The organism is Flavobacterium gawalongense (genome assembly GCF_007097265.1).
Taxonomy (GTDB): Bacteria; Bacteroidota; Bacteroidia; order Flavobacteriales; family Flavobacteriaceae; genus Flavobacterium; species Flavobacterium gawalongense.
The window spans coordinates 1-115,090 of record NZ_VJZP01000010.1 but is presented as its reverse complement, the minus strand read 5'-3'; the positions used below and the strand labels follow the sequence as shown (position 1 = coordinate 115,090).

General features: G+C 32.9%; 95 protein-coding genes, 3 tRNA genes, 2 pseudogenes and 1 CRISPR repeat array. Of the genes and pseudogenes, 54 read left to right on the top strand and 46 right to left on the bottom strand.

Annotated elements, in window-relative coordinates; translation table 11 throughout:
- Positions 1 to 62 precede the first annotated feature (62 nt).
- Together FNW38_RS07870 and FNW38_RS07865 are read right to left on the bottom strand one after the other, a co-directional pair.
- A complete protein-coding gene (locus FNW38_RS07870; protein ID WP_143386778.1) occupies positions 63 to 404 on the bottom strand; it encodes an aminotransferase class V-fold PLP-dependent enzyme in 342 nt (113 codons plus the stop codon).
- A gap of 313 nt (positions 405 to 717) precedes the next feature.
- Complete coding sequence (locus tag FNW38_RS07865) at positions 718 to 2,121, bottom strand: site-specific integrase (protein WP_143386777.1); 1,404 nt, start codon at positions 2,119 to 2,121, stop codon at positions 718 to 720.
- 535 nt (positions 2,122 to 2,656) lie between these two features.
- Here FNW38_RS07865 and FNW38_RS07860 point away from each other — a divergent pair.
- The 12 genes from FNW38_RS07860 (at position 2,657) to ftsY (ending at position 11,016) form a co-directional block, all read left to right on the top strand.
- The gene (locus FNW38_RS07860) at positions 2,657 to 2,899 is read left to right on the top strand and encodes a hypothetical protein (protein ID WP_143386776.1); all 243 of its coding nucleotides are present in this window, start codon (positions 2,657 to 2,659) and stop codon (positions 2,897 to 2,899) included.
- Between the two features lie 45 nt (positions 2,900 to 2,944).
- Positions 2,945 to 4,186, top strand: coding sequence for a glycosyltransferase family 2 protein (locus tag FNW38_RS07855; RefSeq protein WP_143386775.1), 1,242 nt, complete (start codon positions 2,945 to 2,947; stop codon positions 4,184 to 4,186).
- 84 nt (positions 4,187 to 4,270) lie between these two features.
- Positions 4,271 to 5,572, top strand: a complete 1,302-nt coding sequence (locus tag FNW38_RS07850) for a dihydrolipoamide acetyltransferase family protein (protein ID WP_143386774.1) — start codon at positions 4,271 to 4,273, stop codon at positions 5,570 to 5,572.
- Positions 5,573 to 5,702: 130 nt separating this feature from the next.
- A complete protein-coding gene (locus FNW38_RS07845; RefSeq protein ID WP_143386773.1) occupies positions 5,703 to 6,473 on the top strand; it encodes a 3'-5' exonuclease in 771 nt (256 codons plus the stop codon).
- Positions 6,474 to 6,589: 116 nt separating this feature from the next.
- Positions 6,590 to 7,201, top strand: a complete 612-nt coding sequence (locus FNW38_RS07840; RefSeq protein ID WP_143386772.1) for a fumarylacetoacetate hydrolase family protein — start codon at positions 6,590 to 6,592, stop codon at positions 7,199 to 7,201.
- A complete protein-coding gene (locus FNW38_RS07835) occupies positions 7,201 to 7,545 on the top strand; it encodes an Hpt domain-containing protein (RefSeq protein WP_143386771.1) in 345 nt (114 codons plus the stop codon). The genes FNW38_RS07840 and FNW38_RS07835 overlap by 1 nt, the downstream gene beginning before the upstream one ends.
- Positions 7,546 to 7,574: 29 nt before the next feature.
- Positions 7,575 to 7,919, top strand: coding sequence for a hypothetical protein (locus tag FNW38_RS07830; RefSeq protein ID WP_143386770.1), 345 nt, complete (start codon positions 7,575 to 7,577; stop codon positions 7,917 to 7,919).
- Positions 7,920 to 8,000: 81 nt separating this feature from the next.
- Positions 8,001 to 9,251, top strand: coding sequence for a CinA family nicotinamide mononucleotide deamidase-related protein (locus FNW38_RS07825; RefSeq protein WP_143386769.1), 1,251 nt, complete (start codon positions 8,001 to 8,003; stop codon positions 9,249 to 9,251).
- 75 nt (positions 9,252 to 9,326) lie between these two features.
- Positions 9,327 to 9,563: a 50S ribosomal protein L28 gene (gene rpmB / locus FNW38_RS07820; protein WP_024980263.1), complete on the top strand. Its 237-nt coding sequence runs from the start codon at positions 9,327 to 9,329 to the stop codon at positions 9,561 to 9,563.
- A gap of 27 nt (positions 9,564 to 9,590) precedes the next feature.
- On the top strand, positions 9,591 to 9,773 hold the full coding sequence (gene rpmG, locus FNW38_RS07815) for a 50S ribosomal protein L33 (RefSeq protein WP_017495179.1): 183 nt from the start codon (positions 9,591 to 9,593) through the stop codon (positions 9,771 to 9,773).
- Positions 9,774 to 9,782: 9 nt separating this feature from the next.
- On the top strand, positions 9,783 to 9,935 hold the full coding sequence (locus FNW38_RS07810) for a DUF4295 domain-containing protein (RefSeq protein ID WP_143386768.1): 153 nt from the start codon (positions 9,783 to 9,785) through the stop codon (positions 9,933 to 9,935).
- Between the two features lie 127 nt (positions 9,936 to 10,062).
- On the top strand, positions 10,063 to 11,016 hold the full coding sequence (gene ftsY / locus FNW38_RS07805) for a signal recognition particle-docking protein FtsY (protein ID WP_143386767.1): 954 nt from the start codon (positions 10,063 to 10,065) through the stop codon (positions 11,014 to 11,016).
- 188 nt (positions 11,017 to 11,204) lie between these two features.
- Here ftsY and FNW38_RS07800 read toward each other — a convergent pair whose 3' ends face one another.
- Complete coding sequence (locus FNW38_RS07800; protein WP_143386766.1) at positions 11,205 to 12,281, bottom strand: serine hydrolase domain-containing protein; 1,077 nt, start codon at positions 12,279 to 12,281, stop codon at positions 11,205 to 11,207.
- Positions 12,282 to 12,534: 253 nt separating this feature from the next.
- Here FNW38_RS07800 and FNW38_RS07795 point away from each other — a divergent pair, with 253 nt between their 5' ends.
- Positions 12,535 to 12,978 carry a hypothetical protein gene (locus FNW38_RS07795; RefSeq protein WP_143386765.1) on the top strand — a complete coding sequence of 148 codons (444 nt, stop codon included), beginning with the start codon at positions 12,535 to 12,537 and terminating at the stop codon, positions 12,976 to 12,978.
- On the top strand, positions 12,959 to 13,255 hold the full coding sequence (locus FNW38_RS07790; protein WP_035673647.1) for a DUF721 domain-containing protein: 297 nt from the start codon (positions 12,959 to 12,961) through the stop codon (positions 13,253 to 13,255). The genes FNW38_RS07795 and FNW38_RS07790 overlap by 20 nt, the downstream gene beginning before the upstream one ends.
- 251 nt (positions 13,256 to 13,506) lie before the next feature.
- On the opposite strand, the gene FNW38_RS07785 is transcribed toward FNW38_RS07790, so the two are convergent.
- The 4 genes from FNW38_RS07785 to FNW38_RS07770 all read right to left on the bottom strand — a co-directional run bounded on the left by FNW38_RS07785 (position 13,507) and on the right by FNW38_RS07770 (position 21,112).
- Positions 13,507 to 13,926, bottom strand: coding sequence for a nucleoside-diphosphate kinase (locus tag FNW38_RS07785; protein ID WP_113634352.1), 420 nt, complete (start codon positions 13,924 to 13,926; stop codon positions 13,507 to 13,509).
- 109 nt (positions 13,927 to 14,035) lie between these two features.
- Complete coding sequence (locus FNW38_RS07780; protein WP_143386764.1) at positions 14,036 to 15,307, bottom strand: acyltransferase family protein; 1,272 nt, start codon at positions 15,305 to 15,307, stop codon at positions 14,036 to 14,038.
- A gap of 33 nt (positions 15,308 to 15,340) precedes the next feature.
- The gene (gene bshC, locus FNW38_RS07775) at positions 15,341 to 16,966 is read right to left on the bottom strand and encodes a bacillithiol biosynthesis cysteine-adding enzyme BshC (RefSeq protein ID WP_143386763.1); all 1,626 of its coding nucleotides are present in this window, start codon (positions 16,964 to 16,966) and stop codon (positions 15,341 to 15,343) included.
- Positions 16,967 to 17,053: 87 nt separating this feature from the next.
- Positions 17,054 to 21,112 carry a DUF7948 domain-containing protein gene (locus FNW38_RS07770; protein ID WP_143386762.1) on the bottom strand — a complete coding sequence of 1,353 codons (4,059 nt, stop codon included), beginning with the start codon at positions 21,110 to 21,112 and terminating at the stop codon, positions 17,054 to 17,056.
- A gap of 167 nt (positions 21,113 to 21,279) precedes the next feature.
- Here FNW38_RS07770 and FNW38_RS07765 point away from each other — a divergent pair, with 167 nt between their 5' ends.
- The 4 genes from FNW38_RS07765 (at position 21,280) to FNW38_RS07750 (ending at position 27,748) form a co-directional block, all read left to right on the top strand.
- Positions 21,280 to 23,496, top strand: coding sequence for a B12-binding domain-containing radical SAM protein (locus tag FNW38_RS07765; RefSeq protein WP_143386782.1), 2,217 nt, complete (start codon positions 21,280 to 21,282; stop codon positions 23,494 to 23,496).
- A 345-nt stretch (positions 23,497 to 23,841) separates the two neighbouring features.
- Positions 23,842 to 24,327, top strand: a complete 486-nt coding sequence (locus FNW38_RS07760) for an acetyl-CoA carboxylase biotin carboxyl carrier protein subunit (RefSeq protein WP_143386761.1) — start codon at positions 23,842 to 23,844, stop codon at positions 24,325 to 24,327.
- Positions 24,328 to 24,429: 102 nt separating this feature from the next.
- Entirely contained in the window at positions 24,430 to 25,881 is a 1,452-nt protein-coding gene (gene accC, locus FNW38_RS07755) for an acetyl-CoA carboxylase biotin carboxylase subunit (RefSeq protein WP_143386760.1), read from the top strand.
- 325 nt (positions 25,882 to 26,206) lie between these two features.
- The gene (locus FNW38_RS07750; RefSeq protein WP_143386759.1) at positions 26,207 to 27,748 is read left to right on the top strand and encodes an acyl-CoA carboxylase subunit beta; all 1,542 of its coding nucleotides are present in this window, start codon (positions 26,207 to 26,209) and stop codon (positions 27,746 to 27,748) included.
- Positions 27,749 to 27,912: 164 nt separating this feature from the next.
- On the opposite strand, the gene FNW38_RS07745 is transcribed toward FNW38_RS07750, so the two are convergent.
- A complete protein-coding gene (locus FNW38_RS07745; RefSeq protein WP_262710401.1) occupies positions 27,913 to 28,545 on the bottom strand; it encodes a serine protease in 633 nt (210 codons plus the stop codon).
- A gap of 457 nt (positions 28,546 to 29,002) precedes the next feature.
- Here FNW38_RS07745 and FNW38_RS07740 point away from each other — a divergent pair, with 457 nt between their 5' ends.
- The 4 genes from FNW38_RS07740 (at position 29,003) to FNW38_RS07725 (ending at position 33,513) form a co-directional block, all read left to right on the top strand.
- Positions 29,003 to 29,962 (top strand): aldo/keto reductase, encoded by a 960-nt coding sequence (locus FNW38_RS07740; protein ID WP_143386757.1) that lies wholly within the window; start codon positions 29,003 to 29,005, stop codon positions 29,960 to 29,962.
- Between the two features lie 536 nt (positions 29,963 to 30,498).
- The gene (locus FNW38_RS07735) at positions 30,499 to 31,149 is read left to right on the top strand and encodes a GNAT family N-acetyltransferase (protein WP_144064543.1); all 651 of its coding nucleotides are present in this window, start codon (positions 30,499 to 30,501) and stop codon (positions 31,147 to 31,149) included.
- 123 nt (positions 31,150 to 31,272) lie between these two features.
- Positions 31,273 to 32,625, top strand: coding sequence for an NAD-dependent succinate-semialdehyde dehydrogenase (locus FNW38_RS07730; RefSeq protein ID WP_144064544.1), 1,353 nt, complete (start codon positions 31,273 to 31,275; stop codon positions 32,623 to 32,625).
- A gap of 51 nt (positions 32,626 to 32,676) precedes the next feature.
- Complete coding sequence (locus FNW38_RS07725) at positions 32,677 to 33,513, top strand: hypothetical protein (RefSeq protein ID WP_144064545.1); 837 nt, start codon at positions 32,677 to 32,679, stop codon at positions 33,511 to 33,513.
- A 132-nt stretch (positions 33,514 to 33,645) separates the two neighbouring features.
- Here FNW38_RS07725 and can read toward each other — a convergent pair whose 3' ends face one another.
- The 3 genes from can to FNW38_RS07710 all read right to left on the bottom strand — a co-directional run bounded on the left by can (position 33,646) and on the right by FNW38_RS07710 (position 36,404).
- Complete coding sequence (gene can / locus FNW38_RS07720) at positions 33,646 to 34,281, bottom strand: carbonate dehydratase (RefSeq protein WP_143386753.1); 636 nt, start codon at positions 34,279 to 34,281, stop codon at positions 33,646 to 33,648.
- 90 nt (positions 34,282 to 34,371) lie between these two features.
- On the bottom strand, positions 34,372 to 36,033 hold the full coding sequence (locus tag FNW38_RS07715; protein WP_143386752.1) for a SulP family inorganic anion transporter: 1,662 nt from the start codon (positions 36,031 to 36,033) through the stop codon (positions 34,372 to 34,374).
- 89 nt (positions 36,034 to 36,122) lie between these two features.
- Positions 36,123 to 36,404 (bottom strand): hypothetical protein, encoded by a 282-nt coding sequence (locus FNW38_RS07710; RefSeq protein ID WP_143386751.1) that lies wholly within the window; start codon positions 36,402 to 36,404, stop codon positions 36,123 to 36,125.
- A gap of 740 nt (positions 36,405 to 37,144) precedes the next feature.
- Between FNW38_RS07710 and FNW38_RS07705 the strand changes: the two genes are divergently transcribed.
- Positions 37,145 to 38,191: an outer membrane beta-barrel protein gene (locus tag FNW38_RS07705; protein ID WP_143386750.1), complete on the top strand. Its 1,047-nt coding sequence runs from the start codon at positions 37,145 to 37,147 to the stop codon at positions 38,189 to 38,191.
- 315 nt (positions 38,192 to 38,506) lie between these two features.
- Here the strand turns inward: FNW38_RS07705 and FNW38_RS07700 are convergent, their stop codons facing one another.
- The 5 genes from FNW38_RS07700 to FNW38_RS07680 form a co-directional block, all read right to left on the bottom strand.
- Positions 38,507 to 39,409 (bottom strand): N-acetylmuramoyl-L-alanine amidase, encoded by a 903-nt coding sequence (locus tag FNW38_RS07700; protein ID WP_143386749.1) that lies wholly within the window; start codon positions 39,407 to 39,409, stop codon positions 38,507 to 38,509.
- Positions 39,410 to 39,443: 34 nt separating this feature from the next.
- Positions 39,444 to 39,911, bottom strand: coding sequence for a hypothetical protein (locus FNW38_RS07695; protein ID WP_143386748.1), 468 nt, complete (start codon positions 39,909 to 39,911; stop codon positions 39,444 to 39,446).
- 42 nt (positions 39,912 to 39,953) lie between these two features.
- On the bottom strand, positions 39,954 to 41,267 hold the full coding sequence (rimO, locus tag FNW38_RS07690) for a 30S ribosomal protein S12 methylthiotransferase RimO (protein ID WP_143386747.1): 1,314 nt from the start codon (positions 41,265 to 41,267) through the stop codon (positions 39,954 to 39,956).
- A gap of 264 nt (positions 41,268 to 41,531) precedes the next feature.
- The gene (locus FNW38_RS07685; RefSeq protein WP_143386746.1) at positions 41,532 to 43,037 is read right to left on the bottom strand and encodes an OmpP1/FadL family transporter; all 1,506 of its coding nucleotides are present in this window, start codon (positions 43,035 to 43,037) and stop codon (positions 41,532 to 41,534) included.
- Positions 43,038 to 43,084: 47 nt separating this feature from the next.
- Positions 43,085 to 44,047 carry a hypothetical protein gene (locus FNW38_RS07680; RefSeq protein WP_143386745.1) on the bottom strand — a complete coding sequence of 321 codons (963 nt, stop codon included), beginning with the start codon at positions 44,045 to 44,047 and terminating at the stop codon, positions 43,085 to 43,087.
- 101 nt (positions 44,048 to 44,148) lie between these two features.
- Between FNW38_RS07680 and proS the strand changes: the two genes are divergently transcribed.
- The 5 genes from proS to rpsT all read left to right on the top strand — a co-directional run bounded on the left by proS (position 44,149) and on the right by rpsT (position 46,288).
- Positions 44,149 to 45,627, top strand: coding sequence for a proline--tRNA ligase (gene proS, locus FNW38_RS07675; RefSeq protein WP_143386744.1), 1,479 nt, complete (start codon positions 44,149 to 44,151; stop codon positions 45,625 to 45,627).
- A gap of 78 nt (positions 45,628 to 45,705) precedes the next feature.
- A tRNA-Glu gene (locus tag FNW38_RS07670) sits at positions 45,706 to 45,777 on the top strand.
- 46 nt (positions 45,778 to 45,823) lie between these two features.
- Positions 45,824 to 45,895: transfer RNA gene (locus tag FNW38_RS07665), tRNA-Glu, on the top strand.
- Between the two features lie 37 nt (positions 45,896 to 45,932).
- Positions 45,933 to 46,004 (top strand) — tRNA-Glu (locus tag FNW38_RS07660).
- A 32-nt stretch (positions 46,005 to 46,036) separates the two neighbouring features.
- Complete coding sequence (gene rpsT, locus FNW38_RS07655) at positions 46,037 to 46,288, top strand: 30S ribosomal protein S20 (RefSeq protein WP_035673520.1); 252 nt, start codon at positions 46,037 to 46,039, stop codon at positions 46,286 to 46,288.
- 74 nt (positions 46,289 to 46,362) lie between these two features.
- On the opposite strand, the gene FNW38_RS07650 is transcribed toward rpsT, so the two are convergent.
- Entirely contained in the window at positions 46,363 to 46,770 is a 408-nt protein-coding gene (locus FNW38_RS07650; protein ID WP_143386743.1) for a response regulator, read from the bottom strand.
- Positions 46,770 to 48,485, bottom strand: a complete 1,716-nt coding sequence (locus FNW38_RS07645; RefSeq protein WP_143386742.1) for a PAS domain-containing sensor histidine kinase — start codon at positions 48,483 to 48,485, stop codon at positions 46,770 to 46,772. The genes FNW38_RS07650 and FNW38_RS07645 overlap by 1 nt, the downstream gene beginning before the upstream one ends.
- A gap of 170 nt (positions 48,486 to 48,655) precedes the next feature.
- Between FNW38_RS07645 and typA the strand changes: the two genes are divergently transcribed.
- A complete protein-coding gene (gene typA / locus FNW38_RS07640) occupies positions 48,656 to 50,452 on the top strand; it encodes a translational GTPase TypA (RefSeq protein WP_143386741.1) in 1,797 nt (598 codons plus the stop codon).
- A gap of 66 nt (positions 50,453 to 50,518) precedes the next feature.
- Here the strand turns inward: typA and FNW38_RS17985 are convergent.
- The 6 genes and pseudogenes from FNW38_RS17985 to FNW38_RS07615 form a co-directional block, all read right to left on the bottom strand.
- Positions 50,519 to 50,674 (bottom strand): annotated as a pseudogene (locus FNW38_RS17985) (hypothetical protein); the annotation flags it as partial.
- 58 nt (positions 50,675 to 50,732) lie between these two features.
- Entirely contained in the window at positions 50,733 to 53,048 is a 2,316-nt protein-coding gene (locus FNW38_RS07635; protein ID WP_143386740.1) for a choice-of-anchor L domain-containing protein, read from the bottom strand.
- Between the two features lie 15 nt (positions 53,049 to 53,063).
- Positions 53,064 to 53,900: an ABC transporter permease gene (locus FNW38_RS07630; protein WP_143386739.1), complete on the bottom strand. Its 837-nt coding sequence runs from the start codon at positions 53,898 to 53,900 to the stop codon at positions 53,064 to 53,066.
- Positions 53,901 to 53,904: 4 nt separating this feature from the next.
- The gene (locus FNW38_RS07625; RefSeq protein WP_143386738.1) at positions 53,905 to 54,819 is read right to left on the bottom strand and encodes an ABC transporter ATP-binding protein; all 915 of its coding nucleotides are present in this window, start codon (positions 54,817 to 54,819) and stop codon (positions 53,905 to 53,907) included.
- Positions 54,820 to 54,884: 65 nt separating this feature from the next.
- Positions 54,885 to 55,286, bottom strand: a complete 402-nt coding sequence (locus FNW38_RS07620) for a response regulator (protein ID WP_143386737.1) — start codon at positions 55,284 to 55,286, stop codon at positions 54,885 to 54,887.
- Positions 55,276 to 57,105, bottom strand: a complete 1,830-nt coding sequence (locus FNW38_RS07615; protein ID WP_143386736.1) for a PAS domain-containing sensor histidine kinase — start codon at positions 57,103 to 57,105, stop codon at positions 55,276 to 55,278. The genes FNW38_RS07620 and FNW38_RS07615 overlap by 11 nt, the downstream gene beginning before the upstream one ends.
- Before the next feature lie 729 nt (positions 57,106 to 57,834).
- On the opposite strand from FNW38_RS07615, the gene FNW38_RS07610 reads away from it, so the two are divergent.
- Positions 57,835 to 58,899: a hypothetical protein gene (locus FNW38_RS07610; protein WP_143386735.1), complete on the top strand. Its 1,065-nt coding sequence runs from the start codon at positions 57,835 to 57,837 to the stop codon at positions 58,897 to 58,899.
- 29 nt (positions 58,900 to 58,928) lie between these two features.
- Positions 58,929 to 59,813, top strand: a complete 885-nt coding sequence (locus FNW38_RS07605; protein ID WP_143386734.1) for an SdiA-regulated/phytase-like domain-containing protein — start codon at positions 58,929 to 58,931, stop codon at positions 59,811 to 59,813.
- Here FNW38_RS07605 and FNW38_RS07600 read toward each other — a convergent pair.
- Complete coding sequence (locus FNW38_RS07600) at positions 59,796 to 63,530, bottom strand: metallophosphoesterase (protein WP_143386733.1); 3,735 nt, start codon at positions 63,528 to 63,530, stop codon at positions 59,796 to 59,798. The genes FNW38_RS07605 and FNW38_RS07600 overlap by 18 nt on opposite strands.
- Before the next feature lie 25 nt (positions 63,531 to 63,555).
- Here FNW38_RS07600 and FNW38_RS07595 point away from each other — a divergent pair, with 25 nt between their 5' ends.
- Positions 63,556 to 64,740: a Pycsar system effector family protein gene (locus FNW38_RS07595; protein WP_143386732.1), complete on the top strand. Its 1,185-nt coding sequence runs from the start codon at positions 63,556 to 63,558 to the stop codon at positions 64,738 to 64,740.
- Here the strand turns inward: FNW38_RS07595 and FNW38_RS07590 are convergent.
- The 8 genes and pseudogenes from FNW38_RS07590 to FNW38_RS07550 all read right to left on the bottom strand — a co-directional run bounded on the left by FNW38_RS07590 (position 64,737) and on the right by FNW38_RS07550 (position 74,442).
- The gene (locus tag FNW38_RS07590; protein ID WP_143386731.1) at positions 64,737 to 67,106 is read right to left on the bottom strand and encodes a GAF domain-containing protein; all 2,370 of its coding nucleotides are present in this window, start codon (positions 67,104 to 67,106) and stop codon (positions 64,737 to 64,739) included. The genes FNW38_RS07595 and FNW38_RS07590 overlap by 4 nt on opposite strands.
- 977 nt (positions 67,107 to 68,083) lie before the next feature.
- Positions 68,084 to 69,142 carry a nucleoid-associated protein gene (locus FNW38_RS07580; RefSeq protein WP_143386729.1) on the bottom strand — a complete coding sequence of 353 codons (1,059 nt, stop codon included), beginning with the start codon at positions 69,140 to 69,142 and terminating at the stop codon, positions 68,084 to 68,086.
- Positions 69,143 to 69,358: 216 nt separating this feature from the next.
- Positions 69,359 to 69,898 carry an IS1096 element passenger TnpR family protein gene (locus FNW38_RS07575; protein WP_143386728.1) on the bottom strand — a complete coding sequence of 180 codons (540 nt, stop codon included), beginning with the start codon at positions 69,896 to 69,898 and terminating at the stop codon, positions 69,359 to 69,361.
- 210 nt (positions 69,899 to 70,108) lie between these two features.
- The gene (locus tag FNW38_RS07570; protein WP_143386727.1) at positions 70,109 to 70,714 is read right to left on the bottom strand and encodes an HPP family protein; all 606 of its coding nucleotides are present in this window, start codon (positions 70,712 to 70,714) and stop codon (positions 70,109 to 70,111) included.
- Positions 70,715 to 70,720: 6 nt separating this feature from the next.
- Positions 70,721 to 71,736 (bottom strand): annotated as a pseudogene (locus FNW38_RS07565) (chloride channel protein).
- Positions 71,737 to 72,185: 449 nt separating this feature from the next.
- Positions 72,186 to 72,575 carry an SMU1112c/YaeR family gloxylase I-like metalloprotein gene (gene gloA2 / locus FNW38_RS07560; protein WP_143386726.1) on the bottom strand — a complete coding sequence of 130 codons (390 nt, stop codon included), beginning with the start codon at positions 72,573 to 72,575 and terminating at the stop codon, positions 72,186 to 72,188.
- Positions 72,576 to 72,698: 123 nt separating this feature from the next.
- Positions 72,699 to 73,667, bottom strand: coding sequence for a lipid A deacylase LpxR family protein (locus FNW38_RS07555; RefSeq protein ID WP_143386725.1), 969 nt, complete (start codon positions 73,665 to 73,667; stop codon positions 72,699 to 72,701).
- Between the two features lie 217 nt (positions 73,668 to 73,884).
- Positions 73,885 to 74,442: a sugar O-acetyltransferase gene (locus tag FNW38_RS07550; RefSeq protein WP_143386724.1), complete on the bottom strand. Its 558-nt coding sequence runs from the start codon at positions 74,440 to 74,442 to the stop codon at positions 73,885 to 73,887.
- A gap of 112 nt (positions 74,443 to 74,554) precedes the next feature.
- On the opposite strand from FNW38_RS07550, the gene FNW38_RS17900 reads away from it, so the two are divergent.
- The gene (locus FNW38_RS17900) at positions 74,555 to 74,707 is read left to right on the top strand and encodes a 2TM domain-containing protein (protein WP_143386781.1); all 153 of its coding nucleotides are present in this window, start codon (positions 74,555 to 74,557) and stop codon (positions 74,705 to 74,707) included.
- Between the two features lie 62 nt (positions 74,708 to 74,769).
- Positions 74,770 to 75,525, top strand: a complete 756-nt coding sequence (locus FNW38_RS07540) for a LytR/AlgR family response regulator transcription factor (RefSeq protein ID WP_143386723.1) — start codon at positions 74,770 to 74,772, stop codon at positions 75,523 to 75,525.
- Positions 75,526 to 75,618: 93 nt separating this feature from the next.
- Here the strand turns inward: FNW38_RS07540 and FNW38_RS07535 are convergent, their stop codons facing one another.
- The 5 genes from FNW38_RS07535 to FNW38_RS07515 form a co-directional block, all read right to left on the bottom strand.
- Positions 75,619 to 76,392, bottom strand: a complete 774-nt coding sequence (locus FNW38_RS07535) for a CDP-alcohol phosphatidyltransferase family protein (RefSeq protein WP_143386722.1) — start codon at positions 76,390 to 76,392, stop codon at positions 75,619 to 75,621.
- 54 nt (positions 76,393 to 76,446) lie between these two features.
- Positions 76,447 to 77,469 carry a COX15/CtaA family protein gene (locus tag FNW38_RS07530; protein ID WP_143386721.1) on the bottom strand — a complete coding sequence of 341 codons (1,023 nt, stop codon included), beginning with the start codon at positions 77,467 to 77,469 and terminating at the stop codon, positions 76,447 to 76,449.
- Between the two features lie 186 nt (positions 77,470 to 77,655).
- Entirely contained in the window at positions 77,656 to 77,865 is a 210-nt protein-coding gene (locus FNW38_RS17930; RefSeq protein WP_317129722.1) for a four helix bundle protein, read from the bottom strand.
- Positions 77,866 to 77,884: 19 nt separating this feature from the next.
- Positions 77,885 to 79,306 carry a CCA tRNA nucleotidyltransferase gene (locus FNW38_RS07520; protein WP_143386720.1) on the bottom strand — a complete coding sequence of 474 codons (1,422 nt, stop codon included), beginning with the start codon at positions 79,304 to 79,306 and terminating at the stop codon, positions 77,885 to 77,887.
- A gap of 100 nt (positions 79,307 to 79,406) precedes the next feature.
- Complete coding sequence (locus tag FNW38_RS07515; RefSeq protein ID WP_143386719.1) at positions 79,407 to 79,976, bottom strand: L-threonylcarbamoyladenylate synthase; 570 nt, start codon at positions 79,974 to 79,976, stop codon at positions 79,407 to 79,409.
- A gap of 188 nt (positions 79,977 to 80,164) precedes the next feature.
- Here FNW38_RS07515 and FNW38_RS07510 point away from each other — a divergent pair, with 188 nt between their 5' ends.
- On the top strand, positions 80,165 to 81,028 hold the full coding sequence (locus FNW38_RS07510) for a hypothetical protein (RefSeq protein ID WP_143386718.1): 864 nt from the start codon (positions 80,165 to 80,167) through the stop codon (positions 81,026 to 81,028).
- Positions 81,029 to 81,030: 2 nt separating this feature from the next.
- On the opposite strand, the gene FNW38_RS07505 is transcribed toward FNW38_RS07510, so the two are convergent.
- A complete protein-coding gene (locus tag FNW38_RS07505) occupies positions 81,031 to 82,101 on the bottom strand; it encodes a glycosyltransferase family 4 protein (protein WP_143386717.1) in 1,071 nt (356 codons plus the stop codon).
- An 87-nt stretch (positions 82,102 to 82,188) separates the two neighbouring features.
- Here FNW38_RS07505 and FNW38_RS07500 point away from each other — a divergent pair, with 87 nt between their 5' ends.
- Positions 82,189 to 82,950 (top strand): lipopolysaccharide kinase InaA family protein, encoded by a 762-nt coding sequence (locus FNW38_RS07500; RefSeq protein ID WP_143386716.1) that lies wholly within the window; start codon positions 82,189 to 82,191, stop codon positions 82,948 to 82,950.
- Here the strand turns inward: FNW38_RS07500 and FNW38_RS07495 are convergent.
- Positions 82,936 to 83,724, bottom strand: a complete 789-nt coding sequence (locus tag FNW38_RS07495) for a glycosyltransferase family 2 protein (protein ID WP_143386715.1) — start codon at positions 83,722 to 83,724, stop codon at positions 82,936 to 82,938. The genes FNW38_RS07500 and FNW38_RS07495 overlap by 15 nt on opposite strands.
- A gap of 71 nt (positions 83,725 to 83,795) precedes the next feature.
- On the opposite strand from FNW38_RS07495, the gene FNW38_RS07490 reads away from it, so the two are divergent.
- Positions 83,796 to 84,608, top strand: coding sequence for a glycosyltransferase family 2 protein (locus FNW38_RS07490; RefSeq protein WP_143386714.1), 813 nt, complete (start codon positions 83,796 to 83,798; stop codon positions 84,606 to 84,608).
- Here the strand turns inward: FNW38_RS07490 and FNW38_RS07485 are convergent.
- Positions 84,601 to 85,662 (bottom strand): glycosyltransferase family 9 protein, encoded by a 1,062-nt coding sequence (locus FNW38_RS07485; RefSeq protein ID WP_143386713.1) that lies wholly within the window; start codon positions 85,660 to 85,662, stop codon positions 84,601 to 84,603. The genes FNW38_RS07490 and FNW38_RS07485 overlap by 8 nt on opposite strands.
- Before the next feature lie 61 nt (positions 85,663 to 85,723).
- Positions 85,724 to 86,551 (bottom strand): 2,3,4,5-tetrahydropyridine-2,6-dicarboxylate N-succinyltransferase, encoded by an 828-nt coding sequence (locus FNW38_RS07480; RefSeq protein ID WP_143386712.1) that lies wholly within the window; start codon positions 86,549 to 86,551, stop codon positions 85,724 to 85,726.
- Positions 86,552 to 86,696: 145 nt separating this feature from the next.
- Between FNW38_RS07480 and FNW38_RS07475 the strand changes: the two genes are divergently transcribed.
- The 4 genes from FNW38_RS07475 (at position 86,697) to FNW38_RS07455 (ending at position 90,082) form a co-directional block, all read left to right on the top strand.
- Complete coding sequence (locus FNW38_RS07475; RefSeq protein WP_143386711.1) at positions 86,697 to 87,431, top strand: class I SAM-dependent methyltransferase; 735 nt, start codon at positions 86,697 to 86,699, stop codon at positions 87,429 to 87,431.
- 111 nt (positions 87,432 to 87,542) lie between these two features.
- Positions 87,543 to 87,776 (top strand): hypothetical protein, encoded by a 234-nt coding sequence (locus FNW38_RS07470; protein WP_143386710.1) that lies wholly within the window; start codon positions 87,543 to 87,545, stop codon positions 87,774 to 87,776.
- Positions 87,777 to 88,048: 272 nt separating this feature from the next.
- A complete protein-coding gene (gene ruvX, locus FNW38_RS07460) occupies positions 88,049 to 88,465 on the top strand; it encodes a Holliday junction resolvase RuvX (RefSeq protein ID WP_143386709.1) in 417 nt (138 codons plus the stop codon).
- A gap of 120 nt (positions 88,466 to 88,585) precedes the next feature.
- Complete coding sequence (locus tag FNW38_RS07455; RefSeq protein ID WP_143386708.1) at positions 88,586 to 90,082, top strand: malate:quinone oxidoreductase; 1,497 nt, start codon at positions 88,586 to 88,588, stop codon at positions 90,080 to 90,082.
- A gap of 67 nt (positions 90,083 to 90,149) precedes the next feature.
- On the opposite strand, the gene FNW38_RS07450 is transcribed toward FNW38_RS07455, so the two are convergent.
- A complete protein-coding gene (locus FNW38_RS07450) occupies positions 90,150 to 92,363 on the bottom strand; it encodes an FUSC family protein (protein ID WP_143386707.1) in 2,214 nt (737 codons plus the stop codon).
- A gap of 196 nt (positions 92,364 to 92,559) precedes the next feature.
- On the opposite strand from FNW38_RS07450, the gene def reads away from it, so the two are divergent.
- From def to mazG, 3 genes are all read left to right on the top strand, one after another.
- Positions 92,560 to 93,147 carry a peptide deformylase gene (def, locus tag FNW38_RS07445; protein ID WP_143386706.1) on the top strand — a complete coding sequence of 196 codons (588 nt, stop codon included), beginning with the start codon at positions 92,560 to 92,562 and terminating at the stop codon, positions 93,145 to 93,147.
- Positions 93,148 to 93,237: 90 nt separating this feature from the next.
- On the top strand, positions 93,238 to 93,738 hold the full coding sequence (locus tag FNW38_RS07440) for a DUF5606 family protein (protein WP_144064546.1): 501 nt from the start codon (positions 93,238 to 93,240) through the stop codon (positions 93,736 to 93,738).
- 83 nt (positions 93,739 to 93,821) lie between these two features.
- Entirely contained in the window at positions 93,822 to 94,595 is a 774-nt protein-coding gene (mazG, locus tag FNW38_RS07435) for a nucleoside triphosphate pyrophosphohydrolase (protein ID WP_144064547.1), read from the top strand.
- Between the two features lie 180 nt (positions 94,596 to 94,775).
- Here the strand turns inward: mazG and FNW38_RS07430 are convergent, their stop codons facing one another.
- On the bottom strand, positions 94,776 to 95,468 hold the full coding sequence (locus FNW38_RS07430) for a Crp/Fnr family transcriptional regulator (protein WP_143386703.1): 693 nt from the start codon (positions 95,466 to 95,468) through the stop codon (positions 94,776 to 94,778).
- Between the two features lie 109 nt (positions 95,469 to 95,577).
- On the opposite strand from FNW38_RS07430, the gene FNW38_RS07425 reads away from it, so the two are divergent.
- The 8 genes from FNW38_RS07425 (at position 95,578) to FNW38_RS07390 (ending at position 104,508) form a co-directional block, all read left to right on the top strand.
- The gene (locus tag FNW38_RS07425) at positions 95,578 to 98,013 is read left to right on the top strand and encodes a heavy metal translocating P-type ATPase (RefSeq protein ID WP_144064548.1); all 2,436 of its coding nucleotides are present in this window, start codon (positions 95,578 to 95,580) and stop codon (positions 98,011 to 98,013) included.
- Positions 98,014 to 98,122: 109 nt separating this feature from the next.
- The gene (gene ccoS, locus FNW38_RS07420; protein ID WP_143386701.1) at positions 98,123 to 98,314 is read left to right on the top strand and encodes a cbb3-type cytochrome oxidase assembly protein CcoS; all 192 of its coding nucleotides are present in this window, start codon (positions 98,123 to 98,125) and stop codon (positions 98,312 to 98,314) included.
- Positions 98,315 to 98,362: 48 nt separating this feature from the next.
- Entirely contained in the window at positions 98,363 to 100,552 is a 2,190-nt protein-coding gene (ccoN, locus tag FNW38_RS07415) for a cytochrome-c oxidase, cbb3-type subunit I (RefSeq protein ID WP_143386700.1), read from the top strand.
- A 5-nt stretch (positions 100,553 to 100,557) separates the two neighbouring features.
- The gene (locus FNW38_RS07410) at positions 100,558 to 100,728 is read left to right on the top strand and encodes a cbb3-type cytochrome oxidase subunit 3 (protein WP_131916349.1); all 171 of its coding nucleotides are present in this window, start codon (positions 100,558 to 100,560) and stop codon (positions 100,726 to 100,728) included.
- A 27-nt stretch (positions 100,729 to 100,755) separates the two neighbouring features.
- Entirely contained in the window at positions 100,756 to 101,655 is a 900-nt protein-coding gene (locus FNW38_RS07405; RefSeq protein ID WP_143386699.1) for a cbb3-type cytochrome c oxidase N-terminal domain-containing protein, read from the top strand.
- Between the two features lie 77 nt (positions 101,656 to 101,732).
- Positions 101,733 to 103,151, top strand: coding sequence for a cytochrome c oxidase accessory protein CcoG (gene ccoG / locus FNW38_RS07400; RefSeq protein WP_143386698.1), 1,419 nt, complete (start codon positions 101,733 to 101,735; stop codon positions 103,149 to 103,151).
- 180 nt (positions 103,152 to 103,331) lie between these two features.
- On the top strand, positions 103,332 to 103,733 hold the full coding sequence (locus FNW38_RS07395; protein ID WP_235890167.1) for a FixH family protein: 402 nt from the start codon (positions 103,332 to 103,334) through the stop codon (positions 103,731 to 103,733).
- A gap of 73 nt (positions 103,734 to 103,806) precedes the next feature.
- Positions 103,807 to 104,508, top strand: a complete 702-nt coding sequence (locus FNW38_RS07390; protein WP_143386696.1) for a sulfite exporter TauE/SafE family protein — start codon at positions 103,807 to 103,809, stop codon at positions 104,506 to 104,508.
- 71 nt (positions 104,509 to 104,579) lie between these two features.
- Here FNW38_RS07390 and hemN read toward each other — a convergent pair whose 3' ends face one another.
- Positions 104,580 to 105,944 carry an oxygen-independent coproporphyrinogen III oxidase gene (gene hemN, locus FNW38_RS07385; RefSeq protein ID WP_143386695.1) on the bottom strand — a complete coding sequence of 455 codons (1,365 nt, stop codon included), beginning with the start codon at positions 105,942 to 105,944 and terminating at the stop codon, positions 104,580 to 104,582.
- Positions 105,945 to 106,086: 142 nt separating this feature from the next.
- Positions 106,087 to 108,099 carry a DUF349 domain-containing protein gene (locus FNW38_RS07380; RefSeq protein WP_144066661.1) on the bottom strand — a complete coding sequence of 671 codons (2,013 nt, stop codon included), beginning with the start codon at positions 108,097 to 108,099 and terminating at the stop codon, positions 106,087 to 106,089.
- 549 nt (positions 108,100 to 108,648) lie between these two features.
- Between FNW38_RS07380 and cas9 the strand changes: the two genes are divergently transcribed.
- Together cas9 and FNW38_RS17460 are read left to right on the top strand one after the other, a co-directional pair.
- Positions 108,649 to 113,019 (top strand): type II CRISPR RNA-guided endonuclease Cas9, encoded by a 4,371-nt coding sequence (gene cas9 / locus FNW38_RS07375; RefSeq protein WP_144066660.1) that lies wholly within the window; start codon positions 108,649 to 108,651, stop codon positions 113,017 to 113,019.
- 100 nt (positions 113,020 to 113,119) lie between these two features.
- Positions 113,120 to 114,541: a CRISPR direct-repeat array (repeat unit 36 nt; unit sequence GTTGTGGTTTGATTAAAGATTAGAAAACACGATATT).
- 171 nt (positions 114,542 to 114,712) lie between these two features.
- On the top strand, positions 114,713 to 114,853 hold the full coding sequence (locus FNW38_RS17460) for a hypothetical protein (protein ID WP_185963109.1): 141 nt from the start codon (positions 114,713 to 114,715) through the stop codon (positions 114,851 to 114,853).
- Positions 114,854 to 115,090: the final 237 nt, after the last annotated feature.

Genomic DNA, 115,090 nt, shown 5'->3' with positions numbered 1-115,090 from the left:
CTATTGAAGAATTTAACAATCAAATTAATTACAAAAATGTAGCTTAACTTAATGTGCAGTTTTCATTTGCATATCCAGTCTAAGACTGCACTATGCTCAGTAAGAACTGTAATAATGTGTTTTCCTTTATCCGAGTAATTTTCAACAATTCCCTTTACCGCAATATTAATTGCTTCTGTTGCACCACTTGTAAAAACAATTTCATTAGTTTCTGCTCCAATTAATTCAGCCACTTGATTCCGGGCTTTTTTAACCGCCTCATAAGCGCCAACTCCAAATTGATGTGTACTATTTGCGTTAGCAAAATTATTTGTAAAGAATGGCATCATAGTGTCTAAAACTCTCTGGTCAACAGGAGTTGTAGAATTATTATCGAGATATATTAATCTTTTTTCAGTTCTCATACTTAGTTATGTAGTCAAGTTTCAATTACTTTTAACAAAATTAGGGTAATTTATATTTGACAGTACATTTTGTTAATTTATTTAGATTCAAAATTAGTAAATAATTGCATTCTTTGGTTAAGCTTTGAGACAGAATTAAAAATAGAATTGGAATTTTCCTTAAACTACTAAATTGATAATACCTCACTTAAAAGTTTAAAATCTTTTAATAAAAGGTTCGAATTTTGTAGCATAAGGTTCACCTGTTGGGACTGTAGTTACAGTCTGGTTGAAAGATATATCTTATAAATATAATCAAGGCAGTGTATGGTATTTAATTAAATGTATACAGTTTTGAAGATTTAATTTTGCTAATCCAATTGACTTCTTCAACAAACATTTTGGCTTTGTCTAGCATATCTCTCCTGTCATAAATGTGTACGCTTGAAGAACTGCTTTTTTTTGCTGGATGCGTAACATAGCTTATGACTTTTTCGGAGAGTCTTAGTAATGATAGATTACTAACAAAAGAACTTCGCAAGTTATGAGTACTGAACAAATGGCTATTTTCAATTTCAACTGATTTTAGTACTTTTCGGATGTTATTATTGAGATTGGTTAATGCAATATTGGAAAAATCAGGAAAAGTATCGTCGTTTTTTTTAATAATTTTTAATGCTGTTGAGAATAAAGGTGTATAGCATTCTGTTCCGGTTTTAGCTTGAATTGTATGTATGTAGTAAAAAATATTTGTATTCTCATTACATATTTGAATTGTTCGACCTTTTGCTTCTTGCATTGACTGTAAACGCATGCCGGTTTGGCTAGCTATGAGTATATACTTTTTTGCTAATTCTAAATATTTTGAAGTAGGTACATATTCTATTATTTTAAGAATATCATTTTCTTTGAGAAATGCTTCCGTTTTTTCAGACTTATTTTTTTCTGCTACATTAATTAGATTGGTGTCTGTCAAATCCAATGGAATTTTGATGCCTTGTTTTTTAGCAACCTTGCAAAGTTGTATAAAATATGTTTGGTATGCTTTTAAGGTGTTTGTTGCAAATGCTTTTTTTTCCTTTTGTTGATAGCTATCTATTTTAATTTTACCAGTCCTAATGTCATTAACTACTTCCCAGATTTCTCGATAAAGTTCTTCATTGAGTTTTTCAAATGTTAATTTAATTTTTTTAGCTTCTTGATAACGTTTTATGATGGGAATAAGATTTCTATATGAGTTGATAGTTGTGTCTTTAACTTCATCTTTGCGAGCACTCCCAATTAGATTTTCCAGGTGGCTAATATGAACATTAAGAAAATTTAATATAACGAACGTTTCTTCGGGTTTTCTTTTTTCTCTACCGCTAATAGAAAGTAAATAGTTTTTAACTTCTTCAGCGCTTGGTTCTTGATTTTTAAAGTGGGTTGCAGCTGTTTCTATATTTGATTCAAAATCGGTTATTTTATTTCTAAATAATTTATTATACTTTTCATTTGCTTTAACTGTGGCTGGATCATAAACAAAATTAAATGCACCTCTTTTTTCGCGTACAATTCCGAAGTATTTCGGTAAAACTGATACCTCTAATGAGTATTGAAATTTTTTGTATTTGATTATACCATCTACTTTATTCGCAAATGCTCCGCTGATTTCTGCCAATACCAATTCAGGGCTAGTGCGCTCATCCAAAGATTTACTTTTAGCTTTGAGTTTATATCTGTAGGTCAGTGCTTTCATAAAAGCAAAGTTACAAATTTAAAGTTAAGAGGTCTCTAATTAGGTCTCTAATTTTATGATAAAAGATGAAATATACTGATAAATAATGATTAATTTATTTTTTTTATTTTAAGCTTATGCCTTGTTTTACAGTGGTTAAGGCTGTTTTTAGTGGGTTTGCAGATTATGAGATATGTTTTCAACAGATAAGTAATTCACTTTGTAGGGTATGAGTTATAAATTATAAGATATGAATTCGTTACGAAACATAACTTTTTTGCAAAAGTAATTCATTTACACCAAGTTTCAAGTTTTTGTGGTTCAAGTAATGTTAAAACTAAAAACTTTAGGCTAATTTTTAGGAGCGAAAGATTTGGTTTTATCTGGAAATATCGTTCCCGCTGTCATTCTAATCTTTCTAGTCCTGAACTTGTTTCAGGATCCTGAAACAAGTTCAGGACTAGAAAGGATTTTCCCTTCCATCGGGGCTAAGGAGAAACATGTTTTTTAATTTTCAATAAAATAACGTAAATTTGAGTAGTTAAAAATTTGTATCATGAAAACGGAGACTTTAAAAATCAACATTACGCAAAGAATCTTAAATATTAACGACAATAAGGTCCTTAGTAAAATAGCAAAACTTCTTGATGAAGAAAATATTGTTGGTTATGACGCAGATGGAAACCCAATTTCCGAAAAAGAATATACAAAGGACATTCACGAGGCTTTACATCAATTGAGTCAAGGGAAGTTAGAAACTTATTCGAGCGAAGAAGTGAAAAGAAAAATAGTAGGATAATTTTCTAATTTTCTAATTGGCAAATTTTCTAATTATATTTGCTCAATGCAACTATCCGTCATCATCCTTAATTATAATGTCCGCTTTTTTTTAGAGCAATGTATTTTAAGCGTTCAAAGTGCGTTAGAAACTATTGACGGCGAAATTATTGTAATCGATAATAATTCTCCCGATGATAGTTGTGAAATGATGAAAAAGCGTTTCCCAAACGTAAAACTCATTCAAAACAATGAAAATTCAGGTTTTCCAAAAGGTAATAATATAGGAGTTGCTCAAGCTCAAGGCGAATACATTTGCATTCTCAATCCAGATACCGTTGTCGCCGAAGATACGTTTGTGAAAGTATTGGCTTTCGCAAGATTGCTTCATTCTTCGCAATTAAACGATTCAATGGGAATTATAGGGTGTAAACTCATTGATGGCACCGGAAATTTTCTGCCCGAAAGCAAACGTGGCGTTCCAACACCTTGGGTCGCTTTTACCAAAATCACAGGTTTGTACAAATTGTTTCCATCCCGTCCCGAGACTTCGGGATCGAGGACAAGAATATTCGGGAAGTATTATGCGCAGCATTTAAGGGAAAACGAAACGGGAAAAGTAGACATTCTCGTGGGGGCTTTTATGTTCATGAAAAGGGACTTATATCTTGAGGTAGGCGGGTTTGATGAAGATTGTTTCATGTATTCAGACGATATTGATTTGTCGTATAGGATGTTGCAAAAAGGGAAATTCAATTATTATTTCCATGAAACCACCGTAATTCATTATAAAGGAGAAAGTACCATTAAAGACGAAACGTATATGAAGCGGTTTCAGGAAGCGATGCATTTTTTTTATAAAAAGCATTTTAATCCTCGATCCCGAAGCCTCGGGACGGGATCGATACTGTTCACCATTTTTATGAAAGTAGGAATTGTCTTTTTTTCTTTTGCAAAAATGTTTCAAGGAAAATCTACAATAAAAAGGACTCCAAAATCATATCTGTTGTATTCGGCTAACCAAAAAATAGCGGATAAACTCAGTTTAGTTTTGCAAAAAAAAGTGTCATTTCACGATTTAAAAACAGAAAAAATGGTAATTTCGTGTTCGCTAAGAAACGGGGATGGAACCGAAATTATTTTGGATAACGAATTCGTTTCTTTCAAAGAAAGTATCGCAATTCTCGAATCTTCAAGAAATAAGTCCCGAAGCGTCGGGATTACCTTTAAAATTATACCAAAAAACGCTAATTTTTTAATTGGAAGTAACAATAGTAACGAGAGAGGTGAGATTATAGAAATAGAGTAAAAAATTACATTTAATGTAATTTATATTTAAAATATTTAGTAATTTCGCAAATTGAAAATCAAAATCACCTTTTAGGTTAACAATATGGCAAGATTTGAATTAAAGCTTCCAAAAATGGGAGAAAGCGTTGCAGAAGCGACCATTACAAATTGGTTGAAACAAGTTGGAGACAAAATTGAAGCCGATGAAGCGGTACTCGAGATTGCTACTGATAAAGTCGATAGCGAAGTACCAAGTGAAGTTTCGGGTGTTTTAGTGGAACAATTGTTTGGTAAAGATGATTTGGTTCAGGTAGGGCAAACTATTGCCATTATTGAAACCGATAGCGCAGCTGTTACTAAGACAGTACAAGAAGTTGCAACTCCGGTAGAAGTTGCAGTAATTGAAAAAACAGTTGAAGCAGCCAAGGAAGCGGTTGCAGTTCCAGCAGATTTCTCAAATTCTGAAAAATTCTTATCGCCTTTGGTGAAAAATATAGCCAAAGAGGAAGGCGTTTCTGTTGCAGAACTTGAAGCGATTTCTGGAACTGGAAAAGAAGGAAGAGTTACTAAAAATGATATTTTAGAGTACCTAAAAAATAGAACAAGCCAACCTGTTGTTTCAGCTCCTGTTGCAGCTGTTCAAAAAACAGTTTCAGCTCCAGTTGCTCAAAAAGCAGCTCCGGTATCGGTAAGTGGTGGCGATGAAATCATAGAAATGGACAGAATGCGCAAGCTAATTGCGGGTTATATGGTCGCTTCGGTACAAACATCGGCTCACGTTCAGTCGTTTATCGAAGTCGATGTGACGAATATTGTAAAATGGAGAGAGAAACATAAAAATGCTTTCGAAAAGAGAGAAGGAGAGAAGTTGACTTATACTCCAATTTTCATGGAAGCAGTAGCAAAAGCTTTAAAGGATTTTCCTGGAATGAATATTTCTGTAGATGGTGATTTTATTATCAAGAAGAAAAACATCAACCTTGGAATGGCAGCGTCATTGCCAAACGGAAATTTAATTGTTCCAGTAATTAAAAATGCGGATCAACTGAATTTAGTTGGAATGGCAAAAGCAGTAAACGATTTAGGAGGCCGTGCAAAAGCTGGAAAACTAAAACCAGACGATACGCAAGGCGGAACATATACGGTTACGAATGTGGGGACTTTTGGAAGTGTTTTTGGTACGCCAATTATCAATCAACCGCAAGTGGGGATTTTAGCATTGGGAGCCATCCGTAAAATGCCGGCAGTAATCGAAACGTCTGAAGGTGATTTCATCGGTATTCGTCAGAAAATGTTCTTGTCTCACAGTTACGATCATAGAGTGGTAGATGGAGCATTAGGAGGAAGTTTTGTGAAACGAGTAGCGGAATATCTTGAAGCTTTTGATATCGACAGAGATTTTTAAAATTATACAAATAGATTTAGACCCGACTAGTTTTTAAAAATTAGTCGGGTTTTCTTTTTTTGATATTTTCTGGAACTTTAAACTAAATTAAACCCAAATATCTATATTTGTACTTATACAAAATTTAAAAATGGAACTTAAACTCAATAAGCCAATTTGCTTTTTCGATCTTGAAACCACAGGAATTGATATCGGAAAAGATAGAATTGTAGAAATCTCAATATTCAAAGTTTTTCCAAACGGAAATAAGGAAAGTAAAACTTGGTTGGTGAATCCAACCATTCCAATTCCACCACAAACAACCGCTGTTCATGGAATCACGGATGAAAAAGTGGCGAATGAACCTACTTTTAATGAATTAGCCGTGCAAGTTTATAATATGATTAAAGACAGCGATTTGGCTGGATTTAATTCAGATCGATTTGATATTCCGTTATTGGCAGAAGAAATGTTACGTGCCGGAGTAGATTTTGATATGAAAAACAGAGTTTCAGTAGATGTGCAAACCGTTTTTCATAAAATGGAAGAACGTACATTAGGCGCAGCACACAAATTTTATTGTGGGAAAACGCTTGAAAATGCGCATTCTGCCGAAGCGGATACCATGGCGACTTACGAAATATTAAAAGCGCAACTGGACCGTTATCCTGAATTGGAAAACGATATGAAATCATTATCGGAATTCACTACAAGAAAGAAAATTGCTGATTTTGCCGGAATGATTGCTTTTGATAAAGATAATGAGGAAATTTTTGCTTTTGGAAAACATAAAGGAGTGAAAGTCGATAAAATTCTGGAAACTGAACCAGGTTATTTCAGTTGGATACAAAATGCTGATTTTCCTTTGTATACCAAAAAAGTTTTAACGGCAATTAAACTTCGAAAGCTAAACACGAAATAGTGTTCAGTGTTCAGTTTTTTAGTGTTCAGTTGAAAAACTGCTCTGAAAAACTGTATACTGATGATTTTTTTAAAACTGACCACTGATCACTTTTTTAAACACTGAATACTAATAATATGAAAATAATCTGCATCGGTAGAAATTATACCAATCATATAGAGGAATTGCACAACGAAAGACCAACAGAACCGGTGGTTTTTATGAAACCGGATTCAGCTGTTTTATTAAAGCAACATCCGTTTGTAATACCGGAATTTTCGGAAGATGTTCACCATGAAATTGAAATTATTGTCAAAATAAATAAGGTTGGTAAATACATCGAGCCTAAGTTTGCCCATAAATATTATGACGAAATTAGTGTGGGAATTGATTTTACCGCACGTGATTTGCAAGATAAATTAAAAGCTAAAGGTTTACCTTGGGAAAAAGCCAAAGCATTTGATGGCTCGGCGGTTATAGGAGAATTTTTACCGAAAAATCAATTTAGTTCATTAGAAAATATTACTTTTGAATTAACCAACAATAATAAAACGGTACAAATAGGTAATTCTAATCTTATGTTGTGGAAAATTGATGAGCTAATTTCGCATGTTTCTCAGTTTTTTACCTTAAAGATTGGTGATATTATTTTTACGGGAACTCCAGAAGGAGTAGCTGCCGTAAAGCCAGATGACGTTTTAGAAGGGTTTTTAGAAGGACAACAACTATTTAGAATACAAGTAAAATAATGGCTATAAATTACAACCTTTCAAAAGTGTACGCACTTTCAGACAACGATGCGGAATTTGTTAATGAAATTTTGACTTTGTTTGTTACCGAAGTTCCAGACGATTTATTGCAAATCAAAGAAGGAATAAAAAAGAAAGACCATAAGCATGCTTATGCTTATGCGCACAAAATAAAACCAACGCTGGATTTAATGGGTCTAAATGTGGCTTTCGAAGAAATTCTTCAAATCGAAGCCTGGACTAAAGCCGAAGGCAAAAAGAAAGATATCAAAGAGACTTTTAAGAGCGTAAAGAATCAAGTCAACGATGCTATCAAAGAGATCAAAAAAGACTTTGATTTGTAATACTGAAAATTTAATCTCAAAATTTATCGATGTCTAATGTTATTAAAGTAAAATTCCAAAATCACTTTAAGTTATATATTCTTTTTCAAGATAAAATTGTTTTTGAAAGTGAATTAATTAACAAAGAAATTGATTTTTATGAAGATTACGACAATCAACCTGTAAACGGAGATAATATAAGATATTTTTTATTAGATAGTGATAAAGAAAAAATCGATTTACTACTCAAAGAAGCTAAAATAGTTGGGAGTACAGAAACTATAGCAATTTCGGATTTTCGTCAGCAAAGAAAAATCCAATATTTATATTTAAAAGCAATATTTTTGGTTGTGCTCATTATGGTTTTGATCATTTTATGGGATAAATATTTTTAAAATCTAAGTTTGAATGTTGAATGATGATTAACGAATGTTGATTTCAGAACGAAATCCCAAATCTCCAACCTAAATCAAAAAATGAAAGCAACCATAGTTACTATAGGTGACGAAATTTTAATAGGCCAAATTGTCGATACGAATTCTGGATTTATTGCAAAATCGTTAGACAAAATTGGTGTTGAAATCAATGAAATGATTTCGATAAGCGACGATAAAAAACACATTTTAGATACGTTTTTGACCCTTCAAAACACAGTTGATTTGGTTATTATTACCGGTGGTTTAGGGCCCACAAAAGATGATGTTACCAAAAAAACATTTTGTGATTATTTTGAAGATGAATTGATTGTTGATCAGGAAGTCCTAGCTCATGTTACGCAGCTTATAGAGGGTTTTTATAAACGAACAATTACCCAAATCAACAAGGATCAGGCACTGGTTCCGTCAAAATGCACGGTGCTTCACAATCAGGTAGGTACAGCGCCTGGCATGTGGATGAAAAAAGAAAATACCGTTTTTATTTCGCTTCCCGGAGTCCCTTATGAAATGAAATATTTAGTGGAACATGAAATAATCCCAAAAGTTGTCCGAGAATACAAACGCCCTTATATTATTCACAAAACAATTCTTACCTACGGTCAAGGCGAAAGTCTAGTGGCCGAGCGAATTGAAGATTGGGAAAATAACCTTCCTGAATTCATTAAATTGGCTTATTTACCAAGTCCGGGGAAAGTGCGTTTGCGTCTTTCGGCTCGAGGTACCGATAAAGAAAAATTAGAGGCTGCTATTGAGAAAAATGTAAGTTCGCTGGATGCAATAATCCATGATATTATCGTTGGTTTTGAGGATGATGAAACCTTAGAGGTTGTAGTAGGAAAAATACTGACAAAACAAAATAAAACCATTTCAACTGCCGAAAGTTGCACAGGAGGAAAAATCGCTGAAGTTTTGACTTCGGTTTCAGGTTCTTCCAAATATTTTAAAGGGAGTGTGGTTTCGTACGCGACAGAGGTTAAAATTAACGTTTTGGGTATTCCGGAAAGCCTCATAAAAGAGCATTCTGTTGTGAGTAGGGAAGTAGTTTCGGCGATGGCTTTAAGTGTAAAACGAATCATGAAAACGGATTATGCAATTGCTGCAACTGGAAACGCAGGACCGTTAAAAGGGGATTCAAATGCTGAGGTTGGAACAGTTTTTATCGCATTGGCGACACCGAGTGAAGTAATTGTTGAAGAATTTAATTTTGGTCAACCCCGTGAAAAAGTGATAGATAGAGCGGTAATTAAAAGTTTAGAGCTATTACAGAAAGAAATTTTGAAAAATGTGTAATATTTTCTTTGCTTAATAGGTTTATTTTTCTTTTCTTTGCACCCTGATTTTGAATAACGATAAAAGATAAGTATAATGTCAAGAGTTTGTGACCTTACAGGTAAAAGAGCGATGGTAGGAAATAACGTTTCTCACGCTATGAACAAAACTAAGAGAAAATTTTCTGTAAACTTAGTTAAAAAGCGTTTTTATCTTCCAGAAGAAGATAGATGGATTACTCTAAGAGTAGCTGCATCTACGATAAAAACAATTAATAAAAATGGAATCGCTGCAGTTTTGAAAAAAGCGCAGTCAGAAGGATTTATTAAATAATCCCTTCCAAAATAAAAAAATAGCAAGATGGCAAAGAAAGGTAATAGAATCCAGGTAATTTTAGAATGTACTGAACACAAAACATCAGGTGTTGCAGGGACTTCAAGATACATAACAACAAAGAACAAAAAAAATACTCCGGACAGATTAGAGATTAAAAAATTTAATCCAATCTTGAAACGTGTAACTGTTCATAAAGAAATTAAATAATAATTAGTCATGGCAAAGAAAACAGTAGCATCGTTACAGACATCTTCTAAGAGATTATCAAAAGCCATTAAAATGGTGAAATCTCCAGTAACAGGAGCATATACATTCGTAGAATCTATTATGACTCCAGAAGCAGTTGATGAATTCTTGAAAAAGAAATAATTCATAAGCATATTATATAGAAAAGCTACTTTCATTCGGAAGTAGCTTTTTTATTTTTTATATTTACCGTCAGAAAATAGTATTGAGTTATTTTACTTTATACTTCATTCTTAATACTATTTATAAAATGAGTTTTTTTAAAAGAATATTTTCTTCCGAGAAAAAAGAAACATTAGACAAAGGTCTTGAAAAATCAAAAACAAATTTCTTTTCGAAGTTAACTAAAGCTGTCGCCGGAAAGTCAAAAGTTGATGATGAAGTTTTAGATAATTTAGAGGAAATCCTTGTTGCCTCAGATGTTGGTGTGAATACCACATTGAAAATAATCACCCGAATCGAAAACCGTGTTGCCTCAGATAAATACCTGGGTATTGAGGAACTCAATCAAATACTGCGTGAAGAAATCGCCGCTTTATTATCGGAGACCAACTCAGGTGAAGCAACTGAATTTGTAATTCCGACTCAAACAAAACCTTATGTTTTAATGGTGGTAGGTGTAAATGGAGTTGGGAAAACCACCACTATTGGTAAATTAGCGTATCAATTCAAAAAAGCAGGCTATAAAGTGGTTTTAGGTGCAGCGGATACTTTTCGTGCCGCAGCCATCGATCAACTGCAAATTTGGGCGGATAGAGTGGGTGTTCCTATAGTAAGACAAAATATGGGGAGTGATCCTGCTTCTGTAGCTTTTGATACTTTACAATCGGCGGTGGCACAAGATGCCGATATTGTCATTATTGATACTGCAGGACGTTTGCACAATAAAGTGAATTTAATGAACGAATTGACCAAAGTAAAACGAGTGATGCAAAAAGTGGTTGCTGATGCGCCACACGACGTATTATTGGTTTTGGATGGTTCAACCGGTCAAAATGCTTTTGAACAAGCCAAACAATTTACTGCCGCTACAGAGGTTACTTGTTTAGCCGTAACCAAACTGGACGGAACTGCCAAAGGTGGAGTTGTCATTGGGATTTCAGATCAATTTCAAATTCCGGTAAAATATATAGGTGTAGGTGAAGGAATTGAGGATTTGCAGGTTTTTAATAAATATGAGTTTGTAGATAGTTTTTTTAAATAATAATTTGATAATGAATTTTTCTTCTTTAAAAAATATACCTCCGATGTATCTTTATTTAGTGAGCATCATTTCCTTAGTATTGGCTAATCTTATCAGAGATAAAAGTATTGGTTTCTATTATTTTTTGTTGGTAATTGGTTTGGTTTTCTTTGTTTTAGGTTTTATGAAACGATTGAAAACGAAGTAGATTACTGATACAATGCACTAATTTTCTCCCATAGCGTTTCATCAAAATCGGATAAAGCCAGATTGACATTATCGGCAGCATCTCCGATTCTGATTACGACCATTTTCTTGCTTGGAATGACATAGATTTTTTGGTCATTTTTCCCCAAAGCCATAAACATATCGTTTGGTGCAGATGGTATAATACTTCCGGGAATCGTAAGTTGTGATTGGGGTAAATGGTAACTGGTTTTTCCGTTGAGCCACCATAAATAACCGTATCCAAGGTTTATGTTTTGAGAAGTAGTTGTTGCTTCGTTGAAATAGGTTTCGTTTAGAATAACGTTGTTGTCCCACTTTCCTTTGTTGTACATCAATAAACCAAAACGTGCCATACTTCGCGTGGTACTTCCGTAAACAGAATTATTTCCAGACTGGAACCAAGCGCCATCCATTCCTATTTTGTCTCTTAATTTTGCATTGAAATAAGTGCTCCAAGTTTGACTGGAAGCTTGTGCAATAACATCTTGTAATTTTACATACACATTATGATAGGCCCATCGCGTTCCTGCATCGGCTTTGTACTGCAGACTTGCCGGAGAGACATCATCGCCATTAGCAATGTCCTCGATACCAGAAGTCATGGTGAGTAAGTTTTTGCAGGTAATTAGATTTTCTTTGGCTAATGTTTCACTTGTCCAACCAGTTCCAATGTATTGTGAAACTTTATTGTTGATATTCAATAAACCTTCTTGTTGCGCGATCCCCGTTAGTGTTGCTGTCAATGTTTTTCCGGCGCTTGCCCAATACCAATTGGTCGTTGCTGAATGCCCATTGAAATAATTTTCCAATACAATTCTGCCATTCACTAGAATAATGAAGCCTTTGGAGTGTTTCAGTTCTAAATAATCCAAAAGTGGCTGAACAGCGGTTTGTTTCCAACCCAAACTTGCAATTGATTTTGTTTCCCAAGTTGTACCTGTTAACGAAGGAAAGTATAGCGTTTCTGTTGGTGTAGGAGTGGGAGTTGGGTCAGCAGATTCTGAACTGCAACTCATGCACAAAAACGCGAAAAGCAGGCTGTAGATTGTTTTTAACATGTTCTGGCTATTTGTAGGGTAAGACCAAAAATATAGAAAATAGTTTAATGTGTTTTAAATTTTTTGTTTTTGTTTGAATTTATTAAGTTTAACTTTGTCCTTGGAATAAAGCTTCTTTTTAATGCGAATGCCATAGCCCTGATGGAAGCGGCATCCTTTCCCGTCCTGAACTTGTTTCATGATCCTGAAACAAGTTCAGGACGGGAAAGATATAGCGGACAGCAGGAAATAGCTCCTAAAAAATAAATTAAATATGAAAAACACATTCTGCATTCTTTTTATAGCACTCTTTTTTGTGGCTTGTCAGCAAAAGATAAAGCCTGCCGATGTTGAGAAATTAAATGGATATTGGGAAATCGAGAAGGTTACTTTTGAGAAGGAAAAAGATAAGGATTATAACATAAATGAAAGTTATGATTATTTCAAAATTGACAAAAATAATAAAGGAATTCGGAAGAAAGTGATGCCGCAATTAGACGGGACTTTTTTGGTGAATGATGCTTATGAAAACGTGACGATACGATTCAAAGACGATAAAGTTTATATTGATTATTCGACTCCTTTTACGAAATGGAGTGAGGAATTAATCACTTTGACGGATGGTGAATTAGTGTTGCTGAATACAGAGAAAAAGGAATATCATTACAAGAAAACGGGACCAATAAATTTAGTGGGCGATGGCAAAAAGGTTAAATAATCAAAGTACGATAGGGGATGTTTTGAAACAAATTATCCAAGTGAACAAATTACAACCCGGAATGGACCAGATTGACGTTAAAGACGCATGGAAAAATCTTATGGGGAACGGTGTGAATAGTTATACTAATAATGTGGTTTTGAAAGGAAGTACGTTGTATGTGGAGCTAACTTCGTCAGTATTAAGGGAAGAATTAAGTCATGGAAGATCAAAAATTGTTGCCATGATTAACGAGGAACTTCGTCGTGATGTGGTTAAAGATGTTGTTTTGAGATAGTTTTTAAGTATTCAGTGTTCAGTTTTTAGTGTTCAGTTGTGATTGTAAATAAAAAAGATGCTTACCAGTAGAATTCATATTTAACATAAATAATAACATAGATTTCCAATATAACAGAATGCTTAATTTGTGAAAAATTATTGAAATTTGTGTCAAAAAAAAATCCCGTTTCATTTTTGAACGGGATTTTCTATTTTTTTTGGTTTTCAGTTTTAATCTGTGACTGAACACTAAAAACTGAACACTGAATACTAGAACTGCTCTCTTCCAGCAAAATGGAAAGCACCTTCGATAGCTGCATTTTCATCGCTATCAGAACCGTGAACTGCATTTTCTCCAATAGAAGTAGCGTATGCTTTGCGGATTGTACCTTCAGCAGCTTCAGCAGGATTTGTAGCACCAATTAAAGTTCTGAAATCTTCAACAGCGTTATCTTTTTCTAAAATTGCAGCAACAATTGGTCCTCTTGACATGAATTCCACTAATTCACCATAAAATGGTCTTGCAGCGTGAACTTCATAAAATGCTTGAGCATCAGCTACAGTTAATTGTGTTAATTTCAAAGAAACGATTTTGAAACCTGCATTGGTAATCATCGCCAAAATATTTCCGATGTGTCCGTTAGCAACAGCATCAGGCTTAATCATTGTAAAAGTTCTATTCGTAGCCATTTTTTGTATTTTTATATTTGGGTGCAAAAGTAGACTTTTTTATGTGTTTAATTTAATAAAGCGCCAATTAAAAGGTGTTTATTTATGATTAATACGAATTTTTAAAAATTTAAACCTTAAAGATTAATTTATGTTTATAAAACAGTCCTAAAATGAAAGACCAAATCGTTACATAAATTAAAGCACCAGCTAAAGAAGCCGTCATCGGATTATTGAAAAAGGGTGCAATCCAAAAGCTATAAAGATAGTTTTGAAGATTGATTTGCTCGGAAGGAATTTCTGGATTTTGAAATTGAATCATTTCCAACCCTTGCGGAATGATCTCTGTAAAGAAGAAGACAATCATGGGATTTACACCCCAAATAAGAAATAACTTGGTCCATTTTTTATAATTTGCGATATCAATAACATAATAAAAAAGAATTAAAGAAAGTATTGCTAAACCTGATGTATATAAAACAAACGAGCTGGTCCACAGTGATTTGTTTAAAGGAAATGCAATAGACCATAAAAGCGCTACAAGGATTAGGCTGATTCCTGCGATTCCCATTTTTTTTGCAATTTCAATCTTTGGCAAAGGACGATTGAGCAATTGTCCAGTAAGTAGTCCAATTATTCCGGAAGCAATTGCGGGTATGGTACTTAGAATTCCTTCCGGATCCCAAGTTTTTGTTACTGCCCACACATGATCTTTTAATAAAACTCCATCCATCCAAGACGCTAAATTAGTGCCTTTTTCAAGGTTTGCTAATCCAATTCCAGGAACTGGCACCAGTGTCATTATTCCCCAATATCCTAATAAAATCGTTGAAGCTACTATAAGTTGTGTTTTTTGAGTAGTTTTTAAATACAAAAGAGTTATTACAAAATATACAATTCCAATGCGTTGTAAAACGCCTGGAAGTCTCACGTCGTGATAGGCTTCAATTCCGCTAAAAGCCAGAAATACATACGCACCAAGTATTGAAAGCATCAAATAGGTTTTGTTTTTTAAAGAAAAATTACCCATTAGTGCATAACCCACTCCAATTGTAATGGCTAACCGTCCTATCAATAAAGGAATTCCTTCCAGTCCGAAGAGTTGTATTTTTCCAAAAAAATTAAAGAATACTCCTAAACAAAACATACGTAGTGAACGAACCATTATTTTATTGAAAGTGGTGCTGTCAAAAGTTTTAGTAGGCATTGCAAATGAAACCGCCACGCCCATAATGAAAATAAAGAACGGAAAAACCAAATCAGTAGGAGTGCAGCCATTCCAATCAGAGTGTAATAAAGGAGGGTAAACCGTGTCCCAGTTTCCGGGATTGTTGACAATTGTCATTAATAAAATTGTAAATCCTCGAAATACATCAAGTGAAATTAAGCGTTCTTTGGTCATTCTTTTTTTTGTAGTTAAATTTTTTTAAAGCTTTTATGGAAGTATAATAATATCAAAATTACACTCTAAAGGTTTTAATTGATTTATTAATTTAGGAATTAAACGCTCTCCGTTTTCTAAATAGAATTCCGAAAAATTAGCTTGACGTTCCTGTAAACTTTGGTTAGGAAACAATTCGTTTTGCAATTCAGTGATGCGTTGCAATACATCGCTCAATTTTCTTTTTTGTGCTTTCAGCAAACGTTTTTCCAGATTTTCCAATCCTTTTATTTGCTTTACTTCTTGCGCTTTTACAGCTCCAGCGAAAGATTCATCCGTTTGATTTACAATTTCATGAAGTGCTCGGAATTGTTTTTGCAATTGTTCTTTTAAATTGGTTAAATCGATTGGAAATTCAGAAAATTGTTTGGTTTTACTGTTTACTAAATCTGCTTGTTTTGAAAATAAATCTTTCCAGATTAAGTCCAGTTTATCTGCCTTTTTTCCTTGTTTTTCGGTTGCTAATAACACTGAATTTCTTAGTAAAAGCATTGGAAAAGTCACTTTTGCAGAAGCAAAAAATGATTTCAATTCCAGCCAATACGCAATTTCTCCACCTCCGCCAATGTAACATAAATTGGGTAATATTACTTCCTGATACAACGGACGCATAATCACGTTAGGACTGAATTTTTCAGGATGGTTTTCCAAAAGTGTTAGAATTTCCGTTTCCGAAAATTCAATTTTAGTATGGTTTACTTTGTATTTCCCGTTTTCAAATAGAATACGTTCACGTAAATTATCCTCGATATAAAACAAATTGATTTCACGAGGATTTACTTGAATGGTGTAGTCTTTTAGTTTCTCGGCAGTTTCAAGTACTAATGGATGAGAAGACTGGTGCAGCAATTCTTCTTTTACAAAAGGAACAAAGTTGCGTTTTAAATCTTGATTATCAGCGTCAAGAATAACTAAGCCATACGTTCCAAAAAGTACATTAGCTAAATGTCTTGTGGCATCGGCTAGATTGTCATGTTTGATGTAAGAGTCCTCAAATAATTTTTTTATGGTGTTTGCATTCAAACTTGAACCAATTTCTAGTGCAAATATTTCAAGAAATTCATCCAAACCTTCAGTGGATAATCTCCCAACAGGACCGGTACTTTCTCTGTTCCAGTGGAATTTTTTCCCTTTAAAATTAAAATAATTGATTTCTTCAAAATCATGGTCTTCGGTTGCCATCCAATAAATGGGAACAAAGTTATACGTTGGATATTTCGCTTTTAATTCGGTGGTCAAATTAATAGTCGAAATGATTTTATACAAGAAATATAAAGGACCACTGAATAAATTTAATTGATGTCCTGTAGTAACGGTAAATGTATTTGTGTTGCCTAAAGCGTTAATATTTTGTTTGGTCAAAACCGTAGTTTCAACATTTAAGTATTGTTTTTGTAAAACGGAAACCAAAACACTTCTTTTATTTATTTCGACTCCCTCTCCTTCGGGGAGGGTTGGGGAGGGGAAATTAGTTTGCTTCTCCTGAATTTGTGCTTCAAAGTTTTCAAGCGTTGGGAACCTGTTGTATAAGGATTGTAAGTTTGTCTTTTGGTCTAAATAATCATTCATCAAAGGAGAGAAATACCCGGAATTTTGATAGCTGATACAGTCGGTTGGCATATTTTTGAGGTTCTAAATTTGACGCTAAAGTAAGAAAAAGTAAAGTTATGTTTTTTTGGTTTATGAAATGTTTGGGAAAAAGGAATTCTATCGTTTTAAACTAAAATGGCCTTTGTATTCTTTTCCATTAGCTCTTGTTACTACAAACCAATAATCTGTAGCAGGAAGTTCATGACCATTGACAGTTCCATCCCAACCGATATTATTCTGTAATTCTGTAATGAATTTTCCATAACGGTCAAATATTTTAACGGTTAGACCCATCTCAAAATCTGAAAATTTGATTTCCCAACGGTCATTATATCCATCTCCGTTTGGGGTAAAGAATTTTGGATACATCAACAAATAGACTTCGTTGGTTACAGTTCCACAACCATTTTTGTCTCTAACAGAAACGGTATATTGTCCATTAATGATGTTCGAAAATTGATTGCTATCCTGAAAATGAATGCCGTCAATGGAGTATTCAAAATCACCTGTACCAGTTACATAAACTATTATGATGTTTTGATTATCTGTCCAGTCTTGGGTGTCAACAGAAGTAATTGTGGCGATAGTTGATTTTTTTACTTTAAAGTTCTTTGTAGTCGAACAAGAAATTGAACTGTAATTATTAGTAACGGTTATGGAAAAATCGCCAGGATTCGTAACAATTATGGACTGAGTAGTAGCACCGTTTGACCACAAATAACTATTGAAACCTATACCGGCATCAATTGTAATTGTATTATTCTCACAAATGGGAACAATATCTTGGATTGAAATTATAGGTTTAGATAAAAGGATTAGTTTTAATTCAACAATTGCATAACAAGGGGTATTCGAATTGATACGAACGTAGATTTTAGTGACGCCTAAAGTCAAGTTGTAATTTGAAATAGTAATTATTTGATTGGTTGCGGATTCATTTTCGGCGCCAGAAAAAGTCGTATAATAAACAAAATTATAATCAGTAGGATTTGAAATCAACTTTGAATTATAATCTGATAAATTCACTTTCTCGGAACCATCATTTAAATCATCACAAAATAAATCGGCATAATTATTTGCGGGTAAAGTGCTTATTAAGGAAACGGTAATAACTAGTCTTGTTGTGCTTTCACATCCACTCATAGTTTGCGACGCATAATAAGTCATTCCATCTTGTAAAGGAGTTGAATTAGATAAAAGAACACCAGTACTATTATACCATTTTATTGTAGTTCCCGAAACTACAATAGTATCTAAAGTTGGATTCTGACTCGTGCAAAAAGTTTGTATTGCATTTCCTGTTGGAGCAGGGGTATTTTGGATATTGATTAGTATAGGAGTTCTTTTGCTTTCACAGCCATTAATAGTTTGTGAAGCATAATAAGTGATGCCGTTTTGGAGTGGAGTTGTATTGAATAAAATTGTTCCTGAAGTTAAAGTATCATACCATTTTATATTTTGTCCTGTAATTGCAATATTATTGATTGTTGCATTTTGTTGGATGCAGAACGATTGGGTAGAAGTTGCAGTTGGTAAGGGTTGATTATTAATTGTAATGGTTTGGTTTTGTGTTGATGTGTTTCCATTTCCATCATTGTATTTCCAAATAACGGTATACGTTCCTGATAAGCTATACGAAAGCGGACTTGAGGTAGTTGCTGTAATTGCTCCGGCACAACTATCCGTTGCTGTTGGTATTGTTGTAATTATTGTATTGCAGTCACCATTTATTGATGGAAGAATTGAAAGATCAGGAATAGGGGATTCAATATCTCCAACAATTACATTAATATCATAACTTTTTTGGCAACTACAATTATCACTAACGATTAAATTATAAGTACCTTGATTTGCAATTGTTACATTATTTATTGACGGATTTTGTAAATTACTAGTAAACCCATTTGGACCGGTCCAAGAATAATTATAACCAGAATCTACGTTAAAGGTTAATTTATTTCCCAAACAAATGGGCGAATTGCTCACAGGATTTACATTAATGTTACAGTTATTCTCTTCTGAAAATTTAATTAAATAGAAATTTCTACTTCCTAAAATAGTTGGTTGATAGGAATTTGAATCTGCTATTCCATTATTTTGACTCGCAGTTCCTCCGATAATAATATTGTTATTTTCAAAACAAATTTTATTTTCTGAATATTGGTCAAATCCGCCGACATAAGTACCTAGCACTAAATTTCCTGTTTTAGTAAATTTTCCTATATAACCTTCAGCAAATCCATTTTTTTTGTACGCGCAAGAAGTTGTTATTGAGGTGTCAATCCCCCCCATTCCTCCAATATAGATAAAATTATTTTTGAAAATTATAGAATATATTTTAGCTCCAGTTCCTATATAAGTACCCCAAATTCGCTTACCATTTGGGTCTAATTTTGCTAAAAAACCAGTTTCAGTCCATTGATTAAAATCATCAAAACTTCCAGAAGAAGCAATATTATCGTCATTATCAGTACCCCAAGTTTCTCCTCCAATGTAAACATTGTTTTCGTTATCAATGTCAATAGCTTTTATATTATTTCCTGAGCCATAGTAAGTACTCCAAACCCTGTTCCCATCTAATGTAAATTTATAAACACTTCCGTTGACAGTATTTTTATAATTGTTTTCCTGAAAAGTACCAGGTGTAGATATATAATTCAAACTGAAAGTCTTTCCTCCTAAAACTATATAGTCTGATGCTATTTTAATGGTTTCGAGATAATCACTATTTTCACCACCGATATAGGTACTCCAAATAATATTACCATTTGAATTAAATTTAGATAAAAAACCGTCAAAACTTGAATGAAATTGATTTCCGTCTTGGTTTAATAAAGTTTGAAAATTATTATTAATTGAAATTCCAGAATAACTCCTCGTATAACCCACAATATAAATATTATTGTTACTGTCGATATCAATATCAGATGCACCATCTCCTTCATTCCCTCCAAAATAAGTGGACCAAATTCTAGTTCCTGAAGGGGTGAATTTAGCTAAAAATACATCATCTTCATTTCCTGAAAAATTGGATTTGTAAGAACCATTAGAAGAAATGTTTGTTTTACTGGACGTTACTCCAGTAATGATAATATTATTTTGGGTGTCAACTTTCAGTCCATTAATTTTGTCCCAACTTTCGCCACCATAAAATGTTCCCCAAAGGCGATTACCTGAGGAGCTAAATTTGGCAATTATTCCATCATACATTATTGTTGTTGGATTACCAATGGATGTTTGATGTGCTCCTGATGTAGCGTAACTGCTGGAAGGACTTGCCGTATATCCTGTGAAATAAATATTTCCAAAACTATCCGTTCCTATATCGGTAAAACTTAGATTATTAATATTCATTTCGTCTCCATAAAAAGTCCCCCATAACTTCACAGGAACCGGGTCAATAATTACGGTTTTATTAGAAATGGGATTTGCTGTTTCAAATCCATAAACGTCTTTTTTAATTTTGGTATAACCAACACTAATTTCCTTTTTACTCACTCCGTCTTCCGTCCAACTGGCGGGAAGGGTTTCTTCCATTTCACCAAAACGAACATTCAATCGGATTTTATTGTCAACTAAATCGGTTTTAGCACCATTAAATTTTAATTGAATATCCGATATTTTACCTTTGGGATGTACCACAAAATTATATTCCACCGTTTTTAAAGTATCTTTTGGAATGGAAAATACCACATCAATATTTGGGTAAATATTCTTGTAGGTTATTTGTTGGTATTGATGCACGTTAACAATACCCTCAGGTTTATTAGGCACATTGTAATAATTGTCATAATCTTTTGATGTCTCCGCAGTAACTAATTCTACGTTGGGATTAGCATTAACAAAATCGATGTCTATTCTATGAAAAACATATTCTAACGTGTACTCAGGAGTTTTGTCTTTATTATTTTCTAAAGGAGAAGAAGTAAGTTTTTCTTCTTTGGGATGTTTTATTGGATGCTTTTTTGTTTCATAAATGTCATACGAAAAGCCATTCTTTTTTAGCTGAACATTTAATCCTTTTGAGTTTAGTAGATACTTTACCGCCGTATTCGGTTTTCCTTTTTGATCAATAATTTGACCTTTATTTTCTTTAAAACCAATTGATTGATTTTTATTTTGGGCAAATAATGGAGCAATGATTAATAAAAAAAGGAAGAGTAATTTATGTTTCATGGAAATGATTTAAACAAGCGTAAATGTAATTAAATATCTACAAATTACATAAAAATTGAAAAGGACTATATTTTATATTTGAATCCAAAGAATAAATAAAAATGTACCCTTTTACTTTTGTGGAAAGAACAGAATTATCCCTTATTTTTGCACCAAACTTATTCCTTTTGAAAACCAAACTATTCCTCATTACGCCTCCTTTTACCCAACTGAATACACCGTATCCGGCAACTGCATACATCAAAGGGTTTCTGAATACTAAAAATATTGAGTCTGTTCAGGCCGATTTGGGTATCGAAGTGATTTTGAAATTGTTTTCGAAAGAAGGACTTTTAAATTTGTTTAAAGTTTCAGGTTTAAAGTTTAAAGTTCCGAATCATACGATTTCAGATAATTCAAAACGTATTTGTGCTTTACAAGACGAATATCTAAAAACTATTGATCCTGTAATTGCTTTTTTACAAGGAAAAAATCCAACATTGGCACTTCAAATTTGTCAGGAAGATTTCTTGCCGGAAGCATCTCGATTTGCACAATTGGAAGAATTGGATTGGGCTTTCGGAACGATGGGAACACAGGATAAAGCGAAACATTTGGCCACTTTGTTTCTCGAAGATATTTCGGATTTTATTGTGGAATGCGTTGATGCTAATTTTGGATTCAGCCGATATGCAGAACGTTTGGGACGAAGTGCGAATTCTTTTGACGAATTGTACGAAGCTCTGCAACAAGAACCAACGTATATTGATAACATACTTCTTTCGATTCTAAAAGAAAGAATCGAAACGATTCAACCTACCTTATTCCTGATTTCAGTTCCGTTTCCAGGGAATTTATATTCGGCTTTTCGTTCCGCACAATGGGTGAAAAAATACCATCCAAATATCAAGATTTCAATGGGCGGCGGTTTCCCGAATACCGAATTGCGTTCGTTATCTGATACTCGTGTATTTGAGTTCTTTGATTTTATTACGTTGGATGATGGCGAAATGCCAATAGAATTACTATGTAATTTGGTTTCGAATCCCCCTCCTTTGGAGGGGTTAGGGGAGGTTAAACGAACTTTTCTGTTGGAAGACGGAAAAGTCGTTTATAAAAATAATTCCCTAAAACAAGATTACAAACAATCGCAAGTCGGTACGCCTGATTATTCGGATTTGTTGTTGGATAAATATATTTCGGTTATCGAAATTGTGAATCCAATGCACCGCATGTGGAGTGACGGACGCTGGAACAAACTCACCATGGCGCACGGCTGCTATTGGGGTAAATGTACGTTTTGCGATATTTCTTTAGATTATATAAAAGTGTATGAACCCATTGCCGCCAGTTTATTGTGCGATCGAATGGAAGAAATGATTGCTCAAACAGGCGAAAACGGATTTCATTTTGTAGATGAAGCAGCTCCACCGGCTTTGATGCGGGCGCTGGCTCTCGAAATCCTTCGAAGAAAATTAGCCGTGACGTGGTGGACGAACATTCGATTCGAAAAAAGCTTTACCAAAGATTTGTGTTTGCTTTTAAAAGCTTCCGGCTGTATCGCTGTTTCAGGCGGCCTCGAAGTCGCTTCCGATAGATTATTGAAATTAATAGATAAAGGCGTAACGGTGGAACAAGTCGCCAAAGTCACCCGAAATTTCACTGAAGCTGGTGTAATGGTTCATGCGTATTTGATGTACGGTTATCCTACACAAACCATTCATGAGACCGTGGACAGTCTCGAAATGGTGCGGCAATTATTTGAAGTTGGCGTGTTGCAATCCGGGTTTTGGCATCAGTTTGCGATGACGGCGCACAGTCCCGTTGGCTTATATCCTGAGAAATTTGGTGTGGTAAAAGAAACCGAAATCTTGGGGACTTTCGCCAATAACGACATTAATTATACTGATTCAACTGGAATCGATCACGATAAATTTAGTTTTGGACTCAAGAAATCTTTGTTCAATTTTATGCACGGAATCTGTTTTGATTATGAGTTACAGGATTGGTTTGAATTTAAAATTCCAAAGACTAAAATTTCACCAGATTTTATATTCGATGCATTACAAGAAGATGATGATTTCAATAGTAAACCCACGGCCAAAATTGTTTGGTTAGGAGGGAAGCCATTTATAGAGCATTTTACTAAATCTAAAAAAGGGAATTCCTGGGAGCTGATGACGTTAACTTTCCACGATAAAAAAGAAAGTTTCTCCATTCAAACCAATAAAAACGAAGGGGAATGGTTGGTCGAGATACTTCAGAAAATCTCGGTTTCGAATGCTAAAATCTACACGTTTCAAGAAATAAAAATCGATTTTGAAACACAACGGGAAGACTTTGAATTGTTTTGGTACTCAAAACCAATTAAAACCCTAAGAGAATTCGGATTATTAGTGTTGTAAAAGTATTGTCGAGTTATTTACATAAAAATTTCAGATATTTTTAACCATGTAAGAAATTGAAGTTCATATAATTTGAACCGAACATTAGCTTAAATGTACTTATATTCCTTATGTGGTTGTCAGAAAAAAGCATGATGCTTTAATTCTCTAAAAAAGGGGTAGAATAATTTAATGTTAGATTCTATATGTTTTTTGTGCGTATACTTATTTTTTTATTTTTTTTATTTAAGTAAGTCTTACTATTTATTTTTATATAACGATATCAAATTAGCATAAAACTTTTATTTTTCGATTACGAAAACGTTTTCTTTACTTATTTTTACAACCAATTAAATAAATACACGTATGAGTATTGGTTATAAAGTGAATGTAAATGATACTTTTCATTTTGATATAGAAAAGGAAAGTATTTCGCAACTGGATGCAGTTAGTGTGGAAGCTAATAAATTTCATATACTACATCAAAATACCCCTTATAAAGCGGAAATCCTAACTTCTGATTTTCTTCAAAAAAGCTATACGATAAAGGTGAATAACAACACCTACGTTGTGGCAATTTCAAATTCTTTGGATATTCTTATCAAAGAAATGGGTTTCGAAGTGGGGCTTACCAAACAAGTCAATTTTATCAAAGCACCGATGCCCGGATTGATTTTAGAAATCAGTGTGGTAGTAGGGCAAACTGTAAAAGAGAACGACAACCTAATTATTTTGGGTGCCATGAAAATGGAAAACAGTTTTCTTTCTCCTCGTGACGGCGTTATCAAAACGATTTCGGTAATGATGGGAGATGCAGTAGATAAAGGACAGTTATTAATTGAATTCGAATAGAGAAAAAAGATAATAGAGTATAGAAAATAGATAAATAAACAAGAATTTTCGCCTCTTTGTTCTAGCAGTGAAACGGTCTTTATTCTTTTAGTCTTATTAAATATGAAAAAATTATTAGTTGCCAATAGAGGGGAAATTGCCATTAGGGTGATGAAAACCGCACAAAAAATGGGTATTAAAACCGTGGCAGTATATTCAACTGCCGACAGAAATGCACCTCACGTAAAATTTGCTGATGAAGCCGTTTGGATTGGAGAAGCACCTTCGAGCCAGTCCTATTTGTTAGGTAGTAAAATCATTGAAGTGGCCAAATCTTTAAACGTGGATGCGATTCATCCCGGTTATGGATTTTTAAGTGAAAATGCTGATTTTGCCGAAGAAGCAGAAAAAAATGACATCATCTTTATAGGTCCCAAGTCGAAAGCGATAAAAATCATGGGAAGTAAATTAGCGGCCAAAGATGCCGTTAAGCAATACAATATCCCAATGGTTCCCGGTTTTGACGAAGCCATAACTGATGTAGAAAAAGCAAAAGTCGTTGCCAAAGAAATTGGTTTTCCCATTTTAATTAAAGCTTCAGCAGGTGGCGGTGGAAAGGGAATGCGTGTGGTAGAAAGTGAAGCGGATTTTGAATCCCAAATGGATAGAGCGATTAGTGAAGCAATTTCTGCTTTTGGAGATGGTTCCGTTTTTATCGAAAAATATGTAGGCTCGCCAAGACATATTGAAATTCAAGTTATGGCGGATAGTCATGGTAATGTGTTGTATTTATTCGAAAGAGAATGCAGCATCCAGCGTCGTCACCAAAAAGTGATAGAAGAAGCGCCTTCTTCGGTTTTAACACCGGAATTGCGTAAAAAAATGGGAGAAGCTGCCGTTTTGGTAGCTAAATCCTGTGATTATTTAGGAGCCGGAACAGTCGAATTTTTATTGGACGAAAACAATAATTTTTACTTCTTGGAGATGAACACCCGTTTGCAAGTGGAACATCCCGTTACGGAATGGATTACAGGAACCGATTTAGTCGAATTGCAAATCAGAGTGGCAAGAGGAGAAGCATTGACAATCAAGCAAGACCATTTGAAAATAAAAGGGCACGCCATGGAATTGCGTGTGTATGCCGAGGATCCGATGAATGATTTTCTACCAAGTGTGGGTCATTTGGATGTGTATCAATTGCCAGAAGGCGAAGGTGTTCGTGTGGATAACGGTTTTGAACAAGGCATGGATATTCCGATTTATTACGATCCCATGTTGGCCAAATTAATCACCTATGGCGAAACCCGTGAAGAGGCGATTCAAATTATGCTCAAAGCCATCGAAGATTATCAGGTGGAAGGTGTGCAGACGACCTTGCCTTTTGGGAAATTTGTTTTTGAACACGAGGCGTTTCGTTCCGGGAAATTTGACACGCATTTCGTAAAGAACTATTACAATGCCGATGTATTGAAAAACCAAATGGCGCAAGAAGCCGAAATCGCTGCTTTGGTAGCGTTGAAACAGTATTTTGAAGATCAAAAAATCGTACGCTTACCGAATGAAAAAATTATTTGAACCATTAAGGAATTAAGTCTTAATTTTCTTAATGCCTTTATATAAAATCGGGGTATTCACTTTTAAAATGAACTATTTCTTAATCTGTAAGAAAAGTTATGTTTTAATGTTTTTCACTTTGAATTTGCGTAAATCTGCTAAATCTGCGTGAAAAAATAGGCACGCTGATTTAGCAGATTTTACAAACTCGTAATGAAAATTCTTAAAAGCGAATGCCTTGATATAAAATGGTTTTTATTCCGTTCATTAAGAATTTTTAATAAATAATAAACAGCTCAATAGACACAAGAAGGTTACTAAAAATTAGCGGTAAAAAAAGAATAGTATGCAAGACAAAATAAAAACACTAAACGATAAAATTGCCGAAGCTCATTTGGGTGGCGGTAAAAACAGAATTGCAAAACAGCATTCCAATAAAAAACTGACTGCAAGAGAACGCGTCAATTATTTGATGGATGAAGGTTCTTTTGAAGAAATTGGGATGTTGGTAACGCACCGAACATCTGATTTTGGAATGGAAAAAGAGCTGTATTATGGTGACGGAGTCATTACAGGATACGGAACCATAAACGAACGATTGGTTTATATTTTTGCTCAGGATTTTACCGTTTTTGGCGGTTCGTTATCCGAAACACATGCCGAAAAAATCTGTAAAGTCATGGATATGGCAGTCAAAATGGGAGCACCAATGATTGGACTGAATGATTCTGGTGGAGCACGTATTCAGGAAGGTGTTCGTTCTTTGGGCGGTTATGCCGATATTTTTTACCGAAACGTACAAGCTTCGGGAGTAATTCCGCAAATTTCAGCTATTATGGGGCCTTGTGCAGGTGGAGCCGTTTATTCTCCTGCTATGACTGATTTTACGATGATGGTCGAAGACACCAGTTATATGTTTGTAACGGGACCGAATGTGGTGAAAACCGTGACCAATGAAACCGTGACTTCGGAGGAATTGGGTGGGGCGAGTACGCATTCTACCAAATCTGGTGTGGCGCATTGCACGTCAGCAAATGATGTGGAATGTCTGGAAGATTTGAAACGTTTGTTGAGTTATTTGCCACAAAGCAATAAAGAAACGCCCCGTAATTTACGGTACGAACTGAATGATGAGGTACGTACTAAATTAGCAACTATTATTCCGGATAATCCCAACAAACCGTACGATATGCACGAAGTCATCGGTGGAATTATTGACGAAGATTCGTTTTTTGAAATTCATAAAAATTATGCCGAAAATATTCTCGTGGGTTTTGCCCGATTGGGAGGAAAAAGCATTGGGATTATAGCCAACCAACCGATGATTTTAGCCGGTTGTCTTGATGTGAACAGTTCGAAAAAAGCGGCTCGATTTACTCGTTTTTGCGATTGTTTTAATATTCCGCTATTGGTTTTAGTGGACGTACCTGGCTTTTTACCGGGAACCGACCAAGAGTGGAACGGGATTATCGTGCACGGTGCTAAATTGTTATATGCCCTGAGCGAAGCGACCGTGCCGAGAGTGACCGTGATTACCCGTAAAGCCTATGGTGGCGCGTATGATGTGATGAACTCGAAACACATTGGTGCCGACATGAATTTTGCCTGGCCAACTGCCGAAATTGCCGTTATGGGAGCCAAAGGCGCCTCTGAAATTATCTTCAAGAAAGAAATTAACGAAGCCGAAGACCATGAAGCAAAACTGTTGGAAAAAGAAGCAGAATATGCCGATTTGTTTGCCAATCCGTACACCGCAGCGCAACGTGGTTTTGTGGATGAGGTAATCCTCCCGCAAGACACCCGACGCAAATTGATAAAAGCGTTTAGTATGTTGGAAAACAAAGTAAGTGTTACTCCTAATAGAAAACACGGGAATATTCCTTTGTAGTTTTTTATAAGAATTGAAAAACCACCTGATGATTTAGGTGGTTTTTAGTTATATGATTAGAGCTTTTTCTGTTGTTAGTAATTAAGAAATCTTAAAAAGAAGTTTTTTTCAATAAACTTCGAAATAATAATTTTCCATGTAAATTTATAAAAATGTTATTATACTTATTTTATTAAATCTGAAAGATAAAATGCGGGTGTTAATGCGGTCAGTTTACCTCCAGTTCCATCAGCTAGTGTTCCGTGTATAAAACCAAGTAGTTTTGTTCCGTTTCCTGTCAACTTCATAACTCCAGATTCTATTATAGATAAATCATACACAGGACCGCCACTGTATCCTTCAGTACTTGGATTCTCTAATATTATAAATGTTTGGGGTGTTTTAATGTCAAACCTATTTAATGTAAGTAAACCACTTGAGGGAAAAGTCCTATACGTTAAGGGCGAAAAATAGCCTAGTATACCTAGACCTAAAGGGAATCCTATTATTGTTAATTGAGTATTTCTAGATATTGATTTTGGAGTTGTATCAATCATTTCATATGGTATAAATCTTTGCTGAAGATATTTTGATATTAGCTCTTTTGAAGGATTCAATTCTAAAATAGACAAGTCTGCTTCTTTATGATCAATCCATTTAATTGGATTTGCAAGCTGCTTTAAATCTAATTTAATGGGTTTATTGTTTTCTCCTTGAATTATGACATAAGCAGTTGAATCCATTACTTTTGAAACATGTGTCGCAGTAACAATATATAATTTATGGTCTTTTTCAATAAAACTACCTGTTCCAGTTATATCATTTATATTTATTTGTTTTTCTAAGGTTTACAACTGTAATGGCTAATTGGTCAGCATTTAGAATGATGGATGGATTGTTTTCTTGTGCATTCATACTTAAATTTAATATAATTAAGATTAGAAAAGAGGTAAGTTTTTTTTTCATGTCATTTTTGTCAAATTGGCTACTAATAAAATATATCTGTTTCCCGTAAAAATAACTAAAACAATCCTTACTTAAGAATTATCTTATTAACATGATTTTGTTAGTTTACAAATTACAGTCACTTTTTTAAACATTCTTTACGGTTTTCCGTAAAAGGAGAAATTTTTTTAATCAGGGAAGTTCACGTCTTGTCTTTCTTTGATTTATTAAAACACTGGTTGGTGTTTTTTTATTACTAATTGACATTTTACTATCTTTCGCAACTGATTAAAACACCTAAATTAGAATTTGATTAAAAAAAACAAATAAATGAAATACAACAGATGTGGAAAAAGCGGTTTGTTATTACCGCAAATTTCTTTAGGATTATGGCATAACTTCGGTTCGGTGGATAGTTTTGAAAATGGAGAAAACATTGTAAAAGCAGCTTTTGATAAGGGAATTACCCATTTTGATTTGGCTAACAATTACGGTCCGGTTCCGGGTTCTGCAGAGACCAATTTTGGCAAAATCCTGAAGAATAATTTTCAGGGAAACCTACGCGATGAAATCGTAATTACGACCAAAGCCGGTTACACCATGTGGAATGGTCCTTATGGCGACTGGGGTTCCCGTAAATATTTATTATCGAGTTTAGACCAGAGTTTGAAGCGAATGAATTTGGATTATGTGGATATTTTTTATTCGCATCGTTTTGATCCTGAAACGCCTTTGGAAGAAACCATGATGGCTTTGGATTATGCCGTGCGAAGCGGGAAAGCGTTGTATGCTGGAATTTCTAATTATAATGCGGAACAAACCAGAGAAGCCACCGAAATCCTAAAACGATTAGGAACACCTTGCCTGATTCATCAAGTAAAATACTCGATGTTTGTTAGAGAACCAGAAGAGGGTTTACTGGACGTTCTGGAAGAAAAAGGAGTGGGATGTATTGCTTTTTCGCCTTTGGCACAAGGACTTTTAACGGATAAATACCTGAAAGGAATTCCGGAAAATTCAAGAGCTTCGAATCCAAATGGACATTTGCAATTAGAAGAAGTTTCTGAAGCAAAAGTGCAAAAGATTATAGCGTTGAACGAAATAGCGAAAGGACGAAATCAGTCTTTGGCACAAATGGCTTTGGCTTGGTTATTAAAAGACAACCGAATTACTTCGGTTTTGATTGGCGCCAGTTCTGTTGGTCAATTAAATAATAATATTGACAGTTTACAGAATCTGGATTTTTCCGCAGCCGAATTATTGGAGATTGAAGGGATTTTGGGACAATAAAAAGGGTGAAAGTTAACTTTTACTCTTTTTTTCAATATAATTTTCCAAAATTAATTTTTAGGCTTAATAATCGCAGCGATTCCACCACCAATTGCCAAACGAAAAATCAGCTAAGTCAGAGGGGAATTGGAAAGTGGAAGATCTTAAAGAATCAGGAATAAAGATTCGAGACTATTTGCATAAGTATAATGTGTGGTTTCTTCCATAACGATGTTTTTTGTGTATCGATATTTCAGGATGGGACAATATTGAAAATCCGAAATTTAGTACTGGCAACTGTTTTTTTAGATTTTTTGTCTAATAAATAAGCCCATTTTTCAGTACAAAACATAAGTTATTTTGAATCATATATTCATCTGCAATACTCATTGCTTGTGAAATAATAGCTAAACCGTACTCAATTTGTTCTTCATTTTAATCATTTTAGGAACAATAAAAAATATTTCCCCCCAACGATAAGGCGTATAATTCTAATTCTCTTAATTTAGCGCCAATCTTTTTATAACTTTATTAGTATTCAAAGGAGTCGTCAATTTATGAAAAAAGAAATTTTAGGGAAATACACTTTACAAACTCCTTTACCGGAACATGCAAAACAACAAGCGAAATTGCAAGAAATAGTTTTTCCTACTTTGTCTGCTGAAGAATTAATTACTGAAGAAAAATACAAAAAACATTTGGAGATTTTTCCTGAAGGACAGTTTGTCGTTTTAGATGGTGATAAAGTAATTGCTTCTTCAACAACTCTACGTCAAAATTATCACAAAGGGCAGCATACTTTTTTAGAGATTTCGGATGATTTATGGTTGGGAACACACGATCCTAAAGCCGAATGGATTTATGGGTTGGATGTTTCTGTTCATCCGGATTACCAAGGAAAAGGTGTTGGAAGGGAAATTTATAATGCGCGTCAGGATGTGGCCAAGGCATTAGGTTGCAAAGGACAAATGACAGCTGGGATGCCTATTGGTTATGACAAAGTAAAAGGTCAAATGACAATTGCAGAATATTGTGATAAATTAATCAAAGGTGAAATCATAGACCCAACTGTTACGGCTCAAACCAAATGCGGATTCATTCTGGTGGAACCATTATTCGATTATTTAGATGATCCTAGAAGCGGAAATTGTTCGGTTTTGATGTATTGGCCTTTGGATCCAAACACTAAATTAAGCGAGAACCATTAAAAAAGTGTTCAGCTCGCAGTATTCAGTCGCAGTTACCAGCTAAACAAAATTCGATTTATTGTTGAACTTAATAAGCTTATTGTCTTAATGGTTCAAAAGTAAAAACTTTAAACAAAAAATAAAATGATATTCAAATCAATAAACCCATTTTCAAGAGCGATTATTGCAGAACACGAAGTGTTGACGAATGCACAATTGAATCAAAAACTGAAATTATCAGAAAGTGCTTTTAAGAATTGGCGGAATGCATCTTTTCAGGAGAGGGCTGATAAAATGAAAAAATTGGCTAATATTCTGAGAGTAAACAAAGAAGAGTTGGGATTACTCATTACCAATGAAATGGGTAAAATTCTATCTGAAGGAATTAGCGAAGTGGAAAAATCAGCCGGAAACTGTGATTTTTATGCGGAGAATGCAGAAAAAATGCTGAAGGATCAGCAGTATGACACGCCTTTCAGAAGCCTGTCTGTTTATGACCCAATGGGAGCCGTTTTTGCGATTATGCCTTGGAATTACCCTTTTTGGCAAGTACTTCGTTATGCCGCACCGGCAATTATGGCGGGTAATGTGACGTTTTTGAAACATGCACCAAATGTTATTGGCTGTGCCAAAGCTATTGAAAGTGCATTTTTGGAAGCTGGTTTTCCAGAAGGTGTTTTTCAACAAATAACTATAGATATTACACAAGTGGAAAGTGTAATCGCTTCGGATATTGTCTGTGGCGTAACTTTGACAGGGAGTGAAATGGCGGGTTCTTCTGTAGCTTCATTGGCTGGAAAGCACATCAAAAAATCAGTTATGGAGTTGGGCGGTTCGGATGCATTTATTGTTTTGAATGATGCCAATCTTGAAAAAGCAGCTACTATCGCCACTCAATCCAGAATGCTTAATGCCGGTCAGGCTTGTATTTGTGCCAAACGTTTTATTGTTACTGAAAAAGTTGCCGATGAATTTGCAGGCCTTCTTGCCCAAAAAATTAATGCATTGCAGCAAGGAAATCCATTGAAGAGCGGAATCAATATGGGGCCTTTGGCTCGATTGGATTTGGCCGAAAAATTGAGTCGTCAATTAGAAAAATCGTTGCAGCAAGGTGCGAAATTAGTGGTAGGAGGGGTGCGTGAAGATTGCAATTTCCAACCTACATTAATTGATTTTGTGGATTCCAATAATATTGCTTTTCAAGAAGAAATTTTTGGTCCATTGGCAACCCTAATTAGAGCTAAAGATGAAAATGATGCTGTTGCGATAGCCAATAATCATAGATATGGATTGGCATCGGCAATTTGGACCGAAGATCGTGAAAATGCATATAGATTGGCACGAAAAATTGAAGCAGGAAATGTTTTTATAAACGCATTGGTGCGTTCTGATTCCAGAATTCCTTTTGGAGGAATAAAAAAATCAGGTTACGGAAGAGAATTGTCTGACATTGGAATAAAAGAATTTATGAATATGAAATCGATAATCATCGAATAATTATAATTAAGAATAGAAATCGAATTTTAAAATTAACAACCAAAATCAAGCATGAAAAAAGCAGGACTTATTTTTGTATTAATGTTGACGAATAGCATACTATTTGCACAAGAAAATGCCATTGACACCGTAAAAGTTAAAAAAAAATGGGATATAAATCTCGATATTGCCAGTCGATATATTTGGAGAGGACAATCTTGGGGAGGTAAATATCCTGTAGCACAATTGTATGGAAATTATAATGTGAGTGATAAATTCTCTGTGGGTTTTTGGGCAACACACAATTTCAAAAAAGAATATTATGATGCAAATGGAGCTTCAAAAGGGTACCAAGAGTTAGATTTTATTTTTAATTATGCCATTACAGATTATTTGACTGTTTCATTGCAGGATTATTATTGGCCATCTACAGACAAACAAGAAGGCGTTTCAAATGATTTTTTCAATTTTGGGAATGATGGATCACAATCAATTGATTTGCAGTTTCTGTTTGATTTTTCTGAAAAAGGAGTGCCAATTTGGTTTACTTTAAGCACCTTAATTGCAGGAAATGATTTTAGATATAAAGATGAAAATGATGAAAAAGGAAAACAAAATTTCACTACTTATATGGAAATTGGATATGATTTTGAAGCTCCCTTAGGATTAAATATCGCTCCTGTTGTGGGAGCTGTTCTTAATAATAAAGCAGAATATTATACTTTTGCTGATTATAATAAACCCTCATTTGTTAACCTAGGATGCACTGTGTCAAAAGACATTCAATTAAGCGAAAGTATTACCATGCCAATTTGGTTAAATTATACTTATAATGCAGCTTCAAATAAAACTAATTTGGAACCATTTGGAAAACAATTTTTATTAGCGGGTGTGACTTTTACGTATTAAAGAAACTAAATCAGAGTTTATAAAAAAGAGGCTGTCTATGTTTTTAGACAGCCTCTTCCAGTATGGATGCAATACTTCTTAAAACGAAGAATTGTTGCTAATTATAATAGTAATAAGTACAAATGATTGCTTTTAGAATTTTAATTGATAAACTTGGTCCAAATCTTTTTCTGAACTGATATTGACATCCAAATCAGTTACGAAACCCGAATTCAATCCGTAAGCCCAACCATGTAAAGTTAAGTCCTGTCCGTTTTTCCAAGCAGATTGCACAATAGAAGTTTTGGCTAAATCAAAAACCTGTTCTTTTACGTTGAGTTCCACAAACTTATTGAAACGATCCGTTTCATTAATAATGGAATCCAAATAAATATGATGCAAACGGTATACGTCTTTTATGTGACGAATCCAGTTGTCAATAATACCGATAGATTCATTTCCCATCGCAGCTTTTATACCTCCGCAACCATAGTGGCCACAAACAAGTACATGCTTTACTTTTAAAACATTCACGGCGTAATCCAGAACACTTAACATATTCATGTCAGTATGGATTACCATATTGGCTATGTTTCTATGGACGAATACTTCTCCTGGTTTTGCTCCTACGATTTCATTAGCAGGAACTCTACTGTCAGAACAGCCAATCCATAATAATGGCGGTGTTTGGCCTTTAGCTAAATCTTCAAAATAATTTGGATCGCTGGCTAAAGAAGTTTCAACCCATTTTTTATTATTGTCTAATATTTTTTTATAAAAATCGCTCATTTTTTTGTTTTGTTAAAAATTATTAAAATCAATTTTTTTACTTAATAAAATAATTGAGATGAAAAAAGAGATTAATTAAAGGCTCGTTATTTATGATTTAATCATAAATTCTTCAGTGACGATTTCTCTTTTAATTGTTTTTCTTTTTGCAGCATCATAATAGTGCTCAACGGTAACTTTGTTTGTCGTCTCCTCACTATTTTCTAACTGATACGCTTTTTTAAACCCTTTAAGCTTAACTTTTATATTGTCATCTTTAGCTTTTATGGTTTTAAATTCATGGATTAAGTCCAAAATATCATGGGCAATGTAAACCGTATCCTGTGCATTAATAATTACTTTAGAATTTTCAGGAATATGATTTAATGTTAACTTGATTGCTGCTTTATTTAAAAAAGAAACTTCTTGTGCTAAATCGATATGAATGACATCGCCATCTGCATACTCTTCTTTTCTAAAATAGTACGCTCGTTTAAGGTTGCCTTTCAAAATAAATATAATACTGATGACAATCCCCAGAGCAACACCTTTTAATAAATCGGTGAATACAACGGCTGATAAAGTGGCGATAAAAGGCACAAATTGGTATTTTCCTTTTTTCCAAAAATGCTTGAATGTTGATGGTTTAGCCAGTTTATATCCCACTAATAGTAATATGGCTGCTAATGTAGCCAATGGGATTTTATTCAAGATTAGTGGAATTGTAACAACACTTACCAATAACAACACGCCATGAATAATAGCAGACATTTTTGATTTTGCACCAGCATTGTTATTCGCAGAGGAACGAACAACAACCGAAGTCATTGGTAAACCACCTAAAAGGGAGCTGACAATATTTCCAATTCCCTGTGCTTTTAACTCTACGTTGGTATCGGTGTAACGCTTTTGAACATCCATTCTATCAGACGCTTCAATACACAATAGCGTTTCTATTGAAGCAACAATGGCAATCGTCAAGCCTACAATCCAGACTTTAGGATTAGTAATTCCAGAAAAATCAGGAGTAACTATAATTTGTTTGAATTCTTCAAAAGTCTTCGGAACCGGTAATGAAACCAAATGTTCTTTGGCTATAGCCAAAGAGCTTCCTGTTGATGTGAAAATTTCATTTAAAACAACACCAACGATAACGGCTATAAGTGCACCCGGAATTAATTTTAATTTTTTCAAAAAAGGAACCTTATCCCAAGCAATCAATATGATTAATGAGATTACAGTAATAATTATGGAGCCCAATTGAACATAGTCAAATATACCGAATAATGCAGAAAACATATTGCTTCCATCCGTTTGCATAAAGGATTGATCGCCCTCAAAATCACTGTCGTAGCCAAAAGCATGCGGCAGTTGCTTCATAATTATAATAATTCCGATTCCGGCCAACATTCCTTCAATAACATTTGTAGGGAAATAATTTGAAATAGTTCCTGCTTTGATGAATCCCAATGCCAATTGGATTAAACCTGCAATAAAAACTGCGGTTAAAAAAATATCAAAAGCACCTAAATCAGTAATTGCAGTAAGAATAATAGCTGTTAAACCAGCTGCAGGTCCGGTGACACTTAAATGTGATTTACTCAAATAACCTACAACTATCCCGCCAATAACGCCAGAAATAATTCCCGAAAATAACGGTGCACCAGAAGCCATCGCAATACCTAAACACAATGGAAGCGCCACCAAAAAAACCACTAAACCAGACGCAAAATCAGATTTAAGGTTAGCAAAAAGATTGATTTTTTTTGTCATAATACCTTACTAAAAATTAAACACAAAAGACTTGCTCACATTACAAAAATGAGAGAATTAGATTTTAAAATATTAAAATCCACGATGTGTTAAACCTGTTCGGGTGGGGGAATGAATATAGTAGAAGCAATTGTATCGTGTTTGGACAAATTCTCTGACAGAATAAGACTTGAAGTTAGTCTTGATGATTTGATTCCTTCATATATAGTATTATAATGAAAAATTGCTTTAATCTGCTTGTGTGCTTGTTCTTCCTCAGAAAAACCATAGAAAATAGAAGTATCGGCACTTTTCTCTATGACACAAACAATCGTAGGTGTTAAAAGGAAAGCGACAAAAACAAACATTAATATTTGTGCGATTATCTTCATTACGGCAAAAATAGAGTTTAACAAATGAAATCAAAACTACTTCGCTAAATTTAAAATAAAATTAACATCTGTTTGGTTCGATAAAGAGAAATATTTCGGAAAAAGGTTTTTTTTAGGATATTAATATTTTGAAAAAATTAATAATTGACCTTTTTTAATAAATCTAAAAATGGTTTCAAATGTATCAAAGTGTTTATATGTTTGTGTATTTTTGCAATCTTCTTTTTATTTAACGGGATTGATACAATAACCTGTCATTATTATTTAGGATCTTATATTTCTAATTAAAAAACGAGGTTAATAATAGTGTTGTTTGTTTTTCTATTAAATTTAAAAATAGTAATCAATGCGTTTTTTAGTGGGGTATTTGTGTTTTTGTATTCAAAATATTGATAAAATGTCTTTTACAATAGATAGTTTTTTGTTTTAATACGTAAAAAAATAGGGGTTATGTAAATAAATGAATTATGAGATTTTTAAAATATATCATTAAAAAGATGGAAATATATATTATTTCCGAATGTTTCTTTGTTATCGATAATTCTTATCAAAAAGAGTCAAAAAAGTAATTATTATTTATTTAAGTAAAATAAAAGTTAATAAATTCGCCTCAGGAAAAAGGGTTTTGCCTACTAAATGAATAACTGTAAAAAAGGTTTTTTGATTTAAAAAAACACAACAAATAGTATAGATAAAAAATAATAACCAAACCAAATTAATAATTAAAACTAAACTTAAAGATGAAAAAAGCAGGACTAATTTTAGCATTAATGCTAACGACGGGCATGACATTTGCACAAGAAACGACACCAGCACCAGCTACAACTTTTGCAGGTTCAGCAGATATGTATTATAAATATGATTTTTCTAATCAACAAGGCAATGGTTTAACAAGTTTTACTGGCTCTCACAATTCATTTGAATTAGGAATGGCATCTATTGAAGCTTCACACAAAATGGGTAAAGCATCTGTTTTTGTAGATTTAGGTTTTGGAAGCAGAGCAAGTGAATTTACTTATAATGATGCCGCTAATACTTTTATGATTAAGCAATTAAACTTTACTTATGAGTTTTCGGATAAATTCAAAATGATAGCGGGTAGTTTTGGAACGCATATTGGATACGAATTATTAGATGCAGTAGATAACAAAAATTATAGTATGTCTTATGCTTTTACTAACGGACCGTTCTTTAATACCGGTGTTAAAGCACAATATACTTCAGGTAAGTTCAGTATCATGGCAGGTGTTACTAATCCAACCGATTTTAAATCAGCACTTGATGCAGGTTCTACTCAAAAAACGTTTATCGGTCAATTAGGATATGTTGGAGATACAGGAAGTGCATACTTTAACGTAACTTCTGGCAGTGTTAATCCTGTTTCTGATAAAAACGTAACTCAATTTGATTTTGTAGGTTCTAAAAAACTAAGTGATGCATTCTCTTTAGGATTTAATGGTACTTATGCAATGGTAGCGGATGATTTTGATAGTAATTTAGACGGAGAATGGTTTTCATTAGTAGGGTATGCCAGTTACGCTGTTAAAGAAAATGTTAGCTTAGCTTACAGATTAGAGTATTTTGATGATAAAGATGCACTTTCAGCAAATGCTATAGGTGGAAATATACTTGGAAATACTTTATCATTAAACTATAAAGTAGGAAACTTGACTATTATTCCTGAGATTAGATATGATAGTTCATCTGTAGATGTTTTCTCTGATAGCGATGCACTTCCGACAGGTTCAAACGCATATGTTTTACTTGCGACAACTTATACATTCTAATTTAAAAACAATATTTTTTTTTTTGCTGTCAAGATACTTTTAAGTGTTTTGGCAGCTTTTTTTTATTGAATATAAGTTAAAATTTTTATATAATGAGTTGGTTTAATAAAGGGTTTAACAATAAAACGGCTTTTTAGTCTTGCAAAAATTGCTTTGCTTTCATGAAGCTTTTAAGTGCTTTGGCAGCTTTTTATTATTGAATAATAAGAGTGTCTTTATAAAGTAAGTTTGTTGGAAAAGGGGTTTAATAACAGCAAAGCGTCTTTTTGAACAATTCAAAAAGACGCTTTGCTGTTATTACTTTGGAACAATAAGTTATTGTTTCTTATATATAGAGTAGATAATATTCTTAGTGTTTTCATCTACTATGTCATCAACTTGAGATTGAACATAATGCAATTTAAATGCTGTAATGGCTGCCAAAAGATTCTTTGTGTCGTATCCTATGATTTGCAATCCTTGTTGAACATTAAAATCGAGAGGAGCAGTCTCTAATATTTCATCAGACCAAATTCCAAATCCTTTTTCAGCTAAAATTTTCCAAGGGAACAAAGCGCTTGGATCTTTTTTTCTGGTTGGAGCAATATCGGAATGGCCAATGATGTTTTGGGCAGGAATATTGTAGTCTTTTTTTAATTTAGTCAATAGTGCCAGTAGACTATTCATCTGTAATTCAGTAAAAGGCTCTGTGCCGTTATTATCCAGTTCAATTCCTATAGATGTCGAGTTGATATCAGTATTTTTTCCCCATGAACCAGTTCCGGCATGCCAAGCTCTTAGATAATCATTCAACATTTGAACCACTTTGCCATTATCTGAAATTACATAATGGGCACTTACCTGCGTTTCAGTTTTTGTAAACGTTTTTACAGTTTGTTGTAGGGAATCTTGGGCGGTATGATGGATAATTATAAAGTTAGGCTTCCGCAAATTAAAATTTACAGTGCCTATCCATTCTGTATTGATACCATTTTGCAAAGGAGTAGACCCCATTTTTGAAATAGAATCTTTAAAAATATGCAATTGTTTTGCGTATAAAGTGTCGATACTTATTGCGGTTTCGGTAACAAAAGGCAAAGGCTGTGACTCTTTGGTTGAAATCTGATCCTTTAATGTTTTGAGTTTTTTGTCATATACTTTCTCACTGGCTTTGTAAGGATTAGTGGAGCAAGATGTAATTATAACAGCCGAAATCAGGCAGTAAAAGGATTTTCTCATATTTAAATTGCATTTTTATGTCCCAAAATACGGATTATCTGTTTTTTTTGGATTTTTTTGGATTTTTACTTTCTTGAGAAAATATTTTGTATTTTTCTTTTTGATCGTCGTTCAATAATTCCACAACCTTTCTTTCCGTATTTTCAGAAAGTATTTGGATATTTTTTATTTGATCGCTTTGATTCGTTTCTTGTTTTAATATAACCCCTTGTTGTTTTATGCTTTCTGTAAGTATGTTTGCAATAGCAATTTCCTGAAGTTCGTCAAGAACTAGAGCTGGTTTTAGTCTGACCATAATTTTACCAACAGTTTCTTCAACGGGAATTTCTTTTGGTTTTTCCTGGCTTCTACCTTGATCCATTCCACTATTCATGCGACCACTTCCATAACCGTTTCTACCATAACCTCCTCCGCCATAGCCACTATTTCCATATTGTGCGGAAATGGTATTAATAGATAATAACATAAATGCGCTCACTAATAATGACTGAACTATTTTCATATTAAATGTTTTAAAAAGGTTTTCAAAAACTATATTACAAATCTAAGCGGGCTCACCATACAAATCAAATTCTGTAGCCTCGATAATTTTTATCATCACAAATTCACCAGTTTTCACATAATGCTTTGAAGCATCAATTAAAACTTCGTTATCTACATCTGGACTGTCAAATTCAGTGCGTCCAACAAAATGACCACCTTCTTTTCTGTCGATGATACATTTGAATGTTTGACCTACTTTTTCTTGGTTTAAATCCCAGGAAATTTGAGATTGTAATTCCATAATTTCGTTGGCACGTTCTTGTTTTACTGTATCCGGAACATCGTCTTCCAATAAATACGCATGCGTATTTTCTTCGTGTGAATAAGAAAAACAACCCATTCTGTCAAATTTCATTTCTTGAACGAAATCTTTCAATATGTTGAAATCTTCTTGTGTTTCTCCAGGGTAACCTACAATCAAAGTCGTACGTATAGCCATTCCAGGAACAGCTTCACGGAAATCTTTCAATAATTTTGTTGTTTTCTCTTGAGTTGTTCCGCGACGCATCGATTTCAAAATAGAATCTGAAATGTGTTGCAACGGAATATCAATATAATTACAAATTTTTGGCTCGCGCTTCATGATTTCCAGAACGTCCATTGGGAAACCGGTAGGGAAGGCGTAGTGCAAACGAATCCATTCGATTCCTTCTACTTTTACCAAAGCTTCTAATAATTCACCAAGATTTCTCTTTTTGTAAAGATCCAGACCATAATAAGTCAAATCCTGAGCAATCAAAATCAATTCTTTCACGCCATTTTTAGCTAAACCTTCGGCTTCTTTTACCAATTTTTCAATGGTTTGTGAAACGTTTTTTCCTCGCATTAATGGAATCGCGCAAAAACTGCATGGTCTGTCGCAACCTTCGGAAATTTTTAAATACGCATAATTTTTTGGAGTCGTAGTCAATCGCTCACCCAGTAATTCATGCTTATAATCGGCACCTAAAGCTTTCAATAATTGTGGCAACTCCGTAGTACCAAAAAATTGATCCACATTTGGAATCTCTTTTTCTAAATCAGGTCGGTAACGCTCTGATAAACATCCCGTAACAAAAACTTTGTCTACTAATCCTCTCTCTTTTTTATCGGCATATTCCAAAATCATGTTTACTGATTCTGCCTTAGCATTATCAATAAATCCACAAGTATTTATGACAATAATATTTCCTTCTTCAGCTTCTGGAGCTTCGTGTGTGACGTCTTTTCCGCTTGCGCGAAGCTGTCCCATAAGCACTTCACTGTCATATACATTTTTCGAACACCCAAGAGTGATTACGTTGATTTTATTCTTTTTTAAAGACTTCGTTCTCATAGCATTATAGTCCCGATAATTTGGGAATTTTGCAAAATTACAATTTTTTATTCAAACTGAACTTGTTTCAATTTCTTTTCAATGTTTTTTATGAAGCTATTCCTGCTATACGTTGCAATCTCCCGAAAAAAAATCGGGAGGATTTTCACTGCAAACGAAGTTCACTGAACTCAAATGAAAATGAAAATTAAGTGAAGTAATCAGGGCTAAAAAAAATCCGTTCCATAATAACGAAACGGATTTTTAATAGTGTTTTTTTGTGAATTACAATTCAAACAATAAAGTCATAGTAATAGTATTATTGATAGAATTTATTTTAGCACCGTCTGTAAGTCCTTGACTAAAAAAACCTTGCTGAGAATTTCTTTCCGAAGATGAATACGATAAATCCACTTTGGTAGAACCGAAATTATAACCTAAACCTCCTGAATATCCTTTCAAATTACCAACAGTTGTTTTGTTTTTGTAGGGACTCTGTTCGTAACGGTATCCAGCTCTTAAGCTTAGTTTCTCAATTTTATATTCAGCACCCACTCTTACTTCGTTGGTTTTATCCAAAACTGAATTCATATAGCTGTTTACATCACTGAAATAAGAATCATTTTCAGGTTTGAATTTAGTGTTGCTATAATCTTTCATGGCATAATCAATACTTATCAGCCCTGATTTACCAAAAACATAAGCAAAACTTCCTGTCAGTTTACTTGGTGTTTGTAACTTGTATGGTGCGTAGTAATTTGTAATTTGAGGATCAACAACATCATTCGTGTCATCAACACCTGTTGCGCTGCTCACTACAACTAATCTTTGAGAAAATTCATCACTCAAGTGATACCAAGTTGATGATTCGTAGGCTAGTCCTAAACGAACTTCATTAGTGACTTTTGCAATAGCGCCCACTTGAAATGAAAACCCAGTTCCATAAGTATATAAATCATTGTCAAAACGCAATCTTGTTACGGTGTACTCATCAGTTAATGGGGCACTATTGTCTTCATAAAAACTGGTAGATTGTCTGTAATCTGTAAAATGAGAATTTAGGTTTATTCCCAAATACAACTGGTCTTTGTAAGAGGTTGCAGCATTAAAAGATAGTTTGCCGTTATAACCATCAGAACTAAAAGTGTTCTCATGATAATAATTTCCGCCTGCAGGAACATTTGAAATATATTGTGTGTTATTTGGGTTATTCTCATCTGCTGAATTTATTATATAACCCCAATATCCTAAATATGCTTGTTGCGCTCCATGATCTAAATTTCCATAGCTTGAGTTTTTCAATACATTTAGGGGGACTCCATCAGCATAACTTAAAAAATAGTTATCAACTGAATTATTTGGATTCGTTCCAGCAGAAAATAGAGAATTATTGTAATTATTTACATTGTCATAATTCACTCCCATTGAAAACTTTTTCCAATTACTATTTGAATTTCTGTTGTTAAAAACAAAAACACCTCCAGCTTGATTTAAATCAAAGGAATTATCTTTCTCGGTGGTTTCAGAGCCAAAATAATTGGAATTGTTTTTCGTATTGTAACTGCTTAATGTCACCGCAATCTGATTATTTGAAAAAACAGCAGCCCCTGCAGGATTTATATTAATAGAAGATAAATCACCTCCTAATGCTCCAAAAGCTCCGCCCATAGCTCTAAAACGTGCTGTGCCATTCAAATTGTCCTGCACATATCGGATCGCATCTGTTGTCTCTTGTGATTGTGCAGCACTAAAAGTGAAGCCTGTTAATAGTAGGAATAAATATTTTTTCATTTTTATTTCAGGTAAGGTTTAGTTTTTTATTCAAATAGACGTAAAAGTTATCTTCTTCCGCTTCCACCGCCAGATGATCTTCCACCGCCACCACTATTATTAGAATTATTTGAGCTTGGGCTATATGATCTTGAAGTTGAAGAATTGCTTTCGCTTCTTGAACTACTAGGTGTATAAGATCTTGTTGGAGTATAGCTTTCGCTGCGAGAACTGTTTGTGCTTGTTCTTCGGTTAGAATTACTGAAAGTATTATTCTGATTTTGATTTCTTGTGAAAGTAGGACTTGTTCTAGTACTATTATAAGTAGAATTTCTATTGTTTGTTCCTCTATAACTATTAGTTGGGTTTTGAGAATAATCCCTAGAAGTTCTGGTGCTATAATTTCTATTGCTGTTCACTCTGTTAGAATACGATGAACCTCTTCTGCTTGGATTGTATGAGTAATTGTTATAGTAACCAGATGAGTAACCTCCTCCATAATAAGGGTAATTCCAACCGTAGCTAGGATATTCCCAACCATAATAAGGATAGTTCCACCCGAAGCTAGAATAGCCATAACCATAATAAGGGTAGTTCCAGCCGAAGCCAGAATAACCATATCCGTAGCCATAATAAGGATAACCCAATCCATATCCTAACGAAAGACTCCAGTGATTAGGCGATACATTTATTATGGTTTCATGGGAATTGCTTCCCCATCCGCCATAATTGGAATAGGTTTGCTGAATGCTATCATTATCAGTGTTGTAATTGCTGTAATTATCCACATCGGTAAAAATATCCGCGGATTGATTGTTGTCCTGCAAAGAGCCAAAATAATTTTTGTAGTAATTATTTTGAGTATCTTGATTCTCTCTCACAATAGTTTTTTTAGCGGTATTTCCATAAATTCCATCCCCGTCGTAGTAAGAACTATTTTGGTAAGAACCACAAGAGGTTAACAGAATACTCAAAAACCCAACAACATAATAAATTGATGCGTTTTTAAGGGAAAAAGTACTAGTTTTCATATCTATGGGGTTTTTTATTGTTGGACAATACAAAAATAGTTAGTTTTGCGGAACTATTTAGTTAAAATTATTAAAACAAAATTTGTGCCAAACTATTCAATATGAGTAAGAACTTAACTACAAGATCAGAAGATTATTCAAAATGGTATAACGAGTTGGTTGTAAAAGCCGATTTAGCCGAAAATTCAGGAGTTAGAGGCTGTATGGTGATTAAACCGTACGGTTATGCAATATGGGAAAAAATGCAAGCTGAGTTGGACAGAATGTTTAAAGAAACGGGGCATCAAAATGCCTATTTTCCTTTATTTGTTCCGAAAAGCATGTTTGAGGCAGAAGAAAAAAATGCGGAAGGATTTGCAAAAGAATGTGCTATTGTAACGCATTATAGATTAAAAAACGATCCCGATAGACCAGGGAAACTTATGGTGGACCCTAATGCGAAACTGGAAGAAGAATTAATCGTTCGTCCAACTAGTGAAGCTATTATTTGGTCAACATACAAAGGATGGGTGCAATCCTATAGAGATTTACCTTTGTTGATTAATCAATGGGCAAATGTGGTGCGATGGGAAATGAGAACAAGATTGTTTTTACGAACTGCAGAATTTTTATGGCAAGAAGGACACACGGCTCATGCTACGAAAGCGGAAGCTATTGAAGAATCTGAAAAAATGATGCATGTATATGCTGAGTTTGCAGAGAATTTTATGGCAATACCGGTAATTAAAGGTTTTAAAACTGAAACAGAACGTTTTGCCGGGGCTGAGGAAACCTATTGTATAGAGGCTTTAATGCAAGATGGAAAAGCATTACAGGCAGGAACGTCTCACTTTTTAGGACAAAACTTTGCTAAAGCATTTGATGTTAAATTTGCTAATGCCGAAGGAAAGCAAGAACACGTTTGGGGAACTTCGTGGGGGGTTTCTACTCGATTAATGGGAGCTTTGGTGATGACACATTCGGATGATAAAGGATTGGTTTTACCTCCAAGTTTGGCGCCTATTCAGGTGGTAATTGTTCCAATTCACAAAACGGATGAACAATTAGAGGAAATAACAACTGTAGTTACTGATTTAGTTTCTCAATTGAAGAAATTAAAGATTGCGGTTAAATATGATGATAGAACTACGCAAAAACCAGGATTCAAATTCAATGAATATGAATTGAAAGGAGTGCCTATTAGAATTGCTGTTGGTCCAAAAGATTTAGAGAATGGTACTTTTGAAGTTGCAAGAAGAGATACATTGACTAAAGAAATTGTTTCAAAAGATGGAATTGTAACTTATATCAGCGATTTATTAGAGCAAATTCAAATTGATTTGTTTGATAAAGCTTTAAATTATCGCGACACGCATATTACTGAAGTAAATAGTTTTGATGAGTTTAAACAAGTTTTAGACACAAAAGGAGGCTTTGTATCAGCTCATTGGGATGGAACTGCAGCTACCGAAGAAAAAATTAAAGATCTTACTAAAGCCACTATTAGATGTATCCCTTTGGATAGGGTAGAAGAGGCGGGAAGCTGTGTATTTACTGGTGAAATTTCCAAAGGAAGAGTGCTGTTTGCTAAGGCTTATTAAAAAAAAATAAATTTTTTAGCATCTACTATTGTGCGTTTCAAAAATAGTTGTATTTTTGCATCCGCATTAGAGAAGCAGGGCCCGTTCGTCTATCGGTTAGGACGCATGGTTTTCATCCATGTAAGAGCGGTTCGATTCCGCTACGGGCTACATTTTTTTTGCAGATTTAAAGTCATCCCGAACTTAGAGGGAAAATGGCCCGTTCGTCTATCGGTTAGGACGCATGGTTTTCATCCATGTAAGAGCGGTTCGATTCCGCTACGGGCTACATTTCAATTTAGATTGATAAAAACTTAGGAGGATAAGGTCCGTTCGTCTAGGGGTTAGGACGCCAAGATTTCGTCTTGGTAACAGGGGTTCGATTCCCTTACGGACTACAAAAAATAGTAAAAGATAAAAAAGCAATAAAATGGCAAATCATAAATCAGCTCTAAAGAGAATTAGAAGTAACGAAAAGAGAAGAGTATTAAATAGATACCAACACAAAACTACTCGTAATGCAATCAAAGCGTTAAGAATAGCTACTGATAAAACAGATGCGACTTCTAAATTATCAAGTGTAATATCTATGATTGATAAATTAGCTAAGAAAAATATCATTCATGATAATAAAGCTTCTAATTTAAAGTCTAAATTAACGAAACATGTTGCTAAATTGTAATTAGTACAATTTTCAAAATAATTATAAAAAAAGCTCTCAATTTTATTGAGAGCTTTTTTTATGACATATAATTTTTATATTTTGTTTTTTAAGTATTCAAGCATTGATGTAGTTATGGGCTTCGATAAAAAATCGATGACCATAGGATATGATCTTGCTTTTTCTAAGTCTTCAGGGTCTATTGTTGAGGAGAGAACAACCACTTTTATGGTGTTGAATTCGGAATAATCATCAGTATTAAAAATATCTAAAAACTCCCATCCTCCCATTACTGGCATATTTAAATCTAAAAAGATTAATTGAGGATGTTTTTTTAATTCACTTTCAGAGTTAGTATGTTTTAGTTTATTAAAGTAATCAAGTGCTTCTTCTCCATTTTGAGAAGTGATTATTTCGTTTGAAAAGGATGCTTTAATGATTACTTTTTTGCATAACATAAGTGTTATGGGGTCGTCATCAACGCATAAAATTTGATCCAACATTATTGTTTGTTTTTAAATGTTAATGTGAATGTAGTTCCTTTGTTTACCTCGCTTTCAATGCTAATAGTTCCTCCCATAGTTTCAACCTGAGATTTCACAAGGTATAATCCCAGTCCTTTGCTGTCAGGATAATTATGGAATCTTTGGTAAAGCCCAAAAACTTTGTCTCTATTTCTTTCTAAATCTATTCCTATTCCGTTGTCTTTGAATATTAGATAAACAGTATCATCAACTTCATTAGCGTTAATTGTGATTTTAAGCTTTCTGTTTTCAGATTTGTACTTTATAGCATTTGTTAATAGATTTAACAATATGCTTTCTATGTAGGCTTTATTTGTGTTTAAAACAGAAACTTTTTCAAAATTAAGTTTAATTATAGGTTTGTACAGTTCTATTTGAAAGCTTAATTGATTAAAAACGTTTTCAAATATTTCTTTTAAAAGTACGGCTTCTTTTTGGATCGAAGGATTGTCTTTGATGATAATAACTTTTACTAAGTCATTAATCGTTTCGTTCAATAAATGCGTTGATTTATTAAAGCCGTTTAAAATTTCCTTTAATTCCTGATTCTCTATAGGGATATCTTCAATTAGGTTTAAAAGACCGGTGAGGTTTGATAATGGGGCTCTAAGATTATGCGAAGTAATATAGGAAAACTGTTTTAAGTCCTTATTATTTTGTGTTAATTCTCTAATAAGTTGCTCTTTTTCTTTTTCTTGTTTCTTTTCTTTAGAAACATCTCTTTGTATTGAAATCCAATGTGAAAGTTCATTTTCTGAGTTGTAAATAGGGATCATAGAGAAACGAACCCAATATTCCTCTTTGTTTTTTTTATAGCTGATAGTCTCAATTAAGCACTCTTCTTTATTTTTTAAAGCAGTAATCAATTTTTTATATTCTTGTTTGTCAGAATTTGGTCCTTTGAAAAGATTTGGAGTTTTTCCAATGACTTCCTCAGATTTATATCCGGACATGATAGAAAAAGCGGGATTAACATAAATTATTTTTGGTATCCGGGTATTGTTAGAATTTGCTTCGGTTATGATTATTGAGTCTTTGGATTGTGTAATTACGGTTTCTAATAATTTAAGTCTTTGTTCTTCTTCTTTTTGTTTTGTTATATCCTGTATTGCTCCAATCATTCTTATCGCTTTTCCCTCCTCGTCCTTAAGAAGAAATCCTCTGTCCAGGACATATTTATAAGAGTTGTCTGCACATCTAAATCGATATTGATCTTGCCATTTTTCTGTTTTTTGTTCTATAAACGAGTATAGTTTTATCGACATTTTAATGCTGTCTTCGGGATGAATTTTATCAAACCACCATGTTGAACTACCGCCTACCTGATCTTCTTTATAGCCAAAAACGTTTTCAATTCCTTTATTCCACGATAGATTGTCTTCTTGTATTTTCCAATCCCAAATAGTATCACTTGTTGCTTTTGCTACAATGTCATATTTTTCATTCGATTCTTTAATTTCGTCATTTGTATTCTTTAATTTTTCAAAAACAGCGATGTTTCTATTGTCGTTTTTTGATAAAATATATTTGTAAGCTATGCCTGTCAAAGAAATAAATACTAAATCTTTTATAAAGTTATAATATTGGTAATTAGTATTGTGGGTGTAATTTTGTAATAATTTATGGCAAATAATGGCCATAAATATGGAGATGAGAATGTAGGTTAGAGTTATTTGATTGGTTTTGTTTTTCATTACTCAAATATAATTAAATAATACTTAATTATTAAACATCATCCAAAACTTATTTTAACAGCTTTTTTATTGATTTTTTTAGGTCTAAAAGGTTAACAATATGTAAACTATTGCAGAAATATTTTTTATATCAAAATAAAGTGTACCTTTGCACCCATTAAAAATCACAGATGGAATCTATTAGAAACATTGCAATTATTGCCCACGTCGATCACGGTAAAACAACTTTGGTTGATAAAATTATGTATCACTGTCAGTTATTTCGTGACAACGAAAACACAGGTGACTTAATCCTTGATAACAACGACTTAGAGCGTGAAAGAGGTATCACTATTACTTCTAAAAATGTTTCTGTAGTATACAAAGGAACAAAAATCAACATTATTGATACTCCTGGTCACGCCGATTTTGGTGGTGAGGTAGAACGTGTATTGAACATGGCTGATGGAGTTTGTCTGCTTGTAGATGCTTTTGAAGGACCAATGCCACAAACGCGTTTTGTATTACAAAAGGCTCTTGACCTTGGTTTGAAACCATGCGTTGTTATTAATAAAGTAGATAAAGAAAACTGTACTCCTGAAGAAGTTCATGAAAAAGTTTTTGACTTAATGTTTGAATTAGGCGCAACTGAAGAGCAATTGGATTTTCCAACTGTTTATGGTTCTGCAAAAAATAACTGGATGTCAGACGATTTTAACGTTATGACTGAAAACATTGAACCGTTATTAGACATGGTTCTTAAAAATGTACCAGCTCCTAAAGTATCGGAAGGAACTCCTCAAATGTTAATCACATCTTTAGATTTCTCAGCATTTACAGGTCGTATTGCTATTGGTCGTTTGGAAAGAGGTATATTAAATGAAGGAATGCCGATCGCTTTAGTAAAAAGAGATGGTAAAGTAATGAAATCACGTATTAAAGAACTTCATACTTTTGAAGGACTTGGGCGTAAGAAAGTAGAGCAAGTAATTGCCGGAGATATCTGTGCTATTATTGGAGTGGAAGGTTTTGAAATTGGAGATACTATCGCTGATTTTGAAAATCCAGAAGCGCTGAAAACAATTGATATTGACGAGCCTACTATGAGTATGTTGTTTACAATTAATGACTCTCCTTTCTTTGGTAAAGAGGGTAAATTTGTAACTTCTCGTCATATTAGAGACCGTTTGACAAAAGAGTTAGAGAAAAACTTAGCAATGAAGTTAGGTGAAACCGATTCAGCTGATAAATTCATGGTTTTTGGTCGTGGAGTACTTCACTTGTCTGTTCTTATCGAAACAATGAGAAGAGAAGGGTATGAGTTACAAATCGGTCAACCACAAGTTATCATCAAAGAAATTGATGGTAAAAAATGTGAACCAATTGAAGAACTAACAATCGACTTACCTGAAAACCTTTCTGGTAGAGCGGTAGAGTTTGTTTCTATCCGTAAAGGAGAAATGTTGAGTATGGAAGGTAAAGGAGAACGTATGATTATAAAATTTAATATTCCATCTCGTGGAATCATTGGATTGCGTAATCAATTGTTGACTGCTACTGCCGGTGAAGCTATTATGTCACACCGTTACATAGGATATGAGCCTTACAAAGGGGAAATTCCTGGACGTAACAATGGTTCATTGATCTCTATGGAAAATGGTAAAGCAATTCCTTATTCTATCGATAAATTGCAAGATCGTGGTAAATTCTTCGTTGATCCTAATGATGAGATTTACGAAGGTCAAGTAATTGGAGAGAACAGTCGTAGCGATGATATGTGTGTAAACGTGACTAAGGCTAAGAAACAGTCTAACGTTCGTTCATCCGGAAATGATGAAAAAGCAAGAATAATCCCTCCTATTCGTTTTTCTCTTGAAGAAGCTTTAGAGTACATTCAAAAAGATGAATACGTTGAGGTTACTCCAAAAAGTATTCGTTTGAGAAAAATATATTTGACAGAAACAGATAGAAAAAGATTTAAATTCTAATTTTCATATTTTACAATAAAAAAAGCCATTCTTTCGAATGGCTTTTTTTATGTATTTACTTTTTCTTCAAAATAAATTGTTGTAAAACATTTTCTTATATAAAAATTTATGAAATATTACCTTTTCAAACTTAAAATTACCTTTTGCTTCCCTTCTGTCTTCTAATTTTATGGTAAACCAATAATCGTCCGTAGGTAGTTTGTGAAAAGTACCATCCCAACCAAGGCTTGAGGGGAGATAATTGTTTGAGAAGTTTTCCTAAACGATTAAAAACTAAGGTTTATCTTTTTAATGAAAAATGCCCTTTTATTATTCTTCCATCCTCAAAAGTTAAGTTAAACCAATAATCGTCTGAGGGTAATGTATATCCATTGAAAATTCCATTCCATCCGGAACTTGTTGAGCTAAGTTCTTTTAATAATTTACCATAACGGTCAAAAATCGTTATTTTAGATTTTGGCAGCAGATTTAGATTTTTAATTTCCCAAAAATCATTATATCCATCTCCGTTTGGAGTGAAATAACGAGGATAATCGAGCACATAAATTTGGAATGGATTTGATAGACCACAACCATTTTTATCTCGGACATAAACTAAATAATCTCCGGGAGCTACTGCATTGAAAAGCGGGTCGTCTTGAAAAAATGATCCATCAATTGAAAATTCATAATTGCCGACTCCCGTATATTCAATCAAAACTGAATTTCCATTTCCGTCAAAATCATTTATTGTCGCTCCGGTAATAGTTGCAATTTCAGATGCCGATACATTAAAAGTCTTTGTGGCGTTGCAGCCATTTGCATTCGTAACGGTTACCGAATAATTACCTGAAGTGCTAACATTAATTGTATTTGTAGTTTCTCCTGTATCCCATAAATAACTTGAAAATCCAGCATTAACAACTAAGTTAATAGAACTGCCGTTGCACAAAATAGCATTCTCTTCTTGAAAATTGGGCGGATTAAAAGTACTAACTATAAGTGTTTCCGGAGTAATTGCGTAACAATCAGAACCATTTACAATTCTAGCATAAATAATTTGTTGGTTTGCAACAGTGTTATTAAAAATATTAGGTAAAGGATTTTTTTGAGCAATAGCATCAGTGGAGTTTAAATAATATTCAACAATTAATCCGGTAGGTAATCCAGTCAAAACCTGTGGAGTTATCTGTGAATTCAAATCAAAAAGATACAAACCATCTTGAACGGTATCCCCATCACAAGTTGTGATTGGGTTTTGAGGAGCAATACTATTATTTGAGATTTGGAGTTGAACTTCCGCATAATTTGCACAACTATAAGGATTTGTAGTATCGGCAAAGACAATTTGGTTTGCTGTTTTGTTTTGATAATTTGTAGGATTCGCAATTGGATTGATTTGTGCTTGTGCATCAGCTAAAGATTCATAATATACAATGTTGCTTAAACCAGAAGCATTGTTTTTTACCAACGCATCAGCTCGCGTTAAATCAAAAACAGTGATTCCATCAGCATTATCATCGCATTGTGAAAGTGTTGTGTCGTTCAAAATGATTTTTGGAGCATATTCTACTTTTATTTCATCAGTGGTCATGCAAGTCGCAGGTGTCAAAGTAATTTCAACTTTGTAATTGCCAGTATCAATAACCGTGAGCGCTGGACTAGTTTCTCCGATTATTTCTATTGAATCTTTAAACCATTTATAACTATAACTTACGGGTAATTTAGTGTCAATAGTATAGCTTTCGCCAAAACAAATAGGATTATTCGTTGTTAATAATCGATCCGCACCTAAATCTATTTTTGGAGAAAAACTACCCGCTTTTAGAAAAACAGCGGAATCATAATATTGAAAAGAGTCATCAGCAATTACTAATTTTATATGATAAGTTGTTCCGGCTATAACATTTGTTTGTGCATTCATCACCACAGTTTGGGCACTATAATTAGTAGGACTAGTAGCGGAACTATAGCCTGCAAAATAGTTTTCATTTTTTGCAGGGCATCCACCGCCTACACCAAATGGTGGAATTAATGGATGAATATTTAGTGATGAAACGGGTGTAGAAGTGCCAGGAATTACTGCTAAATTTTGATAACTGGCAGCGCTGCCTTTTTCCTTTATTAAAAATGCAAAACCGTCAGAAAACCGACACGGAAAATCATCTTGGTATTCATTGGAAGCGAAGATATAATCAAAACTTATGAAATTAGTTAGAGGAGTGAAATCAAATTCTAAGAAGGTAGCATTTATTGTTTTAAAGCCTAATTCCTTATCCAAATCGGCATCACCTAACCAAGAAGTGCCACCTCCTCCTTGATTTCTTACAAATGGTCCAATAGAATTTTGGCTACTCCAAGTACTTAAAAGCACGCCTTCAGTAAAAGGAAAACTACCTGCCTGATTATTAAAATAGGCATAACTATTTTTTCCGGCAGTAAATGTATCTCCTGTTGCAATTGGATTTGAAATAGTAACACAAGAACTATTTACTAAAACATTTTCAACAAGTTGTTGTGCTGTATAAGAGTCATTTACTGAAATAGATTGAGCCGTTGCACTAAATGAGGCGCAACAAATGAAGATATAAAATAAGATTGTTTTTATACATTTCATAGCTCCGTAAAGATACTACAAATCTCTATTTTTTAATAAGCGATACGATAAGAATGTAAAAATGAAAGTCCAACATAAAACGATTAGAATAGATAAAAAATGTACACTGTAATCTTTACTGTTTTCCATTCCGATTTGGTTTCCAATAGACTTAATAATTGATAATCTGGAGAAAGGCTCCACAATTAAATTAGACATAGATTCTAATGGGAAAAATTGTGTAATATAGGATGCGTTATTACTGTCCGGAAATATTTTAAAAGTTAAAATTCCTTTGAGAATTCCTTCAATAATATTCCAAACTAAAAGAAATCCAAGTGCAAATGCCGAACGTTTTACCAATATTCCTAAAAATAAACAGAAAGAGAAAAATCCAACCAATTTTACGAAATAAGCCAAAATATATTCTAAATTAGAGAAAACGATACCAATTTCAGTATAGGAAGAAAAGCTAAACCCCAGAATTAATGACATTATAAATACAAAAAGAGTTGATACCGCAGCAAATAAGATGATTGTCAGAAATTTAGAAAGAATAAATTCTTTTTTACTCATTCCGTCTATCAAATTTTGTTTCAATGTACCGTAACTATATTCGTTAGCCATCATTGAAACGATAACAATCGCCAGGAATAATTTTAAAATTGCCGCAATGTAGGTATTAAAATGCCAAATGAAAGGGAAATTAAAAATTCCCATTTCGGCAAGGTGAAGTTTGAAAATTCCAAGGTCAAATTTGATTGAGGCAATTAAAGCAATAAAGGTTAAGAGAATAAAATAAGTCAAAGTCAATACTCGGCTTGCTTTATTTTTCCATATTTTTTGTAGTTCTATTGAGAGAAGTCGTTTCATTTTTTTAGTTTTTGATGGTTGGTTTTGTGTTATTTGTTAATTCCAAAAATTGCTCTTCTAGGCTATTTTTGCGTTTAACCAAATGACTTAATACAATGTTTTTTTCAAAAAGAAACTGATTCAACTCCTTCGCTTCCAAATCATTTTTTAAATAAACCAAAACTTTTCCTTCCTCATTTACAACATTTTTTACAGCAGGATGCGTTTTTAAAATTAATATCAAATTTTCAATATCATCCGCTTGCAGCTCAAAGAATCCTTCGTTTGTTGACATGCCATCAACTAATCCTGAATACAAAATTTCGCCTTTTCTTAAAACCAATGCATGTGTACATACTTTTTCTACTTCGTCCAATAAATGAGAGGCGAGTAAAATAGTAGTTCCTTTTGCGGCTATTTGTTTGATTATATCTCGAATTTGATGAATCCCTTGTGGGTCTAAACCGTTAGTAGGTTCGTCCAGAATTAAAATTTCCGGATCATTCAGTAGGGCTGAAGCTATCGCTAATCGCTGTTTCATCCCAAGTGAAAAAGTACTGAATTTACTGTTTTGTCTGTCTGTTAAACCAACTAATTCCAGCTTTTCGTTTACTTTAGTATAATTGATGCCTTTGATTTTGCAGACTAATTCTAAGTTTTCTTTTGCCGTCATGTACGGATAGAAATTAGGTCTTTCTATAATAGCTCCCACTTTTTTTAGTGCTTCGTGCGTTTGCATTGTACCACCAAACCAGCTGTATTCACCTGAAGTTTTATTTACCACATTCAAAACAATCCCTAATGTTGTCGATTTTCCGCTACCGTTGGGACCAAGAATCCCGTAAACATTACCTTTATATATTTCGAAAGAAACATCTTTTAAGGCTTGTAAACTGCCATAACGTTTGTTGATATTTTTAATAGAGAGTATGATTTCCAAAGTGTTCGTTTTTTATATTTTGTATAGGACGAACAAGGTAAGGATTTGTTACTATTAAACAGGAATTAGTTTTTTGCACAGATTAACATGGAAGCAGCTTCTAGTTTTTCAGCGGTAATTGGCTTTATAATGTAGTTTTTTACCACATCATATTTTTTTGACATTTCTATGTCAGCAGGATCAATTGAAGAAGTGACAATAAAAACTGAAATTTCTTTTTTTATTGGCAAAAGAATAAACTCATCCAGAAATTGCCAACCGTCCATGACAGGCATATTTAAATCAAGCAAAATCGCATCGGGCAAATTTTCTATATTTGAATAATTTTTTTTTAATTCGTCTAATGCATATTGGGCATTAAAAAATGAGTTGATTTCTTCGCAAAACTCATTTTTAGAAATAAGCCTGCTTGTTAATTTTACTGTTAGTTTATCGTCATCAATAATATAAGTTAGCTTATTTTTCATTTAAATAGATTTTAAAAACTGAGCCAAAACCTACTTCACTTTCTACTTCGATTTTTCCACCCATGGCCACAAGTTGGTTTTTAGTAATAAATAATCCAATGCCTTTAGCATCTTCATTACCGTGAAAGGTTTTATACATGCCAAAAATTTTATGGCCGTTTTGCTTTAAATTTAGTCCTAAACCATTATCCCTAAAAGTTATAATGGTAAAATTTTCATTAACTTCATAACCTATTTCTAAAATAGCTTCACGTTCTGGCGATCTGTATTTTATAGCATTTGTAAACAAATTAAGCAAGATGCTGTCCAGATATGCGGGAATCGTATTCACTATTAATTCATTGGGAATAGTATGGGTTATTGTTATCTGACTTTCTTTAATAACCAAACTCAATGCCTTTTTTGTTTTTTCGATTTCGTCTTTTAAACGAATCTTAGTTTTTTCAATATTTGTTTTTTGCTGGATAGTTATAATTTCATTTAAATATTCGATTGTTTCTGACAGTTTTTCGGTTCCTTCTTTAAATAAATCAAAGTAGGAAAGTTTTTCAGCTGTATTTTCTGTATTTTCAATCACATCGACAACCATCGCTAAATTGCTGGTATGTGAACGAATGTTATGGGAAACAATATGAGTAAAGTTATATAGCTTTTTGTTTTGCTGGCTGGTGACTTCTAATAGATGCTTAAGTTCAATCTCTTTCTCAATTCTGAGTGTAACATCCCGACCTACACCAATAAAATTGATTAAATTATTTTGACTATCAAATACTGTAGTAATATTCAATTCAAACCAGTATTTTTTTTTTTGCTTATTGTAATTCAGGATAGTAATTTTAATACTTTTTTTATCCTGAATTGCTTTTCTCATTATTGCTGTAGCTTGTAAATCTGTTTCAGGGCCTTTAGATAAATATCCTGGCTTTTGTCCTATTACTTCTTCTATACTTAAACCTGTCAGATTTAAATAAGCATTGTTTGCCCATATTGCTTCACCTTGTGGATTTGCAATTACGATAGTGTCAGTAGTTTCAGAAGCAGCAAGCGAGAGTAAATTTAGCTTTCCCTCAACATTTTTTCTCTCACTAATATTTCTAAAGAAACAGACCAAATACGTTTTATCATTGACCATAAATTTTTTACCCGAGGCTACTTCTACAGGTATTATATCTGCGGATTTGGTTATTATATAGGTCTCGTTAACAGTGTAATCATCTCTTATTAAATGATTTGAAATAAAAGCATCATCTTTTTCTCTGTGTTTTGTTGGAAATAATTCTGAATTGTTCAAGCCTATTAACTCTAAATTATCATATCCTGTAAGTTCTGATGCCCTTGTATTACAATCAGATATGATTCCATTTAAAGAATCAATAATAATAATAGCATCATTGGCACTGGAGAAAATTGATGAAAACTTCTCAACATTTAATTGAAGTTCGTTAATTAAATTTTGCTCCTTTGTGATGTCTTGAAAAGTGCCCAATAATTGGGTAGGTTTTCCATTTTTCATTTCCACCTGACAAATACATTCTACATGCTTGATATTATTTTTAGCCGTGGTGATTTGAAATTTGTCTTCAAAAGAAATCCCTTCACTAATCGCTTTCTCAATGAGGTATTCGATTTTGTCTTTATTTTCTCCTTCTGTATAAAAATTAATTCCACTTCCATGTATAGGAATGAAATCTTCAGGTACTTCAAGAATACATTTTGTAACAGCATCCCAAAATACTTGATTGGTTTTTAAGTTCAATTTCCAAATCCCTATTTTAGCTGATTGTGCGGCTTTGTAATAGAGTTCAAGTTTATTTGTCATAGTAGGTATTAAATAGATTTTAATGTCTTGGGGACAATCAAATATTTTGTGATTATTTTCTTTTTATATTTTATTTAACGTTAAAAAATGGTTTTGTTTGTTTGTATAAAAACATACTTTTTTTTAAACCTGCTTTAAACTGATGTACTTTTTAATAGAAGTCCAATTTAACGCAATAATTTTCTTACAGGGTAAAACTAAATTATAAGGCATGTTTTTTTCAATAATTCAATAAATTATAATTGACAAACAAATCACCTATCTTTTTTGAAATAATTTTGAAAAACACACAAATATTTTTATAAAAACACAATTTTAGAATTTACTCAATGTCAAGAGAAATATCTAAAATAATAAAAATATTTAATAATTCGATAAAAATCAAATTAAGTCGACTAAAAACTTATTTTTTATTTTTTTGTAATATAATTTTTACAAAAAAATCTTACAAATTCCTCATATTATTAAATAGAGAATGTGCTTTTTAACGAGTCTTACGATTTCTATTTGAATTAAAAAAAGCCGAATAACTACACATTTGTTTTCCGTATTCCAAGCTTTTTTAGATATTTTCCAATTGAAAAAAATCATATTTGAATGTATTTATTAATTTAATCACGTTTGGTAAAAGTTTGTAAAAAGTCAAATTATTAAGGAGGTTTTTTCAAGGTAATTTGGATTTAACGGAATGTTATAATTTATTGTAATTTTGCATTAAATATATTTCGAATGAGTGAGCCAATAATGCTTTTTAAAAAACCATCTTATCCTATAAACAATTCACTCTTGGATTATCTGGAACGTTTTGACAGAATCTCTAAAGTGCCCATTTTTTATGATGATTTGTTGCGTTTTTCCGGTTCCATAAATGTGTATGACAAATACGATCAGGACACTTTATGGATTCGAGTGTATTATAATGAATTTGAACGAAAAGAGATTGATCTTACTTTGATGAAAATCTATTCTCTTTTACATTCCGATGGTAATCTGGGAATTATTAAATTTCTGAATGTTGATTCAATCGATTATTGCACTTTTGGAAATTCGAAGCCTTTTCGAATCAAAGTCAGAAATATCCTGAACGATAATTACACCCATTTTTATATCAAGAAAGCTGATGCTTCCCGAGTATATGGACTTGAATTGGAGCACATTTTGTCCCCGGATAAAATAAATTTTTTAGTGTACAAAGACACTTTAATTGAAGAACATATTATGGGAATTCCTGGAGATGTATTTATGAAAACACTTCTGAATGATTGTACCGAAATCGAGAAATCACAAATAGCAAAAGAATTTGTCAAGTTCAATGAACGCTGTATGATTCGATTGCTGGGCGATATGCGCTCTTATAATTATGTAATTGTACCAACGCATGATTTTGACCATGTTGTTTATAAAATACGGGCTATTGATTTTGACCAACAATGCTTCGAAGGAAATTTTAAAGTTTATCGTCCCCAGTTTTTTAAAGAAAATTATCCAATGGTAAAGTTGGTTAAAGAAAAACTGCAAAATAGTTCGATTGAACAGTATAAAGATGAAGAACGAGCAGTTTTAGCCAAAAGAATACATTCTGCCGAAAACCGTATCAAAAGATTATTGCAAATCATGGGTTCTGACGTTATTTCTACCGATGAACATTTGAGTCAATTGAAATTAGAACTGTATAATTATACCAATGATTTAAATTTTAAAAAAGCAAAATCCATGGGAAATGTAATGAGTGCTGCTTTTGAATTTATAACCAGAAACTTTAAAAACACAAATTTATTTAATACCGGATTTTAGTCTTTTTATAAATTTACATTTACACTACAATGAGTTTGAAAAACTATATTTCTATCCTATTTGCAGTTGTTTTTTTATCTTGTCAACAAGATTCAGATTCATTGGAAACGCTTTATTCTTTGCCTAATAAGCTAAAAGAAGTTTCAGGAATTATTTATTTTCCAAATACCAATCTACTTTGGACACTCGAAGACAGCGGTAACGCAAATGCGATTTATGCTCTAAATTTAGAAAATGGCAAAATCGAAAAAACGATAACTATTGAAAATACGGAGAATATAGATTGGGAAGACATTACAAAAGACAAGGAAGGAAATCTGTATATTGGCGATTTTGGTAACAATGATAATGAAAGAAAGGATTTGTGCATTTATAAAATCGACAAAAATTTATTAAATATTGAAAGTGTCGTTCCAGCTTATAAAGTCTCATTTGCTTATCCGGAACAAAAAGATTTTCCACCAAAAAAAACTGAAATGTTCTATGATGTTGAAGGGTTTTTTGAGTTTAAAAATAATTTCTATCTCTTTACCAAAAACCGAAGTAAAGGATTTGAAGGCACTGCTTTTTTATATAAAATCCCCAATACTCCCGGCTTTCATCAAGCGGTTTTAATGGGAGAATTCCAAACTTGTGACAACTATAATCATTGTGTAATTACCAGTGCTACTATAAGTCCGGATGAATCCAAAGTTGCCATTTTGACCCATGACAAAATCTGGTTATTCGAAAATTTTAAAGGTGATAATTTTTTGAATGGAACAAAAACGATACTCGAATTAGACCATTTTTCCCAAAAGGAAGCGGTTAGTTTCAATGATAATGATAGATTATTCATAGCCGATGAAAGAACCAAAAGTATTGGTGGAAATGTATATAATGTCAGTATCAAAAAGCTAAAATCCAAATCCTAAACCAAAAGCGATTCGGGCTTCCTCATCAACATTTTTAAAATAGGTGATTCTCGCCGTAAGTGCATTGAGTCCGTTGAGCCACAATCCTCCACCAAATGATTGATGCCATTTATCGGAGTCTTCTCCTTTTTGCCAGACTCTGCCGTAATCAAAACCGCCTAAGATTCCGTAAGACATTGGCAAAAGGCTTCTTTTTATTTTTCCTAAATTCCAACGTAAATCACTGCTTTGATAAAAAGATTGATTCCCTAAAAAACGTTCGTTTCTAAAACCTCTCAAATCATAATCACCCCCTAAAGTAGCACCTTGATAAAAATCAAAATTGTTATTCAATAGTATTTTTGCTTTCAAAATTGTAGCCAATACGATTTTGCCATTGGTATCAATTTTATGGTTGAAATTAAGTTTACTTTCTAATGTTGGGAAATTTCTTTTAGTATCATTCAAATTCATTTTCCAACTTCCAGCTATGGAAAATCCCATTCCCATGGCGGGGAATGATGGAATGTCGTAATTCTCAAAACTGTATTTTAATACCACTCCTGCAAATTGTTGGCTCTCAAAAACGTCAGGATTTACGATTCCGGGAATGTTTATAAAACGATCACTGGTTTCTTCTACACTGATTCTTTCAAAGGAGGTTTGGAAATGGATTGCGCTGCCATATCTTCCCATTTTTTTGATGGATGGCATAACTTTCACCGTTCTAAGACGTACCCGATTGTAATCCATTCCGAAAGTTTCATCATTATTTACGGTTTCATTTCCATAACCAAAATAATTAATCGTAAAATTCGGACTCGTGAATTGGGCTTCCAAATCCAAATCCCATTTACCGACTGATTTAGGAAAATGGGCGTTGTAAATTAGTTCATATCCACTTGTGGCAAAAAAGTAATTGGCTTTTAAGATGTGTTTTTGTGTGTACGGATTTTGATTGAATTTATTTACGGTATAGTTAGTAATGAAACCTAATTTTATTCCATTATCAGGATTATAACCAATATTTGGTAATCCTGAAAAAGCATTGTATTTGGGCTTTTTATAATCATAAAAACTTGTTTCATAGTCATCAGTTAAAACGACTTTGGTTTTAGAATCTAAAGTATAAGTATTTGTCTTTGATTTGAAATCATGAATTTTTACCTTTTTTCCGTTTTCAATCACATAGGAATCGTTGTTTTGTCCTCCAATTAATCGAATGTTTATGTCTGATTTTGAGTTTCCTTTTACCTCAAAAACATCATCGTCATCTAAACCATAAATCCAAATATTTTTTGTTTTTCCGGCAACAAAATCTTTTGTGTACAGTAATTCATCTCCTTCGTTTTTTAATCGATAGACTTCGATTTCAAGCTTGTTCTTATCCTTGTGTTGAATTATAAATTTGTCTTTTTTATCCGTTCCAACAATTAAAACCGTTTTCTGGAGCACTTTGTAGTAATCTGATGCATAGTGCTGTAGTTGGTTTTTTCTTATTTTTAATTTATGTTTAATGTCCTCGATAGTTTCATTCTGAACTTCTTTTGGTAAATTATCAAAAGCAACATCTATATCGGAATCCGAAAGATTTTCCTGAATGTATTTTGCCTGTTTTAACCATTCGTTTTCATCAGCAGTTCTAAGAAAAGCAAGGTCTAACGGATAGGGTTCTCGATTCAGCCATTTTACATTTTTAATTTTCTCTTTAAAAGTTTGCATGTGGCGTAATGCTGGCATATTCATCAAAAGGGAAAGAAAGGCACCGTCGTATTTCGTAAAAGCTTGATCTCTGTCACGCGGAATAGACTTGTAAATTATTTTTTTGCCCTGTTTATATTCTCCCCAACGCCACTGATCTTCATGTCTGTCCCAATCGCCAATGAGCATGTCAAATAATCGTGCTTTAATATAGGTGCTTTCATCAACGGTATAGTTGTAATCTTTGTGTAGGTTTTTCAACAAATCATCGGTACCAATAATTGAAGTTGGTTTGCCAAAGCTTTTGACTCCTATTTGGCTATCGGTTGGGCGTTCTTCGACCATATACAATTCATCACCAAAATTGGTATTAAAATCTTTTAAAGCTTTATGTTTTGGAATATAATACAATACTGGATTGGTATGTGAAATGCCGATTTTTTCTGCTAAATTACCCACTGCAAAAGGAGTATATGGATGCGCAGTGGTGTAAAAATCGAACAGAAAATTCTCAGCATAGGTGTCTTCAAATTCGTTTTCGATAAATTGGTCTTTAAATGCAACCGATTGTAGAAAACGAGTAGCACTTTTTTTCAGGGCACGCATTACATATTCTTTGCCATTTTTGTCAAAGAGTTGTAATGATTTAGACTGATGACCACCGCCGGCACGTTTCGGCTTTAAACCTCCAAAAAGGGTGTCAATAGTTGTTGTTCGTACTTCTATTGGGAAACTGTAATATTTTCGATAATGCTTTCCAAAGAGAAATTTATAAAATCCGCTTTTTTTGGTTTGTTTCTCCGAATAGATGGTTGCAATGGTAGTTTTAGCAAAAGATGTTGGAAAATTTTTGGTGCTGTAATCGTCTTTTTCATCTAACACAGATTGTTCAAAAATCAGTTTTTCTTTATTGTTTTCTTTGCCATAAAAAGAAACTTTTGCAGCTCCATTTTCATAAACAGACAATGCGGCATAACCATTTCCACCATAAGAAAAATCATCAGGAAAAACGGCTTTTGCTGCTTCCGATTTTGAACCGGCACCACTAATGATTTGCTTGATGTTGTCTTTTTCAATGTATTGCAAATTGTGGTCATGACCTGAAACCACAACAACATTATCCTGACTGTGTAATAGTGTTTTTACCCGTTTGATAAAAAATGTATACTGTTTATTATGAATATCTTGCGGACTTATTCCAGATGTTTTTCTGATTAGATTAATAACAGAACCTAAGACTGGAAGCATAATTTTTTGTTCCAATGGAAAGAGTTGTTTTTCCAATGAAAATTGGCCACCATGCGATCCGTTGCTCATCAACGGGTGATGAAGCGCCAGAATTACTATTTTTTCCTGATTTTTATTCAGAACGTTTTCTAATTCGTCAAAAAAAGCTTCCCGTGTTTTGATATCACAGTCATCGTTTATGGTTGGGCTTTTATCCCAATCCTCCAGAAACCATTGACTGTCTAAGATGACAAGTGTTAGATTTTTATTTATTTCCAAATCATCAATACCACAGCTTTTTCTTGGCAAAAATGATTTTTTATCGTTGAGATATTCGGTTACAAATTTAGCTTGGCGATCTAATCCTTTGATTCCGCTATACCAATCATGATTTCCAGGAATGTAAATGGTTTGGCCTTTGAAGTTTTTAGATAATTTTAGTTGACTTGTTAACTTATTTTCGGCAATAATTCGCTCACTTGGATTGTCAGTAGCGGGCAATCCTTTTGGATAAATATTATCGCCAAGAAATAAAAGAGTAGAGTTTTTGGTTGCTTTTTTTAATCGATCTTCTAATAAACCAAGCGTTTGCTGTGCTTTTTTTTCATTGGCATTTCCTGCATCTCCAATTAAATAAAAGGTGTGTGCAATTTTTGAACTATCTGTAGCGTTTTGTGATACCGGAGTTTTGATTTTTTTGCCAAATTGTGCGTGATATGTCGTACACGATTGAAAAATGAATCCAGTTGCAAATAATATAAAAACTGCTTTATTTGAAGTTATAAAACAATTATCTGAAAACAATTTCATAATTTAGTAGTATAAAAATTTATTTATGACTCTTATCGATCAAGCCCAAGATTTTGTTAGTAATTTACTCAAAGATAAACTTTCTGTTTTATATACCTATCATAATTTTAATCATACACTTGGCGTAGTTGATGCAGTTAATACATTGTCCGACAGTGAAAATTTAAATCCTTCTGACAAAGAAATGCTACTAATCGCAGCTTGGTTTCACGATACCGGATATATAAATGGTTGTGCAAACCACGAAGATTTAAGTAGTGCTATTGCTGCCGATTTTTTAAAAGAAAAAGGAAAATCTGATGATTATATAAAGAAAGTTTCTAGCTTAATCAAAGCAACTAGAAAGGATAGTGTACCTCAAACCCTTTTTGAAAAAATAATAAAAGACGCGGATTATTACCATCTTTTTAGTGAAGATTATGCTTTGGCTTGTGAATTTTTGAGAACTGAATGGGAAAACACAGAACGGAAATTATTTACGGATAAAGATTGGGCAATAGAAAACAGGGATTTTTTGGTGAATAAGCATCATTTTTATACTGATTATGCTTTAAAAAATTGGCAGCCTTTAAAGGAAAAAAATATTAAAAAAGTACAGAAAAAAATCAAAAAAGTTGAAGAAGAAGCGAAAGAAAAGCTAGAAAAAGAAATCAAAAAGAGAGAGAAAGAAGAAAAACCCGACCGGGGGATTGATACTTTGTTCCGAATCACATTGAGTAATCACACTCGTTTGAGTGGCATTGCCGACAGCAAAGCCAATATTTTGCTTTCAGTAAATGCGATTATTATCTCGATTGCACTTTCTACGATTATTCCAAAATTAGACAGTCCAAAAAATGCTCATTTGGTTATTCCTGTTTTCTTTATGTTGATATCCAGTGTAATTACCATCATTTTTGCCATACTTTCTACACGTCCCAAAGTGACTAAGGGTGTTTTTACAAAGCAAGACATTGAAGATAAAAAAGTGAACCTGCTTTTCTTTGGAAACTTTTATAAAATGCCTCTGCAGGATTATGAATGGGCTATGAATGAGATGATGAAAGACAGAGAATATCTGTATAATTCGTTGATTAAAGATTTATATTTTCTGGGATTGGTTTTGGAGAAAAAATATAGATTATTGCGAATTGCCTATAATCTTTTTATGATAGGAATAGTTCTTTCGGTTATTGCTTTTGTAATTGCTTTCAAAGCGGTTGGCGTTTAGTTTAATTCGTCCAATAAATCCTGATAAGAATACTTTTTAGTCATTGCTCCATTCCCGGTATTGACCACTTTTACCCTTATGGCTCTTAGCCCGGAAACACCTTGTAATTCTTCCACCTCGAATTGTTCTATAGTTGGTTCGAGAATATTCTTGAATTGCAGGAATTTGACATATTTCAAATATTCGGTTTCCTCCTGGTTATGAGAATATACGATGGTGATTTTTTCTTTTTCGGTAATACGGTCTTTAGTTCCTTTGATGTTGGCTTTGTCGATTCGTTTTTTCACCACTTCATATCTTGCATTGTACGTTCCATCAACATCAAAACGCTTTTCATCCATTCTAAATCGGATGGAAATTGGCGAACTGAATACCAAAATCAAAGAAGTAACATCTAATTTATAAGGCAAAGAAGACTTCAATTGATGATGTTCTAACTCCATTTCACACAAGGTTTGCAACTGCCACAATCTCAAGTTATTAAGATACATCATGTCAAATGTTTGATTTGGAGCAATTGAAGCGCCAATATACAAGTTATGTTCTACCCCGTCAGTTTTAAATCGTTCGTAATAATGCGGAAAAATATTTTGTGCTTCAGTTTGTTTTTTATCAAGAATTCCAGCCAGTTTTTTATTGACAATAGACATTGCATTATCGAATTTTTTTCTGGATTGGTAAAACAGTCCTGTTTTTTCATCTAGTTTTTCAAAATAGTCTTCGACCAAAACGTGGCATTCATTATCCATTCTGGAATTTTTTAAAATGGGATGAATTTCAGTTTCAATGTAACGTTGCATTTGCTGTTCAGTATCTGCTTTCAGAGGAGAACCCAATTCATTGAAAAACGACTGTAATTCAAATTTTCGTTGTTCCAACAATACAAGATTGGTATTGGATTTTAGATTTTCGAAAATTTGCAAGAGTGTTTTTAGTTGATTTTTTAAATCTTCCTTTACGGTCTCGTTTCTATGTTCAGAAGAACCTTTAATATCAATTTGTCCATATAAAGGATATACTTCTGTGAAAACAATTTCTTTAAAAATATAGTCTTTACTTTGATTACTGGTTTGAAAATATTTTTGGGCTTCTTTTCTGAATTTCCAGTACACGCTCGGATGAATCGTGGTGTATTCTCTTTGAATAATGGCTTCTATTTGGTGCTGCATATCATTGTTGTAACGTTCCAATGTATCTACCAAATAAGGCAAAATCAAGTCCAGATTGTTTGCATTGATACTGTTTAGCTCTCTTGGTTTTGCAGAAACTAATTCTATAATGCCCAAAAGTTTATCATTTTTTATTACAGGAGCAAGAATACAGCTTTGGATATTTTGTTTCAACAAGTGCTCTCCCAGTTTTTCATTTCCTGATGTTAGAGCTAATTTTTCAACGTTTGAAACTATAAAAGGTTTATTATGCTCTAAAATAGTTGCCAAAGAGCAACCAAAAAGAGTGTCTTTACAATCGGCTTCTTCTATGTCGTGAAGAATAAAACTTCCTATTTTTTTATCATCATAAGGCGGCATTATAAACTTTTCATCTTCTTCATTATAAATGATGAAACCAACTTTCAAATCGGATATTTTGAAAATAGAACGGAAAATGGTTTCAAAATTTGGGGTATTAGCTGCTTGTTCTGTTTCTGATTTCAAAAGATTGCTTTTCAAGTTTGAAACTGCACTTTCAATAGAAGCATCAAATAGAGATACCAAACCAAAGCCTTTTAAAATCCAACTTTCGGATGGAAACTTTTCTTTCCACAAATCGATAGTATCATAATTATCCATCAATAAATCGATGTCTTCAGGAGTTAATGTTATAGCTTTATCGGTAGGGATAATTTCCATAAAATCGGCATTATATAGAATTCTATAATGCTTCATAATGCCATTTGCATCTGGAATATCGTAAAATAGAGGCTTGTTGAAATCAAAATGCTGATTATAGAATGTGTTCAATATCAAAATGCAATTCATGATATAGAATTGATGGTCATCAAAATCCCTGATTGCCATGTCAAATGTTGTTCCAGCATTATGAAGTATTTTTTTGAATCTTTCTGTATAATTAAACGTAAAGTTTTGAAAGGGAATGGTAACCGCTTTAATTTCGTTATGCGTCAGGGCAGTAGGGAATAGATCGGCTAATAAATATTGTATCAGTGTTTCGTTATCATGAATTAAATTCAAATCCTCAATTCCAGTTCTGAATTCTGGGAAAGGTTCTATTTCTTTCAATAATGCTTTGGCATAATTCGAGCGATAATCCACATTGGTTGCTGCGATTTCCTCCAAGGTTTCAATGAGTTTATGAAACGAAATTAAAGTTTTGAATGGGCTGTCTTTAAAAAAATTATGATTCATTTTTTTTGCTTTACTAAGAAACAAATTTACGAATAAATCGAAATTAATACTTCAGAAGTAGTTTTTAATTCGATTTTGAAAATTTATACTTTAATAAAATGACACAGGAACCTATAAATTAGTTTGAATTTTTATGTTCTACATAATGATTTGAATGGTTAATGAACCTTTTCTACCAAGTAATTTATTTTTACAAAAAAGCACAAATATTTCTAATTAGGACTTTAAGTAACTGATTTTATTTTAAATCAATTATGATTTGTTAATTAAGGAAATGTTTGGATTCAAGAGACTTTTTTTTAATTTATTTTTTTGTCTCAACACGATTATAGATTGGATTAATAGAAGGATTAGCATCTTTTCAAGGTTTTTAGTAAGTTGGTAATATGTTGTAATTTAATTCTTGAAAACTTTTATTTAATGAAATTGACTTCAATAAAAAGCTAATAATTTACAGCTTTGAAATAAAAAATAACTGTGTTAAACGGAAAGGGGTTTTAAACAGTATGAACCCTTTTTTTATAAAACCCAATCAATGTTTCGTTTATTTCTTTTAGTTCTGGTGTGAGAAATGTTTTTTGACCATTTTCATCGTTAGTTAATTCCAGATTGCAAACCGTGCATTTATATTCCTTGAAATGATTTGTTACATTCCTAGTTGTGATAATTCTATGTCCAAATAGTGAACAGAAGATTTTTTTACTCAGAAATTTTTCTTTGATTTCGATTGGGTTCATATTAGGTTATTTAGATTTGGGGACTTAAACGTAACTAATAATCGCTTAAATATCAAATAAAACCGACTAAATGTATTTTACGACAATAAAAACAAGAAAATACTTATAATAATATTAATACTATTGTTTGCTGTGTTTAATTTAGAGCTATTATAAAGTCAAAAAAAATCCCCTATCACTTTCGCCATTGGGGATTGAATATAAGTATGAGAAATGTAAACTGAGACTGAACGCTGTAAACTAACTCTTCTCTTCTTTATTAAAATAAACTAAGTAATAATACATTTGTTTTTCTTCATCCCAACCTTTTTCTACAAATTTCTCTGCACTTTCAGGATTGATGAAATCCATTTTTATTTGGATATGCGTATCTAAATTGATTACGTTTTTAATAGACTTTCTAGCGTCAGAAACCGCTGCATTCGCAATAGGAAATGAGGTTACATCTTCAATGCTGTATTTTTCCCCTTTGTCTATTTTGTAATTCTTGAATTCTGGAATCAAATCAGGATTGTCTAAAACTTCATTTAAGAAATTGGTTTCTTCGAACTGATCATTTTTTGCAAAATAATTTACAGAACGGTTCATGAACATCACTTCTTCTTTTTTGTCTTCTGCAGGGAAAACAACGTCTTTGGCGAAGTTCTGACAGAATTTTAAATACTTTTTGGTAATGAAATTTTCATCCTCAAAAGCATCAACAGAAAGGAAATGTTCCAGCCAATATCTTGCATCGTAACGGTTGCTGTCAACAGTTAGGATTTTGTATCCTTCTTCTTTTTTGTAATTAAAGATTAAACAACCTTTATCTAATTTATTTAAACTGACTCCTTGTTGTAAAATCATTTCCAAGTGCGTTTCTTTTTCCTCAAATTGTAAAAAGTCAGCTTGTATCTCGCTTTTGAAAATTCCTATGGCATCCACGACATTGTTATCAATGCTTACGTTAGTCAAATAAGTAACATATACCTCGCCATTCTTGATGTGCGGATGATTTGATTGCTCAAATAAATGCTTTGTTATCTTTTTAGAAATTTCGTGAATGTTACTTGGATTCTCAAAAACTTCCGTTGCAAATTTGAACATGTCGTTGTAATCCAAATCAATTTCATGAGCAAATTGAAAATAATTTTCTTCTTTTTCTCTAAAAGGTTTAAAGAAAAACTCCTTCATCAACGGAACGATTTCGTCATTCAAATTAAAGAGTTGCTCCGATAAGAATATTGCTTCATTCCTACTTTTATTACCAACTCTGTGAATTGATAAGGTTTCGATGTGGGTGTTATATAAGTTGATCATTAGAAATGTTTAAAAGGTTTCCTCCCCCCAGCCCCCTCCGAAGGAGGGGGAGACGAGACGTGATTTTGTATTTGTTAAATCTTTTTATAATTGTCTGGAATCATACCTAACAAAGAAATCTGTGTAAAAAAAATATCCTTTGAGTATCAATACGGACATTCATTTTATTTTTATGTGGTTTGTCTCCCTCTCCTTTGGAGAGGGTTGAGGAGAGGATTAATTCCAATTCTCTTCAAATCCAAAGTCTTCAAAACTATCATCTCCCTCAAACATGTCTAGATCTTCTTCGTCAATATCATCTTCAAATTCACCATAGATATCATCATGCATATCGGCTTCAAAGCTTTTTTCCATTGCTTCATCTGGCATTTCACCGTGAGAAAAAATGGTTTCAGGATATAAATTTCCAACAACTTGCTCTTCTACTGCAGCTAATTCTACAAGGAAAGTCCACATATTGATGAAATCATAAACATAGATAATTTTGGTATTTTGCTTGTCTAAAATATCCGATAACAGATAATCACTCATTATTTTTTGCTCACCTGGAATGTCTCCGCTATCAAAAAGCGAAATTTCATCTTCTTGATTCCAAGTTTCATCGCAAGTATAGAATGAAGCCACTTCCATCCCGTCAAAACCAAAGGAATTAAAGATAGCATTGTGTAAGTCTTCTAAAGTATCGTCTTCAAGTATTGCAATGTCTCTAAAAACATCTTCTTCCGCGTCTAGAATTACTCTAAATTTATAAACCATAATCTTTGTTTTTATTGAAAGCTCAAAGGTAAAATATAATTTTAGATTTTAATTTCAGATTTCAGATTTGTTGATAATATTTTTACGTATGAATTTGTAAATTGAATAAATGATTGCCATTTATTATAAAACAGAAACAATATGTAAATTATAAAATATTGATGTTTGTTTCAAAAATCTGTTTCGATTCGGGTTTGTCGTAACTATAATTTAGGAGATGCTTTTTTTAATTTTACTGGTCAGCCTTTTTCTAATGATGTGATACTTTTTATGATTTGGATAGCATCTGTTCGGGGTCATGTTATTGAAAATTAAAGCTATAATCAGTAGGATAAGGACTCCACTTAGAACAGGGTAAAGTACATACCAATAACCAAGAGTTTTAATTTTTGGCGAACCTATTACAGCAATTAAAGCAGTTGCTCCGCCGGGAGGATGCAGTGTTTTGGTTATTTGCATCAAAACAATTGAAAGCGATACTGCAAGGGGCGCTGTCAGCCATAAAATTTCAGGCACAAATTTAGCGACCGTAACTCCCACAATTGCAGAAACCAGATGTCCACCAACCAGATTTCTGGGTTGCGCCATCGGACTTTGAATTATGCCATACACTAAAACGCTTGAAGCGCCAAAAGAACCAATCAAATAGACCACATCAGAATGAAGTAATGATTTAGATTGCATGTAAGCTATTAATCCAATGCCAATAAATGAACCTAAAAAAGCCCAGAAATGTTCTTTAAAATCAACTAAAGTTTCTTTGTATAGAATGTACTTTGTTTTGCGATAATTCCTTTTTATTTTTTCAAAAGGCATAAACTATTATTTTGATAAACTTGTAGAGTAGGAATATACTGTAAACGGATAAATCATTTTCGCTGTGTATTTTGAAATTAGACAAACAACCAAAATGGGAAGAAATAAAGTATAATCATTCGTTAATCCACAAACTAAGAAAATCGCGGTAAAAGGTGCGTGAATACGGGCACTTAAAACTGCGGCCATTCCAATAACCATAAAGTTTACAGGAATTACATTAGCATTCAAATAGGTGTTTAAAAGCAAAGCAACAAGTAATCCTAAAAGGCACCAATGAAAAGGCTTGGCGCAAAAACTCCTCCATCACCTCCCGAAGTAAGCGTTGCCGAAGTTACTATTGGTTTTAAAAGGATGATTCCAATAAATGTCAGTACCAATGAAAATGATAGTGTCACCTCATTCGAATGAACAAAAATTGTTTTAATAGCATGATATCCTTCTCTATAAAGTTGTGGAAAAAAGAATAAGGAAGTACTCAGGATTAGTGAGCCTATTAGAATCTTATAATAATGAATTTTTATTTTTGAAAATTGAGATTTAAAGAATAAAACACAACGGGTGAGATAAACTGAATTGATACCGGCTAAAATCCCCAAAAGAATAAAATACGGAATCGCTCTTAAATGCCAAGTTGTAATATTTACGGCAAACAAAGGTTTTTCATCCAATAAAAAAACAAGTCCAAAAGCTATAGCAACCGCAATCAAATTACTGATTAAAAATGCTTGAGTTACTTTTCTGGAAATAACTTCAATCGCAAAAAGAATTCCGGCAATAGGACTGCTGAACAAAGCGGTAACTCCTGCCGCAACCCCTGCACATATCAATTCAGTTTTATATTGTCTGAATACGTTTTGTTTTCTTTGGGCCACAGAACCAATCGTAGCCGAAGCAACAACGGTCGAAACTTCAATTCCTGTGGATCCTCCAAAAATAACGGTCAATAATCCGTTGATGAAATGAGATGGAATTTTATAATTGGGTAAGTTTTTGGATTTGGAATTTGTGCTTTCAAAAATTTCTTTAATCCCTTTGTTTTCTTTTTTTCTAAAAAGATATTCTCTGAGGAAATAAATGATGGATAGACCAAAAACCGGAAAAACGACAATGAATATGAGGTTTAAAGTAGCTTGATGAAAAAAAATTTCCTCGTAATATTCGGTTATTTTTTTTAATGAAATTCCTAAAAATGCAGAAAGAAAACCAATTAAAACAGAAACAATAACTAATTTTTGAAATTTGATTAATTGATAATTTTTTTAATTCGAGCGGTATTATTTATCTAAAAAATGTTTTATAAACCTTGTTTTTTAAATAAAATAAAAATGATTTATTTGAAAAAATAAAGTTTTTGAGAGTATTACAAATCTAAAGAAAGAATATCAGACTTGACTTTAAAAAATCCATATAACCATTATTTTTTATGATTTCTTTGTGAATTATACTTTTTCAGTAGCTTAAAATAGGCTTATTTTTCATAAAATTCAATCGGAAGATTATCTGGATCAGCAATAAAAGTAAAACGTTTATTTGTTGTCGGGTCTATTCGGATTGCTTCGGATGTAATGTTTTTTGAAGATAAATAATGAATTGTTTGGTCCATGTCATTTACTTCAAATGCTAAATGTCGTAATCCGGTAGCTTCTGGTCCTGAAGTACGCTGCGGTGGATTTATAAACGAAAAAAGTTCAATGATGTAAACACCATTTAAGGCTAAATCCAGTTTGTAGGATTGTCTTTCCTCGCGGTAAATTTCCCGAATAATTGTTAGTCCCAAAACATCGGTATAGAAAGTTTTAGATTTTTGATAATCGGAGCAAATGATAGCGATATGGTGTACTTTGTTTATAGAGAGCATAATTATTTAAAATAAGTTATCGGGAGTAAATAACTTAGGGACTTTTTTTTAAAAGAATCAACCTGAAGTTATATTGAAAAAACAAAGGTAAAATTTTTATTTAGATTTTGGGTTTTGAAAAAATTATAACTTGAACCCAATTCTAAATCCGCCCCATTTATGAGCTTTTCCCGTTTCGAATTCCTTCGAAAGCTCAGAACGGGTATATTCGAGATAAACTGCTTTGTATTGCATGACTATCCCAAAATTGTCTTGAAAAGTGAATCTGTCAATATTTTGATTAGTAATAACATAAGGGCTTTTTTGATTAATAAGTCCGCCTTGTAAACTGGCATCATATCCAATGATAGTCACAAAACCTTGTAAATAAGCATAAATTTGAAAGCCATTTTTGTTTTTCAGGGAGGTAAAAGGGGAATTGATTTTTCCAAAAGTAGTTGTTAAGCCTCCAGATATATTTGTGTTCATCGTTCCCAATCGAAGTTTTGCATTAGAATTTAAAGCAAATAAATTATCGAGTCGATACAATTGTTTCTCGTGTGCAATTTCATAATTTAGTATGATATCATTCTTGATTTGGTGTTGCCAACCATGGGGAACTTCATCACCGATCCATTCATGAATTTTAGTTTGCATTTCCTTACCAAAAGCATAAGGACCAATGATTCCAATACTTAGAATAGAAGAAAGTTTGGTTTTATGAGTTGTATCAGTCGAAACTAAGAATGATTTTATCATTACGGCTGCAGCAAAAGGCCTGTCATTATAAAGAATTTTATCAGATTTGAGGCTTATTGGCGTAAAGCCCATTTGTTCTAACGCCAATCCATATTGTTGTTCACCGTTTTTTAATTTTTTAAACAACTTATTTATTGGATTCTGAATCAGTTTTGGACTTACCAATTCAAAATTATCGCCTTGGGTGTAGAAATGATCGGTTGCAGTAAAATAGTCGTTATCATAATGATAACGGAAATAGTGTTTGCTTTTTATTTCTCTAAAAGATGCTGTGTTGTCAATTCTTTGGGCAAATGATATTACAGATAAAAAGAGCAAACTAATGGTGTAATATTTTTTTGGTAAACTTTCCATTATTCACTTATGCAAAAAAACAATATTATTTTTTTGAATTTTTCACCTAGAAGTAAATAACAAAATTAATCATTTAAATTATTATAAGTAATTCATTTTCAAAATATTATAAATTAATTTCACACTGATGTATTCCTCAGAAAGCGAGAAAGGTTTTGTTTTTTCTAAGTGTTTTTTATGATTTTTGAAGAGATATTTTGAGTGTTTCCAAAATAATTTATTCGTTCAGTTTTCGAATTACTTTTGCAGGATTTCCTACGGCCAATGAATTGTCGGGAATGTCTTTTGTAACTACTGAACCTGCACCAATAACACAACCGTTTCCGATGGTAATTCCTGGACAAATAACTGTATTTCCTCCAACCCAGCAATCATCTCCAATAGTTATGGGTAATGCATTTTCTAGCGTTTTTCTCAGTTCAGCATCCAGCGGATGTGTGGCGGTGTAAAGCTGAACTCCTGGTGCAAAAAAGACATTGGAACCAATAGTTACTTTGGCACAGTCCAAAACAACACAGTTTACATTGAAATAAACATTTTCTCCACAACTAATATTGTATCCGTAGTCGCAAAAAAATGGAGGTTCAATATAAAGATTTGCTCCTGCATTAGGGATTAATTCCTTTAGTATTTCTCGCGCTTTTTTTGTTACTCGGTACTCTGTAACATTTAATCGATGGAGAAGATTTTTAGATTTTCGTCTGTCTTTTACTAAAACAGGATCGCCTGCCAAATAATATTCTCCGGCAATCATTTTTTCTTTTTCTGTTTTCATAAAATGGATTCTAGTTTAGGGTAAATATAAAAGAAATTGCGGATGATTACAACTCATCCTATAATTTCAACAGTTCAGTTAATTATTATTTTATGATTTTAATTCCCGAAATATATTTGTTTCATCAAAAATCAAATATTATGAAGATTATTTATACTCTCACGGATTATCTGTTTTTGGTAGAGATATATTTTTTGGAAAAAAATGGGAAGAAAGAAGAATTCAGGAGTTGATGAAAAAAGACCAAAATAGCAAATGGGAGTGAAAATGAGTATTCAGTCACAGTTTTCAGTTAACCAAATAACCAAATAAACGATTCAACATTAAATGACCACAATAATAATCGAAGACGAAAAACCTGCTGCCAGATTACTGCAAAGAAAACTCGAAAAGCTAAATATCCAAGTAGGAGTGATGCTGCATTCGGTGGAAGAATCGATTGCTTGGTTTTCTAAAAACGAACATCCCGATTTGATTTTTTTAGACATTCAATTATCGGATGGATTGTCGTTTGAGATTTTTGAAAAAGTAGTCATCAAGAGTGCTATAATTTTCACGACTGCGTATGATGAATATGCGTTACGTGCCTTCAAATTAAACAGTATTGATTATCTTTTGAAACCCATTGATGAGGACGATTTAGAAGTGGCTGTTTTAAAATTTAAAGCTCGATTGCCAAAACAGGAAACGCTACAATTGGATTTTGAGCAAATTAAAAAAATGCTGACCAACCCATTTGAGAAAAACTATAAAAAACGCTTTACGGTAAAAATAGGGCAACATTTGAAAGTCATTTCAATTGATGAAATTGAATGTTTTTTTAGCGAAAATAAAGGAATCTATATTCATACTTTTGACAATAGAAATTATTTAATCGAATGTACTTTGGAAGTTTTGGAACAGGAATTGGACCCTGTAGATTTCTTTCGAATAAGCCGTAAATTTATTATTCCGCTTAAAGCAATTAAAGAAATTGTGTTGTACAGTAACTCTCGTTTGAAGGTGATTTTACCTTCTTATAAAGATGATGAGGTGATTGTAAGCAGAGAAAAAGTGTCCGATTTTAAGAATTGGATTGGGTAATTTATTTATTGAATTAATGCATTATGTAATTTGATGCAAAAAATTCGTTTTCAGTATTTTAAATTACGAGTATAGATTATCTCTATGGAGATTTTATACCTTAAAAACTGCTTTTCTGATTCCAATTAATACGAAAATAAACAAAGTGTAAATGATAAAAAACGGAGCGATATATTCGATTAATCCCATTGGTAACATAACGGCAATAATCAGTAATTGAAAACCCAATCCGTAAATGGAAACTAATGTCATAAACCAGTTTGGAAACGTTTTTATTTTGTAGGCCTCTTTGTCAAGAGTGTGAATTATTTTATCAAAAGTGCCGTAGACAATGGTGTAAATTCTGAACAAAATATCAACTGATTTTTGGCTTTCTCCAGGTAAAGCTTTTGGCGATTTGCATTCGAAAACTTTACTGGTTGAATCTCCTCCGACTGATTTATTTCTCAAAATCACATAGTAATAATTGTATAAAGTTCCTTGTAGTTGAATGCCAATAAATGCCAAAATGGTAAGCCAAATTGTTGTTTTTGAAACATAATAAATTGCCATGAAAAGCAAAAAATTCAAGACAATATCAAAGACGCTATCCAAGTATCTTCCAGTGTAAGAAGGGGTGTTTTTTATCCTTGCCAGTTCACCATCTGCTGCATCGATAATCGATTTTAGAATGATAAAAAAACCGGCTAAAAAGTAATGATTTTGTAAAATACAGTAAATTGCAATAAGACCTGAAACCCCAAAAAGCAGTGTAACATGAATGGGAGTGAATCGGGTATTTTTTAATTGATTAGCTAAGAATTTCCCGAATGGTCTTCCGTAATCGGATAAATCTAAAAATTTATCTTGAGCAGCAAGTTTAGACATTTAAGTTTATAAACAAAGAAATGCGACAATATAGTCAGGTATAAATGATAAAATTTATTTTGATAATCGATGTAACGTGAAAGTCATTGCGGTCAATAAGAAAAATGCACTGACTTGATGTATGAGTCCCAGCCATAAAGGTACACCATATATTAATGTTAAAACCCCTAGTCCAAACTGAATAAAAACTAATAACAAAAGTAAATTAATTCCTTTGGTTTGTGCTTTGTCTAAAGAAAAATTTATGCTTTTGAAGTACAATAAAACTATTAATCCAACTACAAAATAAGCCAGAGTTCTATGTATAAATTGAACCCCGCTTTTACCTTCGGTAAAACTCAAAAACAGATTTTTTTGTTCTTGAAAAACACTATCATGGATAAATTGTCCATCACTCATTAAAGGCCAGTGATTGTGAATTAAACCAGCATTTAAGCCCGCAACGAAGCCACCGTATATAATTTGTAACAATAGAATAGCAAGAGCTACACGGGCAATGGTTCGTAATGATTTTTCAATGGTTGCCTTTTTAGGATATAGTAGATCCAAAGCTACCCAAAACGTGTATGCAAAGGTGATAAAAGCTGTAGTCAAGTGAAGTGCCAGTCTAAAATGACTTACATCAGGATTATCAATCAATCCGCTTTTTACCATAAACCAGCCAAAAAAACCTTGTAATCCACCTAAGAATAAAAGAATTACGCATTTTTTAATGGTGCTTTTGTCTAATTTTTTTCTGATTAGAAAGTACACAAACGGAATAATAAAAACCATTCCGATGGCGCGTCCTATAAAGCGGTGAAACCACTCCCAGAAGTAGATGAATTTATAATCAGAAAGGGCAAAATCGTTATGAATATTAATTTTTTGATATTCGGGAAATTGCTTGTATCGCTCAAAAGCTTCTTGCCATTTTGCTTTTGAAAGTGGCGGAAATGTATCTGTTACCAAATGCCAGTCGGTCATAGAAAGTCCTGAATTAGTCAATCGGGTAATTCCGCCTACGACAACCATTATAAAAATTAATACACATCCGGATAACAACCAAATAATAACTGATTTATTCTCTTTTTTCATTTTTTTTTATCTTGAGTTTCAAAGTAGCATAGCTTTAGAGTTACAAAGTTTCTTTCACTTTGCTTATAAATGAACTTAACATTTGTTCGAGTTCTCTACTATTTTTATGTGGTTTATTAAAATCAATTTCAGATATATATTAAATTGTAAGCAATTTTTATTTGTGTTTGAAATTCAAATAAAGATTCAAGAAAATCTTAAAAAACGGTGATAATCTTTATTTGTACCTCTTCCATAACCTTCAGAAATGTTACTTGGTATTGAGATAGAACATCTTCTAATTTGTGAAGCCAAACCAAACAGCTCTTCTCTTGGAAAGTTTGATGAAATAGAGTAGCAATTAGTCACTAAAGTCATTGCTTTTTGCCAAATTAGTAAATCTCTAAATGTTTTCATTTTTTACTTTGTAATTCTGCTACTTTGTAACTTCCTTCAATCCTATTTTTTTTGCTCTTTTTAACATAAACCCGTAAGCAGCCTGGTATTCGTTTGGAATTTCTCCTTCTAATATGGCTTCTTTGATGGCCTCTTTGAGTATTCCAATTTCTTTTGATGGCTTTAAATTGAAGATTTCCATAATCTCTTCTCCCGATATTGGAGGTTGAAAATTTCTAACATGGTCGCGCTCTTCGACTTCCACAATTTTCTTGCGAACAATTTCAAAATTATTGTGGTATTTTTTGAATTTATTCGGGTTCTTGGTGGTGATATCGGCTTCACACAAAGTCATTAAATTTTCGACATCTTCACCCGCATCAAAAACCAAGCGGCGTACGGCTGAATCGGTAACAGTGTCTTGTGATAAAACAATGGGACGTGAACTCATCATGACCATTTTTTGTACAAATTTCATTTTGTGATTCAAAGGCATGTGTAAACGTTCGAAGATTTTCTTTGCCATTTTTCCGCCAAGAAATTCGTGTCCATGAAATGTCCAACCTTGTTTTTTATTAAAGCGTTTCGTTGGTGCTTTTCCAATGTCGTGCAATAAAGCCGACCATCGTAACCAAACATCGTCCGTATGTGGACAAATATTATCAACTACCTCTAAGGTGTGGTAAAAATTATTTTTGTGGGTATGACCTTCTATTTCTTCAACCTGATTCAAAGCAGTTAATTCCGGAAGAATGATATCCAAAAGCCCAGTTTTGAACAGTAACAAAAATCCAACAGAAGGTTTGTCCGTCGAAAGTATTTTATTCAATTCATCTACAATACGTTCTCCGGAAATAATTTTAATTCGGTCCGCATTTTTCTCAATTGATTTCAGTGAATTTTCTTCAATTTCAAAACCCAATTGATTAGCAAAACGAATACCTCTCAACATTCGTAAAGGATCATCAGAAAAAGTAATATCCGGATCCAAAGGTGTTTTGATTCTTTTATTTTTTAAATCTTCCAGACCATTAAAAGGATCTGATAATTCTCCAAAGTTTTTTGTATTTAATGATAAAGCCAATGCATTAATGGTGAAATCACGTCGGTTTTGGTCGTCTTCCAATGTTCCATTTTCTACAACCGGATTGCGACTTTCAAAATGATACGATTCTTTTCTAGCGCCTACAAATTCAATTTCGGTATCTTCAAAACGCAACATCGCTGTTCCATACGTTTTGAAAACCTGAACTTTTGGTTTTTTTGGAAGTAATTGGGAAACTTTCAAAGCTAATTCAATTCCGCTGCCAACGGCAACGATATCAATGTCTTTTTTGAAGTCTCTGTTCAAAATCAAATCTCTCACGAAACCACCAATTACATAACTTTCAATGTTAAGTTCTTGAGAAGCTTGGGAAATGACTTCGAAAATTTTATTGTTTAATGCTTTTGTATAATTCATTCATTTTCTGTGTTTTGTCATTTTGACGAAGGAGAAATCTCATCAAATGATTAAAATAATGTGATTTCTCCTTCGTTGAAATGACAAACAATAACGTAATTTATTTCCGAATCACTTTTACCTGTGAATCATTCGTCAATTTTATAATTGTTGAAGGGTTACAGGCAATTTTTTCGCGATGCAAATTTACAACATAGTCCACGCCTTTTATAATTTCAGGACTAATTTCTTTGAAACTTTTTGGAGTAGGTTGTCCAGAAATATTTGCTGATGTTGAAACTAATGGTTTTTTCATCTTTTCCATTAACTTAAAACAAAAAGGTTCTTTTACGATACGAATTCCCAATGAGTTGTCTGATGAAACTAAACTTGAAGCGACGTTTCTGGGTTTGTCAAGAATTACAGTAGTTGGTTTTTCAGATAAGTCCATGATTTGCCAAGCCACTTCAGGAATATCCTTGAAGACATTGTACATCATTTTTTCGCCATTCATCAAAACAATCATGCTTTGGGTTTCTGCCCTTTGTTTGAGTTTGTAGATTTTGGCAACAGCTTCAGAATTTGTGGCATCGCAGCCAATTCCCCAAACGGTATCAGTAGGATAGAGGATGATTCCGCCTTCTTTTATGACTTCGTAGGCTTTGTGGACTTCTTCTGATATATTTTCCATATTTTAAATTTAAAATGCAAGATACAAGTTTATATTTGCAAAGAAACAAATAATAATTATGAAAATACTTCACATTTCAAGAGTAACAGCTTGGTGAGAAAACAAACAGTAAATAATTGATATAATTTAGGAATTAACAAAAATTGGAGTAGAAAATGTTCTATTTAAGATAAAAAAAGAATAAAATAATGAAAAAAATTCAAGTTGGCTTTTTAATGTCCTATGATTATAAAAAACTAAAAAATTCCATTCCGCCAGTATACGAAGAAGCGGATGCTATTTTTATTGCCGTTGACAAAGATTTTCGTACTTGGTCAGGACAGACTTACAAGATAGATGACAGTTTTTTTGAATGGCTGAAACTCTATGATACAAAAAATAAAATTACCATTTACAGCGACGATTTTTATATTTCCAATCTTTCGGCAATAGAGAATGACAATCGTGAGCGTCACATGTTGTCTCTAAAAATGGGAATAGGAAACTGGCTTATTCAAATTGATAGTGATGAGTATTTTATTGATTTTAAAAAGTTTGTTACGGATTTGAGAAAATACGATAGTTTTTTAAATAACCCAGAAAAGAATCAAATTCAGATTGGTGCTTTTCTAATTAATATGTATAAATATACGGACAATGGCTTGCTCTATGTTGATAAAGTAACTAGAGGGTTGATGGCCACAAATTATCCAGATTATAAGGTAGCAAGAAACACAAGACAAAGAATCATCTATACCTCTAATGTCTTATGGCATGAAACCTTAGCAAGAACCGAAGAAGAAATAGAATTTAAGTTAAAAAACTGGGGGCATAATGATGAAGTTGATGTAGATTCTTTTATAAAAAAATGGAGATCAGTAAATAAAAATAATTTTAAATCCATGCGCGGGTTTTTCTATATTCAGCCAAAAAAATGGAATGAACTGGATTATGTCATGGGAAACACGATTGAAGAAATCACTAAAAATTTTGATGCAAAAAAATTACTCCCATCTTCATTCTATATTTTTAAGAAAAACTTCGGGCAATGGTTCAAACACTTATTCAAATAAGTCTATCTTAAAATTTCGTGGTATACTTTTAAATATTCAGCCGCCGCAACTTTCCAATTGAAACTTGCGGCTCTTTCTTTCATAAGCAATTCCATTTCGTTTTGATTGTTATAGAAATGATTTAAGCCATCTGTTAGAGTGGTTTTCATGTATTCAGGATCAAAATTATCCCAATAATATGCATTTTCTCCTCCTATTTCCGGTAAAGAAGTTTTATTGGATAAGAATACGGGTTTTCCAAAATGCATGGCTTCTATGGGTGGTAATCCAAAACCTTCACGAATAGAAGGAAAAAGAAAAGCATAACATTTTGATAAATAAAATTGTTTAGCGATATCATCCACTTTCCCGGTTAGAAAAACGCGATTTTGCAAATTATTTTCAGTAATGAATGTTGCTATTTCAATTCCATAGGGTTTATTGTTATTTCCGGATATAATTAAATTGAAATCAGTAATATGCATCATCATTTTTGCAATCGAAAGAAAATTTTTTCGTTCCAGAAAGTCACCTATTGAGTATAAAAAAGGTTTGTCTAAAGGAATGTTTGAGACAAAATTAGAAGTATCTAAAATGGTCGTAATAGGATTTCCATTATGAATTACATATTCAGGAACATTTGGAACCTTAAAATACTGATGGGTTTGTTTTTTGGCAAATTCTGAGATGTAAGTAATCGCAGTAGATTTTTCTAATTTAGAAACAAAGAGTTTATTTGCCTTGTGATTCATGTCAGATGAAATTTCCTCTACAAAATTCACATCATGGATTGTGAGTAAATACTTATTGACGCGGAATGGTTCTACTTTTGTATTCTGATTTACGGAATGCCATAGATCATGTTTTTTCCGAGTTCTGAAAATACTATGACGCGATAAACTGTTGTACTTGTTATAGCTGAATTTGTTACCAAATTCGGCTTCAAGAATTTCTGGGTTTTTAGCATTTAATGTTAATTTCAAATCATTAAAATCTAATTGGTATAGCCCTTTAATTAACTCATAATTAAAAGTTCCTAATCCAGTTGCCTTATTCTTAAGGTTATGTGTTTCTAGAAAGACAGTTTTTGACATAAAAAGTATAGAAATAAAGTAAATGTAAACCATAAATTGGATAAATAAAAAGCAATAGCTACTTTTGTTTACACATATATTGTATTCATGCAAATAAATATTCACCCCAATTTTCTTAAAAATAAGTCGAGTTTGTTGACAATGATTGAAAACTTCGATACAAGCGGAGTTCTTTTTGGCGATGGAAAACGAAATAAAATAAAGCTCTTTGATTTAGAAGACAAAACGATTAATATCAAATCGTTCAAAATCCCAAACATAGTGAATCAAGTTGCTTATAAATATTTCAGAAAATCTAAAGCCAGACGCTCTTACGAATATGCAAACAAATTGCTTGAAAACGGAATTGGTACTCCGCAACCCATTGCTTATGCTGAAAACTTCAAATTATCAGGATTAGAAAAGAGTTTTTATATCAGTGAACATCTCCAAGCGGAATTGACTTTTAGAGAATTAGTACAAAACCCGGATTATCCAGATCATGAGAATATCTTACGTCAGTTTACCAAGTTTACTTTTGATTTACATGAAAAAGGAATTGAGTTTCTGGATCATTCGCCAGGAAATACATTGATAAAAAAAATAGCCGAAGGAAAATATAATTTCTACTTGGTGGATTTAAACCGAATGAATTTTCATGACGATATGGATTTTGATTCCCGTATGAAAAATTTTAACAGGCTTACGCCAAAGATAGAAATGTTGGCAGTAATGAGTGACGAATATGCTAAACTTTATAACAAGGAATATGAGGAAGTTTTTAGTAAAATTTGTTTCTATACAAACGATTTTCAGTTCAAATTTCATAGAAAAATAGAACAGAAAAAAAAACTCCTATTTTGGAGATAGCTGTTGTCCTTTATTCCAAAGCTTCTTTAGTTCTTGGTGCCTGATATGAACACCATAAGCGTTTAGATAACAAATAATCAGTCCCTTTTTTCCGTCAAGAAAACCCAAACGGACAAAATAATTGTATAAAAAATTATAGGAAGGATGAAGAATTTGAAGTAAAATAGATGGTTTTTGGTTTTTAATGAACTTCTCTTGAGCTTTCAACTTCCCGTAACGGGTAGTTTTTGATTTATAACATTTGTAATCTGAATAGGAATAATGAATAAGCTTATTTTTAAAAACATCTGTTTTTCCAGTCACTGTTAATTTTTCATGAACCAATCGATCAGTAGTGTATTTTGCGAAGTTTTTATCAAAAAGTCGGAATATTTTATCGGTTTGCAATCCGCTAAAGTGTAATACTCTATTCTTGAACATGAAGGTTCTATAAAAGAAGAAAGCAGCATAAGTCTTGTTAAATCTTATCGTGTTTAATATTTCATTCTTCAATTCAGGGGTAAGTCTTTCGTCAGCATCAAGAAATAAAATCCAGTCATTCTTTGCCTGTTCAATAGCAAAATTTCTTTGAGAAGAATAATTTTCAAACTTATTTTGAATGAATTTTACTTTTTCGAATGATTTGCAAATAGCTTCCGTATTATCTGAACTGAATGAATCTACAACAATAATTTCGTCAGAAAAATCCAGATTAGCTAAAAGCGCTTTCATTTGATTTTCTTCGTTTAATGTAATAATTAAAACAGATAAATTAGGAGTCGATTTTGAATCCATTAATTGATTTTATTATGTCACAATATATAATTTATTAATTACTTTTGTCAACTATAATTTCAAAAAAATATATGAAAGCATCAGTTATTATGAGTACCTATAATGCAGTCCAATGGCTTGAGAAAGTTTTATGGGGTTTTAGTGTGCAAACAACGGCTGATTTTGAGATTATTATTGCTGATGATGGTTCTAACTCAAAGACCAAGGAAAAAATTGATGAACTCCGAAAATTAATAGCTATTCCTATTATTCATGTTTGGCATGAAGATCACGGATTTCAAAAAACTAAAATTCTGAATAAAGCCATTTTAGCTTCCAAAACCGACTATCTAATTTTTACCGATGGCGACTGTATTCCTAGAAATGATTTTGTTGTAACTCATCTAAAATATAGAGAAAAAGGTTTTTTCCTTTCGGGAGGCTATTTTAAACTTCCAATGTCAATTTCCAAGCGTATCACAAAAGAGGATATTCTAAATCAAAATTGTTTCGATTTGAAATGGCTTAAAAATAATGGTCTTAAGTCAAATCTAAAGAATATAAAATTTACGACTTCTCCTTTTTTATCAAACCTATTAAATAAGCTTACGCCAACCAAACCAACTTGGAACGGACACAATGCTTCTGGCTGGAAAACAGACTTATTAGCTGTTAATGGTTTTAATGAAGAAATGCAATATGGTGGAGAGGACAGGGAATTGGGGGAAAGATTGGTCAATATGGGACTTTCATCTAAACAGATAAGATATAGTGCCTTTTGTCTGCATTTAGATCATGAAAGAGGGTATGTTTCCGAAGAAATTTGGAAAAAAAACAATGCAATTCGAGCCTACACAAAAGCGAATAAAATAATAAAAACGAGCTCAGGAATACGTCCTAATTAGATTTTATATATTTCTTTAAAATAGGTAAAATTAAATCTGGAGTGAATTTTTCGTATAAATTTAAAGCTTCATTTTTCATTTCTTTCGCTGTTTTTTTACCGTATAATTCAGGTTTATAGTCCTTTAAATGTACAGAAACAGTTGTAGTTTCGTTTTCAAACGAATTCCATGCTTCCTTAATTATCCAAGTTGAAAAAATAGTAAAAGTAGGTTTGTCCAATGCTTTTGCCATATTTACTGCACCTCCTTCATTTCCAATTAAAGCATTGCAATGATACGTCACGGATAAAAATTCACGAATATTTCTCAGCATTAAATCAATTTTAATTTTTAGTTGAGTCTCAGGAAGACACAAGTTATAGATAGTTTGTGCTTCTTCTTTTTGCGAAGGCATATAATTAAAAAGTAAAGTAGCATTTGTTTCTGCAACTATAGCATCCAACACTTTAGCCATATACGGAAATGGATATGTTTTGTTTTTGCCGCTACCCAGCACACCAATCATGTATATTTTATTCGAAAAATCAATGTTATTCTTTTCTAAAATCTGTTTTCCATTTTCAATTTCATCAGAAGTAAGAAAAATTTTTGGTTTGATATCCAGTTGTTTCTTGTTATCATTAAAATCAGATAATAATAAAAGTCTATTTTCAAGAGCTAAACCTGCATTAGTTGAAGGTTGCGATAATTCTTTTATGGTATCGGTATAGATAAAATGACTATATTTTTTATAGATACCTATTTTCTTTTTTGAACCTGAAAACAGTGTGATTAGGTTGCTTTCTGTTTTTCCGTAGGCATCAATAACAAGATCGTAACGTTCTTTTTTTATTTTGAGTAAAAATTTAAAAAAAGCAAATTTACTTTTTCTATAGTCGTCTTTAAAAAGAATCAGATTATCGATATTAAGATTATTTTCAACAACAGGACTGGTAAATGGATAAATCAGATAATCCACTTGTGATTCGGGATATATGATTTTCAGATTATTGCATATAATGCTGCTTGCCAAAACATCACCAATCATTTTTTGTTGTATTACTAGTATCTTCATAATATAAAAAACCTCCCTTTTGAGGGAGGAATATACAATAATTTTTTATTTAAAAAAAGCATTAAACCGCTACGTCATATTCGCGTAACGCATTATTTAATGACGTTTTTAAATCAGTTGAAGGTTTACGGGTTCCAATGATTAAAGCACAAGGAACTTGAAAATCTCCTGCTGGAAATTTTTTAGTATAACTTCCCGGAATTACTACCGAACGAGCAGGAACAAAACCTTTCATTTCAACTGGAGTTTCTCCTGTAACATCAATAATTTTTGTAGAGGCAGTCAAACAAACATTGGCACCAAGAACTGCTTCTTTCCCAACATGAACACCTTCAACAACAATACAACGAGAACCAACAAAAGCACCGTCTTCAATAATTACCGGAGCTGCTTGTAAAGGTTCAAGAACCCCACCAATTCCTACACCACCACTTAAATGTACGTTTTTACCAATTTGAGCACAACTTCCTACGGTTGCCCAAGTGTCTACCATAGTTCCTTCGTCTACATAAGCACCAATGTTTACATAACTTGGCATCAATATAACACCGCTAGAAATATAAGCACCGTAACGCGCTACTGCATTAGGAACTACACGAATTCCTTTTTCTGCATAGCCTCTTTTCAATAACATTTTATCGTGATATTCGAAAATGCCGGATTCTAATGTTTCCATTTTTTGAATAGGGAAGTACATCACTACTGCTTTCTTAACCCATTCGTTTACTTGCCATCCTCCCGAAGTTTCGGGATCAACCGGCTCGGCAACACGTAATTTTCCTGTGTCTAATAATTCAATAACTGCTCTGATAGCATCAGTAGTTGTCGTTTCTTGTAACAAAGCACGGTTTTCCCAAGCTTGTTCTATAATAGTCTGTAATGGATTCATTTTAATTAGATTTTTGACAAAGATATGTTTTTTACCGAAAAGCAAAAAGGCAAATTGATTTGAAAATGTTACAGATTTAACTTGCTTTATATTTAATGTTTTTTAAATGTTGTAAATTTGGCGAATAAATGAAAATCATGGGAATATGAAAGATAATTTCTCCAAACAAGCTTCGGAATATTCTAAATTCCGACCACAGTATCCAAATAAAATGATTGATTATTTGGTTTCATTTGTCAAAAATAAATCCGTTGCGCTCGATATAGCTACTGGAAATGGACAAGTAGCGCATAAACTTTCTCGCTTTTTTGAAACAGTTTATGGGATTGATATTAGCCAGAACCAACTCGAGAATGCTGTTCCAACGGAGAACATAATTTATAAAGTAGCAGCTGCTGAAAATACCTTTTTTAAAAATCATGAATTTGATTTAATCACAGTGGCACAAGCGGTTCATTGGTTTGATTTTGATTTGTTTTACAAGGAAGTATACAGAATTTTAAAACCAGAAGGAATCTTTGCTGTGCTGGGTTATGGGCTGTTTTCTACCAATGCGGATTCGGATAAAATAGTACGAAATTTTTATCATAATATAATTGGCCCATATTGGGATGCTGAACGAAAGTATTTGGATGAAAATTATAAAACGATTCCATTTCCATTTGATGAAATTGTTACAGAATCTTTCGAAAATCATTTTACATGGACTTTTGAAGAACTCATAGGATATCTTGAAACATGGTCAGCCACGCAACATTATATTTCAAAAAATAATCAAAATCCTTTAGACTTGATTTATGATGAATTGAAGGCTTCTTGGCAAAAAAATGATATGAAAGTGACTTTTCCTTTGTTGCTAAGAATTGGAAAATTAAAATAGTTATGTTGCTAATAATTATATTTTAAGGATTGTGAAATGCTAAATTAAAAAAGCAAAGCCGTTTTTTTGAACTCTGAAATTTTGTATATTTGTGTTATCAATACAATTAAGATGGAAACAATTAGATTAGAATTTCAACCAAAAATAAAAGCCAAAATTCTGGAGTTATTGAGTTCGTTTTCATCAGATGAACTGAAAATAGTTCAGGAAGATTCTGATTTCGATGAAAATAAGAGGGAATTGGACATTGAATTGACTAAAATAAAAAATGGAACAGCAAAATTTTATACTTTTGAGGAGTTAGATTTAATACTTGAAGAAACTATTTCTAAGTATGAAAGTTAATATTACGGAAGGTTTTCTCTTTAAATTGAATAATCAAGTTGATTATATAGCGGCTGACAAACCAATAGCCGCAAGAAAATTCAAAAGAGATTTAATAAAAAAACGTAAGAAAGATTTAAAAACAATCTTTTCTTTTTAAGAAATCTAGATAGTATAACGACGAAAATATAAGAGATTATGTTTTTAAAGGTTATACTGCTGTTTATTATATTGATATGGTGGAAAACTCCGTTTCTGTCTTCGGTTTTATTAAACACAAATACTCTTTATAAATGCCAAGAATTCTCGCCATAGATTACGGACAAAAACGAACCGGAATCGCCGTTACTGATGAAATGCAAATCATAGCTTCGGGATTGACAACAATTCCATCCGCAACTGCAATTGCTTTTTTAGCAGCTTATTTTGCCAAAGAAAAAGTAGAAGCAGTGCTTATAGGTGAACCTAAACAAATGAATGGCGAGCCTTCAGAAAGTGCTTCTATCATTAAAGGGTTTGTAACGCATTTCACGAATCATTTTCCGGAGATGAAAGTCATTCGGGTGGATGAACGATTTACTTCAAAAATGGCTTTCCAAACCATGATTGACAGTGGGCTGAATAAGAAACAACGTCAAAATAAAGCACTTATAGACGAGATTTCGGCAACGATAATGCTTCAGGATTATTTGACCCGAAAAATATTTTAAAATTCTTATTTAGAATGCAGTCTAATGGCTTAAACGTTTTCGTAAAATGTAACTTTTCAGCCAAAATTTATGCTTTTTTTTGCAATTTTATAAAGTATCTTTGCACTTTAAAATTTTGTTATGCCTGACACAACCATTCGTTCACAAAGTGAAGTAGTTCTTATAGGAGCTGGAATAATGAGCGCCACTCTTGGCTTAATCCTAAAAGAATTACAACCCGATATAAAAATTGAAATTTACGAGAGATTAGATATTGCCGCTGCCGAAAGTTCTGATGCATGGAATAATGCCGGAACGGGACATTCTGCTTTTTGCGAACTTAATTATACTCCAGAAAGTGCTGATGGTACTATTGATCCCAAAAAAGCAATTAGTATAGCAGAATCTTTCGAAGTTTCTCGCCAGTTTTGGGCTTATTTAGTCCAAGAACAAAAAGTTTCATCCCCTGAAAATTTTATAAAAAGTATTCCACACATGAGTTTTGTTTGGGGTGATAAAAATGTAGAATACCTTAAAAAAAGATTTGAAGCATTACATGCTAATCCACTTTTTAAGGATATGCTTTTTAGTACCGATTTTTCTCAGTTAAAGAAATGGATGCCTTTAGTTATGGAAGGCAGAAATGAATCTGAAAAAGTTGCGGCAACTTCTATGGCAATTGGAACGGATGTGAATTTTGGAGAATTAACCAGAAGCATGTTCAATTATTTAACTCAATTGGATGGTGTTACGATTCATTTTCATCACGAAGTTAAAAAAATGAGACAACGTGAGGATAAATCCTGGAGAATAAAAATTACTGATTTGGCTTCGGGCCAAAAGAGAAAAGCATATACCAAGTTTGTTTTTATTGGTGCTGGAGGTGGCTCCTTACCATTATTAGAAAAAGCAAACGTTCCTGAAGGGAAAGGTTATGGCGGTTTCCCTGTGAGCGGACAATGGTTAAAATGTACGAATCCTGAAGTGATTGCAAAACATCAGGCAAAAGTATATGGTAAAGCCAGTGTAGGCGCACCACCAATGTCAGTTCCACATATTGATTCCCGAATGATAAATGGAGAAAAAGCATTGCTTTTTGGACCTTTCGCAGGGTTTTCAACACGCTTTTTAAAAAATGGATCGTATTCGGATTTGCCATTATCTATAAAAACCGATAATATCATTCCAATGATTGCTGCCGGGATTAAAAATATTCCACTTACAAAATATTTGATTGAGCAAGTGCGTCAATCACCAAAAGATAGAATTAACGCGTTAAGAGAATATGTTCCTGGTGCAAGATCTAAAGACTGGAAATTAGAAAGAGCAGGACAACGGGTACAAGTTATAAAGAAAGATGAAAAAGAAGGTGGAATACTAGAATTTGGTACTGAAGTAATCACAACTGCTGACGGTTCATTATCTGTTTTACTTGGAGCTTCTCCAGGCGCTTCGACTGCAGTTTCGATTATGATAGATTTAATAGGAAGATGTTTCAAAGAAGAAATTGGAACACCACAATGGCAGGAAAAATTAAAAATGATGATTCCGTCGTATGGTCAGGCTTTGAATACGAATCCAACTTTATTAAAGGAAATTAGAAAAGATACTGCTGAAATTCTAAAACTTAATAATTAGACATTTTAAAATAATATAAAAAGCGCTGGTTTTTAGATATTCAATCTAATTCCGGCGCTTTTTGATTTTAGGAATCCATTAATTCTTTTGTTGTCTTGAGAATGTTTTTGGATAAATTGGTCAACCAGATTAGCTGTTCTATAACCAATTGGGCTTCCTGCATTTTCAATTGAAATGCTTCCTCATCAATAGGAATACCTTCTTTTAATTCTTTTTCTCTAATGTTTTTTAACTCCGTAAAACGCATTGCTAAATCTTCTTTTGGCAGATTTTCTTTTATATCTAAATCATTTTCTTTCAAAAGCGCAATAGCGTTATCCAGATTTTTAATTACAGTATCTACCACAACATTAAATGCCTCTGAAGCCGATGTTGTTTTGTGCGATTGAATGTAAGTTCCCAATGATGCTGAAGCCGAAAGCAGGGAATGATTGAGTATCGCCAGTTTATATACTTGCGGTAGTTGTTTTTGTTTTGATTTGGGTTCTTGAATCATTCTTTGAAAAGAAGCCATTAAATTGCCTATTTCGATAAAAGCATTCTTTCTGGCTAATCGGTAGGAAGTAGAAATAGTTCCTTTTTTGTTATAAAAAATAGAGATTTCCTTCAGGTAATTTTCATTTGCTTTAATAGATTTTTCCAAATAGATGGGGATATTTAAAAACTCCCATGAAGGCCATAAAAAGTGATTGGCAAGAAATGCTAAAGCCGCTCCAACAATAGTATCAAGAATTCTATATTGAATAACATCGGTAATATTAGGAGTTAATATTCCATAAATAAAAACAATATACATGGTCACAAATGTTGCGCTGACTTTATAATTTGTTTGCGTAAAGGAGAATCCCAAAAGCATACAAAGAATCGAAAAAATACTGATTGCAATGCTATTGTGTACCAATGAAAGAACTCCAAATGCAATTAATCCACCTAAAATAGTTCCAAAAATTCGATGAAAAGAACGTTGTTTTGTTAAGCCATACCCAGGTCGCATGATTACGATAATAGTCAACAAAATCCAGTATACATTGTGAAAAGGCAGTACATTACCAATGATAAAACCAATCAGAATGGTTATGGTTAGTCGTGAGGAATGTCTGAAAATAGTAGAAGAAAAACTGAGATTTTCAATCAGAGTACTCAAAGGATAATATTGTGGCGTTAGAAATTTCTCTAAGTCTTTATCTTTGCCTTTAAAATCCAGTGAATTGATAGCTAAGGTAAATGCGCGTTCTACAATTTTTATTTTTTCGACTTGTTTTTCGGCATATTGAAGCATGGTCGTCAGCATGAAAACACCTTCAGAAGCGGCAACTTTTCCTAAGTCATTTTCGTATTCTGTAATTGCAACTTGTAAGGCATTCAAATCCCCAAGTAAATTGTGTTTAGAAACATATTTGGTTCGGTTTTGTACACTTTTGTATACTTGTTTTAAACTTACTGCAAGATTGTAAGCCAAGCTTTGATAGGTTAGTAACACCTTTGGATGATCGTCAAATTTTTGATGTAGTTTATCATGATCGAAAGACGTGGATAATGCAAGTTCCAGTATTTCGATTAATGAAATGAAAACAATAAGCATTTTTCGGTTTTGATTAGAAGAACCGGAATTAGTATGACTGCTAATAAGTACTTCTCTTATATTTTGGCGAATGGTATTCAGTTCTACCTGAAGATGTAATTGTTTTTCAATAATTGCTTTTTTATCAGCATTAATGGTCCATAAATCACCTCTTAGTTTTAAATATTTTGCCGTAAGTCTGATACATTCTGCAATTTGTAATTCGACATAGCGATGGGGTCTGATGTAATGAAAAGTAAGCGAAATGGTGAGGTAGAATAAACCTCCGGCAAGAATTAAGCCCGAATGTTGTACCATTGCCCAGCCTGTATTTATATTTGCAAATGCCAATGATACTGCAAGTAAAGCGGAGAAAGAAACCATAGTAGCTCGTTGCCCATAGACAGAAATCATTGATAAAAGGAAAATTAACACAGCTAGAAAAGGATAGAAAATCCAAGAATAGGGATACACAATATTCACTAACAAATTAACACCCGCAACTAGTAAAGCAGTAACCAGAACACCATTGATTTTATGCTTTAGACTGCTTGGAATGTCGCTCGGATACGTGAAAAATGCCCCAAGTGCTATTGTAAAACCCATTTCAAAATTACCAAAAAAAGAAAAAAGTAAAACGGGGATAACCGCTGCTATTGTTACTTTTAAAGCATTGGTGAAATAAGTGCTGTCGGTAAATTTTCGGATTTTGTAAATCATAGAATTGGATTACACACAAAGGTAAGAATTGTACGAATTATTCAAAGGATAAACAGAGGTCTTTTAAACTAAACTGTAAATATTAGCTAATTATCAATGGAGGATTATTCATTGTCTATTTTTTTACTATTTTTGCAAACTGAATTAAACTCGATTATATTTAGATTTTCAGTAGATAATACTTAATACAACAATAATGATTTTACCAATTATAGGATATGGTGATCCTGTTTTAAGAAAAGTAGGGGAAGTTCTTTCACCAGAACATCCAAACTTGAAAGAAACAATTACCAATATGTACGAAACGATGTATAATGCCTATGGTGTGGGACTTGCTGCACCGCAAGTAGGATTAGCAGTTCGCTTATTTGTAATCGATACGACTCCTTTTAGTGATGATGAAGATTTAGAAGATGCTAAACAAAAAGAATTGAAAGGATTCAAAAAAACTTTTATCAATGCAAAAATGATAAAAGAAGAAGGTGTAGAGTGGAGTTTCAACGAAGGATGTTTAAGCATTCCTGATGTTCGTGAAGATGTATATCGAAATCCAACCATAACTATTGAGTATTGCGAAGAGGATTTTGTAATGAAAACTGAAGTTTTTGACGGATTAATCGCCAGAGTAATCCAACATGAATACGATCATATTGAAGGGATTTTGTTTACAGATAAAATTTCGTCCTTAAAAAAACGTTTGATTCAAAAGAAATTGAAAAACATTCTGGAAGGAAAAACATTCCAAGAGTACCGAATGAAATTTTTTGGTAAAAAAGGAAGATAAAATTCTTTTTATAGCTTTGCTTGGTATGATTTTTGGTTTTAAATGAAAAAATAAATAAGTCAAATTCTTAATAAATAATTACAAAAAAACATGAATTTAGAAAAAATATTAGCCATTTCCGGGAAACCGGGTTTATATGTATTAAGAGTACAAACGCGTACTGGGTTTATTGCGGAATCATTATTAGACGGAAAAAAAATCACAGTGAATTTAAAAATCAATGTGAGTTTATTATCTGAGATTTCTATTTATACGTATGAAGGCGAAAAACCATTAGCTGAAATCATGCAAAAAATTGCTGATAAAGAAAACAAAGATCAAGCAATCTCCCATAAAGAAGAGAATGCTACCTTAGCAGCTTATTTCAAAGAAATTTTACCTGATTATGATGAAGAAAGAGTTTATCCATCAGATATTAAGAAAGTTTTAAACTGGTATAATATGCTTCAGGCAAAAGGGTTAGTTACTGATGAAGAATTGGCTACAACAGAAGAAACACCAGTTGCTGAAGAACTTGTTGCTGTTGCTGATGAAACTCCAATAGCAGAAGTGAAAACTCCAGCAAAAAAAGCAAAAGCTAAAAAAGAGTAATTTCTATTTTAAAATACTATTTAATCCTGTTCAGCTATTTTTCTGGACAGGATTTTTTTATTTTTACCAAAAAACCATTTCTTATGAATTCAAGACAAGACCAACTGCAAGCTTTCGAAAGACTATTAGATATTATGGACGATTTGCGGGAAAAATGTCCTTGGGACAAAAAGCAAACCATGCAAACGTTGCGTCATCTTACCATAGAAGAGACCTACGAATTAGGCGATGCTATTTTAGATAATGATTTAAATGAAGTCAAAAAAGAATTAGGGGATTTGTTATTGCATATTGTTTTTTATTCTAAAATAGGAAGCGAAACGAACGATTTTGACATGGCTGATGTATGTAATGAAATTTGCGAAAAGTTAATTCATCGTCATCCACATATTTATAGTGATGTAGTAGTAAAAGATGAAGAAGAAGTAAAGCAAAACTGGGAAAAACTGAAGCTCAAGGAAGGAAAAAGATCAGTTCTTGAAGGAGTTCCCAAAAGTTTACCCGCATTAGTAAAAGCCAGCCGAATTCAGGATAAAGTAAAAGGGGTAGGATTTGATTGGGAAGAATCGCATCAGGTTTGGGATAAAGTACAGGAAGAATTAGAAGAGTTACAAGTTGAGGTTGAAGCCGGTGATCAGGATAAAATTGAAGCCGAATTTGGAGATGTTTTATTTTCGATGATCAATTATGCTCGATTTTTAAATGTAAACCCTGAAGATGCTTTGGAACGAACGAATAAAAAATTCATTAAACGCTTTCAATATTTAGAAAGTAAAGCGGGAGAATTAGGAAAACCATTGATGGATATGACTTTGGCAGAAATGGATGTTTTTTGGGAAGAAGCGAAGCGTCTTTAAGTAGTGTTCAGTGATCAGTATTTAGTGATCAGTAATAAACGTTAATAGAGATACTTATGGGTATTAAACCTTGTAGGTGTTTTTTAAATGTTATCACGAAAACTTTTGGACAATTGCTGTCGGGATTGAAGTTTTGCATATGAGCGTAGAGATTAGACTGAACACTAAATACTGAACACTTTATTTTGGGTCATAATCCGCCATTTTTTTCAGTTTGTTGATTTCTTTCAAAACTATCTTTTTACCGGTCAATTCAATGAGTCCTAATTTATTAAAATCAGATAGTAAACGGATACAGCTTTCTGTGGCTGTGCCAATCATACTAGCTAATTCGTCTCTTGAAAGTTGGACTTTTAAGGAGTTATCTTCATTTTTTCCGAAAGTATCGTGTAAATAAAGAAGTGTTTCTGCTAATCTTTCTTTTACTGTTTTTTGGGCTAAATTAACCATGTTATCATCAGCTTCTTTTAGATCACCACAAATAGTTTTCATCACATTCATCGAAAATTGATTGTTCTTATCAAAGAAACTCATTACTTCCGACTTTGGAATAAAACAAACCTCCATGTCTTCAAGAGCAACAGCACTTAGATTTACAGGTTCGTCACTAATCATGGAACGTTGACCTAATAATTCTCCTTTAGTTACTAATTTCACAATATGGTCCTTACCATTCGGACTCAGTTTTGTGAGCTTACAAATACCATCCTTAACGCAATAGATACCATTGACGTTTTCCCCCTCTTCAAAAATCACTTCACCTTTTTTAATAGTGTAAGATGTTTTGCAGTCAGAAAGTTGTAGTAATTCGTCTTTAGTAAGTGCTTTTAAAGAGCTAAATTCTCTAACGATACATTGTTCGCATTTGCTCATATTGGAAGGTATTTTAAATCTATTACAAATTTAGACATTTATATGACATATATCATATTTTTAACTCATTCAATTTGTCACCTTTGTTTCAGGTAAAATGAGCAAATTTATGGACACACAAAACTGTTTCCATTGTGGATTAGATATTATAAAAGAAGATGAAATTATTTTTGATGCCAAAAATTTTTGTTGCAACGGTTGCAAAACCGTGTACGAGATTTTTAGCCTCAATGATTTGACATGCTATTATGATTTTGAAAAATCCCCTGGAGCAACCCCGCAAGAAATTAATGGTAAATATGATTTTTTAGATAATGAGAGTATTGTATCCAAACTTTTGGAATTTGAAGAAAATTCAACTGCTATTATTTCACTTAGTATTCCTCATATACATTGTAGCTCGTGTATTTGGATTTTGGAAAATCTACAGCGTCTTCAAAAAGGAATAAGCACTTCTCAGGTTAATTTCCCTGAAAAGAGAGTCCGAATCACTTTTAATCCGGAAGTGGTTTCCATCAAAAACATTGTTTATTTGTTGAGTTCTATTGGTTATGAGCCCTACATCAGTTTAGAAAACTATGAAATGGGGAGTAATAATGTTGATAGAAGTTTAACCTATAAATTAGGTGTTGCCTTCTTTTGTTTTGGAAATATCATGCTGCTTTCGTTTCCTGAATATTTTGAAGTAAAAGAATATTGGTTAGACCAATACCGTGGTTTTTTCAGATGGCTGATTTTTACTTTAGCGTTACCCAGTTTCTTTTATTCGGCTAGTGGTTATTATGTTTCAGCCTATAAAAGTATCAAGTCTAAAATGCTCAATATCGATATTCCGATTGCTTTAGGAATTATTGTAATGTTTATTCGAAGTACGTTTGATATTGTGATGGACTACGGGTCTGGTTTCTTCGACAGCTTAACAGGATTGATATTCTTTATGCTTTTGGGCAAAATGTTCCAAATCAAAACCTATAGTTTTTTGAGTTTCGAAAGGGATTTTAAATCGTATTTTCCAATAGCAATTACCAAAATTAATACGGATGCTTCGGAAGAAAGTGTGGCTATTTACGAAGTTCAGAAAGGCGACCGATTACTCATTAGAAACCAGGAACTCATTCCAGTTGATGGGATTTTAATTTCCGAAAAAGCGGAGATTGATTACAGTTTTGTCACTGGGGAAGCTATTCCCGTTACCAAACAATCGGGGGATAAAGTATTTGCTGGTGGAAAACAAATTGGTAAAGTAATAGAAATGGAAGTCTTACATTCCGTTTCACAAAGTTATTTGACGCAATTATGGAGTAATGATGTGTTCCAAAAAAATGTAGAACAAAAACACAAAACCATAACCGATCGAATTAGTCGCTATTTCACGCCAATTTTATTGTTAATTGCCTTTTCAGGATTTGTATATTGGATTTTTATCGACGCTAATATTGCGTTCAATGTATTTACGGCTGTACTAATTGTTGCTTGTCCCTGTGCATTGGCATTGACGGCGCCATTCACTTTTGGGAATGTATTGCGAATTTTAGGGAAACAGAAATTCTATCTAAAAAACGCTTTGGTTATAGAGCAATTAGCCAAAGTAGATACCATAGTTTTTGACAAAACAGGTACTATTACCGCCAATAAGAAATCGAATATATCTTATGAATCCTCCCCCAACCCCTCCGAAGGAGGGGAGCAAAAAACAGTAGAGACAGATACAAATTTAATATTGATAAAAAACGCACTTCGTGGATCAAACCATCCATTGAGTAGAATGCTGTATGACTTTTTACCTGAAATGAAAAGATTAAAAATAGATGATTTTGAAGAGATTACAGGGAAAGGAATTAAAGTAAAAATAGAAGGGAATATAATTCAAATTGGTTCGGCAGAATTTTGCGTACCTCCTTTATCCGTATCGTCTCCCTCCCCTTCGGGGAGGGTCGGGGAGGGGAATACCTCTGTCCATATAAAAATTAACGGTGTTTATTATGGAAAATTTATTTTCAACAATCAATATAGAGATGGGTTAGAGGAGCTTTTCAAGAATTTAAGCAGTAAATATCAAATCAAAGTTTTGTCTGGGGACAATGAAGGGGAGCGTTCTGTTTTGGAAAAACTATTGCCTAAGGGAACGGAACTAATTTTCAATCAAAAACCGGAAGAAAAATTAGAATTCATTAAAAAACTACAAGAGGAAGGTGAAAATGTAATGATGGTGGGTGATGGATTGAACGATGCCGGAGCTTTGGCACAAAGTAATGTTGGGATTTCAATTTCAGAAAATGTAAATGTTTTTTCTCCAGCCTGTGATGCGATTTTGGATGCCAATGAGTTTCAAAAATTGAACTATTTCTTAAAATTATCCAAGAATTCCATAACGACCATCAAAATGAGTTTTGCATTGTCTTTATTGTACAATGTGGTGGGATTATCATTTGCCATTACAGGTAATTTATTGCCTTTAGTTGCCGCAATTATAATGCCTTTAAGTACCATAACTATTGTGAGTTTTGTAACGGTGATGAGTAGTTATTATGCAAATAAAAAATAGAATTATGTAAGTTTTTTATTTCACATAAGTTTAACATGTATCAAAAGTATGACAAATGTCATATTTTACTCCAAAACGTAAAAGTAACTTTGTTAACACAAATTAAGGTATGAGTGTCATTTATTTATTAATCTCCATCAGTATAATAGTTGCTATTGGTTTTTTTATTGCTTTTATACGAGCTGTAAAAACAGGCCAGTATGACGACGATTATACACCATCGGTCAGAATGCTTTTTGACGATGAACTAATTCAGTCTAAAGTTGAAAAGCCTAAAGTCAAAAGTCCAACGACTTTATAATTTTCAACAATAATCTTTAAATTTTTCAATCATTTAATATTTTAATTTATGGAAATGCAGCAGTTTTATTATGACAACAAAATTGTAAAAAAATTCATTTACGCGACCATCGTTTTTGGAGTGGTAGGAATGTTAGTGGGTCTTACATTGGCCTTCATGTTTCTTTTTCCAAATATAACTGATGGAATTTCGTGGTTGAGTTACGGTCGATTAAGACCTTTACACACGAATGCAGTTATTTTTGCCTTCGTTGGAAATGCAATGTTTGCAGGGATTTATTACTCGTTGCAGCGATTGTTAAAAGCTAGGATGTTCAGTGATTTTTTGAGTAATCTTAATTTTTGGGGTTGGCAATTAATTATTGTCGCTGCAGCCATATCATTGCCATTGGGTTATAGTTCTTCAAAAGAATATGCCGAATTAGAATGGCCAATAGATATTGCAATAGCATTAATTTGGGTTGTTTTTGGTGTCAATATGATTGGAACCATTTTAAAACGTAGAGAGCGCCATTTGTATGTTGCGATTTGGTTTTACTTGGCAACATTCGTAACAGTTGCGGTTTTACATATTTTCAATAGTTTATCATTGCCGGTTTCTGGTATGAAAAGTTATTCTGTTTATGCAGGAGTTCAAGACGCTTTAGTACAATGGTGGTATGGTCATAATGCGGTTGCGTTTTTCTTGACAACACCTTTCTTAGGATTAATGTATTACTTTGTTCCAAAAGCGGCGAATCGTCCGGTATATTCTTATAGATTATCAATTGTTCACTTTTGGTCGTTGATTTTTATTTATATCTGGGCTGGACCGCACCATTTATTATATTCAGCATTGCCTAACTGGGCACAAAATTTAGGAGTTGCTTTTTCTATTATGTTGATTGCGCCATCTTGGGGTGGTATGATAAACGGACTTTTAACGTTGAGAGGAGTTTGGGATAAAGTACGTGTAGAGCCAGTTTTGAAATTCTTTGTTGTGGCGATTACAGGTTACGGAATGGCTACTTTTGAAGGCCCGATGTTATCGCTGAAAAATGTGAATGCTATAGCGCATTATACGGACTGGATTATTGCCCACGTTCACGTAGGTGCATTAGCCTGGAATGGATTTATGGCTTTTGGTATGATATATTGGTTGGTTCCTAGAATGACCAAAAGTAGTTTGTACTCCCTTAAGTTAGCTAATTTTCACTTTTGGATTGGTACTTTAGGGATTATATTATATACGATTCCAATGTATGTTGCAGGTTTTTTGCAAGCATCTATGTGGAAACAGTTTAACCCAGACGGAACTTTAACCTATGGTAACTTCCTTGAAACAGTAACTCAAATCATGCCAATGTATTGGATGAGAGCTATTGGTGGGACTCTTTACTTAATTGGGATGTTCACTTTAGTTTATAATATTATTCAAACAGTAAGAGCAGGTTCTAAAATTGAAGACGAATTAGCAGAAGCTCCAGAATTATTGAAAATTAGTGCAGGAAGAGTAAAAGGGGAGGAATTTCACCCTTGGTTAGAAAGAAAACCGATTCAGTTAACCATTTTAGCAACAGTCGCTATTTTAATTGGTGGGGTTATCCAAATTGTACCAACGATTATGGTAAAATCAAATATCCCGACAATTGCAAGTGTAAAACCCTATTCTCCATTAGAATTAGAAGGTCGCGATTTATACATTCGTGAAGGTTGTGTGGGTTGTCACTCGCAGTCTGTTCGTCCTTTTCGTAGTGAAGTAGAACGTTATGGACCACAATCTAAAGCAGGGGAATTCGTGTATGATCATCCATTCCTTTGGGGTTCAAAACGTACGGGCCCGGATTTATTAAGAGTTGGAGCAAAATACAATGACAATTGGCATTTTAACCACTTTTGGAATCCTCAAAGTATATCAGCAGGTTCAATTATGCCAGGTTACAAATGGTTGTTTGCCAATAAACCAATGGATATTTCTTTAACTCAAAAGAAAATGCAAGCCATGGTAACACTTGGTGTTCCTTATACAGAAGCTCAGGTTGCAAGTGGTTTAGATGATTTAAGAAAACAAGCTATTGAAATTGAAGAAAGCTTGAAAAACGATCCTGACTTTGTAAAAAGCTATGATGAAAGCAAGAAAAAAGCGGAAGCAAGAGGAGAAAAATTTGTTCCAATGAACGAAAGAGAAATTGTAGCGATGATTGCTTATATGCAAAGACTTGGAACCGATATTAAAGTAAAAGATACTGCTAAAAAATAAAAGTCATGTTCGAACAAATAAAACACAATATGGAAACTATTGAAGGTGTGGCGATATATCCCATCTTATCATTATTAATTTTTTTCGTCTTTTTTGTAGGTCTCGGTTTATGGGTATTCTCCTATAAGAAAGAAACGATTAATGAATTGAGTCAAATTCCATTGAGAGACAATTAAATAGTATAATTTTTTAAAATTCAGAAAATGAAAAAATTAATTCCAGCATACGTTAGAGTACCAGTTATTTTCTTTGCTGTATTTATGGCAATGGAATATTTTATTGACTCAGGAGATAGACCTGCTTTTATAAAGTTTCCTATGGTTTCTATCTTCTTATTCGTATTTCTTTTTTTACTGATAGCGATAGAAATTACGTTGAGTGCAGTCGATACTATTACATACAGTTTATTGACAGAAGAACAGAAATTAAAGTTGGATTCAGCAAATGAGTTAGGCTTCAAGGAAAGTGAATGGTACAAAAATCTGATGAAAAGGGTGACTAAATCCGAGTCATTAGAGCATGAAGATCAATTGTTATTGGAACATGATTATGACGGCATCAAAGAGTTAGATAATAATTTACCGACATGGTGGGTGTATTTATTTTATGCTTGTATCGTTTTTGGGGTTGTTTATATGGTGCAATATGAAGTATTAGGGGCTGATAATCAGGAAATGGAACTTAAAAAAGAAGTTGCTCAAGCCAAAATTGATATTGCGGAATATATGAAAACGGCTCCAGATTTAATGGATGAAAAAACAGTTACCTTGTCAATAGAACCTGCGGATTTAGCTGAAGGGAAAGAAATTTTCACAACGAATTGTGCTGCCTGTCACAGAGCAGACGGAGGTGGGCAAATTGGACCAAACTTAACGGACGATCAATGGATTTTAGGTGGTGGCATAAAAAACATATTCCATACTTTGGTAAATGGCGGTAGGGATGGAAAAGGAATGATTGCTTGGAAAGGAACGCTGAAACCAAAAGAAATGCAAAAAGTGGCCAGTTACATTATATCATTGAAGGGAAGTAATCCTGTAGATCCAAAAGCACCGGAAGGGGAAGTATGGGTGGATGAAAATGTACCGGTAGCGGTTAAATAAAAAGTAAAAACACGAATTTTATTTAGCTTTTAAATTTTTTATAAAAATGAATAAAATTTGTGTTTAAAATAAAAAAAATGTCAAAATTACCAGACGAAGCTTTTAGAGATACCATCGGAACGATTGATGAAGAAGGAAACAGAAAATTTATTTTTCCAAAAAAGCCTTCAGGAAAGTTTCATGATTATAGAAAATGGGTCAGTTATTTTTTGTTGATTGTTCTTGTTGCTAATCCCTTTATAAAGATAAATGGCAATCAGTTTATGATGTTCAATATATTGGAAAGAAGATTTAATATTTTCGGATTTCCATTTTGGCCACAAGATATTTATCTTTTCGTTCTTTTTATGATTATTGGCGTCGTTTTCGTCATCCTTTTTACGGTAATTTTTGGACGTATATTTTGCGGATGGATTTGTCCGCAGACCATCTTTTTAGAAATGGTTTTCCGAAGAATTGAATATTGGATTGAAGGCGATCGTGGTGCTCAGATCCGATTGGAAAAACAAGAATGGGATGCAGAGAAAATCAGGAAAAAAGGATTTAAGTGGTCTATATTTCTGATCATTTCTTTTTTTATTGCCAATGTCTTTCTTGCCTATCTTATCAGTAGCGATAAGTTGTTTTTAATGATTGAAGAAGGACCGGAAAACCATGTAAGCACCTTGGTTTCTTTATTGATTTTTACGGGAGTTTTCTATTTTATTTTTGCATGGTTTAGAGAACAGGTTTGTATTATTGCCTGCCCTTACGGAAGATTGCAAGGCGTTTTATTAGACGATAAATCGATAAATGTAGCCTATGATTTTGTTCGAGGTGAAAAAGAAGTTGGTAGGGCTAAATTTAATAAACAGGAGGATAGAGCCGCAACAGGAAAAGGAGATTGTATTGATTGTAAACAATGTGTGAACGTTTGTCCAACCGGAATTGATATTCGGAACGGGACGCAAATGGAATGTATTAATTGTACCGCTTGTATTGATGAGTGCGATACTATTATGGACAATGTGGGATTACCTAGAGGACTGATTCGCTATGCTTCGGAAGATGAAATTGAGAAAAAAGTCAAGTTCAAATTCACGCCCAGAATGAAAGGCTATTCCGCTGTATTGTTTATTTTGACAGGAATTTTAATTGGATTATTGTTTTTACGTTCCGATGTCGAAGCCAGTATTTTGAGGTTGCCAGGACAATTGTTTCAACACAAAGGGGATAATATCAGTAATGTTTATACTTTTAAAATTATCAATAAAACCAATACTGATTTTAATGATATTAATTTCAAATTAGTGGGTATAAAAGGAGCTTTAAAAGTAGTTGGTAAACAAGCTTTAAAAGTACCGAAACAAGGGATGAATGGAGGAACACTGTTTGTTGAAATCAATCAAAATGTATTGGACAGCGATAAAACAAAATTGAAAATCGAGGTTTATAATGGGGATAAAAAAATTGAAACCAGCACAACAAGTTTTTTAAGCCCTCGAAGTTTTGATTAAATCTCCTAACCCATGATGGGGGAACTCTAATAGGAAAGGAAAATGGGAATAGAATTTTAATTTGTACAAAACATGGAAAATAATAATATAAAAGATTTAAATACTCTAACAGCAGTTCCCCCTTCGGGGGCCAGGGGGATTAATTGGGGAACAGGAATCGTTATTGCTTTTGGTTTGTTTATGACCTTCATTTTGTATTTTGTTTTTACAGTTCAATCCGATTCAAAATATGATAATGAGCTGGTTGTAGAAGAATATTACAAGCATGATGCTCATTTTGGAGATGAAATGGGACGGATTCAAAACGTACAAAATTTGGCTCAAAAGCCAAAAATAACGACTACTTCAGAGGGAATTCTAATTGTATTTCCAGATGTATTCATTCCGAAAAACATTAAAGGAAAAGTGTCCCTTTACAGACCGTCTAACAAAAAATTAGATTTTGAAATTCCAATTTCGTTGTCTAATCCTACTTTGCTCATTCCTAAAAAAAGTTTGGCAGGCGGTCGTTGGGACATTAATATGGAATGGCAATATGAGGGAAAATCCTATTTGTCCAAAGAAACGATATATATCAATTAGTCATAAAGTCAAAAGTCATAAAGTCCATCGTTTGACTTTAAGACTTTTGACTTTATGACATTAGACTAAAAAAATGCTTTACACTGCCTTTATTTTCGGTTTAATAAGTAGTTTTCACTGCATTGGTATGTGTGGTCCTATTGCTATGATGTTACCCGTTGATAGAAATAACCAGACTAAAAAAGTCACCCAAATTATTACCTATCATTTAGGAAGATTAACGGCGTATGCCACCATTGGATTTGTTTTTGGGCTGGTTGGAAAAGGATTTTTTATGGCTGGTTTACAACAGAAATTATCCATATTCATTGGCGTAGCCATGATTATTGTAGTTTTAACTCCGAATAAACTTTTTGCTAAATATAATTTTTCAAAACCTGTTTTTGAATTGATATCTAAAATAAAAACAGCATTAGGAAGTCAGTTTAAAAACAAGAGTTACAAATCATTATTCACTATTGGTTTACTCAACGGTTTTTTACCTTGTGGAATGGTTTATGTCGCCTTGTTTGGGGCTATTGCCATGCAGAGTGAAAGTCTGGGTGTTTTATATATGATATTATTCGGATTAGGAACCGTTCCTATGATGAGCAGTGTCGTGTATATTAATTCATTTTTAACGGTGCCTGTCCGAAATAGAATCCAAAAAGCGATTCCTTATGTGGCGGTATGCATTGGTTGTTTATTTATTTTAAGAGGATTGGGATTGGGAATTCCTTACATTTCTCCATCTAATATGAGTTTGTTTATTCAAGCCGATCCGAATTGTCACTAATTTTTTTATAGTTTAGTATATAAAAAGCACGCTATTCAGCGTGCTTTTTTATTTTGTAAGATTAGGGATTATTAGATTGTCATCGAAAACAATTCGGTTTCCGGTGCTTTTCTTTTCAAACGTAAATCGAATGCCATACAAATATTACGAACATAAGGTTTCCCTTTTTCTGTAACCTCAATGTTATAGTCTTTAAGGATTACTAATCCATCGTTTTCCATTTCTTTCAACTGAAGTATAACGTCTGGAATTTCATTGAAATAACCCTCTTTGTTTTTCCAGGAAGTTTCAAATTGGCACATTAAATTCAGAATGTGTTTTCTGATGATGAGGTCTTCATTCGTCAATAAATGCCCTCTGAAAACCGGTAATTTATTCCATTCTAATACTTGATAATAATCTTCCAAGTTTTTTACATTCTGCGCAAAACTATACCAACTGTCACTGATGGAAGAAACACCTAAACCAATCATTAATTGTGTTTTTGAGGAACTGTAGCCCATAAAATTACGATGCAATTTACCATTTTGAAAAGCGTCATACAAACTGTCTGTTTTTAATGCAAAATGATCCATTCCTATTTCGCGATACCCGTTTTCATACAATAATTTTTTACCTGTTTCATACAATATTCGCTTTTTCTCATCCTTTGGAATATCTTCATCATTAAATCCGCGTTGTCCATTCCCTTTAATCCAAGGAACATGGGCGTAACTATAAAATGCCAATCGGTCGGGCTGTAATGATTTTGTTTTCTCAATAGTATCGATAATATCTTCAATTTCCTGAAATGGCAATCCAAAAATAATATCATGACCAATCGAAGTATAACCAATTTCTCTGGCCCAGAACGTAACTTTTGCCACGTTATGAAAAGGCTGTTCCCTGTGAATTGCTTTTTGAACTTTTTCTGAATAGTCCTGAACGCCAAAACTCACTCTTCTAAAACCTAAATCGTAGAGCTTTTGCAAATGTTCGTGTGAGGTATTGTTAGGGTGGCCTTCAAAACTAAATTCATAGTCTTTGGCTTTATTGGCATGGGAAAAAATACCGTTTATTAAATCCTCTAAATTTTTAGGAGAGAAAAATGTTGGGGTCCCGCCGCCTAAATGAATTTCTTTGATGGTTGGTTTTTCACCAAGGATTTTACAATAGAAAGTCCATTCTTTCAAAACTGCATCAATATAAGGATTTTCAACGGCATGATTTTTTGTGATACGCTTGTTACAGCCACAAAAAGTGCATAAGCTTTCGCAAAAAGGCAAATGAATATAAAGACTGATCCCCTCTGAACTATTACTTGCTGCAAATGATTTTTTCAGCGTTTCGGTCCAAATTTTATCCGAAAAATCAGTTTCATCCCAATATGGAACTGTTGGATAACTGGTGTATCTGGGCCCTGGAACATTGTACTTTTGAATTAAGGAATTTTTCATGGTAAAGTCATTTAGCAATAACCAAAAGTAACATTACGGCTAAATATTTAAAATGATAATTATCATATCGTTACTTTATTTTCATAAAAAAACCTCGAACTATTTAAGAACGAGGTTTCTAATTTTTAACTATTGTTGAAAATTATTCTATTTTCAAATTTCTCAATTGTTTTAGTTTTTCTTTCCAAACATCAAGGCTTTCTTTATGGATAGCGATGTTTTTACGAACTTCTAATACAATGGAATTTTCTTTTTTTGCATTTCTGGTGTTGGTAAAAAACTGAATGTTATTTTCTAATTGGAAAATTTCATTCTGCACTTCATCAATTTTACGCATTAAGAATATCTTCTCGTTATCCAGTTTGCGAGTATCATTACTTTCTGATAAATTGTCCATTCTATTGGCAAAACGTATCATATCAGTGTCTTTTTTACTCAAACTCAATTTTTCAAAAAGAGCATCCAGAATTTTATTGAATTTTCCTTCAATATGTCTTCTTGGGAAAGGAACTTTTCCAAAGTTTTTCCAGGTTTCGATGTGTAATTTTATAGCATCGAGATCTGTCTTGTGATCACCAGTCAATTGGTACTCTCTCAACGTTTCTAAGTAGGTTTTTTTATTGTCAAAAGCTTCTACTTCTTCACTGTTTTCTTCATTTTTTTGCTCTTTTAATTTGTCAAAATAATGATTACAGGCATCTTTAAACTCTTTCCAGATTTTATCTGAGTATTTTCTAGGCACATGTCCTATTTGTTTCCACTCATCCTGAATTTGTTTCATGATGGGAGTAGTCGCAGCAAAATCAGTACTTTCCTGTAATTCTTTGGCTTTTGCAACAAGGGCCGTTTTTTTGCATAAGTTGTCGTTTTGATCTTTCTTAATGTCTTTGTAAAACGAATTTTTGAAAGAATTAAAATTTCTGACAGCAGTTTTGAAACTAGCCCAAGTTTCCTCATTTACATCCGATGGTACTTTTCCGGCAGAGAAGAAAGCAGTACGTAACGCTTCTACTTTTTCTATTTGAGTCAGCCATTGCGAATGAGCATTCACTTTCTCAGTTGCTAAAACTTCAATTTTAGAAATGATTTCTTTTTTCTTTTCTAAATTTTCAAGTTCCGTTCCTCTTTGATTTTCGAATAAAACTTCGCGTTTATCATGCATTTGTTTGGTCAAATCACTAAACTTGTTCCAAATGGCATCACGATGTTCTCTAGAAACAGGCCCAATGTCTTCTTTCCAGATTCTATGTAAATCTTGTAATTCTCTGAACGCTTTGTTGACATCGGTTTCTTTTACCAATTCTTCAACACGTGCGACAATTTTTTGTTTTTGCTCTAAATTATGTTTGAAATCCAAGTCTCTTGCTTCTCTGTCAAGATGCAAATAGTCATAGAAATTTTCTACATGAAAATGGAAATTATTCCAAACGTGATTGTATTTGTCTTTAGGAATTGGTCCTGCATTTTTCCATCGCTCTCTTAAATCATTAAAATGTTTTAAGGTGTCCTTGATGTTTTCCTGCGGATTGATTAACTCTTTTAGTTCCTCAACAATCACCAATCGATTTTCTAAATTGGTTTTTAGATTCGTTTGTAAGCTTTTGAAATGTGTATTTTTAGTATCTCTAAAAAGAGAGTAATATTTGTCAAATTGTGTTTTTAATGGAGAGTGATATTGAAATTCTTCATTTGGATCTTGATTTTCTGCAAGAAATTCTTCTTTTTTCTCTTCAATAAGATGATTGTATTTGGCTAAGAATGCTTTTTTAATTTCTTCAATATGATCTTTTACAGACATCACTTTTTCACTGGAAACTAAACTCTTCAGTTCCTCTACCAGTGTTTCAAGAGACAGTGTGTCATAATCCTGCATCGGAATGTCGTGACGCTCTTTTAGCGTTTCATCTTCACTTTCGGCGGCATTTGTTTCGGCAATTGCATCGAGTGCAGTTTGATTTTCAGTTTCTGCAATAGGTGCAGTTTCTGGCAATTCTTCATTAGAAGGGATAACAACATTTTCTTCTGCAGGCACATCAATAGGCTCAGACAATGCTGTTTTTTCCAAAACTTCAGTGTTGGATTGACTTGATTCAACGGAATTGTTTTCTAAATTTCCATCTGCTTCCAGCAGGTTATCATTCTTTTCTTCTAACATTTTTTCAATGTGTAAGGTTTCTATTTTTTTATCGAACACGAAAGATAGTAAAGGAGCATGAAATTACAAAATAAATCCTTTATTTATAGTCGTTTTATGTTAAAAAAAAGTTTTTTTTGAAGCAATTTCCTGCTATTCGATGTATCTTTTTTGTTCGCCGAAAAGGCGAATAAAAAAGGATGCCGCTGCAAATGAAATTCACTGAACTCCTATGAAAACAAATGTTTAGTGAAGTAATCAGGGCTAGGGTTTTGGGATTTAAATTAGACGTTTGTTGTTTATAATACGAATTGAATTAGAGTATATTTTCAATGATTTTTAATATACAATGTTTTTTATATAACTTCATTAAATAAAAAAAGTCCCACCGAAGCAGGACTAAAGATTTTCATCTACGGCATATAGCCTTATTGTGATAAGATTAAAGATTAGAAATTTTAATCAGTTACAAATATAAATAAAAAATAATTAGGTTTGAATGAGGAAAACCGTAAGGAGGCTAATTATTTTCGCCGTAGCTTTAAAAATTCTTACAAAATAGAGATTGACATGACAAAAATATTAGGATTAGATTTAGGGACGAACTCGATTGGATGGGCGATTGTGGATAAAGATAGTAACGATTTTTCTTTAGTAGATAAAGGTGTTAGAATATTTTCGGAGGGCGTAAAATCAGAAAAAGGTATTGAAAGTTCTCGTGCTGCCGAAAGAACAGCTTTTAGAAGTGCAAGAAAATTAAAATACCGAAGAAAATTGCGAAAGTATGAAACATTAAAAGTTCTTTCAATTAATGGAATGTGCCCATTATCAATTAAAGAAGTGGAAGAATGGAAAAAATCGGGTTTCAAACAATATCCATTAAATCCTGAATTTTTGAAATGGCTAAGAACTGATGAAGAGGAGAATATAAATCCTTATGTTTTTAGAGATAGAGCAAGTAAGCAAAAAGTTTCATTATTTGAATTTGGTAGAGCTTTATATCATATTGCACAAAGAAGAGGTTTTTTAAGTAATCGATTGGATCAATCTGCTGAAGGAATTTTAGAAGAACATTGTCCTCAAATTACTTTATTAATTGAGGATTCAATTTCTAATACTGAAATTCTAATAGAATTAAAAGATTATTTTTTTAATGTTGGAATTCTTGATGAAACTAACAAAGGGGGTTTCAAAAAAGAGTTAGACGAAGGTGAAGCCAAATTACGAACTTTATATAATGCCCTTTTAGGTATAGTTAAAAGGAATGAAAATAAGTTTATTATAGCTAAAGAAGAAATTATTGCAAGATTAAATAGGAAAGAAGATTTAGGGAAGGTAAAAGGCAAAATTAAAGACATTTCCCAAGCTATGATTGATGGAGATTTCAAAACATTAGGTCAATATTTCTTTAGTTTATACAATAAAAGTAAGATTAGAAACCAATATACTTCTAGAGAAGAACATTACCTTGAAGAGTTTAATATAATTTGTAAGATACAAGGAATTGGAGAAATCATAGCTGACGAGCTGCTGCCAGAAAAAAAATACAATGGATTAGCTAAAGATTTATATAAAGCTATATTTTTCCAACGACCATTAAAATCCCAGAAAGGATTAATTGGCAAATGTTCATTTGAAAAAAGTAAAACTCGCTGCGCAATTTCTCACCCAGATTTTGAAGAATATAGAATGTGGACTTATTTAAACACCATAAAAATTGGAACGCAATCTGAAAAAACGTTACGATTTTTATCTCTAGAAGAAAAGCAAAGTTTAATTCCGAAATTTTTAAGAAAAAAAGACAATTTTAATTTTGAAGATTTAGCGAAGGAACTTATTCCAAAAGGAGAAACATTTAATTTTTATAAATCATCAAAAGCCAACGAAGTTAATTATTTGTTTAATTACAAACCCTATGATACGGTTGCTGCAAGTCCAGTTTCGGCATCTTTAAAAAATATTTTTGGAGACGATTGGAAAACCAAAATAATTTCATACAAATCTAAAAATGCTAAAGGAATTGAAGTTAATCGTACTGTAGATTATAAAGATTTATGGCATTTGCTTTCTGTTTCAACATCGGATATTTATTTGTTTCAATATGCAAAGCAGAAATTAGGATTGGACGATAAAAATGCAAAAGCATTTAGTAAAATTCGATTAAAAAAGGATTTTGCAAGTTTGAGTTTAAATGCAATTACCAAGATTTTGCCCTATGTAAAAGAAGGATTATTATATTCTCACGGAGTTTTTATGGCAAATATTGAAAGTATTGTTGATGAATCTATATGGAATGATGGCAATCAAAGAAAATTTATTCAAGATAAAATAGCCGAAATAATTGAAAATCATACTTATGAAAACGGACAATTAGAAGTAATTAATAGTTTGATTAAAGAGTGTAAAACTGTAGGTGCTTTTTATTCTAAAGAAGCTGAAAGTATCTACAAATCAGATTTGAATAAAAAATTAATTCCTTTTTTTAAATTCCATAAAATTGAATTGGACAAAGAATCATTTTTAAATGAATTATTTCCTATTCTAATCGAGCAATTAATAAAGTATGAATATGTAAAAATCAGTCGTTTAGATGAAAAAGTTTTAGATTTTATAAAAGGTAAGAACGACGATGGCGAAATATTTTGTACAAATGAAAAGCGAATAAATAAGCTATATCATCCATCAGATATAGAGGTTTTTAAAAAGAAAATCATAAAAGACGAATTCGGAAATGAAAAAGTAGTTTTAGGAAGTCCGCGAACTTCATCTATAAAAAATCCAATGGCAATGCGGGCTTTACATCAATTGCGAAAAGTATTGAATACTTTGATTTTTGACGGACAAGTTGATGAAAAAACCATTATTCATATTGAAATGGCTCGTGAATTGAATGATGCTAATAAACGAAAAGGAATTCAAGATTATCAAAACGAAAATAAAAAGAATCGAGAAGAATTCGCCAAAGATATAAGAAAGTTATATTTTGAAGAGTGTAAAAAAGAGATTGAACCAACAGAAGATGATTTATTGCGTTATCAGCTTTGGTTAGAGCAAAATAAACAAGAAATTTATGAAGATGGAAGAAATATAAGTATTTGTGATATAATAGGAACTGACCCAAAATATGATTTTGAACACACTGTTCCAAGAAGTCGTTCACAAGATAATTCTCAAATGAACAAAACACTTTGCAGTCAAAAGTTCAATAGAAATATTAAAGGGAATAAAATGCCTTTTGAATTGTCAAATCATAAAGAAATTCTATTGCGAGTTGCACATTGGAAAGAAGAATCAGATAATTTTACAAGAGAAATTGAAATAATTTCTCGCTCTATTAAAGCTGCTGCAACCAAAGAACTTAAAGATAAGAAAATAAGAAGAAGACATTATTTAACTTTAAAAAGAGATTATTTAAAAGGAAAATTTGATCGATTTATTTGGGAAGAACCAAAAGTTGGTTTCAAAAACAGCCAAATACCAGATACAGGAATCATTACAAAATATTCGCAAGCCTATTTGAAATCCTATTTTAAGAGAGTTGAATCTGTAAAAGGAGGAATGGTTGCCGAGTTTAGAAAAATTTGGGGAATTCAAGAGAGTTTTCAAGAAAATGATAAAAAATATTTTCACGAAAAAGATAGAAGCAAACATACGCACCACACAATCGATGCGATTACAATTGCTTGTATGACAAAAGAGAAATATGATGCTTTAGCCAATGCTTGGACACAAGAAGATAAAGGACAACTTGCCGAAGCACGAAAGCTATTAGCGGATTCTAAACCTTGGAAAACCTTTAAAGAAGATTTAAAAAAGATAGAAGAAGAAATTTTAGTATCTCATTACACACCAGATAACGTCAAAAAGCAATCTAAAAAAATTGTCAGAATTCGTGGTAAAAAGCAATATGTTTCAGAAACCATTAAAGATGTAAATGGAAAAGTAATAGTTCAAAAAGATGCTAACGAAAAAATAATTTTCAAGCTTGATAAAGACGGAAAACGAATTTCGAGATTGCAACAAGGTGATACAATCCGAGGTTCATTACATCAAGATAGTATTTATGGAGCGATTAAAAACCCATTAAATACCGAAGAAATACGTTATGTAATTCGTAAAGATTTAGAAAGTATCAAAGCATCTGATGTTGAGAATATTGTTGATGAAATGGTTAAAGAAAAAGTGAAAGAAGCTATTTCAAATAAAGTCTTATTAATTTCATCAAATGCACAACAAAAAAATAAACTTGCCGAGAATCAAAAAGTTTGGATGAATGAAGAAAAAGGAATTCCAATAAACAAGGTTAGATTGTATGCCAATTCAGTAAAGAATCCATTAGAAATTAAAGAGCATAGTGCATTATCAAAATCTCGACACGAGCATAAGCAAAAAGTCTATGGACAGAATGACGAGAATTATTGTATGGCTATTTATGAGTTATATGGTAAACGAGATTTTGAGTTGATTAATAATTTCAATTTAGCAAAACTAATTAAACAAGGTCAAGGAAATTATCCATTAAATAAAGAAAAGCAACTTAAAGGTAAAAAAGTACAAATTCCGATTGCAAAAAGTAATAATCGTGATGTAGTTTTAAAAAGAGGGCAACAGGTTATTTTTTATGATAAAGAAATAGAAAAGCCAAAAGACATTACTGAAATAATTGATTTTAAAGGAAGAATTTATATTATTGAAGGTCTTTCTATACAAAGAATACCAAGTGTAAGTGGGAGTGTTAATGAATACGGTGTAATCACTTTAAGATATTTTAAAGAAGCTAGAAAATCTGATGAAATTAAAAAAGATAATTTTAAACCTGATGGAATTTATAAGTTAGGAGAAATAAAACCAACAAGAAAAATGAATCATAGTCAGTTTTCAGCATTTGTTGAAGGAATTGATTTTAAGGTTTTGCCTTCGGGAAAGTTTCAAAAAATATAATTTTTAGTAGTTCTTTGACATTCAGTTTTTCATTTTCTTAAACAGCCAAACCACAACTGAAAGTTATGGCATCCGCCCAGCAGGGATGCAGTAACTTTCAGTTGTGGTTTGATTAAAGATTAGAAAACACGATATTTTCATGCACTATGTCGGCAATTCTACGAATGTTGTGGTTTGATTAAAGATTAGAAAACACGATATTTTCTGCCTGCGATATATAGCGTAATGTTTGGTTGTGGTTTGATTAAAGATTAGAAAACACGATATTGGATAATAACAAAATATTAAACTAAAAACGGTTGTGGTTTGATTAAAGATTAGAAAACACGATATTCCACGTCCCGAAATGGCTTGTGATACCGTAGTTGTGGTTTGATTAAAGATTAGAAAACACGATATTCGAACTTATTGAAGATACTACGGTATTGACGTTGTGGTTTGATTAAAGATTAGAAAACACGATATTTCAATAGCGTCAATAGCTTCTCTAAGATCGGTTGTGGTTTGATTAAAGATTAGAAAACACGATATTGCCACATACGGCAAACAGATCAACTACAACGTTGTGGTTTGATTAAAGATTAGAAAACACGATATTATTGGCGGTTTCTCCTAACTAATGGCTAACGTTGTGGTTTGATTAAAGATTAGAAAACACGATATTTAGGCTAGATTGGCGTCTATTATAGTTCCTGTTGTGGTTTGATTAAAGATTAGAAAACACGATATTTAAAAATACCACTCTTTTGCATTCAACCCTGTTGTGGTTTGATTAAAGATTAGAAAACACGATATTCCGAGTATCATGACGAAAATGGAAATTACCGTTGTGGTTTGATTAAAGATTAGAAAACACGATATTTTACCGTCAATTTCAAGCTTGTAAGCCGTAGTTGTGGTTTGATTAAAGATTAGAAAACACGATATTTTTGTATAATTAAATTGTTATGCAAATATAGTTGTGGTTTGATTAAAGATTAGAAAACACGATATTAAGCGAACCTAGTTCATTCGTGACATTGAAGTTGTGGTTTGATTAAAGATTAGAAAACACGATATTAGAATTTCAATAGGTGGAACTCCTTTAACAGTTGTGGTTTGATTAAAGATTAGAAAACACGATATTCTTTGCGGTTTCTGATAGAGATAGAATATTGTTGTGGTTTGATTAAAGATTAGAAAACACGATATTCGGTATAAAATTCACTAATGGTAGTTCCTGGTTGTGGTTTGATTAAAGATTAGAAAACACGATATTTAGGATTGATTTATCAAAAGCTCACGTAGGGTTGTGGTTTGATTAAAGATTAGAAAACACGATATTAACAGATGACGGAACTAAGCTACAAGTGTCGTTGTGGTTTGATTAAAGATTAGAAAACACGATATTTGGACTTCTTTTAAAACAACTATTAGATTGGTTGTGGTTTGATTAAAGATTAGAAAACACGATATTTAATTGTACCACCTGAACCCGTAGAACCCGGTTGTGGTTTGATTAAAGATTAGAAAACACGATATTAGTTGGCTTGTTACCTTCTAATTATCAATAGAATAAGGAAAAATATCGTATAAAAAAATGCTCCTTTTTTGCCTTGATAAAGCACTATTGGAGCATTTTTTTGTTTCTAGTGTTTTTTGTATCGACAAAAAATCGATTTGAAAAATTTGTATATTTGTAAAAACATTTATTATGGGGGTAGTTATTGAGGCTGAAGAACAGTATAAAAATATGCTACTTGAAATAGCGCAAGCTATCAAGGCAAAAATTACGTTTCAGGAAAACGATTTTTGCGAGGAACTCCCAGAACATGTAAAGGCTGGTATTCTTTAAAGTAAAGAGCAAATAAAACAAGGAAAATTAACAAAATTTTCTGTTGTTAAAGAGAATCTATTGGCTAGAAATCACAGAAAATAAATGTTAGAAATTGATTTAACCGATAATGCAAAATTTACTTTGCAAAATATTTTTGATAGTATAGAATATAAATTTGTTGAGGTCGGTATCTAACCACATATTATTTCTCTATGGCAAATATTATCTGCCTTTACCATCCTTTTGATTAAATTG

Coding starts and splice junctions, on each gene's coding strand:
- cas9 (WP_144066660.1), top strand. CDS start 108,649: ATGACAAAAATATTAGGATTAGATTTAGGGACGAACTCGATTGGATGG.
- FNW38_RS07615 (WP_143386736.1), bottom strand. CDS start 57,105: ATGACAAATAAACTTGAACTCTATTACAAAGCCGCACAATCAGCTAAA.
- FNW38_RS07520 (WP_143386720.1), bottom strand. CDS start 79,306: ATGAATTATACAAAAGCATTAAACAATAAAATTTTCGAAGTCATTTCC.
- gloA2 (WP_143386726.1), bottom strand. CDS start 72,575: ATGCTCTCTATAAACAAAGTACACCATATCGCTATCATTTGCTCCGAT.
- FNW38_RS07725 (WP_144064545.1), top strand. CDS start 32,677: ATGAAAAAAGCAGGACTTATTTTTGTATTAATGTTGACGAATAGCATA.
- FNW38_RS07685 (WP_143386746.1), bottom strand. CDS start 43,037: ATGAAAAAATATTTATTCCTACTATTAACAGGCTTCACTTTTAGTGCT.
- FNW38_RS07630 (WP_143386739.1), bottom strand. CDS start 53,900: ATGAAACGACTTCTCTCAATAGAACTACAAAAAATATGGAAAAATAAA.
- ftsY (WP_143386767.1), top strand. CDS start 10,063: ATGAGTTTTTTTAAAAGAATATTTTCTTCCGAGAAAAAAGAAACATTA.
- FNW38_RS07870 (WP_143386778.1), bottom strand. CDS start 404: ATGAGAACTGAAAAAAGATTAATATATCTCGATAATAATTCTACAACT.
- FNW38_RS07475 (WP_143386711.1), top strand. CDS start 86,697: ATGAAAGATAATTTCTCCAAACAAGCTTCGGAATATTCTAAATTCCGA.
- bshC (WP_143386763.1), bottom strand. CDS start 16,966: ATGCCAACCGACTGTATCAGCTATCAAAATTCCGGGTATTTCTCTCCT.
- FNW38_RS07635 (WP_143386740.1), bottom strand. CDS start 53,048: ATGAAATGTATAAAAACAATCTTATTTTATATCTTCATTTGTTGCGCC.
- FNW38_RS07645 (WP_143386742.1), bottom strand. CDS start 48,485: ATGAAAAACAAAACCAATCAAATAACTCTAACCTACATTCTCATCTCC.
- proS (WP_143386744.1), top strand. CDS start 44,149: ATGAGTAAGAACTTAACTACAAGATCAGAAGATTATTCAAAATGGTAT.
- FNW38_RS07425 (WP_144064548.1), top strand. CDS start 95,578: ATGGACACACAAAACTGTTTCCATTGTGGATTAGATATTATAAAAGAA.
- FNW38_RS07730 (WP_144064544.1), top strand. CDS start 31,273: ATGATATTCAAATCAATAAACCCATTTTCAAGAGCGATTATTGCAGAA.
- FNW38_RS07620 (WP_143386737.1), bottom strand. CDS start 55,286: ATGAAAAATAAGCTAACTTATATTATTGATGACGATAAACTAACAGTA.
- FNW38_RS07605 (WP_143386734.1), top strand. CDS start 58,929: ATGAGTTTGAAAAACTATATTTCTATCCTATTTGCAGTTGTTTTTTTA.
- hemN (WP_143386695.1), bottom strand. CDS start 105,944: ATGAAAAATTCCTTAATTCAAAAGTACAATGTTCCAGGGCCCAGATAC.
- rpmB (WP_024980263.1), top strand. CDS start 9,327: ATGTCAAGAGTTTGTGACCTTACAGGTAAAAGAGCGATGGTAGGAAAT.
- FNW38_RS07535 (WP_143386722.1), bottom strand. CDS start 76,392: ATGTCTAAACTTGCTGCTCAAGATAAATTTTTAGATTTATCCGATTAC.
- FNW38_RS07795 (WP_143386765.1), top strand. CDS start 12,535: ATGAAAAACACATTCTGCATTCTTTTTATAGCACTCTTTTTTGTGGCT.
- FNW38_RS07515 (WP_143386719.1), bottom strand. CDS start 79,976: ATGGAAAATATATCAGAAGAAGTCCACAAAGCCTACGAAGTCATAAAA.
- FNW38_RS07550 (WP_143386724.1), bottom strand. CDS start 74,442: ATGAAAACAGAAAAAGAAAAAATGATTGCCGGAGAATATTATTTGGCA.
- FNW38_RS07570 (WP_143386727.1), bottom strand. CDS start 70,714: ATGCCTTTTGAAAAAATAAAAAGGAATTATCGCAAAACAAAGTACATT.
- can (WP_143386753.1), bottom strand. CDS start 34,281: ATGAGCGATTTTTATAAAAAAATATTAGACAATAATAAAAAATGGGTT.
- FNW38_RS07780 (WP_143386764.1), bottom strand. CDS start 15,307: ATGACCAAAGAACGCTTAATTTCACTTGATGTATTTCGAGGATTTACA.
- FNW38_RS07600 (WP_143386733.1), bottom strand. CDS start 63,530: ATGAAATTGTTTTCAGATAATTGTTTTATAACTTCAAATAAAGCAGTT.
- FNW38_RS07770 (WP_143386762.1), bottom strand. CDS start 21,112: ATGAAACATAAATTACTCTTCCTTTTTTTATTAATCATTGCTCCATTA.
- rpmG (WP_017495179.1), top strand. CDS start 9,591: ATGGCAAAGAAAGGTAATAGAATCCAGGTAATTTTAGAATGTACTGAA.
- FNW38_RS07840 (WP_143386772.1), top strand. CDS start 6,590: ATGAAAATAATCTGCATCGGTAGAAATTATACCAATCATATAGAGGAA.
- ccoN (WP_143386700.1), top strand. CDS start 98,363: ATGGAAATGCAGCAGTTTTATTATGACAACAAAATTGTAAAAAAATTC.
- FNW38_RS07440 (WP_144064546.1), top strand. CDS start 93,238: ATGAATTTAGAAAAAATATTAGCCATTTCCGGGAAACCGGGTTTATAT.
- FNW38_RS07695 (WP_143386748.1), bottom strand. CDS start 39,911: ATGAAAATAGTTCAGTCATTATTAGTGAGCGCATTTATGTTATTATCT.
- FNW38_RS07450 (WP_143386707.1), bottom strand. CDS start 92,363: ATGATTTACAAAATCCGAAAATTTACCGACAGCACTTATTTCACCAAT.
- FNW38_RS07455 (WP_143386708.1), top strand. CDS start 88,586: ATGCCTGACACAACCATTCGTTCACAAAGTGAAGTAGTTCTTATAGGA.
- FNW38_RS07830 (WP_143386770.1), top strand. CDS start 7,575: ATGTCTAATGTTATTAAAGTAAAATTCCAAAATCACTTTAAGTTATAT.
- FNW38_RS07480 (WP_143386712.1), bottom strand. CDS start 86,551: ATGAATCCATTACAGACTATTATAGAACAAGCTTGGGAAAACCGTGCT.
- FNW38_RS07790 (WP_035673647.1), top strand. CDS start 12,959: ATGGCAAAAAGGTTAAATAATCAAAGTACGATAGGGGATGTTTTGAAA.
- FNW38_RS07680 (WP_143386745.1), bottom strand. CDS start 44,047: ATGAAAACTAGTACTTTTTCCCTTAAAAACGCATCAATTTATTATGTT.
- FNW38_RS07715 (WP_143386752.1), bottom strand. CDS start 36,033: ATGACAAAAAAAATCAATCTTTTTGCTAACCTTAAATCTGATTTTGCG.
- ccoS (WP_143386701.1), top strand. CDS start 98,123: ATGAGTGTCATTTATTTATTAATCTCCATCAGTATAATAGTTGCTATT.
- FNW38_RS07845 (WP_143386773.1), top strand. CDS start 5,703: ATGGAACTTAAACTCAATAAGCCAATTTGCTTTTTCGATCTTGAAACC.
- FNW38_RS07865 (WP_143386777.1), bottom strand. CDS start 2,121: ATGAAAGCACTGACCTACAGATATAAACTCAAAGCTAAAAGTAAATCT.
- rimO (WP_143386747.1), bottom strand. CDS start 41,267: ATGAGAACGAAGTCTTTAAAAAAGAATAAAATCAACGTAATCACTCTT.
- FNW38_RS07860 (WP_143386776.1), top strand. CDS start 2,657: ATGAAAACGGAGACTTTAAAAATCAACATTACGCAAAGAATCTTAAAT.
- ruvX (WP_143386709.1), top strand. CDS start 88,049: ATGCCAAGAATTCTCGCCATAGATTACGGACAAAAACGAACCGGAATC.
- ccoG (WP_143386698.1), top strand. CDS start 101,733: ATGTCAAAATTACCAGACGAAGCTTTTAGAGATACCATCGGAACGATT.
- FNW38_RS07580 (WP_143386729.1), bottom strand. CDS start 69,142: ATGATCAACTTATATAACACCCACATCGAAACCTTATCAATTCACAGA.
- FNW38_RS07855 (WP_143386775.1), top strand. CDS start 2,945: ATGCAACTATCCGTCATCATCCTTAATTATAATGTCCGCTTTTTTTTA.
- FNW38_RS07410 (WP_131916349.1), top strand. CDS start 100,558: ATGTTCGAACAAATAAAACACAATATGGAAACTATTGAAGGTGTGGCG.
- FNW38_RS07380 (WP_144066661.1), bottom strand. CDS start 108,099: ATGTTAGAAGAAAAGAATGATAACCTGCTGGAAGCAGATGGAAATTTA.
- FNW38_RS07390 (WP_143386696.1), top strand. CDS start 103,807: ATGCTTTACACTGCCTTTATTTTCGGTTTAATAAGTAGTTTTCACTGC.
- FNW38_RS07810 (WP_143386768.1), top strand. CDS start 9,783: ATGGCAAAGAAAACAGTAGCATCGTTACAGACATCTTCTAAGAGATTA.
- FNW38_RS07495 (WP_143386715.1), bottom strand. CDS start 83,724: ATGGATTCAAAATCGACTCCTAATTTATCTGTTTTAATTATTACATTA.
- FNW38_RS07835 (WP_143386771.1), top strand. CDS start 7,201: ATGGCTATAAATTACAACCTTTCAAAAGTGTACGCACTTTCAGACAAC.
- FNW38_RS07505 (WP_143386717.1), bottom strand. CDS start 82,101: ATGTCAAAAACTGTCTTTCTAGAAACACATAACCTTAAGAATAAGGCA.
- FNW38_RS07800 (WP_143386766.1), bottom strand. CDS start 12,281: ATGTTAAAAACAATCTACAGCCTGCTTTTCGCGTTTTTGTGCATGAGT.
- FNW38_RS17930 (WP_317129722.1), bottom strand. CDS start 77,865: ATGAAAACATTTAGAGATTTACTAATTTGGCAAAAAGCAATGACTTTA.
- rpsT (WP_035673520.1), top strand. CDS start 46,037: ATGGCAAATCATAAATCAGCTCTAAAGAGAATTAGAAGTAACGAAAAG.
- FNW38_RS07540 (WP_143386723.1), top strand. CDS start 74,770: ATGACCACAATAATAATCGAAGACGAAAAACCTGCTGCCAGATTACTG.
- FNW38_RS07785 (WP_113634352.1), bottom strand. CDS start 13,926: ATGGCTACGAATAGAACTTTTACAATGATTAAGCCTGATGCTGTTGCT.
- FNW38_RS07470 (WP_143386710.1), top strand. CDS start 87,543: ATGGAAACAATTAGATTAGAATTTCAACCAAAAATAAAAGCCAAAATT.
- FNW38_RS07485 (WP_143386713.1), bottom strand. CDS start 85,662: ATGAAGATACTAGTAATACAACAAAAAATGATTGGTGATGTTTTGGCA.
- FNW38_RS07395 (WP_235890167.1), top strand. CDS start 103,332: ATGACCTTCATTTTGTATTTTGTTTTTACAGTTCAATCCGATTCAAAA.
- FNW38_RS07555 (WP_143386725.1), bottom strand. CDS start 73,667: ATGGAAAGTTTACCAAAAAAATATTACACCATTAGTTTGCTCTTTTTA.
- FNW38_RS07430 (WP_143386703.1), bottom strand. CDS start 95,468: ATGAGCAAATGCGAACAATGTATCGTTAGAGAATTTAGCTCTTTAAAA.
- typA (WP_143386741.1), top strand. CDS start 48,656: ATGGAATCTATTAGAAACATTGCAATTATTGCCCACGTCGATCACGGT.
- FNW38_RS07750 (WP_143386759.1), top strand. CDS start 26,207: ATGCAAGACAAAATAAAAACACTAAACGATAAAATTGCCGAAGCTCAT.
- FNW38_RS07650 (WP_143386743.1), bottom strand. CDS start 46,770: ATGTTGGATCAAATTTTATGCGTTGATGACGACCCCATAACACTTATG.
- mazG (WP_144064547.1), top strand. CDS start 93,822: ATGAATTCAAGACAAGACCAACTGCAAGCTTTCGAAAGACTATTAGAT.
- FNW38_RS07500 (WP_143386716.1), top strand. CDS start 82,189: ATGCAAATAAATATTCACCCCAATTTTCTTAAAAATAAGTCGAGTTTG.
- FNW38_RS07405 (WP_143386699.1), top strand. CDS start 100,756: ATGAAAAAATTAATTCCAGCATACGTTAGAGTACCAGTTATTTTCTTT.
- FNW38_RS07705 (WP_143386750.1), top strand. CDS start 37,145: ATGAAAAAAGCAGGACTAATTTTAGCATTAATGCTAACGACGGGCATG.
- def (WP_143386706.1), top strand. CDS start 92,560: ATGATTTTACCAATTATAGGATATGGTGATCCTGTTTTAAGAAAAGTA.
- FNW38_RS07740 (WP_143386757.1), top strand. CDS start 29,003: ATGAAATACAACAGATGTGGAAAAAGCGGTTTGTTATTACCGCAAATT.
- FNW38_RS07510 (WP_143386718.1), top strand. CDS start 80,165: ATGAAAAAAATTCAAGTTGGCTTTTTAATGTCCTATGATTATAAAAAA.
- FNW38_RS07710 (WP_143386751.1), bottom strand. CDS start 36,404: ATGAAGATAATCGCACAAATATTAATGTTTGTTTTTGTCGCTTTCCTT.
- FNW38_RS07575 (WP_143386728.1), bottom strand. CDS start 69,898: ATGGTTTATAAATTTAGAGTAATTCTAGACGCGGAAGAAGATGTTTTT.
- FNW38_RS07760 (WP_143386761.1), top strand. CDS start 23,842: ATGAGTATTGGTTATAAAGTGAATGTAAATGATACTTTTCATTTTGAT.
- accC (WP_143386760.1), top strand. CDS start 24,430: ATGAAAAAATTATTAGTTGCCAATAGAGGGGAAATTGCCATTAGGGTG.
- FNW38_RS07530 (WP_143386721.1), bottom strand. CDS start 77,469: ATGAAAAAAGAGAATAAATCAGTTATTATTTGGTTGTTATCCGGATGT.
- FNW38_RS07700 (WP_143386749.1), bottom strand. CDS start 39,409: ATGAGAAAATCCTTTTACTGCCTGATTTCGGCTGTTATAATTACATCT.
- FNW38_RS07595 (WP_143386732.1), top strand. CDS start 63,556: ATGACTCTTATCGATCAAGCCCAAGATTTTGTTAGTAATTTACTCAAA.
- FNW38_RS07610 (WP_143386735.1), top strand. CDS start 57,835: ATGAGTGAGCCAATAATGCTTTTTAAAAAACCATCTTATCCTATAAAC.
- FNW38_RS17460 (WP_185963109.1), top strand. CDS start 114,713: ATGGGGGTAGTTATTGAGGCTGAAGAACAGTATAAAAATATGCTACTT.
- FNW38_RS07735 (WP_144064543.1), top strand. CDS start 30,499: ATGAAAAAAGAAATTTTAGGGAAATACACTTTACAAACTCCTTTACCG.
- FNW38_RS07850 (WP_143386774.1), top strand. CDS start 4,271: ATGGCAAGATTTGAATTAAAGCTTCCAAAAATGGGAGAAAGCGTTGCA.
- FNW38_RS07490 (WP_143386714.1), top strand. CDS start 83,796: ATGAAAGCATCAGTTATTATGAGTACCTATAATGCAGTCCAATGGCTT.
- FNW38_RS07590 (WP_143386731.1), bottom strand. CDS start 67,106: ATGAATCATAATTTTTTTAAAGACAGCCCATTCAAAACTTTAATTTCG.
- FNW38_RS07825 (WP_143386769.1), top strand. CDS start 8,001: ATGAAAGCAACCATAGTTACTATAGGTGACGAAATTTTAATAGGCCAA.